The sequence below is a fragment of the Ruegeria sp. HKCCA5426 genome (assembly GCF_013034585.1).
Classification (GTDB): Bacteria; Pseudomonadota; Alphaproteobacteria; order Rhodobacterales; family Rhodobacteraceae; genus Ruegeria.
This window is the reverse complement of sequence record NZ_WQGH01000005.1, coordinates 57,672-169,279: the sequence shown is the minus strand read 5'-3', so window position 1 is coordinate 169,279 and position 111,608 is coordinate 57,672. Positions and strand designations below refer to the sequence as shown.

Below are 111,608 nucleotides of genomic sequence, written 5' to 3'. Positions count from 1 at the left end.
AAGCAAGGATCAAACCCGAAACCGTTGCGATCATTCCCGCCGCGCTGACAGCATCTACAGCGCCCAACCACAACGGCCCGTACCCCGCCAGCACATAACCCGCGACAGCCGAAACAATCGCGAAAACGATACTCCAAGCGATCTGAGTTTCCAATCGGTTGGTCATCATGCGCGCCGCCGCCGGCGGGCATATAAACATCGCGATCACGATGATCGAACCCACGGCATCAAACGCCGCAACGGCCGCAATCGCCGCAACGATCACCAGAGCCATGCCAAGCGCTCCGGTCCTGATTCCGATCGTTCGGGCAAACCCTTCGTCGAAGGTAGAGATCTTGAGCGGTCTCCAGAACAGCCAAGTGAACAAGCAAACACCGGCCAATGTCAGCGCAATACGGGGCAATTCAGGCGGCAGCCCCGCCAGCGCCTGAACATCCCACACAGACGCCCATCCCACCGCGTCCAACCAGATCAAACTTTCAAGGTTCCCGTACAATGCATGTTCGACATCCAGATGAACGGTCGACGTGTCAGTTTGCTCCAGCAACAGCACCCCGGCTGCGAACATTGTGGTAAAAACGACCCCCATTGCGGCACCGGATTCAATCTGACCCAGCCTGCGGATGGCCTCGATCATGATTACCGCCACCACCGCGGCACCTGCGGCACCCAGCATCATGGGCCAGGTCGAAATCGCTCCGGTCAGCAGAAAGGCCACAACGATACCGGGTAGAACAACGTGGCTGATTGCATCGCCGATCAGAGCCTGCTTACGCAGCACCAGAAAATTGCCTGGCAAAGCGCAGGCGATGGCCGCAAAAGTTCCGATCAGCAATGGCGTGAGGGACAGGGGGACGAATTCTTCTCCGCTCATGGGGTCACTCCCTGCGGGTCGCCGATCTTACGGTCAATTTCGGTGATCTGATCTGGGGTCAGGACAGTTTCAATGTCACGCAAACCGTCATACAGGGCAGCCGTGGCCTCGTGCGCCTGATCCGCCCGGACGATCTCCCACCGTTTTTCGTCGCGCAGCGCCTTTGCAGCGCGTGCCCTGCCCGCCTCGGTCGCAACCCCATCGGCCCGGACCAGCCCCGCGCTGCGTAACAGTCGGAGCGTTAACGGCTCGTAGATATTTTGCCCCTGCGCCAGCGCCAAAAGCCCTTGTCGAATATGGACCCTGCGTTGGAATCTGAGATGCCGCAAGACAGCCGCCAGTACCCCCCGCACCGGCGCAAGCAATAAGGACACTGCAAACAGGGCAAAGCTGACCAGAACAATGATCGGACCGGTTGGCAGATTGGGAGCCGAGGCCGACAGTGCCGCCCCCAGATATCCCGAAAGCCCTCCGGTCAGACCGGCCAGCAGCACTACACGTTCCGACCGCTCGGTCCAGAAACGCGCGGCAACAGGCGGAATGATCAGCAACGCAACGATCAGGATCAACCCGACGATTTTCAACCCCACAACCGTCACGGCCATGACCAACCCCATCATTGCCAGGTCAATGCGATGCACAACATGTCCGCGGGCCGCCGCATATTCGGCGTCAAACGCCACCAATGTCATGGGGCGGCGAATGATCATCACCAAAGCCAGTGTTGCCGCGCCGCCGATCGCGATAATAATGGCGTCAGCCCACAACATGCCCGCCGTAGAGCCCAGCAAGAACCCTTCCAGCCCGGCCTGGCGGCCCATACCCATCGTCTGAATCACCGTCAGCAGGACGATACCAAACCCAAAGAACACGGACAGAACTGCACCGATCGCGGCGTCCTCGGCCAGCCTTGTGTGCCGGGTCAACCAGTTCATGCACAGAAGGCCCACCCAAGCGGAAAGGGCTGACCCAACCAGCAGACCGATCAGATTGCGACCATCGCCCCCAAGCGCGACCAGAACCATGAACGCCAGACACACGCCCGGCAGAGTCGCATGGCTGATCGCGTCACTGACAAGCGCACGTTTTCTCAGGAATAGAAACGTTCCGGTGACCCCTGCCGAAATACCCAGCAAAGTCGCGCCGATGGCGACCAGCGTGGCGTTATAGCCAAGCTGCAGGGTCAGGGCATCCCAAAGCATGTCTACCCCAGCGCGCGCGAAATCTGGTCGATCTGAGCGGTAGCAAGGCGGCCTCCATACGCAGATTGGAGCGTTTCGGCGGTGAATGCCTCGGACACCGGTCCTTCGGCGACTTTGCGCGTGTTGATCAGGAAGACGTGGTCAAAATAATCCGTGATAGTCGCCAGATCATGATGCACGGCGACAACAGTCTTACCGGCTGTTTTCAGCTCCTTCAACACCGCTATGATCGCCTTTTCCGTGGCCGCATCAACGCCTGCGAACGGCTCGTCCAGCAGATAAAGCTCTGCGTCCTGAGCCAAGGCGCGTGCCAGAAAGACGCGCTGTTGCTGGCCGCCCGACAACTGACCGATCTGACGGTCGGCAAAGTCGCGCATTCCCACCCGGTGCAGACAGTCCATCGCCCGCGATATGTGACGAAACCGCACCCGACCAAGCAGCCCCAACTGACTGGACAGCCCCATCAGCACCACGTCGATCACACGGGCTGGAAAATCCCAATCGACACTCGCCCGCTGTGGGACATAGGCGATCCGTTCGCGCTGTTTGTCCAGCGGCTTGCCAAACACCGTCACCTGACCGGACAAGGGCGATACAATACCCAAAGCCGCCTTTAGCAGGGTGGACTTGCCCGCGCCGTTGGGCCCGATGATCGCAGTCATCGCGCCCGGCTGAACCGTCATATCCACAGAAAAAACCGCAGGTTTCTGGCCGTATGAGACTGTCAGACCCCGGATCGCCAACGGGCTGTCATCAAGACAGTCCTCCGGTATCGAAACACCCTGATCAGCGGCCAGTTCCAGCATCACTCAAAACCCCGCAGACAGCTTTCCGTTCATGCCACGGTCAGGCACATCCGCACCCAGCGCCCCGGCAATCACGGTGATATTGTGATCCAGCATCCCAACATAGGTGCCTTCATAAGTTCCCGGCTCGCCCATGGCATCCGAGTATAGTTCGCCGCCCACACCAACCTCATGACCCCGTGCAGCAGCACCTTCGATCAGGGCGCGCATCGACCGATCAGAGACCGAGCTTTCGACGAATACCGCCCCAAGCTGTTGACCCACCAGCGTATCGACCAGTTCACCAATCCGGTTCAGACCGGCCTCGGACTGGGTCGAGATCCCCTGAATGCCCATCACCTCGTAGCCATATTCAGCCCCGAAATAGCCAAACGCATCATGCGCTGTGACCAACACGCGGTTGTTTTCGGGGACAGAGGCAAGGGCCTCAGCAGCATATGCTTCCAACTGTTCAATCTCAGCCAGATGCACCTGTGCGTTACTTGCAAAGAGGTCAGCGGCCTCGGGGCGCGCCTCGGTCAAGGCTGCTTGCACCTCGACCACCACGTCGCGCCAAAGGGCCGGGCTCATCCAGACATGCGGGTCGAACTTGTCGGCGTAGTCGTCATGCGCCCGCAGTTTAGAGGTATCTACCCCTTCGGCCACCGCCACGACGGGGCGTTTGCGGCCCAGATCATGAAAAAAGTCCTGCATCTGCGCCTCAAGATACAGCCCGTGCCACAGAATGAGGTCAGCGCGGGTCATGGCAACGATATCGCTGCGGGTCTGACGATAGGCGTGCGGGTCCACGCCCGGACCCATCAGGCCTTTGACGTCGACCTCATCACCGCCAATCTGACGAACGGCGTCTGCAATCATACCCGTGGTTGCCACCACCTTCAGCGGTGCCTCGGCCCATGCCGTAACGGGCAGTGCAGCGGCAAATGCCAGCGCTGCAATAAAGGTACGACGAATCATAGTGTGACCCCGGCTTTCTATCCCCTTGAGTCTGAATATGCGAACCATTCGCAACTAAGTCAACGATATTGCGAATTATTCGCAAGAAAGGTGATCAATTTTGTCCATTTGGTCAAAAAAATAACACCCAGGCGGCCGCCACGCCTTCCATTTAGGCGCAACCCGTGCGATTTTGGCGCAAACTTCCCAAAGGATGTGAAGATGGATACGCAGAGCTCAGACAGCCCCGCGCGCACCGCGCATCTGCCGCAAGTGACCGAACCCCGGAACCCTGGAATGGATCTGGACCTTGAATGGGTTCGGGGGGTTCAGGCCAACACCTCGGCAATCGAACGCCGCGCCGCGACCCTACCGGGCCGACGGTCGGTGAAAAAAGACTATCAGGCCGCGTGGCTGTTGAAGGCAATCACGATGATCGACCTGACGACGCTGTCCGGTGACGACACTGTGGGGCGAGTGCGCCGCCTGTGCGCGAAAGCCCGTCAACCGGTCGCACCCGCGCTGCTGCGGGCGATGGATATGCCTGCGATCACCACCGGGGCCGTCTGCGTCTATCATGATATGGTCGAAACCGCTGTTTATGCGCTGAAAGGCACTGGCATCCCAGTCGCCGCTGTCTCAACCGGGTTTCCAGCAGGACTGTCACCGTTCCACCTGCGCGTGGCTGAGATCGAAGAAAGCGTCAAAGCAGGGGCGGAAGAGATCGACATTGTCATCTCTCGCCGCCACGTTCTGTCAGGCGACTGGCAAGCTTTGTATGATGAGATGAAGGCATTCCGAACCGCCTGTGGTGATGCCCACGTCAAAGCCATCCTCGCGACCGGCGAGCTAGGCAGCCTGCGCAATGTCGCGCGCGCTTCGGTCGTGTGCATGATGGCGGGGGCGGATTTCATCAAGACGTCGACCGGCAAGGAAAGCGTCAACGCCACGTTGCCCGTCACCCTAGTGATGATCCGCGCGATCCGCGACTACTATGACCGCACCGGGTATCGGGTTGGCTATAAGCCTGCAGGTGGGATTTCCAAGGCAAAAGACGCTCTGGTCTACCTGTCACTGATCAAGGATGAGTTGGGCGACCGCTGGCTGGAGCCGGACCTGTTCCGCTTTGGCGCGTCATCGCTGCTTGGCGATATTGAACGACAGTTGGAACACTATGTCACCGGGGCATACTCTGCCGGCTACCGTCACTCCATGGGCTGAGGAAAGAACAATGACAGTCAAAGAAATCTTCGAGACCATGGACTACGGACCCGCCCCCGAAAGCGCTGCCGAGGCTTTGGCATGGCTGGTCGATCAGGGCGGCAAGTTCGGCCACTATATTGACGGTGCCTTCACTAAGCCGGGCAAAGGCTTCGAAAGCCGCAACCCGGCGACCGGAGAGGTTCTGGCCAAGCTGACCCAAGCCAAGCAGGGCGACGTGGACGCCGCCGTTTCCGCCGCCCGCAAAGCCCAGCCCAAGTGGGAGAAACTGGGCGGTGCTGGCCGTGCGCGATACCTCTATGCCATTGCGCGGATGTTGCAGAAACATTCGCGCCTGTTCGCAGTTCTGGAAAGCCTTGATAACGGCAAACCGATCCGGGAATCGCGCGACATCGACATCCCTCTGGTCCAGCGGCATTTCTACTATCACGCAGGCATGGCGCAGTTGATGGAAAGCGAGTTGCCCGATGCGCAGGCGTTGGGTGTGTGCGGTCAAATCATTCCGTGGAACTTCCCCCTGTTGATGCTGGCATGGAAAGTGGCCCCCGCTTTGGCAATGGGAAACACGGTGGTTCTGAAACCTGCTGAATACACCTCGCTTACCGCGCTGCTATTTGCCGATATCTGTTCGCAAGCCGGGCTGCCTAAGGGCGTGGTCAATATCGTCACCGGCGATGGCGAGGTGGGCGAGATGATCGTGGCCTCGGATGTGGACAAGATCGCCTTCACCGGCTCAACGGTTGTGGGGCGGCGCATCCGCGAAGCGACGGCAGGCTCGGGCAAAGAACTGACGTTAGAGCTGGGCGGCAAGTCCGCCTATATCGTCTTCGACGACGCGGATATTGATTCAGCTATCGAAGGGCTGGTTGATGCGATCTGGTTCAATCAGGGTCAGGTCTGCTGTGCAGGTTCGCGCCTGTTGGTGCAGGAGGGAGTCGCTGATCGTTTTCATACCAAACTGCGCGCGCGGATGGACAACCTGCGCATTGGCGACCCGCTGGACAAATGTATAGACGTCGGCGCAGTTGTGGACCCGGTTCAGTTGCAGACCATCAAGGGTATGGTCGAAAGCAACACCGCAGGTGACCTCTACCAAGCCAATTGCGCGTTGCCCGATAATGGCTGCTACTATCCTCCGACCCTGATTTCGGGGTTGGAAACCTCGGACCCGCTGATGCAGGAAGAGATTTTTGGCCCTGTTCTGGTGTCGTCCACCTTCCGCACCCCGTCCGAGGCGGTCGAGCTGGCCAACAACACGCGCTACGGACTGGCAGCGACTGTCTGGACCGAGAATGTGAACCTCGCGCTGGATATTGCGCCGAAACTTGTTGCGGGCGTGGTCTGGGTGAATGCGACCAACCTGTTCGACGCCGCCGCCGGGTTTGGCGGCGTGCGCGAAAGCGGGTTCGGGCGCGAAGGCGGCTGGGAAGGACTGACCGCCTATACCAAGCCCAAGGGCAAGTCCAATGCGCTGACAAAGCTAGACGCCACCACCGGCGAGGGTGCGCCAGTTGATCCCATCGACCGCACAGCCAAGATGTATGTGGGCGGCAAGCAGGCGCGGCCCGATGGCGGCTATTCCAAACACGTTTGGGGTAAATCGGGCCTGTTGGGGCATGTGGGTCTGGCGAACCGCAAGGACGTACGTAACGCGGTCGAGGCTGCGGCAGGCGCAAAAGGTTGGTCCAAGACTACCGGCCATCTGCGGGCGCAGATTCTGTATTACATTGGCGAAAACCTCTCGGCCCGCGCAGGTGAATTCGCCGCGCGGATCGACGCCATGACCGGCGGCAAAACCGGCGCGACCGAGGTTGAGGCCTCGATCCAACGCCTGTTCACCGCCGCCGCATGGGCAGACAAGTATGACGGTCAGGTGCATGGCGTCCCGATCCGGGGTGTCGCGATTGCGATGAAAGAACCCGTGGGCGTGATCGGCGCGCTTTGTGCGGATGAGGCACCTCTGCTGGGTCTGGTGTCAGCCATGGCCCCGGCGATCGCTATGGGCAACCGAGTGGTGCTGGCCGCGTCCGAGCCCTTTCCGCTGGCCGCAACGGATTTCTACCAGATCCTTGAAACCTCGGACGTGCCCGCAGGCGTGGTCAACATCCTGACCGGAAGCCATGCGGAACTGGCAAAACCGCTGGCCTCGCATCTGAACGTGGATGCGGTCTGGTCGTTCTCGTCCACCGACCTGTCGAAAGAGATTGAGGTTGTATCTGCCGGGAACCTCAAGCGGACATGGGTCAACAACGCCAAGGCAACCGATTGGAACTTGGATTACACGCGCCAATTCCTGCAGGCGGCGACCGAGGTCAAGAACATCTGGGTCCCCTACGGCGAATAGGACGGCGCGGACCGGCCTGCCTGCTTTAAACGGGCGAAAGGTCGCTCATGCGTGAACATGTTGTGACGCGGGTCACATACAAGTTCACAGCCCCACCCCAGTTTAAGGCCCATTCAATCCCAGAATGGGCCTTTTTCATGCTGAATTTTCCAATAGATTTCCCAACGTCCCTTCAACTGGTCACAATGGTGGGCGTGTTCGGGGCGGGGCTTTATATCCTGAACTACTTTCTGCTGCAGATCGGCATCGTCCGGGGCAATGGGGCCCTTTACCCCTTACTGGTCATCATCGCAGCGGGCTGCGTTTTGATCAGCATGGCCGAAGAATTCAATCTGGCCGGGGCGATCATCCAGATGTCTTACATCGCAATCTCTGTGATCGGGTTGTTGCGCGGATACCTCTCGCGCCATTTGGTGCGCTTCTCCGAGGCCGAACGGCAATTCATCTCGCAACACCTGCACTCGCTCAAGCCCCATCAGGCACGCAGATTGCTGAACACGGCTGTGATACAGACTTTCAATACCGGGGATATCCTGATCGAAGAAGGTGAGACGACCGACTTTCTGGGTTTCGTCCTAAAAGGGCGCACAACGGTTCTGAAAGACGGGCAGGTGATCAATCAATGCGGTGCAGATGAGATTTTAGGGGAACTGACCTTCAGCCTTGGCCTGCCCGCGACGGCCACGGTGATCGCAACGGAACCCACAACCTGCTTGGTGTTCGACGACCGCCGCCTGTCCCGGCTGCTGCGGCGAAACCGGCATATCGACGACGCATTGAAAGCCGCGCATTTCAGACATGCGCGACAAAAGCTGTTGAACAGCAACAAACACACATTACAGGCCCAGAAACGGCCCACAGCGGCCTGAACTTTAGCCGTCCAGATCTTCGGGTTTGCCGACGACCGTGAAATGTAGACCCTCGGGATCCAGCAGTTCTGACGCGACGCGGTTCACGTCTTCCAGTGTCACCGCGTTCACCTTGTCGTTGCGGGTCGAGATATAGTCGATCGGCAGGTCATCCATCTGCATCCCGACCATGATGCTGGCAATCTGACCGTTCCCATCAAACCGCAGCGGATACGCGCCCGTCAGATAGGTTTTGGCATCATCCAATTCTTTCTGTGTGACGCCCTCTGATGCTGCGCGCGCCCATTCGTTTCGGATCACGTCAACCGCCTCGGCGATGCGGTCGTTTGAGGACGACACCGACCCCAGATAGACCGAGGCCAGATCCTTGGGGACAAGATAAGTTGCCACGCCATAGGTCAGTCCGCGCTTTTCACGCACTTCCTGCATCAGGCGACTTTCAAATCCGCCGCCGCCAAGAATGTGGTTCAGAACAAACGCCGCAAAGAAATCGGGGTCATCACGATCAATGCCCGCATGTCCGAACAGAGCGACCGACTGAGGGGTGTCGAATTCGACAATACTGATCCCGCCGGGAATGGTCACTTCGGCACGGTCTGGAATGGGTTTACCCGTTTCGGGTAGATCGGCAAGCAGTTTGTCCAGCAACGTACCCAACTCGTCGGCAGTAATGTCGCCAACCGCGCCTACGTATAGCCGATCTTTCGCGAACACGTTCTCAAAGGCCGAAACGACGTCGTCCCGGGTCAGGGCCGTCACGCTGTCTATGGTGCCTTTCCCCTCGGACCCATAAGGGTGGTCCCCGTAGGCCATGCGCGCAAAATTGCGCCCGGCGATATCATTTGGGTCTGTCTGGTCCGAGCGCAGGCCCGACAGGACCTGCCCCCTGACACGGTCAACGGCATCCTGATCGAACCGGGGTTCGTGGAGCGTGGTGTGCAACAGATCAATCACGTCATCCCGGTTTTCGGTCAGAAACTGCGCCGAGACCGAAACCGTATCATCGCTCGCATTATAGCTGAACGACGCTGCCAGCGATTCCAATTCGCGCGCATAGGTGCGGGCGTCCATATCCCCGGCCCCTTCTTCTATCAGGCCGCTCATCAGATATGTGGCCCCGCGCTTGTCGGGATCATCCAAAGACGTACCCCCGCGAAAGCGCAGTTCCAGCGCGGTGAAGGGGATCGAGTGATCTTCGACAAGCCATGCCGTGATCCCACCGGGCGAGGTGACCTCCTGAATGTCGATCTCGGCCCATGCGGGCAACGCGATGACAAATGCGATCAGGGTTGCGAAAATCCGTTTCATTGCGTCACCTCGTCGTCACGCATCAGCCACCCGGTCACAGAGGATTCCGGCTGCAAGACCTCACGGGCGGCTGCGATAATCTCGTCGCCGGTCACAGCCTGAAGGATATCGGGCCACGCCTGAACATCCTCGACAGTCAGCCCGCTGGTCAGGGCACGGCCATACCGGTTCCCGATGCCGTCCACATTGTCACGCGCATAAGTTTGCGAGGCGCGGAGTTGCATCTTGATCCGGTCCAGATCCTCTTGGTTCACACCTTCGGCAATAAAGTCGGCTACGGCCTGATCCATTGCATCTTCGGCCTCTTGCAGAGAAACGCCCTGCGCCGGTACGACCAAAAGATCAAAGGTTGTGTCGTCCAGGGACAACCCACGGTAGAATGCGACCGTATAAATGGCCTTTTGCTCCTCGAACTGCAGCTTTTCGTTCAGGTAAGACGTGTTTCCGCCACCCAGCAATTCAGCCAGCAAGAACAGCGCCGCCGCTTTTTCCTGCGCGCCGGGGTCACGCTCGGGCGCAAGATAACTGCGCTGAACATAGGGCTGAGACACGCGCGGATCCTTGTAGGTCAAGCGACGTTCAGCGGTTTGCGGCGGTTCCTGAGACCGCACCCGTTCGGGTAGGTCGGGGTTGGCCGGGATGACGCCGTAATACTGATCCGCCAGTTCCTTGACCGCGTCGGGCTGCACATCGCCGGTGACCACAAGAATCGCGTTATTTGGCGCGTAATGGGTCCGGTAGAAAGACAGCGCATCTTCCATGTCTAGCGTTTCCATCTCGTGCCGCCAGCCGATGATCGGAACGCCATAGCGATGGTTCAGGTATTGCGCGGCGTTCATCTGTTCGCCAAACAGTGCGCGCGGGTTGTTTTCGGTGCGCTGGTTGCGTTCCTCGAGGATTACATCACGCTCGGTGCGGATGTCCTCGTCGGACAGGCGGATGTTGCGCATACGGTCCGCTTCCATCTGCATCATCAATTCCAGCCTATCGGCTGCAACGCGCTGATAATAGGCGGTATAATCATAGGACGTGAACGCATTGTCATTGCCGCCATTGGCCGCAACGGTCGCCGAAAACTCACCCGGCGCAAGCGTATCGGTCCCTTTGAACAGCAGATGCTCCAGGAAATGAGCCACGCCGGACGAGCCAATCGGCTCATCCGCTGACCCAGCGCGGTACCAGACCATATGCTGCACCACCGGGGCGCGGTGATCCTCGATCACGACGACATCCATGCCGTTGTCCAGCGTAAAGGTAGTGACCGCTTCAAGGCCATCCTCGGCAAAAACCGGTGTGGCGGCGATCAGGGCGGCCGACAATGCCAGGGCCCGAACCATGGGGCATCCTCCGTTTCGTTCTGTGATCTTCAAACTACGGCGGTGCGGCGCGGGTTCAAGGCCGATGACGAAAAGTTAAGGATTATTCATCGACCGGCGGTGCCGAGGGCGTTTCTATCCCCGCACGGCGCGCGGCTTCGTTCTGAATGTCAGCATCAAGGGCTTGGCGGCGATAGATTTGCGAGTACCGGTCGACCTTGAACAGGCGCAATCTGGTAAAGCGGCCCTGCTTTTTGCGGAACGCGGCATCTTCGCTGTCGACGACCTGACGCGTATTCGCTGGCACACCATAGCGGCTGGACGCTGTCACAAGCGCCCCATCCGATGACGGAATCGGTGTGTTTGGATTCAGCGCCGCAGCATTGCCGCCCAGCGCCACGACTGCGTCCGCATTGGGCGTCGGGTCTGTCAGATTGCCTCCGCCGGGTGTCGGTGCAGGCAGAAACTGATAATCCTTCGGCTGTGTCAGCGGTTTGACTGGCAGGACCGAGAATTCATCCGGACCCGGGCCGGGCGCTTCAAGATGGCGCAAGCCAATGTCAGAGCATCCCGCCGTAGCAACGGCCAATGTCACTGCAATAATGGAACGCGGCAACCGCATCAAAGTCTCCAGCCTGTTTGAGGGGCTTTTATCGCATTTCCCCGGGCGCGTCACGAGGCCTTTTTTCCATCAAACAACACAAGTCCGATGGCACCGGCAAAGATGAACACGTCGGCAAGGTTGAAAACAAACGGGTTGTTGATGCCGCAGCAGGACATGTTCAGAAAATCCAGCACATAGCCATAAAGCACCCGGTCCAAAACATTCGCCAGCGCCCCGCCGATCAGTAGCCCGCCGCAAAACTGCATCAGTTTCGACGGTATGGACCGCAGCAACCAGATCAGCACACCCAGCGAAATTGCCAGCGAAATCCCAATCAGCACCCAGCGCGCCGCATCCGTATCGCCCTGAAACAGGCCGAAATTGATGCCTCGATTCTCACCGTATTTGAACACCAGCAGGGGCGGCAGTACGTCAATACTGCCCTCGGACACGCGCATGACGTGAACGACCAGATACTTACTGATCTGGTCGATGAGAAACGCGGCCAGCGCGGCCCAGAGCAGAAGACGATACCGCATCAGTGACGGAAGTGGCGCATGCCGGTAAAGACCATGGCAAGGCCCGCCTCATCCGCGGCCGCGATCACTTCATCATCGCGCATCGAGCCACCGGGCTGGATCACACAGGTCGCGCCAGCCTCTGCCGCCTCCATCAGACCGTCAGGGAAGGGAAAGAACGCGTCCGAGGCCACGGCCGAGCCGATGGTCAGCGGTTGCGGCAGCCCCAGCACGTCGGCCATGCGTTCGGCTTTCTTGGCGGCGATCAGCGCCGAATCTACGCGGCTCATTTGCCCTGCACCCACGCCCACGGTCGCGCCATCCTTGACGTAGACGATGGCATTGGATTTGACGTGTTTTGCCACTTTCCAAGCAAACAGAAGATCGCGCATCTGTTCATTAGACGGGGCCTTTTTGGTCACGACCTTCAAATCATCCATGCCGACAAAGCCGTTATCCTTGTCCTGCACCAGCAGACCACCAGCCACTTGCCGCACGGTCTTGCCGCCTGCGGTCACGTCAGGCAGCGCCTCGGTCGTCAGCAGGCGCAGGTTCTTCTTGGCCGCAAAGATCGCTTTGGCCTCATCCGAGGCACCAGGGGCAATTACGACCTCAGTAAAGATGCCCGTGATTTCCTGCGCGGTTTCCGCGTCCAGAGGCTGATTCAATGCCACAATTCCGCCAAAGGCGGACGTGCGGTCGCAGTCGAACGCAGCCTTATAGGCGTCGATCAGCGTGGCACCCGTCGCCACACCGCAGGGATTGGCGTGTTTGATAATGGCACATGCAGCACCCTGCGCCGGGTCAAACTCGGCCACCAGTTCAAACGCCGCATCAGTGTCGTTGATGTTGTTATAGCTCAGTTCTTTACCCTGATGCTGCAGGGCCGTCGCCACACCGGGACGGTTGGTGCCATCGGTATAGAACGCCGCTTGCTGATGGCTGTTCTCGCCATAGCGCAGGGTCTGTTTCAGCTCACCCGCAAAAGCACGACGGCGCGGAGCCTTGGCAGCCAGCGCATCGGCCATCCAGTTCGACACGGCAGTATCATAGGCCGCCGTGCGCGCATATGCCGTCTGCGCCAATGTCTTACGGAACGCATAGGATGTCTGGCCGTCATTGGCCGCCAGCTCTGCCAGCAGCGCGTCATAATCTTCGACATCAACCACAACGTTGACAAAAGCGTGGTTCTTCGAAGCGGCACGGATCATCGCGGGGCCACCAATGTCGATATTCTCGACACATTCGTCATAGCCCGCACCCTTGGCGACGGTCGCCTCGAACGGATAGAGGTTCACGACCAGCAGGTCGATCGCGCCAATGCCATGTTCGTCCATCGCCGCAACGTGGGTGTCATTGTCGCGCAGCGCCAGCAGACCGCCATGCACCATCGGATGCAGGGTTTTCACGCGGCCATCCATCATTTCGGGAAAACCCGTCACGTCGCTGACATCCTTGACCTCAAGCCCGGCCTCCCGCAGCGCCTTGGCCGTGCCGCCGGTCGACAACAGTTCGACCCCGCGCTCGGCCAGTGCCTTACCCAAGTCTATCAATCCGGTCTTGTCGGAAACGGAAAGCAACGCGCGGCGCACGGGGTGAAGATCGGTCATGGGTCCAAAGGTCCTTTTGGCGTCAGTCGAAATCGGGCTCGTCCCGGTGCATGTCGCGCACGGCATAGGCTGTATCCTGAGCCTTGCTCAACGTCCACCGGATGCGCGTCGCATACTCCATTGCGCGGCCAGATAGAACGATCTGTTTTGTCGCGCGTGGCTTCAAGCGTCCCTTCTCAAGGTAAACACTTGGTTCAACTGACAATTTTGCCACGCCATCGTGGCGGAACACCCAGATCTCACCACTTTTCAGCGCCATGGACACCGCCGCGCCACCCAGATCAATCGCTGCATCCACATCCGGGTGCAGGTGAAACCTTACGTCAAACTCGATACCTTTGAGGTTCGACGCATCCAACGCCTTGTCGAACTGCCGCTTGGCCTTGTCGGTCGCCGTCAGCAAAATATCTTCACCAGTCAGCTCGCGACCGTCAAAGCGCAGCTCGAAGGTTCTGGCATGGGTCAGACCGAACACCTTGGCGTATCCGTCGTGGCCGATCATGAAACGCGCACCCTCGATGACGTCCTCGAGCTCTGTCGGCACGTCCTTGGGAGTATCGACCAGCGCCTCTTTCTCGGTGCCGGGAACCGGCCCGGTCAGGCGCGCGCTGGAATAACCATCCAGACACAGGGTTGAATGCGATGGCGTCGCCCGCCCGGCCCGGCGCCACTCCAGCCCGAAACTCTCGCCCGAGCCGCAATTCACGATCAACGGCCGCCGACCAGACGTAAGCTCGAACGCCAATGTCGAGGCGTGCGCATTGTAAGACGCCGTCCCTTTGGGCGGGGCGCTTGCATCCACGATAACGCTGGTGCGCGCTGCGTATAGCCGGGCATATCCCATCGCCAACCCGCTTGCGTGCTGGGGCCGAACACCGCTTTGCGCCAAGGCTTGATCCAACCGCCCTTCAAGGCCGCGACCACCCCCATGAAACCGGGCCAGCGCACCGTCCGAATGGCGCAGGTTGCGCAGGGTCGGCGCAATACGCTTGATTGCATCCGCCTGCGCCCCGGGTGTGCCACGCCCCAGATCGCTGAGCGCCGCCGACGTCCAGGTCAGCAGGGTAAACACTTCAAGCAACTCTTCGGGATTGCGCGTTGGGATGCCGCCCTGCGTGTCAATCTGTTTTTCGCACTCTCTCGCCAAAGCCCGCAGCGCCGGGTCCGCCATCTGCTCGAGCCCTTGCAACGCCAATCCTGCCTGCACCAACCCGGCCAAAGCCTCGAACCTCGGCAAACCAGGTGTTGCGGCCTGCCATCGTTTGGACAGGAACCAGGATTGTTGCGCCAAAGCCCGAAAAAACACCTTGGACCGTTCGTCATCCATGCCGCGTAACAGAAACGCCGAATGGTTGATCCACCGTATCACCCGGCGTCCGGTCAGATCCGGTGCCCAGCCCGGACCCTGCCCACGACCATGTGCGTCGATCCAACCCCACACCCAGCGCTGCGCCTTTTCACGGGCGCGCATATCTCCGACGGCGGCTAGATCATCCAGCCACGCAAACCCGTGGCGTTCATTGTCAAAACCAGTGCTGGGCGCAGTCACGTCCCACAGGCCGGTATCCTGCGCTTCGACCAGAAACCCCGCGAACAACAGGTTGCCAGCAACCAACTGACGACCCCGCGCGAACGAGCCCACGGTGCGCGGCTCGGGATCAGCCGCGAACCCTGCAACCGCCTTGCGACGCTGACTGAGCCGCGCATAAAGACGGTTCTGAAACCGCGTCCACCGATTGGCCATGGTATCTGAGTTCGACATGCCGCTCGTTACTCTGCCTCTTGCGCTCTGCTGGCGCCTGAGACCCAACGATAGACCGCGACGCCCGTCAAGTCACCGAAAAGCGTCGCCTTATTCCGTTTTGTTCAGACAGGCGATGTAAAACCCGTCCATTCCACCGCGATCCGCCCAGTAATCGGGCCGCAGACGCAGGCCGCCCTCTTCCGTGATCCAGCCTTTTTCGACCCCGGCCACCATGACGGCCCCGCGATCGACCTGCATGTCGGGATATTGAGGCAACGCCTCTTCGATCTGGACCTCACCCTCGTCGGGCAGCAGCGAACAAGTGCAATAAACCAGCCGTCCGCCGGGTTTAAGCAGACCCCACGCATGAGCCAGCATCTGCGCCTGCAATTCAATCAACCCGCCAAATTCCGATCCGTCCTTTGCAAAGGGCAAATCTGGGTGCCGACGAATGGTTCCCGTGGCCGAACACGGGGCATCCAACAGAATGGCGTCATATTGGCCCTGATACTCCAACGCATCCCCGGCGATCACTGTGGCCTTCAACCCGGTCCGCACAAGGTTTTCGCGCACACGCTCAAGCCGCGACTCCGAGATGTCCAGCGCTGTGACTTCGGCCCCTTCTGCCGCCAACTGCAAGGTCTTCCCGCCCGGTGCAGCGCACAGGTCTAGTATTTTCTCACCCGACTTGGGTGCCAGTATTCGAACCGGCAGCGCCGCTGCCGCATCCTGCACCCACCAGTCTCCGCGATCATATCCTGGCAGCGCCGAGACCTGACCCGCATCACGCACCCGAAGCGACCCGGTCGGCAATGCCTCACCCGGACCCTGGGTGTTGGGTTTGGTAGAAACATCCAGCGGAGCGCCGTCGAAATGCGCGCTTTCCATACCCGTTACCGCCTCGGCGCCCCAAGCCATGACAAGCGGATCGCGCAACCATTCGGGCAGGCGCGGCACACGCATCTTTGGCCATGCGTCCGGCCCTTCGGCGGCCACTTTGCGCAGTACAGCATTCACCAACCCTTTGAGGCGGCCATGCTTGCGCGAGCGGCCCACAATTTCGACCATGGAATTGACGACACCATGCGCCGCCTCACCGTGGCACAGCTCAACCGCGCCAAGACGCAGGGCGTTATGGACCGTCAGCGCGGGCGTCCGGTTCAGGTGATTGCCCAGCAGACGGTCGGCCCGCTCCAATCCGCGGAGGGTTTCCAGCGTCAGCCGCTGCGCCCGCGCGCGGTCCTCGGGGCTCAATCTGTCCAATGCGCCGGCGGCCAGACATTCGGACAACAGTCGCCCTTCTCCCAGAATCTGATCCAGCAGATAGATCGCGCTGCGCCGCGCTGCCGTTGCGGTGTCGGACATGAAATCGCCTTTCGATACGCCGCGCCTGCATTGCCAAGCGGGGACGGGGGCGTATATCAAGCCCAAGCACGGAAAGGAACCCGATGTCATGAGCGATGATTCCAAAGACCTGCCACCAGCCGCCCAGCGCGCTTTGGCCGAGGCCGAAGAGCGCCGCCGCAAGGCCGAGGAGAAGGCAAAAGAGAGTCCAAAGGAACTGGGTGGACGCGACGGCCCCGACCCGGCGCGTTATGGCGATTGGGAAAAGAAAGGCATCGCAATCGACTTCTGATTGCCTAGCCGCGCAACGCCTGCAGGAAATCCATGATCAGAGCGCGCTGATTTTTCGACTTTGCCCGTTCTTCGGGCCATGTCAGCCAATACCCATCCTTCGTTTCCAGTTCAGGCAAGCCCATCCTGTGCAAACGACCCTCGCGCAGGTGCGCGTCGGCCAACGGCACCGACCCCAGCACAACGCCCAATCCCTGACACGCCGCCGTCAGCGCGTGTTCCATTGAGTCAAAGCTGACTTTCGAAGGGGGCACGTCCTCGTGTCCGGTCTTGTTTGCCCAATCGCTCCAACCCGGTCGCTCACCACGCAGGTTGATCAGCGGCGCCCCCCACGCGACGTCCGGTGCAGCCATCGGAACGAGCACCTCGGGCGCGATCAGTTCTGCGTCGCGGCCGTGCCATGCCCCGCGCCCGTACCGGATCTGCAACCATGTAGGTTCCTCAGCCAAGGACGACCGACGCGCGACAGAGTCGGTCATGACCCGCACTTTGGGTCGAAGCGCTTGAAACCGGATCAGGCTCGGCAACACCAGCGCGTGGATATTCGACGACAAACCGGCAACGCGCAATTCACGGGGGGCTTTGCCAAACAGGTCTTCAGTATTCCGCTCTAACGCCTGCAGGCTGTCCTGCACCAGCGGCAGATAGCTTTCGCCTTCAACCGTCAGCGACACGCCGCGTGCCTCACGCACGAACAATGTCCGCCCCAGCCACGCCTCAAGGTTTCCGATCCGCTGACTGACCGCCGCCTGCGTCAAACCGAATTCTCGTGCGGCTGCCGAAAACCCGCCCAAACGCCCTGCGGCCTCGAACACGCGCAGCCAATCCAGTGGCGGTAATCCGACTTTCTTTTTAGACATAAATTTTTCCAGCCCTCAGTCGTAATAAGGTTTAATTGTGTTTATGTCACTGGACGCATATCTCCTCAAGCGTAGCCCGCGTTGATCAGGAGGCCCCTATGCTGCGTACCGCCAATCATGATGCGTCCGTTGTGACAGTAGAGTTTGATACCGGCACTCAGGCCCGATTCCATGCGATATGGCTGCGCGACAACGCGCTGGACCCAGAGACACGCGCACCCGGCAATGGCCAGCGCCTGATAACAATCGGCGATATCCCCGCCGATGTTTCCGTCGAGTCCGCAAGCGTAAAAAACGGCGACCTGCACATCACTTTTCAGCCCGAAAACAAAAGCGTGACCTTTCCCGCCGATTGGCTAGCCGATCACATCTATGACTGCGATCGACCGCTTCTCGCTGGTCGGACAGCCCCGGGTATAACGACGTGGCAAAGTGGTTTGGACGCCCCCAGCGCAGATTGGGATGAGGTTCACGCCGACCCCGCAGCCAAGCGCGACTGGCTGGCCGCCATTGCTGAATTCGGCTTTGCCAAGCTGACGAACGGCCCGTGCGAGCCGGAATCCCTGCTGAAGGTCGCAGATCTGTTCGGCTATGTACGCAAGACCAACTATGGCCCCTATTTCGAGGTTCGGACCGAGGTGAATCCGACCAACCTCGCCTTTACCGGGCTGGGGTTGCAAGCCCATACTGACAACCCTTATCGCGACCCGGTGCCAACCCTGCAAATCCTCTATTGCCTTGAAAACAGTGCCGAAGGTGGGGACTCGATCGTGGTGGACGGTTTCCTCGCTGCCGAAAAACTGCGGGATCAGAACCCCGACGGCTTTGCCTTGTTGTCAGGTTACCCGGCCCGGTTCGAATTTAAGGGGTCTGACGGAGTTTGCCTGCGCGCGCGCCGCCCAATGATCGAACTGTCCCCGGACGGAGAGTTGATCGGCATCCGGTTCAACAACCGCTCCTCTGCTCCTTTCGTGGATATCCCGTTTGACCACATGGAAGCGTATTACACCGCCTATCGCCAACTGGCCGAGATCATTGATGACCCTGCCATGGGTGTGTCCTTCAAGCTGGAACCGGGCGAGAGTTTCATCGTCGACAACACCCGTGTCCTGCACGCGCGACTGGGATATTCCGGCGCGGGGTCACGCTGGTTGCAGGGGTGTTATGCTGACAAGGACGGCTTGCTATCGACGCTGGCCGCAATGGAAGAGGCCCAACCGGAGGCAGCGGAATGAAACCTGATTACTCGACCCTGAGCCGTGACAACATCGTGGCCTTTATTGGCGACATCTTCGACCGCCGTGGCAGCGAAGAGTATCTGGGTGAACCCGTCACCATGGCCCAGCACATGCTGCAAGGCGCGACCATCGCCGAACAAAACGGAATGCCGGATGAAATCATTGTGGGTGCCTTGCTTCATGACATCGGCCATTTCACGTCCGAGTTCGGCAGTTACCATCCCGACGACACTGAAGACCGCCACCACGAGGACGCAGGCGCGGCGGTTCTGGAACAGTTCTTCCCCTCGGTTATCACCGATTGCTGCCGCTACCATGTGGCCGCCAAACGCTATCTGTGCGCCACCAAACCCGAGTATTTCGACCGCCTTTCTGCGGCCTCAGTTCATACGTTGGAATTGCAGGGCGGCCCGATGAGCGCCGATGAAGTCGCCGAATTCGAGTCCAATCCAAACCTGAAAGAGATCGTTCAGGTCCGTTATCTGGACGAAGCAGGCAAACGCCCCGACATGGAAACCCCCGACTTCGCCCATTTCGCCCCCATGGTACAGAGGATGGTCGATCGTCATCTGGACGCGGGCTGATCACAGGAATTAGCCTGCCCCCAATATTATGAAATTCCACCTGTCTTGTGCGGCAGACCTACGCCCTGCACGCGGTCTGGACCGACGTCTATGTTGCTTACAACTATCTGAGATTGCTGATTTAGCCCCTACAACCCCAGCACATCCACCATGTCATATTGACCCGGCGCCTTACCCTGCCCCCAGAGCGCGGCCTTCAACGCGCCGCGGGCAAAGATCGCGCGGTCGGTGGCCAGATGGCGCAGGACGATGCGCTCGCCGGGGGCGGCGAACAAGACGTCGTGTTCACCCACGATGTCGCCGCCGCGAATGGCGTGGAATCCGATATCCCCGCGCTTGCGCGCTCCGGTGATACCGTCGCGGCCCCGATCAGACACATCGGCCAGATTGACACCGCGTCCTTCGGCTGCGGCCTCGCCCAGCATCAGCGCCGTGCCCGAGGGCGCGTCGACCTTGTGGTGGTGGTGGCCCTCGATCACTTCGATATCGAAATCCTCATCCAGCGCAGCGGCAACTTTTTTGGTCAGTTGCACCAGCAGGTTGACGCCGAGGCTCATATTACCAGCGCGCACGATCGCCGCGTGGCGGGAGGCAGGCTCAAGCGCAGCGATCTGTTCATCCGTCATGCCCGTCGTGCCGATCACATGGACACAACGTGCCTGCGCTGCCAGTGCAGCAAATTCCAGCGTCGCTTCGGGCGCGGTAAAATCGATGACAGCCTGCGCCTGTGCGAATGCCTCAAGCGGGTCATCCGTAACAGTAACACCCAGCGCCTGCCCGCCCATGGCTGTGCCCACATCCTGACCGATCCAGTCATGGCCCTTACGCTCGACCACGCCGACCAGACGCGCCTGATCACTGTCGGTCACGGTCTTGATCAGCATCTGCCCCATACGGCCCGAAGCCCCTGTGATGACGATCCCCGGAATATGGGTCATGGCGTTCTTTCCCTGTTTCTGTCGGCTCAAAGCCTCCTACCCGGTTCGGGGCCGCTTGGCAAAGGTGGGATTTGGGCTTAGATCGAGGACATGGCAAAGAACAAATTCCACGATGGCCCCGGCCCGTCCCAACGACAGCTACGTGTCGGCGAACTGATCCGTCGCACCCTGTCTGAGGTTCTGGCGCGCGGAGATGTCCACGACCCCGACCTGAACCGCATGTCGATCACCGTAGGTGAGGTGCGCACCTCGCCCGATCTGAAGATCGCCACCGCTTATGTGCTGCCATTGGGCGGCAAGGGCCAAGAAGACGTGATCGACTTGCTGGCCCGCAACAAGGGCGAGCTGCGGCGCATGATCGGCAAGAAGCTGAATCTGAAATTCTCGCCCGATCTGCGGTTCCGTCTGGATGATACTTTCGACCGTCTGGACGACACCCGCCGCATGTTCGAACAGGACGCGGTGCGCCGCGATCTGGACGAGTGATCCGCACGCTGGTCACATTGGGCGCGGTCCTTTGGGCCGCGCAGGCCGGTGCGGTAAGCTGCGAGAAAGTCACCCACGACGCCAAGCGTTATACTGTTTGCGAGGTGGACGCCGCCAACCAGGATCTGCGCCTCTTTCTGAACGACGACAATGGCGATCTGTTGGGTCATTTTTCCTCGGTGAACGACGCGCTGGCCAGTGACGGCAAGCGACTGGCTTTTGCGATGAACGCCGGGATGTATCACGACGACCGCTCGCCCGTGGGCCACTATGTCGAGAATGGTCAGGAACAGATGCGCGTCATCGCCAATCCCGGCCCCGGCAATTTCGGCCTGCTGCCCAACGGTGTGTTCTGCATCCGCGAGGGCCGCGCGGATGTGTTCGAGACTTTAGATTTCGTTGATCAATCTCCTGATTGTCAGTTTGCAACCCAGTCCGGCCCCATGCTTGTGATCAACGGAGAGTTACACCCGCGCTTTCTGCCCGACTCGACCTCGGTTTTCGTGCGCAACGGTGTCGGCACCAGCGCCGACGGCACACGGGCCGTGTTTGTGATCTCGGACGACTATGTCACCTTCCACGAATTCGGCAGCCTGTTTCGGGATGTGTTGGAAACCCCGAACGCGCTGTTCTTCGACGGTAATATTTCACGGATGTACGAACGGGCCAGCAATCGGTCGGACGTTGGTTTTTCGCTCGGGCCGATCGTGGGCGTGGTCGAGGACGCACCCTGAAATTGACAGGGCTTTTGTGATCCGCTAACTCGCGCGCCTTAGCAAGATTCAAGGTAAGACATGGGACGCAAACGCAAGGGCCGCGACATTTCCGGTTGGCTGGTGGTGGACAAGCCCGCGGGCATGACCTCGACCGCAGTGGTGAACAAGGTGCGTTGGGCGATGGATGCCAAGAAAGCGGGCCACGCGGGGACGCTGGACCCCGAAGCAACCGGCGTTCTGGCCGTTGCACTGGGTGAGGCGACCAAGACCGTTCCATATATCACCGATGCGTTGAAAGCCTACACCTTCACCGTGCGTTTGGGTCAGGCCACCAACACCGACGATGCCGAGGGCGAGGTGATTGCGCAAAGCGATGCACGCCCCACGGATGACGATATCAAGCAGGCGCTGACGCCGTTTCTGGGTGATATCATGCAAGTGCCGCCCAAGTTCTCGGCCGTTAAGATCGACGGCCAGCGCGCCTATAAGCTGGCCCGCGATGGCGAAGATGTGGAACTGTCCGCCCGGCCGCTTTGGGTTGAGGAATTGATCCTTGTCGACCGCCCTGATGAAGACCATGTGGTGCTGGAGATGACCTGCGGCAAAGGCGGCTACGTCCGCTCGATCGCCCGCGATCTGGGCGCGGCGCTGGGATGCCACGGACATGTGAAAGAGCTGCGCCGCATCTGGTCCGGCCCGTTCGAGGTTGAGGATGGACTAAGCATCGAACAGATCGACGAGATGGCCAAGACCACCGCCTTGGACGACTACCTGCACCCGCTAGAAACCGGCCTCGCCGACCTGCCCGAGTTGAAATGCACCCCCGAGGGTGCCACACGCCTGCGCAACGGCAATCCGGGCATGGTGCTGGCCTCGGGCGTGGAATACGGCGACGAGGCGTGGGCCTCTTTGGATGGTAAGGCCGTAGCGGTCGGCATCTACAAATCGGGCGAATTGCACCCCAGCCGGGTGTTCGTCACCTGAACACCGTGCTAGGCGGGGGCATGATTACCCGAACGCATATCAAGGGCGATGCCCCCTCGACCGCCGTCTATTCCGATTGCGAAAACTACCGTTATAGCCTGACCCGCGTGTGGGATGCGGACGGGCGTAAAGCGTTGTTCGTGATGCTGAACCCGTCCACTGCGACCGAGGTGCAGAACGACCCTACGGTTGAACGCTGCGAACGCCGCGCTCGGGCGCTGGGGTTTGGTGCGTTTCAGGTCACGAACATCTTTGCATGGCGCGACACCGACCCGCGCAAAATGCGCGCCGCCGCCGATCCAGTTGGGCCGGAAAATGACGCAGCCATTCTGGATGGTGTGCAATGGGCCGATCAGATCATCGCCGCTTGGGGCACCCACGGCGCCCATCTTGATCGCGGCCCGGCGGTCGAAACCCTGCTGCGCGGCACCGGGCAGCCGCTGTTCCATCTGGGGCTGACCAAGGACGGCCATCCCAAGCATCCGCTCTATATTGCCTATACCCAACAGCCCGAACCATGGTGATCATGGATTAACCACAAATCCAACTCGACTTTGACCAACCATCTGGCAACATGAGACAAATCCCCTTGATGCAGCACGTTTGCGGAGGGATGTCATGTTTCTATTCGGCTTGCTGGGCCTTGCCGCAGTTGGTGGCGCTGCCTATGCGATTGGTGATGTTTTTGAGGCCGACATAGACCTTGAAAACGAGGAAACCGTCGAGGATGAGCCGCAGGAGGTTTCAGAAGGCAACCTGTTGGATGTTGACGAAACCGGAGACATCCCTGCTGAACCCTCGACAGGGACAGTGATATCCGAATTCCAGGGTGATCTGATTATTGCAGGCTCAGAGGGGCCAGACATCCTGGCTGGGCAGGATGGCGACGACCAAATCAACGGGTACAGTAGCAACGATACTGTTGCAGGCGAGGAAGGTGACGACACTCTACACGGCGGCGAAGGTGAAGACCACCTTCTTGGCGAAGACGGACATGATGTCCTGCACGGCGAAGGCGGGGCAGATCAAATAGCGGGGGGTGAGGGGAACGATGCGCTGTTTGGGCATCTCGGCGACGACATTCTGGACGGCGGCACGGGTGAGGACGAGCTATATGGCGGACAGGACAACGACACCCTGATCGGTGGTAAAGGCGCCGATGCTCTGCATGGCGGCTATGGCGACGATCATCTGGACGGTGGCGCGGGACAGGACGTCCTGTTCGGTGGTGATGGTGACGACGTCCTGATAGGTTCGGACGATACTGCGGATTTTCTGAACGGCGGTGATGGAAATGACACCATATTGGCTGATGGCAAAGATATTGTAACTGGCGGCGACGGCAGCGACGATGTTGTTGTGACGGATCAGCAGGAACAAGCGATCACTGTCATGGATTTCCAGCCGGGGCAGGACAAGTTGCTGATCTCATGGGAGGGTGAAGAAGACCCCGACATAAGGATCGAGCCGGACCTCGAGGATGACACGCTGACCAATGTCTCGATCAACGGCCAGCACGTCGCGCAGTTGCTGCACGCCGACGAGCTGACCAACAATGATATCCAACTGATCGCCGAAGGAGATCTGGCGCAACTGGCGGCGACAGGTTAAGCCGCACAGAATCCCTTTGCCATTTATCCCAATTCCGCTTATACGCGCGCATCCGTGCCGGAATCGGTGCGGTTTTCTCCATGGGCCTGCGCTGGACGACATCCCGGCCTGCGCCATCAACCTTAACCTTTTACAAGGAGACCCCGATGTCGATTACTGCCGCTGAAAAAGCACGCGTCATGAAAGAATTCGCAACCAAGGACGGCGACACCGGTTCGCCTGAAGTGCAGGTTGCAATCCTGACCTCGCGCATCAACACCCTGACCGAGCACTTCAAGACCCACAAAAAAGACAACCACGGTCGTCGCGGTCTGCTGAAAATGGTCGCCCAGCGCCGTAAGCTGCTGGACTACCTGAAGGGCAAGGAAGAAGCGCGTTACCAGGACCTGATCCAGAAACTGGGCATCCGCCGCTAAACACCAACTGGTGTTTTCGGGTTCGAAACCCCGGATTTTTGACTTTAACGCCCACCAAACGGTGGGCGTTTTTGTTTGGCCCATAGACAAATTCAGGATGCGATTCGATAACCGCAACCGAACCGGGACATCTGCCAAAACCTCGGAATTGCTAAAGCGGCACCGCAGGACCGCTGATCGCGAGCCGATGTCTTGTTTTTTGGCACCAACACCCGCCTAAAATCTTAACGTTTTCTACATTTTCTTTTCCACTCCGGGCGGCTGCCCTATGATTCCCCTCAGCCCTGACACAAGTCATCTTGTAATTTGCGTAATTGTTTAAGGAGAGTTTGGATGAGGAAGTTTGCCCTCTTGTCCCTGATACCACTGGTGCAAGCCGTTCCTGACGCGGCCCATGCGGATAGCACGTCTGCCGCAAGCGCGTTTGAGGGTGTCTATGCGGGGCTTGAAATTGGCGCGGCCGCAGCAGACGGAACAACGGATTTTCCGGTTCTGTCCGGCGGTACGAGAAATGCCTCGTTCGATCCCGACAACGGCCGCAGCTTTGGTGCGTTGTTTGGCTATAACATGCAGCGCGGCGATATGATCTATGGCGCTGAAGTCCGGTATTCGAACCTGTCTCATGTCGTCGAAAAGGGCGACCCCGAAACGCGGGAAGTGATGGATTTCGCTGACCTTCGTGGCCGGGTTGGGTACGTGAACGGCGATTTCATGTTCTACGGCGCTTTGGGTTGGTCATGGTCCAGATTGCGGGTCCACCCAAGTGCGCAATTTGACAGGGAAAGCCAGACAACGCTGGACGGCTTCAACATCGGCTTGGGTATGGAGTACAACTTCAACGACCGCTGGTTTGCCGGTGCAGACTACACCTATCGTGATGTGAGCGGCGATTTTGACGACGCACCAAACGACTCGGATTTTGACCTGAGCACCATCACGGCACGCGTCGCCTATCGATTCTGACGCGCACAAAACGTCCGGCAGGTCCATAATCCTGACGGCCCGAAACAGGCCGATGCCGACAACTCGGCTCGGTCTGGCAAGCTCGTACAGCCGCGCTCCAAGGGAAAACCGATGCCCATTTTTCCGAACATCAAGGTGATCTTTGTCCACATCCCCAAATCCGGCGGATCAACTGTGACTACGGTTCTGAAACGGGACCGCTTTTTTGGGCGACAAGTCAATCCGCGCGACCCGCGCGACAAAAATATCGACTATATCTCTCAGTACTTTGACCTGTTGGGCGCCGACGCCAATGACTATTTCAAGTTCAGCTTTGTGCGCAATCCATGGGACCGCTTTGTTTCAGGGTATCACTACGTGTGTCAAAGGCGGCCCGAAATCACCGAGGTAACTGAACATGGGTCGTTCAAAGAATTCGCGCAGGCCCTTTCCCAAGACCCCGAAAAGTTTCTGCAAATCCGCTATTTTCAACCGCAATATCTGTACCTGACCGACGCATCAGGAAACATGCCCCTGGACTTTGTCGGGCGTTTCGAACGGTTTGATGACGACCTTCGCAAGGCACTGAAACAGATCGGAATGCGACGCCTCGTTATTCGGCACCGCAAACAGTCGAAGCGCACGGATTATCGGGATTACTATGACCAGGAAACCCGCGACATTGTTGGCCGCGTGTACGCCCGGGACATCGATGTGTTCAATTATGCGTTCGAAGATGGACGCCACCGTGAAAAACCGGGTTTATTTGGGCGGCTCGGGCAGTCCTAATTACAGTCCGTAGCGCCAACAAGGCCGCCACTGAGCCCGTCCGGCACAATCGCCTAAAGGCATACTTAAAACATAGAAACTTAAGAGATTTTTCAAAAAGTTCTGCAAGGTAATTGTAGGAACACTCTTTTCGAACGCTCCGGGATGGGCCATTAGTCGGTTCGTCAAACAAGGGAACAAAGTTTTTTGTTCTCGTTTAGATTCTCAGGACTGGTCGACCCTCAAATGGCAAATTTCAGCATCGCAAACGGTGACTCCGCCACGTTTACGGATACGTCCGCAGGCGACGGTTTCGTCATTGATTTTGACACACTGGACAACAGCTTCAGCATTCGGATCAACGATGTTGACCTGTTCATAGGCGGGCCAGCTGGCGCGGAGAACGAACTTCAGTTCCAAATTGTCCAAACGGAAGGGCAGACTGTCCAGTTTGCCGATGGCGACCGGTACGAAATTGACACGCCCGCCGTCTGGCAGCTTGGCAATACCAACGGCGAACCCGTCGTCCGCCTGGAGGTGAGCCCCGACGGCACCATCGAACTGTACGGTGTAAAGGAAGACAACGGTCCGCTGGTCCCGCTGCAATTGTTCAACGGGCTGACCGTCAACACGGACGCAATTGCAGCGGCCTGGAATGACAGCGGCGACAACACAATTGAGATTGACCAGTCAGAAACAGGCCCCACAAACGCGGCCGGCGAATTTATCGACGTCCTGTGTTTTGCAGCCGGAACACTCATTGAGACCCGCGAAGGCCCCGTCGCAGTTGAAGACCTGAAAATCTCGGATCAGATTCTGACCTTTGACAACGGCTTTAAGCCTATTCGCTGGATCGGGTCGCGCGCGTTGACCCGGGCCGAGCTTGACGCCCAGCCAAAGCTCAAACCCATTGTAATCAGGGCGAACGCGCTGGGGGTCGGTTACCCCAAGCGGGACTTGATTGTTTCACCGCAACACCGCGTTCTTGTTTCGTCGGTTGTCGCCTTGCGCATGTTCGAACGCAAGGACGTCCTGATCCCGGCGAAAAAGCTGATTTCTCTGGACGGTGTGGAAACTCTGAAGGCGACACCGGATGGGGTGGAGTATTTCCACATCCTGTTCGATGCGCATGAAATCATCTGGTCCAACGGGGCACCGACCGAAAGCCTGTTTACCGGGCCGGAGGCTTTGAAATCCGTCCCCGAGGATTCCAGAAAAGAGATTCTGGAGCTGTTCCCCGAATGCTGCGAGCCGCAATTCCAGACACATTCCGCTCGATATATCCCGCAGAAGGGCAAACAGGTGCGAAAGCTGGTGGAACGGCACCGGGCCAATCACAAACCCCTTATTGACGGCCTTGCGTCCTCGGCTCAGAACTAGGCGGCAACTGACCCAATCGCGGCCTTCAAGTGCGGGTTACTTCTCATTGCGCAGTCTTTAACCAAAAAAACGCCCGCCAAATGACGGGCGTTTCTGATTTCATTCGAACGTTGTTACATCTTGGCTTTCTCTGACTTCAGCGCCAGCCAGAGGCAATAGCACATGATCAGAACAACCATCGTAAACGGAATACCGGTCGAGACCGCCGCACCCTGAAGGGCAACCAATCCACCGCCCAGCAAGAGCGCGATTGCAACCAGCCCTTCCAGTGTGCACCAGAACACGCGCTGGATCACCGGAGCATCCATCTTGCCGCCCGCGGTGATCGTGTCGATCACCAGCGAACCGGAATCCGACGAGGTCACAAAGAACACCACGATCAGGATCAACGCGATCGGTGCGACGATACCATAAAGCGGAAGCTCTTTCAGGAAGCCAAACAGCGCGCCTTCGGGGGCATAGCTGTCGATCACGGTGGCGCGGACACCTTCCGCTCCGCCTGCGTTCAGCATGTCAATCGCGGCACCGCCGAAAGTAGACATCCAAAGGGCGCAAACCGCCGTGGGTGCCAGCAACGCGCAGATAACGAACTCTCGCACTGTGCGGCCCTTCGAGATACGGGCGATGAACATGCCCACAAACGGCGACCATGCAATCCACCAGGCCCAGTAGAAGGTCGTCCAGCCGTGGAAATAGCTGGTATCTTCTCGCCCGAACGGGTTGGACAAGGCCGGTAAGTGCAGCACGTAATCTGTCATGACGTTGAAATACCGCGCAATGGCTGTTCCAACACCGGTGACCGCGATCACGAACAGGAACAAACCAACGGCCATGATCATGTTGATCTCGCTCAGCCGTTTGACACCTGCATCCATGCCCAAAAGGACCGATCCCAGAGCAATCATCGTGATTCCGATGATCAGCAGCACCACAACTGTCGGGCTGGGTTCGATGCCGAACACCTCATAAAGGCCTGCGGCCACCTGCTGCGCACCCAATCCAAGCGAGGTTGTCAGACCGAACAGCGTGGCGAAAACAGCCAGGGTATCAATGATATGACCCCACCAGCCCCACACGCGCTCGCCAAGGATCGGGTAGAAGGCCGACCGTAGGGTCAATGGCAAGCCAAGGTTGTAGCTGAAGATGGCCAGTGCAAGGCCGACGGCGGCGTAGACGGCCCAGCCCTCAAGCCCCCAATGGTGGATCGTACCGACAACACCGGCATACTCATTACCGGGCACCGCGATATCAATTCCCAATGGAACTGCGTTTCCGTCCTCGGCAAAGTTGTAATAAACCGGTTCCATCACACCGAAAAACAACAAACCGATCCCGATCCCGGCTGCAAACATCATCGCAATCCAACCCGCATAGGAATAGTCGGGTTTGGCGTCTTTGCCGCCGATCCGTACCTTGCCAACGGGCAAGACGATTAGCGCCAAACAAAACAGGGTGATTGCATCCACGGAAAGAACAAGGAACCAATCGAACGTACTGGTCAGCCATGGCCGAAGCCATCCAAAGAACGTCGCCGCGGCCTCTTGATTGGCCAATGCGATCAGAACGAACGCAAATATGAGGATACTTGAGATCAGGAATACCGGGTTATGGATGTCCAAACCGAAGGGTCGGACGTTATCCTGCCCAAGTTCGTATTCGGTTTCAAAGTCATAAATCCGGGGATCCGGATCCAGCATTTTCTTCGTCTGAGCCATTCGACTGCCCCTCTGTTCGCTAGGTGCAAACGCCAAGGTATTCGGTCGACTGACGGATATGAGTATTGTACCCCCTTGGCGCGTTTCCGTCTTTTCGACCGCGGGTTCAGTGATAACAGCTTACATTGACATCATATTTTTGCAAAATGCATTCGAATTGCCGCATTTGTTCAAACAAATTCGAACGAAAGCCTGGTATGTTCGGCAACTCTGTTCCGATGGGTCGGATTGCCCTCAATTGCCCCACTATGCGGTTTCGCTTTCCTTTGGCTGCAATCTCATGTATGCGCGCGGGTATCTGAGACGTTGTGCCCTGACCCCGGCACTCGAACGGAAGATAAAATGGGGTCGGCGGCAATGGGGCCGCCATGCAAAACGGGAGACCCGGAGGGCCGGGAGTGCTCCCTTTTAGGATACGCAAATGTTTGATGTAACAAAGAAATCAATGCAGTGGGGCGAAGAGACGCTGACACTGGAAACTGGCAAGGTTGCCCGTCAGGCGGACGGCACCGTGATCGCCACGCTGGGCGAAACCAGCGTCATGGCGAACGTGACCTTTGCCAAGCAACAAAAGCCCGGTCAGGACTTTTTCCCGCTGACCGTGCACTACCAAGAAAAATACTATGCCGCCGGTAAAGTTCCGGGTGGCTTCTTCAAGCGCGAGGCGCGCCCGACCGAGAAAGAGACGCTGACCGCGCGTCTGATCGACCGTCCGATCCGCCCGCTGTTCGTTGACGGCTTCAAAAACGAAGTTCTGGTCATGTGCACCGTGCTGTCTCACGATCTGGTCAACGATCCCGACATCGTGGCGATGATCGCGGCCTCGGCTGCTTTGACCATTTCCGGTGCGCCTTTCATGGGCCCGATCGCCGGTGCCCGTGTTGGTTTCGTGGATGGCGAATACGTCCTAAACCCGACCGTAGACGACATGCAGGACCTGCGCCTGAACCCCGAACAGCGTCTGGATCTGGTTGTGGCCGGCACCAAAGACGCCGTGATGATGGTGGAATCGGAAGCTTACGAGCTGTCTGAGTCCGAAATGCTGGGCGCCGTGACCTTCGCGCACGAGCAGATCCAGCCGGTCATCGACCTGATCATCGCTCTGGCCGAAGACGCCGCCAAAGAGCCGTTTGAATTCGCAGCACCCGACTATGCGGACCTCTATGCTGCTGTTTCGGCCGCTGGCGAAGAGCAGATGCGCGCCGCCTTCGCAATCACCGACAAGCAAGAGCGCACCGCCGCTGTTGCCGCGGCACGTGAAGCGATCAAAGAAGCCCTGACCGAGGAACAGCTGGAAGACGCTAACCTCGGTTCCGCGATGAAAAAGCTGGAAGCTGGCATTCTGCGTGGCGACGTCGTCAAAGGCGGCAAGCGGATCGACGGTCGCTCGACCACCGATATCCGTTCCATCGTTGCAGAAACCTCGATGCTGCCCCGAACCCATGGTTCGGCCCTGTTCACCCGTGGTGAAACACAGGCGCTGGCCGTGACCACGCTGGGCACCGGTGACGATGAACAATTCATCGACGCGCTGCACGGCAACTTCAAATCGAACTTCCTGCTGCACTACAACTTCCCTCCGTATTCGGTTGGTGAAGTTGGCCGCGTTGGTGGCCCCGGCCGTCGCGAGATCGGCCACGGCAAGCTGGCATGGCGTGCGCTTCAGGCGGTTCTGCCTGCGGCGACCGACTTCCCCTACACGATCCGTATCGTGTCCGAAATCACTGAATCGAACGGCTCCAGCTCGATGGCTTCGGTCTGCGGCGGTTCGTTGTCGATGATGGATGCGGGCGTTCCGCTGAAAGCGCCGGTTGCTGGTGTGGCCATGGGCCTGATCCTGGAAGATGACGGCAACTATGCCATCCTGTCGGACATTCTGGGTGACGAAGACCACCTGGGCGACATGGACTTCAAAGTGGCGGGTACCGAAAACGGCATCACCTCGCTGCAGATGGACATCAAGGTTGCGGGCATCACACCCGAGATCATGGAGAAAGCCCTGGCACAGGCCAAGGACGGCCGGATGCACATTCTGGGCGAGATGGGCAAAGCCCTGTCCGAGACCAACGAATTCTCGGTCCACGCCCCGCGCATCGAGACCATGAACATCCCAACCGACAAGATCCGCGAAGTGATCGGCTCGGGCGGTAAGGTCATCCGCGAGATCGTCGAAGTTTCGGGTGCCAAGGTCGACATCAACGACGACGGCGTCATCAAGATCGCGTCACCGGATGGTGAATCGATCCAAAAGGCCTATGACATGATCTATTCGATCGTGGCCGAGCCGGAAGAAGGTCAGATCTACACTGGTAAAGTGGTCAAGATCGTCGACTTCGGTGCCTTCGTGAACTTCTTTGGCAAGCGCGACGGTCTGGTCCACGTATCTCAGATCGAAAACCGCCGTCTGAACCATCCGTCGGATGTTCTGAAAGAAGGTCAGGAAGTTAAGGTCAAGCTGCTGGGCTTTGACGATCGCGGCAAGGTCCGCCTGTCGATGAAAGTGGTCGATCAGGAAACCGGCGAAGAGATCGTGCCTGAGAAGAAAGAAAAGAAAGAAGACGCCGAGTAATCGGGAACTCTTTTCTTAAATAATGAAAGACCCCGGTTATGGCCGGGGTCTTTTGTTTAGTGGGCCACGCCGGACGGCCCATGCTTCATAATATGCCATTGTCCAAAGCTGTCGTTCAAATCCAGTTTGATCGCCGCATTCGCTTTGGTCGATGCATTGCCAATTTCCGCCAGAGTGAATTCGATCCCACCGGGTATGTCGATCCGCACCCGGTGCTCTCCTCCGCCGTGCGGGGCCTGAATCGGTCGTCCAGTCGAGCTGAGCACATCGCCGATGGTAACACTGGCCGTGCGCCTCTCCATGTCCATCTCGAAATCAATTGGCAGATACAGCGTCTCGTGAACGGTTTTGCACATCGCCCGAAAGACGAACCAATGGGTCGCCATTTCTTCGGTCTCTTCACCGTGGAAGACCTTTTCCAGCGCCGCGCGCTGCGCATCCGAGGCGCTTGGATCGATGATAACCTGCATCTCGCCGCCGCCTTCAAAAATAGGACCGGGCCACGCATAAATTAGTGCGGCTTTCGCCCCGACAAGGTTCGTATCGCCAAAATGCCCCTTTGAAATTTCCAGAACTTCAAATCCACGGCAGTTCCCGTGTGTAGGCAATTCTTCGAACTGACAAGGGCAGGCATAGCCGCAGTTGCAGTTCCCAAAAGCCTCACCTTCGACATACCAATCTGTAAATGCCATCGTCTTCTCCTGTAATGCACAGTGTGAACGCTCGATGTTTGTGGCCGTGTGCCTGTTCGTCAGCTCAATCGCCATACCCTATCACAAAAGGTCGGATTCACGAACCGAGGCGCACTTCCATTCTGAAAGCCGCACCTGCCAGTTCGGTGCCAAACAAGGTCTTTCAGACCATGTGACAGATCAATCGCACAAGTCTTGAGGGAATTTCTGTACCTGACCGGACCTATAGTTGTATTTTGCCCTTCTTACCCTCTGGTTTCTCTTTCCCAGATTGCGTGCGTGTTCTATGCACTTGTGCATGCGCTCTTTTGTTATTCACATGTCCTCAAGTACGGCCCGGCGGCCCAACGCAGAAAAGCTTTGCGCTAGTCTGCCAAACGCCGAACTATTCGAGGCAGTGAATGGTCGCAATTCTGACCAGATCGCAGATGTAGAGTTGTTTCCCGGCAATTTGCATCGTCCCGAATACCCGTTCAATTTGCGACCAGCAGAAATCGGAGTGTTCGAAAGCCACCGCCGAATCTGGCAGAAGCTGGTGGATGAAAAGATCGACCTGGCCATCATTACCGAGGACGACCTGCGCGTTGACCCCTGCCGGATGGACGAGGCGCTGAAGATGCTCACCCCGATCGCGACACCCGACCATTACATCCGCATTCCGGTAAAGCAGCGCGAAATTGCGGCGCAGGTGCTGGCCCGGCGCAACGACATGCGACTGATCCTGCCCAAGGTGATCGGATTGCAATGCGTGTGTCAGTTGGTCGGACGTCGTGCGGCCGAGCGGCTGCTTGAGGCCACCAACAAAATCGACCGCCCGATTGACACGTTCCTACAAATGCACTGGTTGACGGGCCAGCCGATTCTGGCGCTGCTAGGCAGCGGCAATCAGGAGGTCGCCAACGAGATCGGTGGGTCCACGATTCAAACCCGCCCTCCACTTGGTGACAAAATTTCCCGAGAGTTCAAGCGCGCCGCTTACCGCGCGAAGCTTTATCAACACCCGCAGCGACCCGCGGCGTGACCGGCGCATAAGATCGAACCTATGCGCACAGCGGATAAGCGGGGCATTTAGCCCCGCCCTCTGTCTTAGCTGGGCGCCTTGGTTTTGCGCAGGTAAGGGAAGATCGTCTCAAACTCACCAAACTTTTCCTTGGCTTCTTCGTTCGAAACCGCTGGTGGAATGATCACGTCTTCGCCCGGAATCCAGTTGGCCGGAGTTGCTACGCCCTTGGCGCTCATTTGCAAGCCGTCCAAGGCGCGCAGGATTTCTGCAAAGTTACGGCCTACGGTCATCGGATAGGTCATCGACAGCTTCAGTTGCTTGTCAGGGCCAATGATAAAGACCGAACGGACCGTGGCGCTGTCAGCCGGTGTGCGGCCATCCGGCAGGTACGCTTCGGCTGGCAGCATGTCGAAAGCTTTCGAAACGGCCAGCCCGTCATCCGCGATGATCGGGAAACCGGGGTTGGCATTGCCATAAGCTTCGATGTCTTTCTTCCACTTTTTGTGGTCCTCGACGCCGTCGACGGACACACCCAGAACTTTGGTATTCCGTGCAGCCCATTCATCATTCAGTTGGGCCACGGCCGAGAATTCGGTGGTGCAGACCGGGGTGAAATCCTTGGGGTGCGAAAACAGAATGGCCCAGCTGTCACCAATCCAGTCGTGAAACTGAATGGTTCCCTGATCCGTTTCTGCAGTGAAATTCGGGACGGTGTCGTTAATGCGCAAACCCATGGGGCGTCTCCTTTCCTGCTGATAAGCCGAAATCGGCTGACGCAAATTTAATCACTTTGCCGACAAGTTAAACCAATCATTTGAGGCTGAGTGACAAAACTGCGTTACTCATACGGTCGCGCAATTGGAATTGCCCCCTTGCCCCTTGCTGACCGGGGTGACAAAGTGCCCACAAAACCGACCGGACGGTCGGAGAATATTTGTGGAAAGGTGGAGCCATGATCGACAAGCGGAACTTCTATATTAACGGCCAGTGGGTCGCCCCGGCACAGGCCAACGATTTTGAGGTCATCAACCCCTCGACCGAAGACCCCTGCGCGGTGATTTCACTTGGAGGCGCCGACGATACCAACGCCGCAGTCGCTGCCGCCAAAGCCGCCCTGCCCGGCTGGATGGCAACCCCGGTACAAGAGCGTATTGCGCTGGTTGAAAAGCTGGTTGAGATCTACCTGTCGCGCTCGGAAGATCTGGCGCAAGCCATGTCTCTGGAAATGGGTGCTCCGATTGATATGGCGCGCACGCAGCAGTCTGGCGCCGGTGTCTTTCACCTGAAAAATTTCGTCCGTGCAGCCAAGGCGTTTCAGTTCGAACGCCCCTTGGGGGATCACGCCCCCAACGACCGGATTATCTATGAAGCTGTGGGCGTCGCCGCCCTGATCACACCTTGGAACTGGCCGATGAACCAGATCACACTCAAGGTGGGCGCGGCTGCGATTGCGGGCTGCACCATGGTTCTGAAACCGTCCGAGCAAAGCCCGCTGAACGCGATGATCTTTGCCGAGATGATGGACGAGGCCGGGTTCCCGGCAGGCGTGTTCAACCTAGTGAATGGCGATGGTGTGGGCGTGGGATCGCAACTGTCGGCGCATCCAGATGTGGATATGATCAGTTTCACCGGCTCGACCCGCGCGGGCACCGCGATCTCAAAGAACGCCGCAGATACCTTGAAGAAAGTGCATCTTGAACTGGGCGGCAAGGGCGCAAACGTCGTCTTTGCCGATGCCGATGAAAAGGCCGTTAAGCGCGGCGTGCTGCATATGATGAACAACACCGGCCAAAGCTGTAACGCCCCCAGCCGTATGCTGGTGCAACGCCCGATCTACGATCAGGCGGTCGAGACTGCCGCGCAAGTTGCCAACATGGTTTCGGTCGGGAACGCTCAAGAAGAAGGGCGGCACATTGGCCCCGTGGTGAACGAGCTTCAGTGGAACAAGATTCAGGATCTGATCCAGAAAGGCATCGACGAAGGCGCGCGTCTGGTCGCAGGTGGCACCGGTCGGCCTGAAGGTCTGAACAAAGGCTATTATGTCCGTCCCACGGTTTTTGCCGATGCCAATAACCAGATGACCATCGCGCGCGAGGAGATCTTTGGCCCGGTTCTGACCATGATCCCCTTCGATACCGAGGAAGAAGCCGTCGAGATCGCCAATGACACGCCGTATGGCCTGACAAACTATGTCCAGACGCAGGACGGAAGCCGTGCCAACCGCATGGCACGGGAACTGCGTTCGGGAATGGTCGAGATGAACGGCCAGTCGCGCAGCGCGGGGTCTCCGTTCGGGGGGATGAAACAGTCCGGCAACGGACGCGAAGGCGGCGTCTGGGGTCTTGAGGATTTCCTTGAGGTCAAGGCTGTTGGCGGTTGGGCCGCCGAGTAACCGCATTCGGACATAATCCAGTTGTGAGGCACCCTAGGGTGCCTCGCTTTGTTTTCAGGCTTCCGCCTGCGCGGCCTCATAGGCCAGCATGGCGCGTTTGACGGGCAGGCCCCAGTGATAGCCGCCCAACCCGCCAGATTTACGCAAAGCACGGTGGCAGGGAATCAGCCAACTGACCGGATTGCGCCCGACCGCAGTACCAACAGCACGCACCGCTTGCGGAGACCCAACCCGCTGCGCGATCTCGGAATAAGTCGTTACCTGCCCCGAAGGGATATGCATCAGCGCTTCCCACACTTTGATTTGCAGCGGTGAACCGATCAAGTGCAGCGGGGTTTCCCCACGGTTCGCCCCAAACGATGCCTCGACCCACGGGCGTAGCTTTTCGGTATCCTCGACGTAATCCGCCTTGGGCCAGCGGGACGTCATGTCCTCCATTGCGGCTGCCTCGCCAGTTTCCGCACCGAACGCCATGCCGCAGATGCCCTTGTCGGTGCCCATCACTAGTGCCGGACCAAAGGGGCAATCGAACCAGCCCCAATAAATCGTCAGACCCGCGCCTTTGCGCGCGTATTCGCCGGGGCTCATGGATTCCCATTTCAAGAACAGATCATGCAGGCGACCGCTGCCAGACAGACCCACGTTATGCGCGGTTTCCAGCGTGGTGAAACGCTCGCGCAGCAGGGCTTTTGCATGGCCCAGCGTCAGGTACTGCTGATACCGTTTCGGTGACACCCCGGTCCAGCGTGAAAACAGACGCTGGAAATGGGCCGGGCTCATGTCCATCTGATCGGCCAGTTCTTCCAGAGACAGGGATTCGCCGCCCTGATCAATCAGTTCAATCGCGCGCCGCATGACGTTGTAGTGATATCCGCTTTCGGGGGTTTGAACATTCATGACTCTCACCTCTTATGTTGCCCGAACCATATCGCGGTGACAGCGCCCCGGCGACCCGAAACCTGCGCATTGGCTTTAGGCTTGTGTCACCAGCCCTTGGGCGGCATTAAGGCGCGGATGGCAAAACAACTTGATTATCACACGATCCGCGAGATCTTTACGCGCTTTCAGGACGCCGACCCCGAACCCAAGGGCGAGCTTGAGCATGTGAACGTCTATACCCTTGTCGTGGCCGTGGCGCTGTCGGCGCAAGCGACCGATGCGGGTGTCAACAAGGCCACGCGCGAATTGTTCAAGATCGCCGACACCCCGCAAAAGATGCTGGATCTGGGTGAAGAGGGCCTGATCGAACACATCAAGACCATCGGCCTGTTCCGCCAAAAGGCCAAGAACGTCATCAAACTCAGCCGCATTCTGGTCGAAGACTATGGCGGCGAGGTGCCCAATTCCCGTGCCGCCCTGCAATCCCTGCCCGGTGTGGGGCGCAAGACGGCCAATGTGGTTCTGAACATGTGGTGGCGGCAACCGGCACAGGCGGTGGATACGCATATCTTCCGCGTCGGCAACCGCACCGGCATTTGCCCCGGCAAAACCGTGGACGCGGTCGAGCGCGCAATCGAAGATAACATCCCCGCCGATTTCCAATTGCACGCACATCACTGGCTGATCCTGCATGGCCGCTATAACTGCAAGGCGCGCAAACCCCTGTGCGGAACCTGTATCATCCGCGATCTCTGCGAATTTGAGGACAAGAACCTATGAAAACCTATCAGCTTACCGGTATCGGCAACGCCGTCGTGGACGTGATCTCTCAGGCCGATGACAGCTTTCTGGAGCTGATGGGCATCGAAAAAGGCATCATGCAACTGATCGAGCAGGAACGCGGCGAGGTGCTGTATGCCTCGATGGAAGGTCGGGTGCAGACGCCGGGCGGTTCGGTCGCCAACACCATCGCAGGGGCCGGGGCGCTGGGGCTGGATGCAGCCTTTATTGGGCGTGTGCATGACGACGCTTTGGGCCGGTTCTATGCGGATGCGATGAACGAAGAGGGCGTCGACTTCGTCAACCCTCCGGTGCCGGGAGGGGAACTGCCGACCTCGCGTTCGATGATCTTTGTCTCGCCCGATGGGGAACGGTCGATGAACACCTATCTAGGGATTTCGTCCGAGCTGTCTTCGACCGACGTGTCCGCGGATGTGTCGGGCAACAGCCAGATCATGTTCCTTGAAGGCTATTTGTTTGACAAGGAAAAGGGCAAGGCCGCATTTCTTGAGGCCGCGCGCACCTGTCACAAGGGCGGCGGCAAGGCCGGAATCGCAATTTCCGACCCGTTCTGCGTGGAACGTCACCGGGTCGATTTCTTGCTGTTGATCGAAAACGAATTGGATTTCGTCATCGGGAACGAAGCCGAGATCAAATCCCTGTTCGAAACCGACGATCTGGAAGACGCACTGGCAAAGACCGCGGACATTTGCCCTCTGGTCGTGTGTACCCGGTCAGGCGATGGTGTGACGGTGTTGTATGAAGGGCAACGGGTTGATGTGCCCGTCGAAAAAGTTGTGCCGGTCGATGCCACCGGCGCGGGCGATCAGTTCGCCGCCGGGTTCCTGTTTGGCATGGCCACGGGCCGCGATTACGAGACCTGCGCCAAAATAGGCAATGTCTGCGCCCGCGAAGTGATCAGCCATATCGGCCCCCGCCCCGAGGCGAACATGCAGGAATTGCTTCGGGCTGAAGGGTTGCTGTAAGGCAGACAATGGATCATTGGAGAATAAATTATTGAAGAAAATTCTATTTCCCCTCGTTTCCCTTATGATGCCCGGTTTCGCCGGTGCGGGCATGAAAGACGGCCCATGTCAACATTGGGACCAGACCGAACCTGACCCCTATTGCGCGTCTTTCCTGTGGTGGCTGCCTCAATATGATGAGGACTTTGACATTTCAAAGACCCAAGGACGGTACTCGGTAGACTGTTCGACGCCGGGCGACATTGAGCTTTCAGGTATGGAAGCACGCGATTCGTTCAAACTCGTTCTGAATGGTCAACCTGTGGCGGATGCAGAAATGGTGTTCAGCTACTACGGTAATCAAAATCATCCGGTGACTTATTTGTTTGGGGTGATGTCCGAAAACATGCCACACGGGATTACCGTAAATGGCGATCAAGGCGGATTCTATGTTCTCGAAGATACAAAAAACGGTCGCCGCCTGAGCCAATGCGTTGAATAGGCCTAGGACCCAGCCGCCGCGTCGTTCAGAGACCAATCGTATTTGTAGGAGCTGACGCGGCGCACGTCTTGTAGGCGCGTTTTCAGATCCGGATCGGCAACGGTTCGGACATAGGCTAAGACCGCCTGTTCGTTCGGTCCGAAATCTTCGCGGAACCAGATGAAGATTTTGGACAGGATCAGCCCGCCATTGTCGTTGAACCGAACCCCGCGCGGGTCGTTGATATATTCATGTTCGGCGGCGGCGAAATCACGCTCCAGCGTTTCGGCCTGCCAAGCGCGGTTCATCAGGTTGGGGCAGCCGACAGCCGCACAATTCAGCGCGTAGTGGATTCGCGGCTCGGCATAGTTGGGTCGGATGATGCGATGCTCGATGTCGTTCAGGGTCAGGTTTTGCCCGGCCACCGTTACCAACGGTCGGTTCCACGGACCGATCGACAACGGCCCGTCCTTGATGTCGCGGATCGAGGCGACGGGGTAGTTCTCAAGGATCACATCCACCGTCACCGCGTTATACATGTTGATCCAATAGGCCAATTGCTGATCGCGGGTCAGAGCGGCAGGGTCCACCGCTTGCAACGCCGTCAGATACTCGTCCAGCCGCACCTTGTCGGCCTGCGTTACCTGCCCATAAGCCACTCGGTTCACCCCTTGCGCATCCGGAGCGACATAGCGGTTCAGGAACAGGGTCCAGTCACTGTGATCCACTCGCGCACCGGGCGGTGGCGCAGATTGCGTCAGGGCACCGTCCGGCAATGGGGCCGCAGCGGGCAGGGCCAACCGCTCGACACTGGCGCAGGCGACCAGCAGGGGTAGCAGCAAGATCAGTATTAAACGCATTGAGGCCCCCCGGCATTGACGATGGACCTTGGGCAACGCGGCAAGGTCTGGCGGATACCCAACAGTTAGAGGCGAGCCCCGGACAGGGCTACGCCCCCTCACGTCAACGTGCAGGACGGTGATCGTATCAACCGCAACATCCGCGCGATTGACGTGTCTGGACCGACGTGGGTGCTTCGTTCTGGTTAGCGCCGCGCCCCAGCCAAGTGCGATCGGCCAGATAAAAATCTGTAAACCGAACGGCGAAATCTTCGGATACCGACTTTTGCGGAATCCCTGTCGCCAACACAGCCTGTTGCCATGCCTTCACCTTAGGATAACGCGCCAGCATGTCATGACCGCTATGCGCTTCGACGATCGAAGCGCGGTGCAATAGCGGCAGCCACGCCATATCGACATTGCCCAGCGCCTCGCCACCAAAGAACGGGTCGCTGCCCATTGTCTGTTCGACCCTGGCAAAGGCGGCGTTCAGTTTTGACATACGTTCGGTAAACGTCGCCAAATCGGCGCTTTGCATCGCGCTGCACTGGACAAGATAATGCTTGCTGGCCTGATAGCTCCAGGCGCGGTTCAGGGCGCGTTGCTCGGGCGTCAAATCGGGTTGCAGCGGCGCGGAAATGTCATCGATATATTCCGCGACCGCGTCAGACTCGAAAAGCGGTGTGCCGCCTTCAGTCACCAGAACAGGCACCTGACCTGTTGGCGAGAGGTCAAGGAACCAGTCGGGCTTGTCGCTGAGACTGATGTAATCAATCTGATAAGGTATCTGTTTGGCCTCAAGCAACGCGGTTACGCGCTGCACGAAGGGGCAGATTTTGAAGCTAATGATACGGATCATCTTCGTTTCCTTTTGGTGGTTTCATCTGTCAGACGAAGCCCGCGCCAAAAAGACGACGTTCAGATCAACATTTTTTGCAGTTTTCCGATTTTATCTGCACATCCGCGATGTTTCCGCGCGCATCCATTGTGATGTCACAGCAGTTTTCAAACGCTTTTCGCAACTCAGCCCGACCTTTCTGTACGCGAGACTTGAGGGTCGAATACGGTAGACCATGTGCCACAGCGTAATCATTCTGAGACATTCCGTTGATATCTATAGCCATCAGCATATCCGCTGTTTCCGCGGGCAGGCCGCGAATGAACGGCTCAACGCAGCCTTCCAAATCCTGCCGGGTTTCGGGGTCATCGCGGTGATACCACAGGTCATCCGGGTGCGCCTGCGCGCGGCCGGACTTGCGATAGAAATCAATGATGGTGCGATCTGCGGTCTGAAAAAGCCATGGCTGCAACTTGGACGGATCCATCAGCGCAGGCAAACCTGTAAACACTTTGACCGAAATCTCTTGCAACAGGTCGTCCACATCCGCTGCATTCGCAACGCGCGAGTGCAAAAACGCCTTCAGGCGCGCACGGTACTTGGGCCAGATGTCCTCGATGCGCATGACACTTTATGACAGGTGTTCGGCAAAGGCGGCAACAACCTGTTCATAAACGTCACGTTTAAACGGCACGATCTCTTGCACCAACCGCGAAGGCTCCTGCCATTTCCAGCGGGTGAACTCGGGGTGATCGGTGTCGATATTGATCTGATCGTCGCGGCCTGAGTAGCGCAGCAGAAACCATTTCTGCTCTTGCCCACGAAAGCGACCTTTCCAGATTTTCGGGACGATATCATGCGGCAGGTCATAAGGCAGCCAACCTGGCGTTTCGGCCACGACCTCGACCAGATCTGCGGTCACCCCTGTTTCTTCCCAAAGCTCGCGCAGGGCCGCATCGCGGGGGTCTTCGCCCTTGTCCACGCCCCCTTGCGGCATCTGCCAAGCGTTTTTGTGGCGATCATTGCGCTGGCCCACGAAAATCTGGCCATGCGCATTCATCAACATCAGGCCAACACAAGGACGATAGGGCAGTTTCGCGATCTGATCAGGGGTCATGCTTGGTCTCTTTTTCCTGTAACGATCCGTCTGTATCAACTGCCGGTACGACAGCATAGACCGTGACGCAAGGTTTCGCGTGACAAAGTAGACGCGAACATCAATCTAACGCTGAAAATCCGGGAGGGAGAGTTTGCCATGACTGCGTACCCAAATATGCTGGCCCCGCTTGATCTGGGCTTCACCACACTGAAAAACCGCGTTCTGATGGGCTCGATGCATACAGGGCTTGAGGAGACCGGCGACTGGAATCGCGTGGCTGAATTCTATGCCGACCGTGCGCGCGGCGGTGTTGCGCTTATGGTGACAGGCGGGATCGGTCCGAACCTTGAAGGCTCGGTTCTGCCGGGCGCGTCGATGATGACCAATGATGACGAGGTTGCAAAACATTCCATCGTCACCCAGCGCGTGCACGAAGCGGGCGGCAAAATTGCCATGCAAATCCTGCACGCAGGCCGCTATGCCTATGGTCCCAAATGTGTGGCGCCCAGCCCGGTTAAATCGCCGATCTCTCCGTTCCCGCCCAGCGAACTGGACGAGGAAGGTATCGAGAAGCAGATCAGCGACATCGTCAACGCGGCTGCTCTGGCCCAGAAAGCGGGCTATGACGGGGTCGAGATCATGGGGTCCGAAGGGTATTTCATCAACCAGTTTCTCGTGACCCACACCAACAAGCGTGAGGATCGCTGGGGTGGCTCTTACGAAAACCGAATGCGCCTGCCGATCGAAATCGTGCGCCGCACGCGCGAAGCCGTGGGAACCGATTTCATCATCATCTACCGCTTGTCGATGATTGACCTTGTGCCCAACGGTTCGACCTATGATGAGGTTGTGGAACTGGCGAAGCGGGTCGAAGAGGCTGGTGCGACGATCATCAACACCGGCATCGGCTGGCACGAGGCGCGAATCCCGACCATCGCCACCAGCGTCCCCCGCGCGGCCTTTGCCTGGGTGACCAAGAAACTGATGGGCGAAGTCAACATTCCGGTGATCACCTCAAACCGTATCAACACCCCCGAAGTCGCCGAAGAGGTTCTGTCCACAGGCTGCGCCGACATGGTGTCGCTGGCGCGTCCGATGCTTGCGGATGCGGAATTCGTGAACAAGGCCATCGCGGGCCAGTCCGCGAAGATCGCGCCTTGTATTGCCTGCAACCAAGCCTGCCTTGACCATACGTTCGGCGGCAAATTGACCTCGTGCCTGGTCAATCCACGCGCATGTCATGAGACTGAACTGATCATAGAAAACGCTGCAGCTCCCAAGTCGGTTGCCATCGTGGGCGCAGGTCCGGCCGGTCTGTCCACCGCGATGACCGCTGCCCAGCGCGGCCATCACGTAACCTTGTTCGACCGCGCCGCCGAAGTGGGCGGACAGCTAAACATGGCCAAGCAGGTTCCGGGCAAGGAAGAGTTCTGGGGACTGGTCGACTGGTATCGCACCATGATCGCAGATCTGGGTGTGAAGGTCGAACTGAACCGCGATGTCAGCGCCGATGACCTGACCGGATTTGATGAAGTCGTCATCGCAACCGGCGTCAACCCGCGCGACCCGGAAATCCCCGGGCAAGACCGCGAGAATGTCATCAGCTATATCGACGTTCTGCGCGACAAGGCCGAAGTCGGCAAATCCGTCGCCGTGATCGGTGCCGGCGGCATCGGGTTCGACGTGTCCGAGTTTTTGCTGGAAGACGGCCACAGCATCACCACGGACCTGCCTGCTTGGATGAAGGAATGGGGCGTAACCGACCCGGCCGAACACCGCTCGGGTTTAGCTCCTGAAGGACCGCAGCCTGCAGCCCCGGCGCGCGAGGTAACATTACTGCAGCGCAAGAAACAGGCGCATGGCAAGGGACTGGGTAAAACCACCGGCTGGATCCACCGTGCGACGCTGAAGATGAAGGACGTGAATTTCGTTGGCGGCGTCAATTATGAGCGCATCGACGACGACGGCCTGCATATCAGCTTTGGCGAAGAGCGCGCGGACCCAACCGTTATCGCGGCAGATACGGTTGTTCTATGTTCCGGTCAGGTTTCAGAACGCAGCCTTGCGGATGCGCTGATCGAACGCGGTATCACTGCGCATGTGATCGGCGGCGCGGATCTGGCCGCAGAACTGGATGCAAAACGCGCGATCAATCAAGGGACGCGTTTGGCGGCTACGTTCTGACGCGACGATCATATTTATACTCAGCAAAGCCGCCTCGAATGAGGCGGCTTCCAAATGTTCTCTTGCCGCTGGCAGAGATGCAGCGGTTATCCGAAGAAACGATGTAAGGGAACAAGTAAGGCGGTGTGCGCACAGCCTACTCGACCGTGATCGTAATCACTTCGGACACAATTGGCGTTGCGTGTGGCACATGACCCGCATCCCCCAAGACCAGTTGCAGCGTATGTTCGCCCGGTGCCAAATCCAGTGTCACTTCGGTTTGCCCACCACCGAAATGGATGTGGTTGTCATCGGCAGGCAGACCATAGGCCAACTCATCGGCGCCGTCCTCGCCCTCACCCAGCGGTGGGCGGTCGATCAGAAGGTGGTGATGGCCGGTGTTCTCTTTCTCTGTTCCGGCTGGGGCGACGCCCATTCCACTTAGGCCGAAAACGATCGTCACGGGTGATTTTACGGTATCTCCATCCGACAAATTCACGAAATAGACCTCGGCATCCGGGTTCGAAGGTGTCTCACCTCCGGCCAAAGCAAGCGTCGCGGAAAGGGTCAGGGCAGCGATGGTAAAAAGAGCTCTCATTGTCTTCTCCATGGTCACAAATTTGCCATGCTCATCTTAACATATTTAGCCAAATTCCCATAAAAGCCTGCGTGTATTGAGTTTGTGGCGAATTAAGAAACCATCGTTTCCGCGTTTCCTATACGCAAACGATCCGAATAAAATCCCTGATATTATCCCATGTCTGCCCAGTTTCCGCCCAGATTGGCCGCAAAAATCGGTCAACGAACCAATACCTGGGGAACGAGAATGGACAGACTGACCGAAATGGAAGCCTTTGCCAACGTGGTGGACCAGGGTGGCTTCACCGACGCGGCCAAGAAAATGGGCATCTCCAAGTCGGCCGTGTCAAAGCACGTATCGAGCCTGGAGGCCCGCCTGGGCGCCCGCCTGTTAAACCGCACGACTCGTCGTGTTTCGCCGACAGAAATCGGCCTAGCCTACTATGACCGGGCGCGTCGCGTCCTGAATGACGCGGGTGAAGCCGACGCCTTGGTGACTTCGATGCAATCCGCGCCATCCGGGTTGCTTAGAATCAGCGTCGCGACAGATTTCGGCGTGAATCACCTGTCACCGGTTTTGTCAGGTTTTCTGGCAGCTTACCCGGATATCACAGTGAATATGGTTCTGAATAACCGGTATGTGGAACTAATTTCAGAAGGCTTTGATGTGGCCGTTCGAATCGGAGAGTTGGAAGACAGCACTCTGCGCGCCCGCAAGCTGACGGAGACCGTGAAACGTATGGTCGCGGCCCCAAGCTATATCGAGAAATACGGACGCCCGCAAAAGATCGACGATCTAAACGAGCACAAGCTGCTGCACTATTCCAGCCAGTCTTCGGGCAACGTATGGAAACTGACCGCGCCTTCGGGCGAAAAACGTCAGGTCCGTACTGCAGGCTGGCTAAGCGTCAACGACGGCCAGTCCCTGCTGAACGCGGCGATCTCTGGCCTTGGGATCGCCCATCTGCCCAGCTATCTTTATGCGGACGCGCTGAAATCTGGCCGCGTTCAGGATGCGATGCCGTCACTGCCCGACGAGGTTCAAGGCGTCTACGCGGTTTACCCGCCCGGCCGTTTCACACAGCCCAAAGTAAGGGCATTCATTGATTTTCTGGTCGAGTCCTTCAACGACAAGGGCCCGATGGATTGGTAATTTCTCCCCGGTGAAGACTGTACGACCCGCGCATTTTGTGCGGGTCTTTTTTTATTCGGGCGAAACCGTCAACCCCATGTCGCGTGCAACCGCGCGCAGAGATTTCGTCAGAATATTCCGGCCGGGCAGGTCGTCTTCCCCACGGCGCGCCAACAACGCGATATCGCGATTGGCATTTGGAATAGCCAAGGGGCGCAGCCGAACCTCATCGCGGTAGATACCCTGCCGACGGGCGTACAAATCGGGCAAGACGGCGACTCCGACCCCCGAAGCCGCCATCAATACAATCGAATCCAGCGTTGTTCCTTCATATTCGTCCGACACGACACCGCCACACTCGGCGGCCAGCGCATATACGATCCGGGACAGACGATGGCTTTGGTCCAGCGTCAGAATCAGGCGGTCGCGCAGGTCTTCGGCGGTGACGCCATGCAAATCCCGCGCCAGCAAGTCGTCAACGGCCACGCCGATCCACAAGGTTTCATTGAACAGACGCTGCTGCATCGTGTTGGGATGATCTTCGGGGGTTGAGATTATCAGGTCAAAGCGCCCGGCCTTTAGCCCCTGTTCCAGATCGCGTGTATTCTCTTCACGCACAACAATCCGCAGACCCGGCCGATCCCGGTGAATCTTTTTGATGGCCTGCGGCAAAAGATATGGGCCAATTGACGGCAATACGCCCAGCCTCAACCGTCCACCGACGGGCGCGTCGCTGGTCATGGCGTGGCGCAGGTCCTGAACCTCGGCCAATATCTTCTGGGCGCGTGAAATGAACGCCTCGCCTTTGGCCGTCGCGTGAACACCGCCCCTGTTGCGTTCGAAAATGCGCAGGCCAAGCTCTTGTTCTACTGCTGATATCTGCGCTGACAGGCTGGGTTGGCTGACATTCAGCACGTCTGCTGCAAGCCCGAACCTGCCAAGGCGACTGACGGTGACGATATATTCAAGCTGACGCAGGGTTGGGCGCATTTCATAGCCTCAAACTATGTTAAAGTTAGAAAGATAATATTTGGATAATGCATTTCGGCAAGGCACCTAGCCCAAAAACCGGGACAGGAGCCGCAAATGCCAACCGTAATCGACACGCTGTCCAGCAATTTGCTGGTGCCCACGATCCTTTTCTTCGCGCTTGGGCTGCTGGCCGCCTTTGTACGCAGCGATCTTTCGATCCCCGCAGGTGCGGCCAAGTTCATGTCGCTGTATCTGCTGCTGGCCATCGGGTTCAAAGGCGGCAGCAATCTGTCCGAGCATGGCATCCATCTGGACCTGTTTCTAACCTTACTGGGTGGCGTGGCGCTGTCCTTTGCCATTCCGTTCGTGGCCTTTGGTTTGCTGCGGGTCATGACCCGGCTGGACCCGCTGAACGCGGCTGCGGTCGCCGGGCATTATGGGTCGATTTCGATCGTCACTTTCGTGACTGCCACAAGCCTGCTGGACCTTGTCGGCCTCAGCCATGACGGGTTCATGGTCGCCGTCGCCGCCGCGATGGAGGTGCCCGCCATCCTGTCCGCTCTGTGGCTTGCCCACAGATCAAATGGCAATGGCGTAAAGGAAGCGGGGCTTTGGCGCGATTTGCTGGCAAACGGGTCGATTGTCCTGTTGACCGGGGCGTTCTTCATCGGGGCCATAACCGGTGGTGAGGGGATGCAGATGATCGCACCGTTCATCGTGACTCCTTTTACCGGTATCCTCTGCCTGTTTCTTCTGGACATGGGCCTTTCAGCCGGGCGGAGCTTGCTGAGTAACCGCGATAAACTGTCGGTTGGGCTGTTTGGCTTTGGTGTGCTGATGCCCCTGATCGGAGCGATGATGGCGTGGGCCGTCGGCGCAGTGATCGGCCTGTCCGAAGGCAGCCTGTTCCTGCTGATGGTACTGTCCGCGTCGGCCTCCTACATCGCGGTGCCCGCAGCAATGAAAATCGCGCTGCCCAAGGCCGAGTCCGGGATTTACCTGACCCTGTCACTGGGGGTTTCGTTCCCGTTCAACATCACGGTTGGATTGCCGCTTTACCTGTGGTGGGTGATGTGACGGATCAGTTGACCAACAAAATCGCCTCGACCCGGCGGTTCAGGTCCCTACCCTCGTGCGTGGCGTTCGAGGTCAACGGGGCAAGATAACCGATACCGCGCGCCTCAAGCCGGTCTGCCGAGACACCATGTTTTTCGATCAGGCGGACGCGAACCGCCTGAGCCCGCCCCGTGCTGACTGAGATATTTGCCTCGAGCGTGCCGGTGTCATCTGTGTTGCCCACAAGGGCCATCCGCACCGCCGGGTTGTCTTTCAGATATGCAGCGATCAGCGCAAGCGACGCAAAGGGGCCGTCGCCCAACGTGATCTCACCGGTGCGAAAATGCAGATCGTCCAGAATGACATGGCCGTTCTGTTCAAGATCAGCCAGCAGCCCCTGCGACTGTTCCACTGTCTCTTCGATGACAAGCGGCGGAGGGGCCTCGGCATCTGCAGGCGAAACGCGGATCATCTGAACATAACCATCGGGTGGGTTGCGGCTGACCAGCAAACTCAGCGCTTCGTCCCCGCGCGTGGCGGACAAAAAGCGATAGTCCTGAATGGCGACATACATGTCAGGCGTTGGCACAACCTCGGTTCCAAAGCGGAAGTCAAAGCCACCGCAGGTGCGCGCCTCACACTCAAACAACACATCGAACCCTTGTGCCTGAATCTGATCCCGCAGAGGTTCCAGCAACTGCAGCGTTGTGCTGGACCCCGCCTGCAAGCGCCACGTCAAACGCTCAACCCTACCTTCGACCGTTCGGGCGGGCACAGAGCCGTCGGCAAAAACCCCGGTTGGCATGTCATAGCTGTCCAGGGCACTGGTCCTGTCGCTCACCAGACGCGAACCAGAAGACATCGTCAGGTCTTGCGCGGCCGCCGGCCAGACCCACAGGGCCAGTATGAGGGTGAGGTTTCGGATCATCGGGCCTGCGCGTGATATTCTTCATTGGGGGCCATCGCCGTGGCGCTGGCAACCCGGTTGGACATGTTGAAAAAGCCGGTCACATTGGCAATGTCCCAGATATCGCGGTCCGAAAATCCCGCGTCGCGCAGGCGCTGACGGTCAGGTTCTTCGATCTCGGTGCTGGCGGTCGTCATCTTTGCCGCAAAATCCAGCATGGCGCGCTGACGCGTATCCAAAGGGGCAACACGGTAGTTCATCACCAACATCTCACCCAGTTGCGGATCGCCCGATAATTGCCGGACCGCCGCACCATGGGCCACAAGACAGTAAAAGCACTTATTGATGGCCGAGACCACGACGGCGATCATCTCACGTTCCAGTTTGGACAAGCCGCTGTCGCCCAGCATCAAATCGTTATACATCCCCGTAAAGCCATTCAGCTTGTCGATGTCGAACGCATACGCCTTTAACACATTTGGCACAAAACCCAGCTTTTCGACGCAGATATCAAAGTACTTTTGGGTTTCGGGCGGCAGCGTATCGGCCATCGGCAGGTTCAGGGCTGTTGGCAGGGTGTGATCAGTCACGTCGGGCTCTCTCCTTGGGTAAGCTGACGGTAATGGTATTCTCCGACGATCTCCATCCCAAGCGAATGATAGAGACCGTTGGCCCCATCATTCGCCTTGGTGCAGATCACGCTAAGCGTTTCAGCGCCTTGCTCCTGCGCCCAGAACGCGGCAGCGCGCATCGCCCACCGGCCCAAGCCGTGACGCCGGTGCGACGGCAAAACCTCTAACGCGTGCACCATGGCGACCGTGTCATGCGCCGCGACAAAAGCAGTTCCCGCTGGCTGGTCCGCTCGCCGCAGTAACAGCCCGGTTTTCGGCCCCGGCGCGCGATCCATCACAGCCAGACGGTCGGGGCCAATACCCCCCTTGGCCCAGATTTCGTTCATGATTGCCAACGGGTCCCAGATGGCAAAAGCCGTGACACGTGGGATCGGAATATCCGTCAGATGCTCAACAGGGCAGGAATAGATGTTAACCGGGTCCAAAACGTCATACCCACGGTCCGCAAGCTGTCTGTCCAGCACCTCATCCCCCGGCCAAAGACAGAATATGCGCTTTTGCCCCATGGCCTGCATCGCAGCTTCGGCCTCTTCAATGTCAGCTATTGCCGCCGGGGCAAGCGCACTTGCAGCCGACACGCGAGAGCCCCCGCCCAACCCCCGCCGCAACCGGAACGGGCCGTGCACCTTGTACTCGGCGGCAGGCCAAGTGCCGTCGACCACGTCGCCCCAGTGCAGCGTCAAAGGTCCAGCTCTTTCGCCAATCGAGTAGTGGCTGCGTCAACACGAGCACCGTCGGTCCCGCGGATGACAACATTGGACCCGAATACGCCGTTGACCTGAAATGGATAGCTGCCAATGGAAAGGTCCGGAAAATCCTCGGCCAACACGGACAACGTCGCGGCGATGTCCCCTTCCCCACGATCCACCCGCAGGGTTTGCGACAATAGCGGGCTGCCACGGGTCAGCCCATGCAGAACGCTGGCGACCATTGCCTGAAATACCGAAGGAACCCCGGCCATCACATGAACGTTCTCGATAGTAAAGCCCGGTGCAGTTGAAACCGGATTGTCAATCAGCGCTGCACCATCAGGGATGCGCGCCATGCGCAGGCGCGCTGCATTCAGTTCCAGCCCGGATTTCTCGTAATGCGCCTCAAGCAGGGCACGTGCGTCATCACGAATATCAATCGGCGCGTCGAAAGCGCGGGCAATACAGTCGGCGGTGATGTCGTCATGGGTCGGTCCGATCCCACCGCTGGTAAAGACGTGGTCATGGGTTGCAGACAGCGCCTTGACTGCCGCTTCGATTGCGGCGGCCTCGTCGCTGACGACACGCACCTCTTTCAGGTCGATGCCCAGCTTGGTCAGTTCACCGGCAAGGTAATGCATATTGGCGTCGCGCGTGCGGCCCGACAGGATCTCATCCCCGATCACCAGCATTGCGGCGGTTGGATTGGCCATGGCACGTGCCCCCCTCTTGATCGACCCTTTGGGCAGGTATAGGCCCTTGGCCATGCGATTTGAAACCCCTCTTGTCCCCGCCCGCCTGATCCGCCGATACAAACGCTTTCTGGCTGATTGCAGGCTGGAGGACGGGCGCGAGGTGACCGCCCATTGCGCCAATCCGGGGTCGATGATGGGGCTGGCGGAACCAGAGCAGAAAATCTGGCTTGAACCCAATGACGACCCAAAGAAAAAGCTGAAATACGGCTGGCGGCTGGTCGATCATGAAAACGGCCATTTCACCGGGGTCGACACATCGGTTCCGAACAAAGCCCTGCGCGCAGCCTTGGAGGCGCGGGATATCCGCGAACTGGCCGCCTATGAAACCGTCCGCCCCGAGGTAAAATACGGCGAAAACAGCCGCATCGACTTTCTATTGACCCAACCCGGCCTGCCGGATGCCTATGTCGAAGTCAAAAGCGTGACCCTGTCGCGCCTGCCGGGGCTGGCTGAATTCCCCGACAGCGTCACTGCACGCGGCACCAAACATCTGGGCGAACTTTCGGCGATGGTGGCACAGGGTCACCGGGCGATCATGCTGTACCTTGTGCAGCGCACTGATTGCGACCGGTTTGCTTTGGCCGCCGATATAGACCCAACTTATGCCGACACGTTCGAAACCGTTCAGGCACAAGGGGTGGAGCGTCTGATCTACACGACACGCATCTCACCCGAAGGTGTTTGGGTACTGCCTAAGCCTTTGGACTAATTCGCAACCTAACGACTTTTACGGGTTGGGCCCTGTTCGAATGCGACCCGAACAATTGGCCGTCACTCGCCTTAAAAGTGCCACACTGCAGCAACACACACAACTTGAAGGGTGGGTCTGACACGACAGAATCCGGCCTTCCAGTTCCGAGGCAATATCAGAGACATCAATGAAAAAGACATTTTCCGTACTTATCGCCGCGCTCACCCTGACCGCCTGTTCCGTGGACCCCCAAGCGGCGGCGACCCGCCGTGCCACACTGGTTCAAAGTGTTTTCCCAAACCCTGCTGACCAACAAGGTCTGGATCTGGCATTTCCACTGGAATCAGGTGGCGTTTACAAGACCATTGAAATCGGCTTCTTCCCTGACGAAGTGACCGAGCCCGAAGTCAGACGCCGCGTCGCAGCATTCTGCGCAGGTCAGGCCAGCCCAAGGCTAACCGGACAAGCCGCAATCAAAAAAGACCTTGGTGTCAGCAACAGAACGCAGGCCGACGGGTCAGTCCGCCCCGTGCATTTCATTTTCTACACTTGCGTCTGAGACAAACAAAAAACTGCAAGCGTCCTCGATCATAGGGTCGGGGGGCTTGCAAAATCCGGCTCAGTTCAAGAAGCGGAAATTTCCCAGAAATGAACCGCTTATCGGACTTTTTCCCCGAAACTGACCATCTTCGCTCTGCCCAACCACGGCGCATAGCTCTTGCCCTTGTCGGAAGTTCGCCCACCGGCTGCAGATTTTGTCACCGTCCAGCCACCAGGTTCCGGTGCCGCGCCCAAGATGGGGGACTGTGGCCTCGAAGCTTCCGTCGCGCCGCAGAGTGGCGGTACCAGAGATATGGAACCGCTCAAACGCAATCTTTCGGCTGATGTTCAGTTCCGAGGCCAACTCCTGCGCTGTCAGGGTTCTATGATCCTCGCGGCAGCCGCCCAGAAAGACCGCCACGGCGAAAACAAGCCATCTCTTCACATCAAGAATCTTCATTCTGCCACGCTGTACGGAAAACAGTGCTGGCGCAGCATAACAGAGGCAGACAGAGGCCCTTGCTTGAAATTCCCGTGCTCAACGCCATTTGAACAGTTGAAAAAACCCGCGACCCATCGCCCTCTGGTACTTTCTGCACAAGCAGCGTAAAAGAAATGCTGCGCGAAACATTTGGAGCCTCGCACCGATGAAGGAACATCGTGGCCGTCTGACCAAGGACGGTATCCGCATCTATGAACAGGGCGACTTTGCCGGTATGCACGCGGCAGGGGCCTTGGCTGCGCGGATTCTGGATGACATTGCCGAGCATGTTTTTCCCGGTCAGACCACCGGGGCGATTGACGGCCTGATCACCCAGATGGTCGAGGACGCAGGCGCGACATCGGCCACCATCGGCTATAAGGGCTATCAGCACGCAAGCTGTATCAGCGTCAATCACGTGGTTTGTCACGGCATTCCCGGCGACAAGCGGCTAAAGGATGGCGATATCCTGAATATCGACGTCACCGTCATCGTCGACGGCTGGTTTGGTGACACCTCGCGGATGTATGTCGCGGGCAAACTGCCCCGCAAGGCGGAACGCCTGATTCAGGTGACGCATGACGCCCTGTTCAAGGGGATCGAGATGGTCAAGCCGGGCAACACGTTCGGCGATATCGGCCACGCGATTCAGGCCTATGTTGAAGCGCATCGCATGAGCGTTGTGCGAGATTTCTGCGGTCACGGCCTTGGGCGCGTTTTCCACGCACCGCCCAACGTCCTGCACTATGGCCGGCCGGGTACGGGCGCAGTTTTGGAAGAAGGCATGTTCTTCACGATCGAACCGATGGTGAATCTTGGGCGGCCCGAAACCAAAACCCTGTCCGACGACTGGACGGCCGTGACGCGGGACAAGTCCCTGTCCGCGCAGTTCGAACATTCGGTGGGTGTGACGGCAGATGGATTCGACATCTTCACCCTGTCACCGGGCAACAAGTTCCACCCGACCTATTCGTCCTGATCGGCGTTCTGATCGCGCCAGAGTTTCAAGAGCAGTGTTTCAGACCCCCAAGGCGTCGCAGCGTCATGGATGAAAACCGGCGCGCGCAACGGTTTGCGCGCAGGGCCGGTATCGGCTGCGGCCTCATGTGACGATGCCCAGATCGGAGGAGTCAATACACGGTCCATGAACACAGCCTAACACAATCAGCCAAGTTCCCCAAAGGCACGCCTTATGCGTCCGAGACACCCTTCCACATCAACGTGATATGCGTATCGCCATATTTGCGGCTGTTTTGCAGGGTGAAACCTTCGGGCGGCTGCATGGGCGCGTTTTCCTCCCACACGATCAAGGCATCATCGGCGATCCAGCCGCGCAGCGCGCCGATTGCCTTTTCCCCCATGGATTTGCCGTAAGGCGGATCAAGGAAAATCAGATCGTAAGGCGCGTCGGGATTGTCACCCAACCGGGTCGCGTCGCGGCGGATCAACTGGGTTCGGTCGGTGCTGCGGGTCAGGTCGATATTCTTGCGGATCAGCCCCTGCGCCACGCGCCCGTCATCCACGAAGGTCACATGGGCGGCCCCACGCGACAGCGCCTCAAGCCCCAACGCGCCGGTGCCCGCGAACAAGTCCAGCACTCGCAGCCCGTCAAAGTCGATCTGATGGGTCAGCACGTTGAACAGGCTTTCGCGCACCCGATCCGTTGTGGGCCGCAAATGCGCGCCCGCATCGCCCTTACCGACCGAGGTTAGGGCCCGACCGCGGAATTCTCCGGCAATGATCCTCACGCTTTGAGCAGCGGTTTTAGGTCCGCTGCGGGGTCGGTCACCACGGCGGGATCAGCCGTTTTGCCCGCGTCGATCAGACGTTTGCCGACCATATAAGCGCGCGGGTCGTTCATAGCGTCCACCGCGATTAACTGATCGCCCTTGTAATACCAGAAGGACACGGTTGCGCCTTCTCCACGCCGGGTCACAACGCGATCATAGCCGGTGTTAAGACCGGCGATCTGCAGTTTGACGTCATACTGATCCGACCAAAACCACGGCGTCGCGGTATATTCCTTGGCCGCGCCCAGCATGTTCTGGGCCACGATCTCGGCCTGATCAATGGCGTTGGGTACGCTTTCCAGACGGATACGCCCCCCGGCATGAGGGAAAGACGCGCAATCCCCCGCCGCCCAGATAAACGGATCAGATGTGCGCCCATGCGCGTCGGTCTTGATGCCGTTGTCCAGCTCCAGCCCCGCCATTTCAGCCAGTTGAGTCGCGGGCGCGACACCCACGCCCACAACGACAAAATCAACGTCAATCTTTGACCCATCGGTCAGAACCGCGCCCGTCACCTTGCCATCCTCACCCAGCAGACGGTCCAGCCCGACGCTCTCGCGGATATCGGCCCCATACCCCGTATGCAGCGCGCGGAAATAATCGCTGGTCTCGGGCGCGGCGACACGTTGCAGGATACGGTCGGCCATCTCGACCAGGGTCACTTTGACCCCGCGCTTCGCGCAAACCGCCGCAGCCTCAAGCCCGATATAGCCGCCGCCCACGATCAGCGCGCGAGCGCCGTCGGTCACGCGCGGTTCCATCTCGTCGATATGGGCCAGATCACGCACCACATGCACGCCCGCCAGATCGCCGCCAATCGCGGCAGGCAGGCGGCGCGGGTCCGACCCGGTTGTCAAGGCTAGTTCATCATAGGATATGACCTCATCGCCCAGCGAAACGGTCTTGGCCTTCGGATCAATCGAGGTCACGCGCTGGCCCAGACGCAGGGTGATGTTGTTCTCGGCGTAAAAACTCTCGGGGCGCAAGAACAGACGCTCCAACTCCATCTCGCCCAGCAGATAAGCCTTGGACAAGGGGGGGCGCTGATAGGGCAGATGTGGCTCGGCCCCGATCAGGGTGATGTCGCCGTCAAACCCACCCTTGCGCAGCCGCGCCACCAGTGATGCACCCGCCTGCCCGGCACCAATTACGACAATATGGCTCATCTTTCCCTCACCCTGTCGAATTCCCGTGGCCTGATCCACGCGACCACCTATATTGCGGCTAAGCCCGACTCTGCAAATCCAAACGACAGGAGCATAAAAATGATTTCAACAGGTGACACGCTGCCCGACGCCACCCTGACCCAGATGGGTGCAGAAGGCCCCGAAGAGGTTCGGATTTCAGATAAGACCAAAGGGCGCAAAGTGGTGATTTTCGCTGTGCCTGGCGCGTTCACACCCACCTGCCATTCGGCCCATGTGCCCAGCTTCATGCGCACCAAGGACCAATTCAGCGCCAAAGGCGTGGATGAGATCATCTGCGTTTCGGTCAACGACCCCTTCGTGATGAAAGCCTGGGGCGAGGCCACCGGCGCGTCCGATGCGGGCCTGACCATGCTGGCCGATGCTGCGTCCGAATTCACCAAAGCCATCGGCATGGATTTCGACGCCCCGCCTGCCGGGCTGATCGCGCGGTCGAAGCGTTATGCGATGCTGGTCGAGGATGGCAAGGTCACCGCACTGAATCTGGAAGAAAACCCCGGCGCATGTGAAATTTCGGCCGGTGAGGGCCTGTTGGACGTTATCTGATACGGTCTGGCCCCGGCACATCCGGGGCCAAAACCTCTATTTAACTTGATAGACTGCCCCGTTGCGCGAATACTCGACCTGTATTCATCAGGGAGTTGTTTATGAGGCTCAAGGTTTTCGCCCTTTGTCTGGGCACAGCAGGCGCGCTGGCCGCCTGCGGTCCGGCCCCCACCCCGCAACAACAGGCCGCCCGCCAGCATGAGATCGCGTGCCTCAGCGGCACGGTCGGCGGGGCGCTTTTGGGCGGAGTAATCGGCAACCAGTTTGGCGGCGGGTCCGGCAAAACGATCCTGACAGCTGCAGGTGCTGCGGTTGGCGGGATCGAAGGTCAGAAATTCGCATGCTGAGAGGACGCGTCATGAAATTTGGGTTGGTAACACTTTGCCTGACCGTTCTGGCAGGGACCGCTATTGCCGAGACCGCAGCAGAACTGCATGAAAATGAGCTGAAAGCGATAGACGCGAACAACGATGGATTCCTGTCCAAGGACGAATTCAACGCTTTTTCCGATTATGCGTTTCAGGCAATGGACGAGGATAAGAACGGCACCCTTGGTCTGGAAGAGGCCAAGCCGTTTCTGGACATAAAACAATTCCAAAGCGTTGACCGCAACCGGGACAACCTTATCTCTCGTACAGAATACGACGCGCAGATGAATGAGGATTTTTCATCTGCCGATCAGAACGGAAACGGACAGTTGGACTAGCGTCGGTCGAACCGGACAGGAGCGTGCAATGAACAAATGGTTTACTCTGGGTGTTCTTGGCGTGCTTGCGGCCTGCGATGTGCCACAAGCACCCGTGGTCACAGGTCCCGACGGCCAACAACAAATCCAGATCAGCACCAGCGGCCTGACCTGTTATGAGTCGCGTTGCCTCGAGATCAACCCTGCCGCCAGATCCGTGCGCATGGTCGGGAACCGTCGAACCGGAATACCCGGCAATATTGATGTCAGCGACGGCACGGTTACCCCTGCCGAATTCAGGCGTCTGGGTGAAGTCGCCAGCCTTGCCGGAGGCATGGGCTCACGCGGGGATCGCGGTTAGGCCAGGCTATCCATCTTGCGGGCAAGTTTTGCGTCAAGCGACGACAGCCCGCCGACGTCATGCGTTGAAAGCGTCACTTCGACCGTGCGGTAGACATTGAACCATTCAGGGTGATGGTTCCACTTTTCAGCAAAAATCGCCACCTGCGTCATCCAACCAAACGCATGGACGAAATCTTCGAAAATGAAGGTTTTTGTAATCGCATCCCGGTCCTTGACCATGGTCCAGCCGTTCTTGAACAGCGGGTCCAGAAGGGGGCCGCGGGTCTCGGTCGACAATAGTTCGGTCATTGCTGTTCCTCCGGGTTCGATTTTCTGAACGGGCCATAATCCGTTAGAATCTCGATCTCTTCTCCCACTGCGTGGGCCTCGGCGTCCAGATATTTCTTGATCGCATCGGCAAAGCCGGGGTCGTTCACCCAGTGCAGACTATGCGTGCGCGTAGGCAGATAGCCGCGCGCCAGCTTGTGTTCCCCTTGCGCACCGGCTTCGACCCGCGCCAAGCCCTGTGAAATGGCGAAGTCGATCGCCTTATAATAGCACAGTTCGAAATGCAGGCAGTCATGGTGTTCAACGCACCCCCAGTAGCGGCCAAATAGCGTCTCACGCCCGATGAAATTCAACGCGCCCGCAATCGGATACCCGTCGCGTTCGGCCAGCACCAAGGCCATGTCGTCAGCCATGGTTTCGTGTGCAATATCAAAGAATTGCCGCGTCAGATATGGCATTCCCCACTTACGTGAGCCCGTGTCCTGATAGAACCGCCAGAACGCGTCCCAATGTTCAGGCCGCAGGTCATCGCCGCTTAGGGTATGGATCTGGCCTCCAAAACTGCAAGCCTGCGCACGTTCCTTTCGGATATTCTTGCGCTTGCGCGACGATAACGCGGCCAGGAACCCGTCGAAATCGTCATACTCGTCATTCAACCAGTGAAACTGCTGTGAATGGCGAACCATTAGACCCATTTCTTCGCCCGCGGCGGCCTCCGCCTCGGTGCAGAAGGTTGCGTGAATGGAAGACACGTGATTGTCAGCCGCCAGTTGTACCGCCCCTTGAACCAGAGCGGACATACCTACCCCTTCATAGCCCGGCCGAACCAGAAACCGCCGCCCCGTTGCAGGTGTAAAGGGTACCGCGATCTGCAGCTTGGGGTAATAGCGCCCGCCCGCGTTTTCATAGGCATGTGCCCAGTTGTGATCGAAGATGTACTCGCCCTGAGAATGCGACTTGGCATACATCGGCGCCGCTCCGATCAGCATCCCGTCAAGATAGGCGGTCAGATACTGCGGCTGCCAGCCGGTGCCGCGCCCGACCGAACCGCTTTCTTCCAATGCCAGCAGAAACCGATGCGTGGTGAAAGGATCAACCGGACGACCCCCGTCCAAGGCTTCGGGGCAGGCACAACTGTCCCACTCAGCCGCAGGAATCTGCGCGAGTGAATTCAGTACCCGAACCTCAATCTGTGCCTGATCCATGTGCCCTCCGCATCTGGTCTTTATCTGTGACGGACGGGGTTAGGTTCAACCCGGATGAGCGGCCAAATACCCCTCGAAGGTCACATTATCCGCAACCTTGCGGGCCTCTGCCTCTTGTTCGGGCGTGCGGATGGTCCAGCACAGGATCGGAACGCCCTGCGCCTTCAGTTCGGATACGCGGGGGCGCGCCAGGTCGGCGGCTTCGTGGCTGATAAAGCTGGCTCCGACCCGGTCGAAATCCGGAATGCCACGCAGATGGTCGCAAACATTCTGCGGCAACAGCTCTACCTTCGGTTCATAGGCGCAGGTTGTGATCCCACGCGGCAGGTGCGGAGCGATACGCGCCAGTTCCGCCACCGAATTGGGGTTGAACGACATCAGCGCCACAGGGCCGTCATAGCCCTGCAAAGCGCGGACGGTGTCGTGCTCCAACGGGCCGACATTAGGGCCCATGGCACCATCCTGATCCTTGAGCTCGATCAAAAGAGGAACCTGGCCCGCGACGATGTCCAACACCTCGTCCAGTGCTGGAATGCCGTCATCGCCAAACAACAATGGCAGCTTCGAGGCCTCAGCCGACGAAACCTGACGGATCGGACCCGATTGGCCGGTCAAACGCGCCAAGTCATAGTCGTGGAACACCACGGCCCGGTCGTCTGCTGTCAGTTGCAGGTCGATCTCGATTCCATATCCGGCCTGAATCGCTGCGCGAATGGCCGCCCGGCTGTTTTCCGGGCGGTTGTCCGAGATGTCATGCAAGGCCCGATGCGTGATCGGGGCCTGCAGGAACGCGGCTGGTAAAGCAGACGTCATGCGATCTCGAAGATACCTTCGATCTCGACGGCCACGCCCAGCGGCAACGACGCAGCACTGACGGCCGAGCGTGAATGGCGGCCCGCTTCGCCCAGCGCCTCGACCAGAAAGTCGGATGCGCCGTTGATCACCTGCGGCTGCGCAGTGAAATCTGCGGTCGAATTCACGAACCCGGTCAGCTTGATCACGCGCACCAGCTTGTCGATATCCCCACCGCAGGCCGCCTTGACCTGTGCCAACAGGTTGATCGCGCAGACCTTCGCCGCGGCGGCTCCGGCCTCGACATCCATGTCATCGCCAAGCTTACCGGTAATCAGGTCGTCATCCTTGGAAATCTGGCCCGAGACATAGACAATGTTCCCGATACGCACGAAAGGGACGTAGTTGGCGGCCGGAGCAGGCGCGTCCGGCAAAGTGACGCCCAGGCTTTCCAGTTTTGCTGCGATGCTCATGTGATGATCCTCACCTAAATTCGACTCGGGTGGACGCTAACCGGGTTCAGGGATTTGGAAAAGCACGAAACCGGCGGTTTTGGGGTTGCAGGCGCACTAAGCATAACTTCTCTTATTCCAGAGTGTTCCTCTCTGGTCACTTTACCTTGACCCTTCGTGCGGGTTAAACGCTGGCTGTTTCAATGTATTTGTGAAACACCTATGTGTCATCAAATTGAGCCGTCAATGCGCGGCCAGAACCAGTATTGATTAAGCGTTCGGCTGTATCGCATCCGAGCATGTTGGAGTGGCAAAAACCGTGTTGAGCAGAATTCGCTTAAAGCCCGTTATCGTCCTGTCCCTTATGGCAGTTCTTGGTGCATGTGCCACACGCCCACCCGAAGGAACGCCTCCGGGGGAAACTTTCGACCCCTATGAAAATGCCAATCGGGGCATCCACAAGTTCAATCTGGGCGTTGACCGGTTCCTGTTCCGCCCGGCCTCGAAGGGATACGTCAAGATCGTTCCGGATCCGATGGTCACCAGTTTCAACCATTTCGCCGAAAACCTGACGATGCCGGGGCAGGCGCTGGATTACCTGCTGCAAGGCAATCTCAAGCAATCCGGGAATGCCCTTCTGCGGTTCGTGATCAACACAACCGTCGGCGGCGCGGGCCTATCCGATCCTGCCAGCGAATTGAATCTGCCGCCGGTGGATACGGACTTCGGCGAAACCCTGCACGTCTGGGGTGTCGGCGAAGGCGCCTATGTGGAACTGCCGTTCTATGGCCCGTCAACCCAGCGGGATTCGATCGGCGTGATCGTCAATCTGTTCTCGAACCCCATCAACTTTACCCCCGTTCGCCCCGTCGACAATATCGGTGTCTACGCCGAGGTTGTACGCCGCATGGGGGATCGGGGCCGGTTCTCGGATACGGTTGATTCAATCCTGTACGAAAGCGCTGACAGTTATAGGCAGGCACAGACCATCTACCTGCAAAACCGGCGCTTTGAACTGGCAAGGGACGATGAAGAGGCCTATTTGGGTCTGTATGACGATCCCTATGCCGAAACCGGGACCGACCCTGTCAGGGACCCCTACCTAGACCCCTACGAGGACCCCTATGCCGAGTAACCATCTGAACCGACGCCACTTTATCGCCACCGGCTTGGCTGGTGCGCTGATGACCGCCCTTCCTGCTTTTGCCCAGACCGAAGCCAGCGCCAAGGCGTTGGTTGTCAGTGTCGTGGATGAAATCAACCGCGTGATCGCCTCGGGTAAATCCGAAAAAGCGATGATCCGCGATTTTGAGAAAATCTTCGTGAAATATGCGGACGTGCCAATCATGGCGCGCTATGTGCTTGGGGCCGATGGCCGGTCCGCCAGCCCTGCGCAACTGAAGCAATTTACCAGCGCATTTCAGGGCTATATCTCGAACAAATACGGTCGCCGTTTCCGCGAATTCATCGGCGGTCAGGTCACCGTGCGCAATGCCCGCAAAATCAAGGCCGGGTACGAGGTTCGCACCTCGGTCAAGCTACAGGGATCGTCGCCGTTTGAAGTGACCTTCCTTGTTTCCGACAAGTCGGGGCGTGACAAGTTCTTCAACATGTTCATCGAAGGCGTGAATATGCTGCTGACCGAACGGACCGAGGTCGGGGCCATGCTGGATGCCCGTGGTGGTGACCTGAACCGCCTGATCAAGGACATGAACCGGAACAAGGTGAGCTGATCCGCCTCACACTCGGAATGACGCCGCCCGATCCCTGATCGCGCGGCGCTTTTATTTTAATTCAGCCGTTCGCCGGTTTCCTTGGCAAAGTAGGACACCTTGCTCATGTCAAAGGCAAGGTTCAACTTTTTGCCAGCCTGCGCACGGGTTTCCGCGTGCAGACGTGCCGTGACCTGTTTGCCGCCCAGTTCCGAAACCACATAGGTATCGGCCCCCGCCGGTTCGACCATATCGACCAGACACTCGGCCTCTTGCACGCCATCACCTGCGCGGAACCCCGCTTCGGCGATGTCTTCGGGGCGCAGGCCCAGAATCACATCCTGCGGCAGCGACAAATCACGTGCATCATTCAGCACCAGTTCACCGCCGTCGCGCGCGATAGCGATCTGAGTGCCCGAGCCATTCTTACGCGCCTGTGCCGGGATCAGGTTCATCGCGGGCGAGCCCATGAAATCCGCCACAAACAGGTTGGCGGGGTTGTTATAGATCTCGGCCGGGGTGCCGATCTGCTGCACCACGCCGCCTTTCAACACGACGATCTTGGTTGCCAACGTCATCGCCTCAATCTGGTCATGGGTCACGTAAACGATCGACGCATCCAGCGTCTGATGCAGTTTCTTGATCTCGGTCCGCATCTCAACCCGCAGTTTGGCATCAAGGTTGGACAGCGGCTCATCAAACAGGAACAGCTTGGGATCGCGCACCAGCGCCCGACCCATGGCCACACGCTGACGCTGACCACCCGACAACTGGCTGGGGCGGCGATTGAGCAGAGGTTCGATCTGCAAAAGCTGAGCGACCTCTTTCAACTTGGCATCCTGCGTCGCCTGATCGACCCCGCGCACTTTCATGCCGAACGTGATGTTCTTGGCGACAGTCATGGTCGGGTAAAGCGCATACGACTGGAACACCATCGCGATGTCGCGGTCCTTGGGACTGACATGGGTCATGTCATTGCCGCCAATAGACAGGGTGCCGCCGGTGATTTCCTCCAGCCCTGCGATACAGTTCAGCAGAGTGGATTTACCACAGCCCGAAGGGCCGACCAGCACCAGGAAGTCGCCCGGTTCTATCGAGATGTTGATGTCTTTTAGAATCTCGGTCGCGCCGTAATTCTTATACAGGTTTTGGATATCGAGGATCGGGGCCATGATTTATCCCTTCACAGAACCGGCGGTCAGACCGCGGATGAAATACTTACCGGCAACGACATAGACGAGCAGCGTCGGCAGCCCCGCGATGATCGCGGCGGCCATATCGACGTTGTATTCTTTGACGCCGGTGGTGGAGTTTACGATGTTATTCAGCGCCACGGTCACGGGCTGCGTACCCGCCTGACTGAAGGACACGCCGAACAGGAAGTCGTTCCAGATCTGCGTGAACTGCCAGATCACGGTCACAACGATGATCGGCAGCGACAGCGGCAGGAAGATTGACCAGAAAATCCGCAGAAACCCGGCCCCATCCACGCGCGCGGCCTTAGTCAGCTCGGCCGGGATGGTGACATAGTAGTTGCGGAAAAACAGCGTGGTGAAGCCCAAACCGTAGATGACGTGGACAAAGATCAGGCCCGGAATGGTCCCGGCGATCCCCATCATGCCCAGCAAACGCGCCATGGGCAGCAAAACCACCTGAAACGGGATGAAGCAGCCAAACAGCATGAGCGAGAAGATGATGTTCGCGCCTTTGAACCGCCACTGAGCGACGACATAACCATTCAGCGCGCCCAGCAGGGTCGAGATCGCCACAGCAGGCACCGCGATCAGGACCGAGTTCCAGAAATAAGGCCGCAAGCCCTCGCACTGAATACCGGTACAGGCACCGGACCATGCGGTTTTCCAGGCATCAAAGCTGACCTCGCGCGGTAAGGATATCAGGGACCCGGTGCGGATTTCCTCAAGGCTTTTCAGCGATGTGGTCAACATCACGAACAGCGGCATCAGGTAATACAGCGCAAACAGGCCCAGCAGGACATAGAGCAACCATCGCAGGGCAATCTTGCCAGCGGCACTTTGGCTACGGGGTTCGGTTTGGGATTGGGGCATCGACAGATCAGTCATTTTTCGCCCTCAGCTCTGAGTAAAGATAGGGAACGACGATGGCAAAGACGACCAGCATCATGATCATCGCGGAAGAGGCCGCCTGGCCGATGTCACCGCGCGAAAACGCCATGGCGTACATGTAGGTTGCCGGCAGATCGGTCGCGTAACCCGGACCACCACCTGTCAGGGCGATGACAAGGTCAAAGCTTTTGATCGCAAGATGCGCCAGCACGATGAAGGCCGACAGGAAAATCGGGGCCATCGAGGGAATGATAATCGCCGTATAAATGCGCCATGTGGGGATACCATCGACTTGGGCTGCCTTGATGATCTCTCCATCCACGGATCGCAGACCGGCCAGAAACAGCGCCATGACGAAGCCCGAGCTTTGCCAGATCGCGGCCATCACGATAGTGTAGATCGCGTAATCGGGGTTCACCAGCCAGTCGAACTCGAAATTCGTGAAGCCCCAGCCCTGCACCATGGATTCGATACCTAACCCTGGGTTCAAAATCCACTTCCACGCCGTGCCGGTCACGATCATCGACAGCGCCATCGGATACAGGTAGATCGTGCGGATCGCCCCTTCGACGCGGATCTTCTGATCCAGTAGGATCGCCAGCAACAGGCCCAGCACCATCGCGATCACGATGAACAGCGCGCCAAAGATATACAGGTTGTTAATTGCCGTATCCCAGCGGGGCGAGTCGAACAGGCGTTCATACTGGATGAAGCCCTTGATCTCGTATTTCGGCAGCAGTTTCGATCGGGTTAGCGACACCCAAGCCGTCCATCCGATAAAGCCGTAGACAAAGATCAACACGGCAATGAACGACGGTGCCAGCACCACCTTGGGCAGGTGGTTTTCCAGCCATTCGGACATTTTTTCCTCCGGGGAAAGATGCTCTGCCCCGTCAGTATAGGGGGCAGAGCGTATTGGATCAGTAGCTGTTTGCCACTGCGTCCGCCAGTTGCTGAACCGCGTCAGCCGAGGACATATCCGAGTTGAAATGTGCGGTTACAACATCGGTAATCGCACCAGACTGCGACCCACGCAATGCCATGCCATGAGCATAGGACGGCAGCAGCGAACCGCTGGCCGAGGTCGAACCCATGTCTTCGGCCGACAGGTTTGCGCAGATGTCAAAGTCATCCAGCGCCACGTCGGTCCGTGCCGGGATCGAACCTTTGTTCAGGTTGAACACTTTCTGGAAGTTCGGCGCGACGATCAGCTTGGCCAGCAGATCCTGCCCGGCCTTCTTGTCATCTCCATCCACGTCGAACATGGCAAAGCTGTCGACATTGTACAGATAGCCATCACCGGGCGTCGACGCGCACAGGAAGTCCTCACCCGGTTTTTTGCCCGCCGCCAAAAACTCACCCTTGGCCCAGTCACCCATGATCTGAAAGGCCGCTTCGCCGTTCATCACCATGGCTGTCGCCAGGTTCCAGTCACGTCCCGAGAAGTTTTCGTCCACGTAACCGCGCAAGGTCCGCATCTGGTCAAACACCTGCACCATTGTGTCCGAGGTCAGCGCCTCGGGGTCCAGATCAACCAGCGCCTTTTGGTAGAATTCCGGTCCGCCGATGCCCAGCAGTACAGCTTCGAACACGGTCGCGTCCTGCCAGGACTGACCACCATGAGCCAGCGGAATTACTCCGGCATCCATCAGCTTGACGGCAGCCGCGTTGAACTCGTCCCACGTGGTCGGCATCTCGATGCCATTGGCGGCCAGGACATCCGCATTGGCCCAGATCCAGTCCACGCGGTGGACGTTCACAGGCGCGGCACACCATGTGCCTTCGCACATCATATGACCCGCGATCGAGGCCGGCAGAACATCGGCCCAGCCTTCGGCTTCGGCAACGGATGAGATATCGGCCAGAACGCCTTCTTCATACCATTCCTGAATCGCCGGGCCTTTCAACTGAACAGCGGTCGGCGCGTTCCCGGCCAGAACACGGGCACGCAGGGCTGTCATTGCAGCATCACCGCCGCCACCAGCAACCGGCATGTCGGTCCAGGTGCCGCCATTCGAGGCGAACTCTTCCTGCAGAACGGCTACCGACTTGGCCTCACCGCCCGACGTCCACCAATGCAGAACTTCGGCTTCGGGGCCCGCCAGCACCGACGATCCGGCCAAAACCGCCATCGTCGATACAGTGGCAAATGCAAAACGCTTCATTTTCTGTCTCCTCCCTGAGAACTTACAGGCTGCCGCAGCAGCGATAACGGCCATACTGGTGTTCGGGTGCCGTCTGGCAACGTGAAATCCGCGTCAAGCCGCTGCGATGGTCCAAATATTCACCGCTTCTGTTACAGCGTGTTACGTTGACATTGAATCTGTTTCCGTTCGTTACAATTGATGACGCCAGGAGGCAGAGCACGGGAGGACGAATACTGTGAGCATTCCGCGGCTGTTGGTGGTCGATGACGACCCGGACATGCGGTCAATGATGACCCAGTTCCTGCAGCAAAACGGCTTTATCGCCCTGCCCGCCAGTTCCGAGGCTGAAATTCGCGCACACCTGAACGCGGGCCGCATCGACCTTATTCTGCTGGACGTCATGCTGGGCGATGAGAACGGCGTTGAAATCTGTTCCCGGCTGCGTGCCGAACAGGACGTGCCGATCATTCTGGTATCCGCTTTGTCGGCAGATCACCAACGCATGGCGGGGTACGAGGTTGGGGCCGATGACTACATCGCCAAACCGTTCAATCCTCAACTGCTGCTGGCCCGCGTGCGCGCAGTAATGCAACGGGCGCGCCGGACGCCTTCTCTGGCCTACCGCCGCCGGACCCGTAGTTTCCGGTTCGACGGGTGGCTCTATGACGGTAAACGGGATGAGGTGCACTCACCCGAGGGTTATCTGGTCGCGCTGTCGCAACGTGAAACGGCACTGCTGAAGGTTTTGCTGGCCAATCCGCATATTCCACTGAAGCGCGACGAAATCGTTACCGCGCTGGACGTAATCGGCGACTCAGACAAGCCAGAAGCGCAAGGACGAGCCATCGACATGCTGGTTGGTCGCTTGCGGTCAAAGATCGAAGCCAATCCGAAGGACCCGCAGATGCTGCGCACTGAGCGCGGCGTTGGATACGTGTTCGCCGCAGATGTTTCGGTGCAAGAGGAATGACGTTGCGCCTGCGCAACCTCGGCTGGATCTGGGCGGTATCGGCATTTGCCGTCGGAGTGCTCTGCGCTAGCCTGTGGTTCGCGTCATCGCGCGCCTGGACCCAGTTCCAGATGCGTTCGTTTGTTGCCGGGTTTACGATCTATGAGGACCTGCGCACCGGAATGGTCTCCTCCCCTGAGTTTTCCATCACACCTTTGTCGCCTGACAATGCAACGCTTGCAGAGAGAGGTGAGTTCAACCGCGTTCCGGGTTTTTCCGACCGCCGGTTCGTGACCAACCTGTCCATCCTGACCGACAGTTCGTCCCCACTGAGTGGACGGGAACTGACGCTGGCCGTCCTGTCTGACCGGTTGGTCTATCCGGTGTCCGATATCGTTTCCGGCAGCGATCAGACCGGCCCCGAAAAGATGGGCAACCTGACCAAACTGCTGGCGACTTATTGCAGTGAGCCCATCGTGTTCGCGCAATTCGGACGGGGGCCATGGTACCAGGTGGATGGAACGAATATCTGGGGATGCCGGGCCGCGCCTGCCGACCTGAGATTGCCGGCAATCCTGTTGGGCGTTGTCGCGCTGGCGGTGATCATGACGTCGGTCGGGAACGCGTCGGATACGTTCACACGTTTTTCCCACGCTTTGCGAGAGCGCCAGCGGCGCGGCGGTCCGGACAGTTATGACACGAGCGGCCCCGCTGAACTGCAGGACATCGTATCGGCCGTAAACGCACATCTCGAAGCGGAACGCGCGCAACTGGAAAAACGTGCAACAGTTCTGTCCGGGGTCAGTCATGACCTTGGAACGCCGGCAACCCGTGTCCGGCTTAGGGCCGCCCTGATCCCCGATGACGAGCTGCGCGAAAAGCTCGAGGCCGATGTGGATCAGATGACGGGGATGATCGAAAGCGTCCTGACCTACACGCGGTCTGAACTCAGCGTTGAAGAGCCGCGCCAGATTTCACTGACCGCTTTGGTCGAAGCGGTCGTCGCTGATTATCAGGACATGGATCTGCCGGTTACCTTGCAAAAGGTCGATCCGGTGGCGGTGCAGGGCGCGCCTTCGGTCTTCATGTCCCGCCGGGGACAAGGCAGCCTGCCCGAGACACGGCGTATGCTGGTCATGGGGCGACCGATTTCCCTGAAACGCGCCTTGACCAACCTGATTGACAACGCCCTGAAATATGGTCGCCATGCCGAGGTGCAACTGGAAACGGATGCGCGCACCGCAACCATCACAATTCAGGATAAGGGCACCGATCTGTCCGTTTCGGATATCGAAGATTTGATGACCCCGTTTCGGCGTGGATCGAATACGGGATCGTCCGATGGTTTCGGGCTGGGTCTGACGATTGCCGCGACAGTTGCAGAACAACACGGAGGCGCGCTGAGTTTCGAGGCCGGCGACAGGGGCCTGCGCGCGTGCCTGCAGATCACCCGGCAATAACAGGTCAGGTCATATAGCTGCGCACCAACGCACCTGCGATCAGGGACCAGCCATCCGCGATAACAAAGAATGCCAACTTAAACGGCAGCGATACTGTCGCTGGTGGCACCATCATCATTCCCATAGACATCAGTACCGCAGCTACAACCAGGTCGATGATCAGGAAGGGCAGGAAGATCAGAAACCCAATCTGAAATGCCCGAGCAATTTCAGACAACATGAAAGACGGCATCAGAATCGAAAGCGGCGCTTGGGGCGACAAGGCAATCGCCTCCCCCTCAGGACGCAGGGCGGCCATCGCATGAAATGTATCCGGATCTAGCCGAGCCGCCATAAAGCTTCGAAATGGCTGCAGGGCGCGCTCAAGCGCCGGTTCCACATCCATTGTTTCGTCGATCATTGGGCGAATGCCGGTTGTCCAGGCTTCGGTAAAGACCGGCTCCATAATGAAATAGGTGAGAAACAGCGCCAGGCTAACGATCAGCATATTGGGCGGAGATTGCTGCAATCCGATACCTTGCCGCAGGATAGCCAGAACCGTGATCAAAAAAGGAAAGCACGTGATCATGATCGCCAGTCCGGGCGCAAGGCTCAGCACTGTGATCAGAAGGATCAACTGAATGGTCCGCGCCGAGATCGACCCGCCCTCTCCCAGCGAGAGCGACAGCTCTTGCGCCGCCGCCAGCGAGGACATCAAAGATAGAGCGGCGACGGCCACCCAAAGCAGCAAGCGCATCAACCGATCCCGTTCTGCAAGTCCGCAATCTCGGTCAACCTCACGGCTAGCTGACCCGCCTGATCGCCCTCCATCTCTTCCAACAGTCCGCGCGCCACCAAGTGATCGCCAACATACAGATCGACCGGGTCTTCGATCCGCTTGTCCAAGGTTAGCACCGCATTCTCACCCATGTTCAGCAAATCCCGGATCAGGGGACGCGCGCGCCCGACCGAGACCGTGACCTCGATCGGGACAGAGTCGAAGGGACTGGACTTTTCAGGTTTTGGGATTTGGTCGTCACTCATGGCTCAATGCCTCTTTTGCCTCAAAAACATACGCGTCGAATGCGCCTGAGATCGTTGCAAGCAGGGCGCTGCAATCTACTTCACGTTGGAAAACACCGACCTGCAAGCGCGCTTGACCGGGCTCCAATGCCGGGTCTTCAATCACTTGGGTCTCGGAGGACAGACTCTCTGGCACCATGCTCTCCAACTCGGGCGCGCACCCTTCGGGCACAAAGGCCTGCATAGGCTGCCCGATGTGATCACGCGCCATTTCGGTCAACTGTTCGACCAGCCGGGCCGCAAAGCCACGGTCCAGTGTTTCGGGCAAAACGGTTCGCATTAGACTCTGGAACATCGGCTCCAACGACGTGGACATCCGTGCAATCGCTTCGTGATATGTGAAGGACATATCCTCAAGTGATTTGGCCAGAGTTGCAGACGCCTCGCCACGGTCCTGTTCCCGCGCCTGAAGCGCGTCTTCCCATCCTGCACTGTAGCCTTCTTCAAACGCAGCCAGCCGCATTTCTTCCAGCGCGTCGTCATCCAGGAGATGCACCTTTCCTGTTCCAGCCTGCAGGGTGAAATCTTCCAGAAGGTGAGCAATTGACATCAGACCCGCTCCTCCTCTTCCTCAAGCCAACTGCGCAGGATTTCGACAGTCTCTTCCTGCTTGTCGCCGATCATCGCCCGCAGCCGCTCCACCGGATCAGCGCCGGTTGACGGAGCACGTGCTGGTACGTTGCCTGCGGATGCCTGCGCCTCAAGCGGAGCGAAATTGCCGTTGTCCCCGGTTGCAATCTCGCCGGTCAGGGCAGCATCTGGCTCGGTCGGCTGGGACGCAGGCAACAAGGCGGTCGCTTCGCTCGGCTTCGTTAGGATTGGGCGGATCACGAACAGGCCCAAAACCAGAGCGACAAACGCCAGAACCACCATCTGAATTAACGACATCGCGTCCAAATGCACTTTTTGCCAGATCGAAGCAGACGCCAAGGTCCCCTGTGGTTCAACCACCGGAAGGTTCAGGGACTTTAAGGTAATCACGTCCCCGCGTTCGGCGTCGAAACCAACCGCTGAGGCCACCAATTCCTCAAGCGCGGCAAGTTCAGCCTGCGGCATCGGTTCGAAGCGTTCCACCCCAGCGGCATCCACCGCTCGAGTTCCGTTCACCAGAACGGCGACAGTCAGTCTTTTGACCGCCCCCGGTGCATTGTGAACCTCAAGCTCTGTCTCTGAAACCTCATAGTTCACACGTTCGCGCGTTTGCGTCGCGTTCGAGTTCGACTCATCACCGCCCGCGCCATCGCCATCCGGCAGGTTCGACGCCACCGTTACATCCGCCGATTGGTTCCGCGCACTGTCCGAGCGTTCCTCGACATCCGTGCTGATCGCGACCCGACCGTTGGGATCAAACCGACGTTCGCGTATGGATTCCGTTTTGGTCACGGTATCAACGCTGACCTCAACAACCGCGTTTCCGGCCCCGACTCGAGCTTCGACAAGGCGCAAGACCCGCTCGCGCAACTGGCGCGACTTATCATCAGCCGTGTCCGAGGCAACAGCATTATCCTGCGCGCCAATCACAGCCCCTCTGGAATCGATTACCGCCACATTCTCGGGCGCAAGCCCGCTGACGGCCGAGGCAACAAGAAACCGGATCGCCTTGGCCTGATCCGCTGTAATTTCCGCCCCTGAAGACACCACATAGACCGACGCCGTCGGCGCGATGCTGCGTTGAAACGGATTGGTTGATCCATTCGCGATATGCACACGCGCCTGACTGATATGCCGGCTGCCAACGATGGTCCGGGCCAGCTCGCCTTCTTTTGCACGCCAATAAGCAACATCGAACATCTGCGACGTCGTGCCAAAACCGCTAAGCGAATCCAGAAGCTCGTACCCCTGCGTTCCGTTGGCGGGCAAACCTTCGCTCGCCAGTGTCATGCGCAGTTCGTCCCGCTGCGACCCCGGCACATAGATCGAGCCGCCCCGAATCTCGTAGGGAACGCCACGCTGTTCCAGCGATCGGACGATATCCCCCGCCGCGCCACTTTCCAGCCCGGCATAGAGCAAGGTCATCGACGGTGCCGTCACCAATCGCGACATCGCAAGGACGCCCAAAAACACCAGCACAACCGCACCGGCAAGGATGATTTGTTTACGCCTGTCCAAACTAGCCCAGACAGTTCCGATCTGCTGCACGCTCACCTCCGACTCGCCGACATTCTGCCCGGCGCATCCCTTGTTTGGACGATTGCCCTTAACAATCGGTTAGTCCCTGCCGGGTTATGACGATCGCAGAACGGATGAATGAGGACCTCATGACCGACGCGACCGCAGAACAGGCAGAAATCCCGAAAAAATCGGGGAAAATGGGGCTGATCATCGGGCTGATTCTGGCGATGATTGGCGCAGCAGGCGGGTATTTTCTGACCACCTCGGGGGCGTTGCCAATCGGGACCAAGACCAGCACGCATGAGGCCAAGGAAAAAAAGAAAAATACGCCCGGAATGGCGTTGCCCGATGTTGGCTTTGTCGACCTTCCGCCAGTGATCGTTTCGGTAAATACAGGCGCGTCCCGCCACTTGAAATTTCACGCTCAACTTGAGGTGAGTTCTGAATTCCTGGGTGACGTCGAAAAAATGAAACCGCGAATCATGGACGTTCTGAACGGATACCTGCGCGCGGTCGAAATCTCAGACCTCGAAGATTCTCTGGCGCTTATGCGTATCCGCGGACACCTGCTTCGGCGCATCGGAATAGTCGTCGGAGAAGATCGCGTGCGCGATGTCCTCGTCATGGAATTCGTACTGAACTAGGAGGCGAAGTTGGAACTGATCGCAGATATGTTGCTTGTTGCGGGGGCCCTTGGTGCGGGTTTGTACTGCTTCGTTCTGTCCCGGCGCCTGAGGCGTTTCACAGATCTGGAAAAAGGGGTCGGCGGCGCGGTGGCTGTCTTGTCGACGCAGGCGGATGAATTGAAGAAATCACTGGATGCAGCGCGGGCGGCGACTGACAAATCTGGGGATGACTTGAAGGACCTGACCCAGCGAGCAGAAACAGTTGCGCAGCAGTTGGAACTGATGATGGCGTCGATGCACGACGTCATCACGGAAGAACCCAAGCCCGAAGCCCCCACCAAAGCCGAAACTGATACTGCGCCAGAGGCCCCAGAGGCTGAGATTTCACCAGACGTCGCTCACAGAGCTGACACATCAGAAGATGATGCGGATCACGTCCAGAAACCAGAGCAAGACAGCCCCGCCAAACGACCGGTTGGCCTGATGTTCATGCGGCATGGTCGTAATCGGGGCGAGGTCACAGGATGAAGCGCGAACCTGCCAACCGACCCAAAGGTGGTGTTCTTGCAGTGATATCCGCTTTGATGGTCGGCTCAGCCGCGATTCGAGTGGGACTTGAAGCCGGACCTGCCCTCGCCAAGACCACCGAACCAACGGCATCCGAGCCCGCCAATACTCAGGTAGACCGGCCCGGGGCGCAGGAACTTCTGACCGCGCTGTTGCGCCGCGAAGAAGCGTTGAAAGACCGCGAGGCGGCGTTGCAGGTCAAGGAAAAGGCCCTGAGTATCGCGGATCGGGCCATTGCGAGCAGGTTGGTCGCCTTGCAGGAGGCCGAAGAAAACCTGCGCGAAACGCTGGCCTATGCCGAAAAAGCCGCCGAAACCGACCTGACACGCCTGACTGACGTTTATCAAAGCATGAAGCCGAAAGACGCCGCAGCCTTGTTTGAAACGATGGACCCGGGGTTTGCGGCAGGTTTCCTGTCGCGCATGCCACCCGATGCGGCAGCGGGCGTTCTGGCCGGGCTCAGCCCCGAGGCGGCTTATACGATCAGTGTCATCATGGCCGGTCGAAACGCCTCAGCCCCCCAAGAATGACCTGAATCTTAACACCCGCCTTTGACTCTGCTGGAGATCACACATGATCGGAATTGTCGTCATTTTCGTCATGGTATTTGGTGGCTATCTGGCTGCTGGTGGCAAGATGGCAATTATTTTGAAATCGCTACCGTTTGAAATGATGATGATCGGGGGGGCGGCTGTCGGTGCTTTTCTGATCAGCAACGACCTGAGCGCTGTGAAACACACCGCCAAGGACATCGGCAAAGTGTTCAGGGGCCCGAAATGGAAGCCCGAAGATTATCGCGATCTCTTGTGCCTGTTGTTTTCCCTGATCCGAATTGCAAAAGCCAATCCGGTCGAGGTGGAGCAGCATATAGAGGACCCCGAAAACTCATCTTTGTTTTTGGCCTACCCAAAAATTCAGTCAGACAAGGAGGCCGTTGATCTGATTTGCGACACGATGCGCTCTGCGTCGATGAACTATCACGATCCGCATCAAGTGGAAGAAGTGCTGGAAAAGCGGATGGAGGCGAATTTTCATCATGCCATGCATTCCAGCCACGCCCTTCAAACGGTTGCTGATGGCCTGCCCGCCCTGGGGATTGTCGCCGCTGTTTTGGGTGTGATCAAGACAATGGGCTCCATCGACCAGCCACCCGAAGTTCTGGGGAAACTGATTGGCGGCGCCCTGGTCGGGACGTTTTTGGGAGTTTTCCTGGCTTACGGTCTGGTCGGACCCTTCGCCGGCAAGCTTAAAGCCGTGGTTGAGGAGGACAACCATTTCTACCAACTGATCCGGGAAGTGCTGGTCGCCAATTTACACAACCACAATCCTGCAATGTGTATCGAAGTCGGACGTCAGAACACGCCCACCCATAACCGACCGGGCTTCTCCGAGCTGGAAGATGCGTTGAAAGAGCTCAAGCAGGCCGCGGCATGATCAGGGCAGGAATACTCGCAGCGGTTCTAATGGGATTGGCTCGGGCGGCAGTCGCGCAGGATGTTCCGGTTCGGTCAGGTGAACACGAAGGTTACACACGGCTGGTTGTGCAGGTGCCCGCGAACACGGGCTGGACCCTTGCACAGACCAAAAACGGCGCGCGCCTGAGCGTCGCGTTGGATGGCGTGAAATTCGATACCCGCTCGGTCTTTCGCCGGTTGACGCAAGATCGTCTGGCGGCGATTTCACAGAGCACTCCGGGAGGAGCACTGGAAATGCAATTCGGTTGCGACTGTGTCGCGTCCTCGTTTTTGCACAACAAGACGATGATCGTGGTGGATATTACTCCGGCGGCACTGCTCCCGGAAATCAGCGGCGACATTCCACCCCCGCTGCTGCCCAAAACGACCCCGGCGCAAAACCCGTTGAAGCAAACACAACTGCCGGAGGCATTGTCGCTGCCACTATTGAATTTGAATGCGCAACAGCTTGAAATCCAGTTATCGGCCCGGCTTCTACAGGGTGCCGACTGCGAACTCGTCGACCTCAGGATTGCTCCGGTTGGGCCCAGAGCGTCCATCGCGCAAGAACCTGTGCTTGCGCCGATGGATCCGGGCGCAAATATCACCGTGACTTCGGTTTTGGATGAATTGGGTGAATTTCTGGATGCAGGCATTATCCCGAATGAACGCCAGCCTCAGTGCCTGTCCAGCGCAGACCTAAGCTTTGGGACATGGGGCGGAACGAAGCCGTTTCCAGAACTTGTGTCAGCGCTCCGGTCAGCAATGTATCAGGAATTCGATACCCTCGATGAAACGAAGGTATTGGAATTGGCAAAGCTATACGCGTCCCATGGGTTTGGCGCAGAAGCGATTCAGGTATTGGGCTTGTTGGGCCGGAATTCGCGTGAATCAGAACGCATCAACGCGATCGCGCAGTATATGGGCAACGGTCAAGTTTCCGGGGCAAATCCGTTCAAAGGCCAGCAAGGGTGTGACAGCGACGCGGCATTGTGGGGGGTGCTGACCGAAGGGAACCTATCGGGTTATGTTCGCTTGAAGACAGTGGAACAGACCTTCCAGCGCCTGCCGAAACATCTACGGCGTCAGGTAGGTCCGGCATTGGCCGAGATTTTGACTGAAGGTAAGGAACTGGAGGCCGCCCGGCGCGTATTGCGGGCAATTGACCGGGTTTCGGATTATTCCACGGCAAGCGCGTCGCAGGCCAAGGCGACCGTCGCAACGGCGGAAGGCGATGGACAACGCGCCGAAACACATCTGGCGGACGTCATCTCATCTTCGGACACAACGGTAGGGGCTCCGCTGGCCCTTGCACGACTTGTCGAGAAACGGTGGTTCGACAGAGGCTCTGTTTCTGCGAAAGAAGTCGAATTGGCTGCCTCTTACGCTGTTGAATTCCGAGGTTCAGAGTTTCAGCCCATGACCCAGCGCACCCATGCAGTTGCCCTAAGCCTGAATCATGAATTTGATCAGGCGCTGAACCTTCTGGGGGAAATCCCTAAGGACGCGGAGGATGAGGTCGCATTAAACCGGGTCACGCAAATGCTGGTGGAACGTGCAGATGACACGACTTTTTTGCGCCGCACGCTGATCATGTCGAAAAGAAACACCTACGCTCTATCGACAGAAACCGCCGTCGCGGTAGCAACCCGGTTGGCATCGCTTGGTTTTGCGGGTCCGGCCCATTCCATGGCAAGTCGGATTCAAGACAAGACGCAAAAATCGGATCGCGCGCGTATTCGGGCCCAATCTGCCTTGCAGAGTAACCGACCGCATCAGGCGCTGCTTGAACTGGCTACAACCCCGTCTACGGATGCTGTTGATCTTAGGGTACAGGCGTTGCAGGCAACGGGCGACTTCGCCGCCGCGGCCAACGTGTTAAGGGCCTCGGGTCAGCATGAAGCGGCTAACAGATTGTTCTGGTTGGCCAATCTTAATGATCAAGTGAAAACTGAACATGACGATCGGTTTAGCCAAGCCAGCCAATCCACTCAGTTCCTTTCGCAACCTTTGACCCGCAGCCCGGACAGGCCTTTGGCCGATGCCAGAGAGCTATTGCAGCACAGTGCCAATACCCGACGGGAGATTGCTGCGCTCCTGTCGAAAGTGTCTGAATAAAAACTGGAGGAATGGAAAAATTTGTTTTGTTAGAGCCTTTTTCGATCGATTATCGAGTAACGGGGTGAAAGATTAATTGTGCCAAATCAGAATAGCGGCTTGTCGGTTCGCACCATCCCAAAATGGCAGTTCGGATGGCATTCGCCCTTCGCTCACCCACCACAGGCGCGGCAAATTCTGTGTATTTGGCGATTACGTCTTCGCGTTCAAAGGGTACTTCGGGACCGCCGCGGGCATGAACATCGCCCGAATCCAACACTCGTCCATCTGTGGTCTGGATGCTTACATCCGCCCATCTGCCTTTCGGAAATCGCTCAGCGTGGCGCTTGGACCGAGAGGTATGAATGCGCGTCATGAACTCGGCAACAGACGGGTCGGCCAGGCCAGCCCCAGAAATATGCTCGACCCCAATCCGTCCGTAAATCGCCTGAACCGCCACGGCAAAGGGCAGGGAATACTGCGCCTGTGACGTCGTTTCGGGCATTCCCCCAAACAGGCACACAGCCTCATCAAAACTGTTGATCTGGATGGACAGAATTTGGTCGTGCGTCAGATCATTCGACTCCATGACCGCGCGAACCGCATCAATCGCCGCGTGCGCCCAGCGGCAGATCGGATAAGGTTTTACATATTGGTGTTCAACCTGCCAGAACTGACCCAGATCAGCCCAATGAGATGCCGCAGATTGGGCTTCAATCGTGATGGCCGGGGCGCCGGTAAATCCCTTTTCGGCTAGAACAGCGGCGGACAGCCCAACCAGAGCCCCCCAGCCAGAGCCGTCGTGCAGCATCGTTGGATTCGCAATTTCCCGCATCATTTGACTGCGCGGGCCGTGATACTCGGCGATCCCCATCGCCTGTCGCAATTGTTCCGATGTATGCTCCCGCAAGCGCGCGGCCATTGCCGCCACACCCAGCGCGTTCCACGCACCCGATGTATGATAATCGTCGACCGAGGCGTGCAGCGATAACCCGGCGCGCCCCGCAACCTCATACCCGGTGCTCACGGCAGCCAGCGCGTCGGGTCCGGTCAGGTCGGGGCAATGCTCGGCGAGGGCGACTAGCGTGGGCAAGACGACAACGCCGATATGCCCCTTGGTCGGGTTGTACCCGTCATGCCCGTCCAGATTGTCGGTTTGGGTTGCCATGGCATAGGCAGCCCCTGCCATGCTGACCCGACGCCCATCGAACATCATACGCGCGCTAAAATCTTCCTGCGTGCTGGCATACAGCACTGACGCTGTTTCACGGGCGATCACCCCCGCCTCCATCGGACCAGAGGCGATCAGGATACCCATAGTGTCCAGCATCATCAGGGCGGCAGCGTCCATCGCGCTTTGCGGCATTTGGTCCGCTGTCCGGCGCAGTGCGAAATCCGCGACTTGGTCGAACGTCCCCGTCATTTTACCGGGTCCGCCACAGGTTGCCTTATGTCCCGAAGGCGCAGACCTGACGGATCAAATGGCGGCTCAGCCAAAAGCGTGGCCTTGTGCGGTCTGCCCAGGATGAAAATACTCACCGTATCTCCGGGCTGGGCAACCTTGGGGTTGGCATAGCCGATCGCCAGAGACTTCCCTACGCTGTAACCGAATGCGCCAGAGGTCACCCGCCCAATCGGCGTTCCCTCCGGGGTGAAAATCGGCTCGCCACCGGATGCATCGGCATTGGTTGCCTCCACTTCAAACATCGACAGAACCTCGCGTGGGGTATTGTCTTTGACGGCCAGATACGCGTCCTTGTGCAAGAAATCCTTGTCCAGCTTGATCAGCCCGGCTAGCCCAACTTCTTGCGGCCAATATTCCTGAGAATACTCCCGCCCCCAGGAACCGTATCCCTTTTCAATCCGCAATGACCCCAACGCGCGGCCGCCAACCGGGCCGCCGCCCAAGTCATTCGCGGCCTCCAAAAGTACAGTATAGAGCCTGATTTGATCTTCTTCGGCGCAATGAAGCTCCCACCCCAGGTCACCGGTAAAGCTGACGCGGATGGCAAGACAGGACACACCCGCAACCTCGATCCGGCGGGACCGCATAAAGCTGAACCCTTCGTTTGACAGGTCCGCATTCGTGAGGCGCTGCAACAGGTCACGCGACTTTGGCCCTGCCACGTTAAAGCCCGCAATACGGTTCGTGGCGACTTCGAGCGTTGTACCTTCGGGCAGATCGACCATGTTGAAGAACCGCTGGTGATAGCGTTCTGCCATGCCCGAGCCGATCATCATGTACTCGTCCTCGGCAGTCTTGGTGATGGTGAAATCACCCGCAACTCCGCCGCGCACCGAGATCATGGGGGTCAGACAGGACCGCCCAATCTGAGTCGGCACACGGTTGGCGACCAGACGATCCAACCAATCATACGCGCCGGGGCCTTTGACGATGTAGTTGGCGAAGTTCGAGATGTCGATCACACCCACATGGTCACGCAACATCTGCGCCTCGCGGCCCACAGGTTCCCACCAGTTCTGGCGTGTAAAGCCGTTTGTGTCAGTCACTCCGGGTTGCTTGGCAAACCAGAGCGGGTGTTCCCAACCGCAGTTCAGACCAAAGACACAGCCCAAGTCTTTTTGTATCTGATAGGCCGGGCGCAGACGAGCGGGACGTCCCGCGCTGCGTTCTTCATTCGGGAAGTGGATGGCGAAACGGTGCGTATAAGCGTCTTGGACACGCGCCTTGGTGAATTTCTTGTCGGCCCAGTCGCCAAAGCGCGCCAAATCCCACGCGAACATGTCATATTGCGGCTCGCCCTCGATCATCCACTGTGCTGACAGCAGGCCAAGACCGCCCGATTGCGAAAATCCGGGAATGATCCCGGTGCAGCAGAAATAGTTCTGCAACTCGGGCACCGGCCCCCAGATCGCGTTGGAATCGGGTGACCAGATCATAGGGCCGTTGATCACCCGTTTCACACCCGCGGTCGCGGCGACTGGCACACGTTCGGTAGCACGAATGACGTTTTCCATGATCCGGTCCAGATCGTCGGGGAACAGATCGTGGGCAAAGTCCAGCGGCGTGCCGTTTTCGGCCCAAAACTTCATGTCTTTTTCGTAGGCACCGATCAGCAGCCCGTTGCCCTCCTGCCGGAAATAGTACTCACCGTCCCTGTCCGCGATGGATGGCAGGCGGCGGCCCAAGGCGGCGACCTCATCAATCGCTTCGGTGACGAAATACTGATGCTCGGTGGGTTGCAAAGGCAATTCGATCCCGGCCAGCGCCGCAACTTCCCGCCCCCATAGACCGCCTGCATTGACCACCCACTGCGTGTGGATGTCCCCCTTTTTCGTGCGCACAATCCACGACCCGTCGGATTGCTGTTCAGTGCCTAATACAGGGCAAAACCGCTCAATCGAGGCGCCCATCGCGCGGGCGCCAGCAGCATAGGCGTGCGTCACGCCCGAAGGATCGACATTGCCGCCATCCGGTTCGAACATGATGCAACGGATGTCATCGAACTGCGCCAGCGGGTGCAATTCCATCGCTTGTTCGCGGCTAATCTCGTGAAAATTAAGGCCATAGAATTTTGCCTTAGCCTCTTGCAGACGCAACTGGTGTTCGCGGTCCTCGGTCTGCGCCAGATAAAGCGAACCGGACTGGAAAACTCCACAGCCCTGCCCGGTTTCCTTCTCCAGCTCTTTATACAGGTTCATAGTATAATGCTGGATGCGGGTGATGTTGTTGTTATCGTGCAGCCCGTGGATATTGGCCGCCGCGTGCCATGTGGACCCGCTGGTCAGTTCATCGCGTTCCAGCAGGACAACATCGGTCCAGCTGAGCTTGGCCAGATGATACAGGATCGAGCAGCCGACCAGCCCCCCTCCGATCACAACGGCTTGTGCGTGGGTTTTCATCGGCGTGACCTCCTGCTGGCGCGCGAATAAACTCTTACCAGAAAGTCAGCCACAGGTTCCGGGGGCCTTATGTTCTGTTCCCGACGCAGAATGTCGGGAACAGGTAAGTTCTACCTCGAATAATTCTCAACCAGAGTTGAGTTAATACGGCGCCTCGACGTCGTTCACCGAAACATAGACGGTCTTCATCTCACTGAAGTGGTTGATCGCCAGTTTCGAGTTCTCGCGCCCCACACCCGACATCTTTGAGCCGCCAAACGGGGCCTCGACCGGGGCCAAGTTGTAGGTGTTGATATAGCAGGTACCCGCCTCGAACCCGGCCACGATGCGGTGGGCGCGGGTCAGATCGTTGGTAAAGACACCGGCGGCCAGACCAAATTCGGTATCATTGGCGCGGACCAACACTTCGTCTTCAGTTTCGAAATCCAGAACGGACATCACCGGGCCAAAGATTTCCTCGCGGGCGATGGTCATGTCATCGGTGACATCGGCAAAAACGGTGGGCTGCATATAGAACCCGCCGCCCTCGATCCGGTCGCCGCCATAGACCAGACGAGCACCTTCGGCTTTGCCTTTTTCGACATAGCCCAGCGCGATGTTCATCTGGTTTTCGCTGACCATGGGGCCGAAATTGACGCTTTCATCCAGCGGGTCGCCTATTTTCGCTGCAGCCAGACGTTCGGACAGGCGGGCAAGGAATTGATCCTTGATGCCTTTCTGCACAAAGACGCGGGTGCCGTTGGAACAGACCTGACCCGAGGAGTAGAAATTGCCCAGAATCGCGCCCGAAACAGCGTTTTCGATATCCGCATCGTCAAACACGATCATCGGGGATTTGCCGCCCAGCTCCATCGTCACGTGTTTCATGTCGGCGGCGGCGGCGGCATAGACCTTGCGGCCCGTGGGCACCGATCCGGTCAGCGACACTTTGGCCACGCGCGGGTCTGTTACCAGCGACGCACCCACATCACCGTAACCCTGCACGACGTTGTAGATGCCTTTGGGGGCCCCGGCTTCGATTAGAATCTCGGCCACTTTCAGCGCGGACAGGGGCGTGGTTTCCGACGGTTTGAACACCATGGCGTTGCCACAAGCCAGCGCGGGCGCGCCCTTCCAGCACGCGATCTGTGTCGGATAGTTCCACGCGCCGATGCCGACGCAGACGCCCAGCGCCTCGCGGATGGTATAGACAAAATCTCCGCCGCCCAGCGGGATATGTTCACCGGTCAGCGAGGCCGCCAACCCACCGAAATATTCCAACGCGTCAGCCCCGCTGGTGGCGTCGGCGACCAGCGTTTCCTGCAGTGGTTTGCCGGTATCGTGGGTTTCCAGAATAGACAGCTCGCGATTGCGTTCACGCATGATGTCAGCGGCAAGACGCAGAACCCGGCCACGCTCGGTTCCCGACAGCGCAGCCCATTCATTTTGAGCCGTTTTCGCACTGTTTAGAGCCTGTTCAACAACTTCTGCCGTGGCGGAATGCAGCCGGGCGATAATCTCTCCGGTTGCGGGAAAGATAACGTCGATGGGGGCGCCATTGGTGTCTTCGACGTATTCGCCGTTGATAAAATGGCTCGCCTTGGGCTGGAATTTCATGACCGGGTCCTTTTCAGAAGTCTTTCTTCGGCTCTAGCTTTTATTGACTGACCAGTCAATAAACGTAAACACGGCAAACTCTCGCTGATGTGAATCACCGCCCTCTTGAATAGAAAAGTTAATGTTCCATTTATGTTCCACATAGTCAGAGGAACATTCCGATGTCTTACGCCACGCAAAATTCTGCTCTGAACGGCCCATCAAACGACTATCACTTGCTGCCCGTCACTGATCGGCAAATGCGCTATGCGCGCGCGATTGCCCAACAGTCAGCTTTGGAAATCCCTGTCGAAGCACAACGGGATCGTCGGGCCATGTCGCAGTGGATTTCAGCGCACAAACCGCATGATCCATCACCCTTTGCCAATTATCCGACCGGCAAGCAGGTGGCCTATGCCGAGCGGATTGCCCGCAGCAAACGCAGACAAATCCCGCAGGAGTGTTTTCGGGACAAACATGCGATGTCGCTGTGGATCGACCACAACAAATAGCGGATCAGTTTTCGCTGTGTGAGCGGGCGTAAATCCCTACCGCTGCGGCCACAAACAGGCCCAACAAGATATAGCCGGTGATAGCTTCGGCCACGGCCAAACCGCGACACATTCCGGCGGGGTGTAAATCCCCGAACCCAACTGTGGTGAAAGTCACGTAAGAGAAATACAAAACATCAGTTGGGCCGCGCGCGCCTACGACACACAGGTCAAAATAACCGAACGACCCATAGACAGCCGCAAAAAGAAAGGGGACAACCTGAATGAAGGAAATCCCCATCAGCAGCAGTTGCCGCCGGGGAGATTTGACCTGGGTCATGTAATACCAGGTCTGCGAAACAAGCCAAATCGTCAGCAGAACGGTTGTTGCTGTGCCGATCTTGTCGCCCGCCGTGGTTTCACTTAGCCGCGACAGCCCGTACCATGCGATGAAGCTGGCGACCACCAACCCAAGGGCAGCAACCAAGGTCGATTTCCACTCTTCCAGAGTAATCGGGTCGCGGTGCATGAAACCTCCGTCAGTATGGGACACGGTTAATCATCGGGTCAGAGGCGCATACCCGCAACCTGAAAAATCAGAGGTTTAGGTCGTGCCCAGATGCTCGTGCCCGCGTTGACGCGCCAGTCCGATCTGTTTCTGCCGCTCGCGAAAACGCATTTTGTCCGCCTCGGACGTTTCGTTGATGCACCGGTGGCAGGACACGCCATGCTCGTATTCAGGGCGTTTCATATCTTCGGGCAGGATCGGACGTCGGCAGCCGTGACACAGATTGTGGGGGCCTTCGACCAGCCCGTGCCCAACAGACACACGATTGTCGAACACGAAACACTCGCCCTGCCATGTGCTGTCTTCGGCGGGCATTTCCTCAAGGTAACGCAGAATGCCGCCTTTCAGGTGATAGACATCCTCAACCCCCTGCCCCAACAGGAAGTTGGTCGATTTCTCACAGCGGATCCCGCCGGTGCAGAACATGGCAACGCGCTTGTTGTGGAAACGATCCTTGTTCTCCTCCCACCACGCCGGGAATTCGCGGAAACTGGCTGTTTCAGGGTCTATTGCGCCTTCAAACGTGCCAATTGCAACCTCGTAATCATTACGCGTGTCGATCACCACAACATCGTCCGAGCGGATCAGGTCATTCCAATCTTCGGGCTCAACATAGTTGCCAACTCGGGCGCGCGGATCGACATCCGGCTGGCCCATGGTCACGATCTCTTTCTTCAGGCGCACCTTCATCTTGCCAAAAGGTGGATGATCGGCGGTGGCCTCTTTCCATTCAAGGTCCACGCATCCCGGCAATGCCTTGATATGGGCCAGCACCGCGTCGATCCCGGCACGGGGGCCTGCAATGGTTCCGTTGATCCCTTCCTGCGCCAACAGCAACGTGCCTTTGACCGCTTGCGCGCGGCATAGCTCTAGCAGAGGAGCACGCAGGGCAGCGTGATCCGGGAATCGGGTGAAGTGATAGAGGGCAGCGATGGTATACATGCGCGCGGTCTAAACCTGCATTCAAAGAGTCGCAAGGGACCGGATTGACGCCCCCCTGCTTGCCGCCTACCGATAAGACAACGCAAGGAGGCCCCGATGACCCACGCCCTGATCGTAATCGACGTCCAGAACGACTTTTGCCCCGGCGGCGCGCTGGCCGTGCCCGAAGGGGATAAGATCGTTGCCCCCATCAACGCCATGATGAACGATTTCGACGCGGTCATCCTGACGCAGGACTGGCATCCGGCAGGGCATTCATCTTTCGCCAGCTCTCATTCAGGCAAAAATCCTTTTGATATGACTGAGATGCCCTATGGCCCGCAGGTATTGTGGCCGGATCACTGTGTGCAGGGGACCAAGGGCGCAGCGTTTCATCCCGACCTGCGCAGCGACGGCGACCTGATCATCCGTAAGGGATTTCGCAGCGACATCGACAGTTACTCCGCCTTTTTTGAGAATGACCGAACCACACCCACGGGCCTTGAAGGATATCTGAATACACGCGGCCTCAGGAAACTGACCATGGTTGGGCTGGCCACGGATTTTTGCGTTCACTTCTCGGCAGTGGATGCAGCGCGGCTTGGGTTTGACGTGACAGTGCGCATGGATATGTGCCGCGCCATTGATCTGGACGGCTCGTTGGCGGCGGCCCAATCGGCAATGCGCAATGCAGGTGTGACGTTGACCTAGGGCGTCGACCCTGAATCCGCCAGGTATTTGAGTATGACAAATATGACCACGGCCAGGCCCAATGCGACACCGACCCGTGCCGGTACGGTCCGACGTTGGGGTGTTGCAGGCGATTTGTAACGCGGATTGGGTGTCCAATCGGCCACCTTTCTGCGCTGACCGTTCCGTGGGCGAGCCGTTTTGACGTCGCGCAGGAACTTCCAAAAGTCAAATTCACCGCAATATTCGCCCTGAACCCCAAGATCACGAATATTGGCAAACAAGGCGCGTAAAATCCGCTCACGCTCGGCCTCGTCACGCGGACGGTAAAGACCGTGCAGCAACTCGCTGCCGGTGGCGTCCAGACCAAACCCCGCATCCTGGAAGATTTTGCGAATCTTCGGCGAGGTCGCACGCAAGGCGTCCGCCGTCTTCACGTCGCGGAACATCGCGCGCAATACCGGCTTTTGCGAATACCCATCCGCGCCCGTTTCCAGACCACCATCCCCCGGGTCGACTACAACGATGTCAAAATCGTACTCGAGAACCATTCACTATTTAAACCTCGTCTTCCCTTCCATACTTTTCACTAACAAGCGAAAAGAACTCACAATATGCTCGCTTTGTGACCTGACATTGTCATTGTCCCCGAACGAGCGACTCTTGCCATTCAACGCACCGATTGATCTAACAACGGAAATCGCAGGAGTTCCTCATGGTCGATATTGCGGCGCGCGTGTACAATCATAAATGGCAGATTGACCCAATTGTCCGGTCTTTAATCGACACAGATTTCTACAAACTGCTGATGTGCCAGTCAGTGTTTCGAAATAAGCCCCAAACGGATGTGGTGTTTTCGCTGATCAATCGGTCGAATCACATCCCCCTGGCCCAGCTTATCGACGAAGGCGAGCTGCGGGAACAGTTGGATCACATCCGCTCACTAAGCCTCAGCCGGGGAGAAAGCACATGGTTGCGGGGCAATATGTTCTACGGCAAACGGCAGATGTTCCGCTCGGATTTCATGGAGTGGTTCGAGAATCTGCGCCTGCCGCCCTACCATCTTGAACGCAAGGGCGATCAGTACGAACTAACCTTCGAAGGCAAGTGGCACGAGGTCATGCTGTGGGAAATCCCCGCCTTGGCCGTTCTGATGGAGCTGCGGTCCCGCGCCGTGCTGAATGACATGCGCCGGTTCGAGCTTCAGGTGCTCTATGCCCGTGCGATGACCCGCGTTTGGGAGAAAATCGAACAGCTACGCGGGATTGAGGGGTTGGGCATTGCCGATTTCGGAACACGTCGCAGGCATTCCTTCCTGTGGCAGGATTGGTGCGTCCAAGCCATGATCGAAGGGCTGGGGCCTGCGTTCACGGGTACGTCGAACTGCCTGATCGCCATGCGGCGCGAGGTTGAAGCCATCGGCACCAACGCGCACGAACTGCCTATGGTCTATTCGGCGTTGGCTGACACCGATGAGGCACTGGCGCAGGCGCCTTATGATGTTCTCAGCGACTGGCATGACGAACATGACGGAAATCTTCGCATCATCCTGCCTGACACCTATGGCACGCAGGGGTTTCTGGATCGCGCACCTGATTGGCTGGCCGGATGGACCGGTATCCGCGTAGACAGCGGCGATCCGGCCACTGGTGCGGAAATAGCAATCCAATGGTGGAAATCGCGCGGCGAGGATCCAATGGAAAAGCGGGTGATCTTTTCTGACGGGTTGGACGTAGACAAAATCCGCGAGCTGCACAGCCAGTTTGCAGGGCGCACCAAAGTGTCGTTTGGCTGGGGCACGCTTTTGACCAATGATTTTCGCGGGCTGGTGCCGGATGACGCGCTGGCCCCGTTTTCCTTGGTGTGCAAAGCAGTCTCGGCCAATGGCCGCCCAACGGTCAAACTGTCGGACAACCCGGAAAAGGCAATGGGCCCGGCGGACGAAATCGAGCGCTACAAGCGCGTGTTCGGTGTGGGTGCACAAGAGTCGATCGAGGTGATTGTTTAGGCTCTAACCATGGAAACTTGCCACCGTTTTGAGTTGTGAGAACCCAAACAGCGCCTCAAATCCCTTTTCGCGACCATGCCCGGATTTTCCCACCCCGCCAAAGGGCAGTTCCACGCCGCCACCGGCGCCATAATTGTTGACGAAAACCTGACCCGAGCGCAGACGTTTCGCCAATCGCATCTGGCGAGCACCATCGCGGGTCCAAATGCTGGCCACCAGACCATAGTCGGTTCCGTTGGCAATCTGCACGGCGTCTTCCTCGGAATCAAAGGGGATCAAGACTTGCACAGGGCCGAATATTTCGTCACGGGCCAACGCGTGATCGGGCGGCACGTCAGAAAACAGCGTTGGACGGACATAGGCCCCATCGGTTGGCGCGTGCTCAACGATGCGACCCTGCGCAGCGACTTTCAGGTCCACCCCCTTGGACAAAAACCCTTCGACGATGTCCTTTTGACGGGCAGAAATCAGGGGACCGAGCCGCAAATCCTCATTCGCTGGTCCAACGGTCAGATCGGCATAGGCGTCGGCCATACGGGATTTGACCTGCTCATACACTCCATGCTGCACCAATATGCGGGATGAGGCTGAACATGTCTGACCCGCGTTCTGAATTCCTGCGTTCACCAGAAACGGCAGGGCGGCGTCCAGATCGGCATCGTCAAACACCAGTTGCGGGGACTTCCCTCCCAATTCCAGTGTCACCGGCACCACATTGCGGCCTGCCGCCTGTTGCACCAGCGAACCTGTAGCGACCGACCCGGTGAACGAGATATGGTGCACGCCTGGATGACCGGACAATGCAGCACCAGCCTCGGCACCCAAACCGGGCACCACATTCAATGCACCTGCTGGCAACCCAGCCTCTTGCGCCAGATGTGCGAAGGCAAGTGCCGTCAGACAGGCTTCTTCGGCAGGTTTCAGGACGCAGGCATTGCCCATCGCCAGCGCCGCCCCGACCGAACGGCCAATGATCTGCATGGGGTAATTCCATGGCACGATATGGCCGGTCACCCCATGCGGCTCTCGCAAGGTGTAGACGGTGTAGCCTTCCAGATAAGGGATCGTGTCGCCCATGACCTTGTCGGCGGCACCGCCATAGAACTCGCAATACCGCGCCAGCGCCACAGCGTCAGCGCGGGCCTGTGTCAGGGGCTTGCCGACATCCATCGCCTCTAAAGCTGCCAGATCATCGACCCGTTCCAATACCAACTGACCCAATCGCGTCAGGATGCGGCCCCGCTCCAGCGCGGTTTTACGGCCCCAGTCACCGTCCAGGGCCGATTGCGCGGCTTGGACCGCTGCGTCGATATCTGCAGCTTCGCCGCGGGCAATACGGCAAATCTCAGCCCCGTCAGAAGGGTTGACCAAAGGTAAGGTCGACCCCGAGGTGGGATCGACCCATGCGCCTCCGATCAGACAATGGGTTGGGTTGAACCAGAGAGGATTGGGCATTTCGATCTCCTATTTCGGCTCTAACATTGGGAATCAAGCCACCTGACTGCCGATATCTGGCAGAACAGGCGCGGCGTCGATCAGGGTTCGGGTATAGGGATGCTGGGGGTCGGAAAAGACCTGCTCGGTCTCGCCCTGCTCAACAATTCTACCGGCCTGCATCACCATCACGCGGTCAGTGATTGTTCTGACGACACTAAGATCGTGACTTATGAACAGATACGTCAGGTCATATGCCGCGCAGAGCTCAGCCAGAAGGTCGAGGATTTGCGCGCGTACGGATACGTCAAGCGCTGAAACAGCCTCGTCGAACAGGATCAGCTCGGGCCGGATAATCAAGGCGCGAGCAATAGCAATGCGCTGCCGCTGACCGCCGGAAAATTCGTGGATGTACTTATCCGCGTCTTCTGGGCTGAGGCCCACAGCACTCAGCATTTCGGCGATCAAATCCTGACGCGCGGCCCCTTTGGGCGGATTTTCCAATACGTGAAACGGTTCTGTGATCAACCGCGCGACCCGGTGGCGGGGGTTGAAACTGCCATATGGGTCTTGGAACACCACCTGCATCTTTTGCCGCACGGCTGGGTTTGGCTTGTGGCCCGCAAAAACGGGCTCCCCTTCCAGCCGGATGTCCCCGAACTGAATCTCCTCTAAACCCAAAATCGCTCGTGTTAGGGTCGATTTGCCACATCCAGATTCGCCGACCAGTCCCAAACGCTCCCCACGATTGAGAGTGAAGCTTACCTGATCGACGGCACGGTGATGACCGGGTGTATCAAACAAGCCTTTCCGGGGAAGGCGATAATCGCGGACAACCTGCGTAACCTCAAGCAGCGGGCGCGGGCTTATCGTGTCGGGTAGGGAAACCTTGTGACCAGACGCCTCGAACAGCATACGTGTGTAGGGGTGCTGCATGTCGCGCAACAGGTTTTCCGTGGCCCCTTCCTCAACAACTTCGCCGTGACGCATAACGACGATCTTGTCGGCCAGATCGGCCACGACCGCCAAATCATGCGTGATCATCAGCAAACCCATGCCATATTCGCTGACCAACCCCCTGAGCAGATCGAGGATCTGCGCCTGCGTTGTTACATCCAGCGCCGTCGTGGGTTCGTCCGCGATCAACAGCTTCGGGCGCAGCGCGATGGCCATGGCAATCACGACACGCTGCCGCTGACCGCCCGACAACTCGTGCGGATAGCGGGTCAGCGGGAAACGGTCAGGTGGCAGGCCCACTCGGGTCAGAACCTCCTCGGCGCGTTCACGGGCCTTTGGGCGGGGCATCGCCTTGTGGATTAGGATTGTCTCCATCACCTGATCCCCGATGGTCTTGACCGGATTCAGCGCGGTCATCGGCTCTTGAAACACCATTCCGATCGCAGCGCCGCGCAGGGCACACATTTCAGCCTCGGGGCGGGTCAAAAGGTCATGGCCTTCCAGCCGGATTGCACCTGTTGCCTGTCCTCCGTTCGGCAGCAACTGCATCACGGCCAAGGCAGTCATCGACTTGCCCGACCCGCTCTCGCCGGTTACGGCCACAATCTCGCCCGGGGCGATGGACAGGCTGACCTGTTTCAGGATCGGCACGCCGTGGATAGTCAGAGACAGGTTTTCAATATCCAGCAAGCTCATGCGCGCGCCACCCTTATTCGGGGATCCAGCCAATCACGCAGTCCGTCCCCTAAAAGGTTCAGACCCAGCACGGTTACGATAATCGCAAGCCCCGGAATCAGAGCCAAATGCGGGGCAAAACTGACCATTGTCTGTGCGTCGGCCAACATCCGACCCCAACTGGGCGTTGGCGGTTGCGCCCCCAGACCGACATAGGACAGGCCCGCCTCGGCCAGTATGCCCAGCGAGAACTGAATGGTCCCCTGCACGATCAGCAAATTGGCGACGTTGGGCAGAATATGTTCGGCTGATATCCGGGCGGCACCTTTGCCAGACACACGGGCGGCAAGGATGAACTCGCGCTCCCACAGGGACAGCGCCGCGCCGCGGGTGATACGGGCGAAGACGGGAATGTTGAATATGCCGATCGCGATGATTGCGTTGACCGCCCCCGCCCCGAACACGGCAGTGATCAGGATCGCGATGACCAGTGAAGGAAACGCAAATACTAGATCATTGCCGCGCATGATTAGCTCATCCAGCCACGATCCATTGCGCGCTGCTGCCGCCAATCCCAGCGGCACACCTAGCGCCATGCCGATACCCACTGCGACCAAGGCCACCGCAATGGACGTTCGCGCACCGACCATGATCATGGAAAACATGTCGCGGCCAAAATGATCCGTTCCGAACCAGTGCTGCGCATTTGGTGGTTGCAGCTTGTCCGGGATACTCAGCGCGGCATAGTCGTAAGGCGTCCAGACAAAAGAGACCAAGGCCGCCAGAACAACCAGCGACGACAAAGCCGCCCCAAGGATCAGGTTGCGGCTCATGTCCGGCTCCTCAGGCGGGGATCGACGGCGGCATAGGCCAGGTCGACCAGAAAATTAACGGTGATGACGGCAAACACCAGCAGCATGACCACCGATTCCACAACGATCAAATCCCGGGCCGAGATCGCCTGAAACACCAACCGCCCGAGGCCCGGAAGGTAGAACACCTGCTCGATAATGATCGAACCGGCCAGCAGGAACGAGAATTGCAGCCCGATAATGGTCAGCACCGGGATCAATGCATTGCGCACGCCGTGCCTCCACAAGGCTTGCCTGCGCGTTAACCCCTTTGCACGGGCAGTGCGCATGAAGTCTTCGCCCAGAATATCCAGCAGGGATGACCGCATCACCCGCGCCAGAATCGCCGCTTGCGGCAAGGCCAGCGCGATGGCGGGCAGGGTCAGGGAATGCAGGCCGGTCCAAAACCCGGTGTCCCACCCTGCGAACCCTCCGGCATTGAACCAGCGCAGGTTGATGGCGAAGATCAGCACCAGCATCATCGCAAACCAGAAATTGGGAACCGCGATGCCCAGTTGCGTGGCACCCATCACGGTCAAATCCCCCGGTTTACCCCGTCGCGCGGCGGCATAGATACCAGCTGGAAAGGCGATCAGGGTCGACAGGGTCAGCGCGTATAACGCCAATGGCAGCGACACCCACAACCGGTCGGCGATCATCTGCGAAACTGGCGTTCGATATGTGTAGGAGGTTCCGAAATCCCCCATCAGCATCCCGCTAACCCAGTTAAAGTAACGCTGAATCTTCGAGCCATCCAATCCAAGCTCTGCACGCAGCGCGGCCAACGTGTCCTCTTGCGCGTTGACGCCCAGCATAAAGGATGCAGGGTCGCCGGGCGCAACCTCGATCACGGCAAAAATAACCGCCGAGGCCACGGCCAGGCTGATCATCAGAGATATCAGACGTTTAAGTGCATAACGGAGCATTGGTGCCACGTTAGGATCACATATCGTCCGGGTCCAGCACCTAAGGGATCAGAAGATAGGCAAAAACCGCGTAACCCACGATAGCGGCATAGCCCAAAGGATAGATCCACTTGATCGCATAGTTGTCCAGCTTGCGCGCAGCCTCTTCTCGGCCCGACACTTTGAGCTTGCGCAGGGCCACGTTGAACACAATCAAAGCCCCGGTCATCAGAAACATGCACTGCAGAACAAAATCCAGAAACGTCAGGTAACCCAGCTTGGGCAGATCAGCCGAGATTGCCCAGTTGAAGGCCACAAACACCAAAAGGTTACCTCCGGCGATTTCAATCCGCCTGCGGTATTCGTCCAGAAAGAACAGCGCCCAGCCGACGGTGATCAGCACCAGCATCGGCAGGAAAACACGGATCACATAGTAGGTCAGGTGACGACTGCCTTCAAAGACCAGCGCGATCTGATCACTGTCCTGCCCCGACAGGCCCGGAACCGTCGATGCTTCGACACGGGCGTTTCCAAGAACCCACTCTTCCTCACCCAGCATGTCGCCCAGGCCCGAGTGGTCCTCGAGCGGATAGTAGGACACGTATTCCGATGGAAAGATTGAGACGACTTCAAAGAAGAAATCCTGCGTGTCGAACGGGTATTTGCGAAAATCGAAATGCGGGGCCTGCAACGTCAGATTGGATTTCTCGACATAGACCACACGACCATCATACCGCAGCGAGGCGGCGGACTCGTGTATCCACTTGTTTGACTGCTGGTTGTGAATGACGAAAGCGGGCAGCACGGCCCCGATACTTGCCGCGTGGTCGGCCAGTGCAGGTGGATTGAAAACCCGAATATCCCGACCCAATGCCTGTTGGTCGAAGGCCAACGCTGGATCGGTCCATTCCACCCGCAGCACGACGACCGCGCCGTAATTCTCGGCCTTTTGGTCGACGCTGGTAATCTGGTCAATCCTGATGCCGATACCAACCTGCAAAGGGTTTTCAGGCGTGCCTGCCAGCGCATCCAGCCGCCCGCCAAGCGCGTTTTGTGCCTGCGCCTGCCCGCCCATGACCAACACGAGGCAGGTTAGGGAAACAAGCAAACAAAGGGCGCGATACACAATCATAGTCATCAGGATTCTTCTGAAAAACAGGGGCCACTCATGGAGGCCCCTGAAAAGTTATTCAGACCAACTGATTTCCGTCAGGTCGATGGCGGCCGTCGGCGCGTTCTTCCACAGGCCCTGCACACCCGCCCGTGCAACACCCAACTTGGCAAGCTGGAACAGGTATCCATTGACATAGTCGTTCGAGATCAGCCTTTGGGCTTCTCCCAGCAGCTTTTTACGCTCGTCCGGGTCTGTGGTTTCGTTCAGCGTATCCATCAAAGTTTGAAAATCGACGCTGTCATACTGGAAATAGTAATCCGGACGGGCATAGATCCCGATATCCATGGGTTCCGTATGGCTAACAATCGTCAGGCCAAAATCCTTGCCCTTGAACACGGATTCCAACCACTGCGCCCATTCTACGTTGATGATTTCGGCCTGAATTCCTACCTCGGCCAATTGTGCTGCGACGATCTCGCCGCCGCGCCGGGCATATGATGGGGGCGGCAGGTGCAGCGTGGTTTCGAACCCTTTTTCATACCCCGCATCGGCCAGCAACTGGGCGGCTTTCTTGGGGTCATAGGCCGATTTCCCGGTCAGATCGACATAGGCCGGGTTGTGCGGGGCAAAGTGGGTTCCAATCGGTGTGCCATAGCCGAACATGGCCCCGTCGATTATGGCCTGACGGTCAATGGCATGCGCCACGGCCTGCCGCACCCGAATATCATCAAACGGTGGCTGCTTGTTGTTGGTGGACAGGATGGTTTCACCTTCGGTTGATCCGACAAGCACCTGAAACCGCGGATCAGCCTCGAACTGAGGCAGGTTTTCAGGCGCCGGGAAGTTGTCGAATACGTCCACATCCTCGGCCATCATCGCGGCAAAGGCGGCAGTGGGGTCCGAGATGAACTTGAACGTGGCGGTCTCTAGCGCAGGTTGTTCACCCCAATAATCCGGGTTGCGGTTCAACGTGATGCTGTCACCCTGAACCCATTCACCAAAGGTGAAAGCTCCGGTTCCGACAGGGTTGGTCTTTATGTTCTCGATACTCTCGGGGGCTACGATCACCGCGTCACCCCAAGCTAGATTGAACAGAAAGTTCCCGTTTGGGGCCGAGAGTGTGACCTTGACGGTCAGGGGGTCCATGACCTCGACGCTTTCGATCCCGGCGAACAGGGCTTTTTGCGCATTGGCACTGTCTTCGGCGGTGGCGCGATCAAGGCTGAACTTGACGTCTTCGGCATCCATCGTTGTGCCATCATGGAACGTAACCCCGTCGTGCAGCTTGAAGGTATAGACCGTGCCGTCCTCGGAAATCTCCCAGCTTTCCGCCAGGCCGGGCACGACCGACCCGTCACCCATGAACCGCGTCAGACCTTCGAAGATATTCGTGTACACAACCGAATCGATGGCCTGCGCCGCGGCGCTGGTCGGGTCCAGATGCGGTGGTTCCAGTTGCATTGCGATGGTTATGTCGGACTTGGCCACAGCCTGCGTTGCAAACAGGCTGGCACCCACCGCAAGGGCCGAGGCAAAGGACCGAAACATCTGCTTTGTCATAGAAATAACTCCCCACTGAATATCCGCGACCCCTTGGTTTTCGGGCCTTTCAAAGACCAATGTCACTTTAAACCTTAGGTCAATCAAGGGATTGTTGGCGCAACCGGGGTTTCTTAGCCCGTGTCCGATCTGCTATGCCGCGCTGCAACATGAATCCCGGAGGAGCGATCATGAGCGCCACCGCCCGCAAAAAGGCCCCGAATGCCGAGGATATCCGCGCCCGTAAAGGGGGCGAACCTCTGGTCAGCCTGACCGCCTATACCACGCCCATGGCACGGCTGATGGATGACCATTGCGACTTTGTTCTGGTGGGCGACAGCGTCGGCATGGTGCTGCATGGTCTGGAATCGACCCTTGGGGTGACGATGGAGATGATGATCCTGCATGGTCAGGCCGTCGCGCGCGGTTTGAACAATGCGATGATGGTCATTGATATGCCTTTCGCCAGTTACGAGCATTCACCAAACGAGGCTTTCTGCAACGCCGCCCGCCTAATGGCTGAAACGGGCGCAGGCGCGGTCAAGCTGGAGGGCGGAGTCGAGATGGCCGACACCATCCGCTTTCTGGTCAAACGCGGCATCCCCGTAATGGCGCATATCGGCCTGACGCCGCAATCCATCAACACGCTGGGCGGCTACAAGGTGCAAGGCCGGGACGACCAGGCCGAGGCTGTTCTGGCCGATGCCCAGGCCGTTGCCGAAGCGGGCGCGTTTTCCGTTGTGCTTGAGAAGGTCCCGCAACGGCTGGCCGATCGGATTACGGCTGACATCGCAATCCCCACGATTGGCATCGGTGCCTCTGCCGGGTGCGACGGTCAGATTCTGGTGGTGGATGACATGGTCGGCTTTTTCACCGCCTTCAAACCGAAATTCGTCAAACGCTATGCCGAGCTTGGCCCGCTGGCGGAATCGGCGATCGCCGAATACGCAGCCGAAGTCCGCGCACGGACTTTTCCTGCCGAGGAACACGTGTTCTCTGATCAGGCTCCGGCCAAAGGATCCGCTAAATGACTGCACCAATCCTGCGCCGCCTGACGGATCTGCGCGCGTTGACGACTCAATGGCATAACAATGGTGAAAAGATCGGCGTCGTACCCACGATGGGCGCGCTTCATCAGGGGCATCTATCGCTGGTCGAAGCGGCCAAGGCGGGCTCGGACCGGGTGATCGTGACCATTTTCGTAAACCCCAAGCAATTCAACAACCCCGAGGATCTGGCCAAATATCCGCGCACCGAAAACGAGGACGCGCAGAAACTGGTCCCTTACGGCGTCGACGCGATCTATGTGCCCGACCCCGAAGAAATCTATCCGCAGGGGTTCGCCACCACCGTTTCCGTCGCGGGCCTGACCAATGTGATGGAAGGCGAATTCCGCCCCGGCCATTTTGATGGCGTGGCGACTGTGGTTGCCAAGCTGTTTCTGCAAACTCAGGCGGATCGCGCCTATTTCGGGAAAAAGGACTATCAACAACTGATGGTCGTGCGCCGCATGGCACGTGATCTGGACATTCCGGTCGAGGTGATCGGCTGCCCCACGGTTCGCGAACCCTCGGGGCTGGCGATGTCGTCGCGCAATTTGCGCCTATCGCCGGAAGGGTTGGACATTGCCGCCAACAAACACCGGATCATGCGCGACCTTGCCAAGGAATTGGCCGATGGGGCGCAGTTCGACACTTTGGCTGCGCGGGCTGAAACGGAATTGCTGGCCGCAGGGTTTACGCAGGTCGAGTATATTCAGCTACGCTGCGCCGATACGCTTGAACCGTTGACCCATGCATCACGCCCTGCGCGCCTGTTTGCGGCGGCCTGGGCGGATGGCGTCCGGTTGATCGACAATATTCCGGTCTGAACGCACTGGCACCCGCGTCCTTGTTTGCGCTAAAGTCCCGCAAAACGAAACGGGAGGGGCGCAGGCGTGACCTTTATTCTTGCCATTGATCAGGGCACTACATCTTCGCGGGCCATTTTGTTTGACGCGGATATGCAACGCGTGGATACCGCACAGCATGAGTTCACCCAGCACTTTCCACAGGAAGGCTGGGTCGAACATGACCCTGAGGAAATCTGGGACAGCGTTCTTCGGGTCTGCCGTGAAGTGATGGACAGTGCCGGCGCTACGCCGGATCAGATTGCCGGGATCGGGATCACCAATCAGCGCGAAACAACCGTTGTCTGGGATCGCGCCACAGGCAAGCCGATCTACAATGCCATCGTCTGGCAGGACCGCCGCACCGCCGAAATCTGCGCCCGTTACAAACAAGCGGGCTGCGAAGACGACGTCACCGCCCAGACCGGGCTGCTGCTGGACCCGTATTTCTCGGGTACCAAGGTGAAATGGCTGCTGGATACCGTACCGGGCGCGCGGGACAAGGCCGAGGCCGGAGAATTGATGTTCGGCACCATCGACTGTTTCCTGATCTGGCGCTTGACCGAGGGACGCAGCCATGCCACCGACGCCACCAACGCCGCCCGCACCCTGCTGTTCGACATCCATAACGGAGAATGGAGCGCCGAGATCTGTGATCTTCTGGATGTTCCGATGAATATGCTGCCCAAGGTGCACGACTGTGCCTCGGACTTTGGAACGACAACCCTGTTGGGCGGCGAGATTCCGATTTTGGGCGTCGCAGGCGATCAACAGGCCGCGACGATCGGGCAGGCGTGTTTCAAACCGGGCATGATGAAATCCACCTATGGCACCGGGTGCTTTGCGCTTTTGAATACCGGCTCAAAGCCCGTGGAATCCAAGAATCGCCTGCTGACAACTATCGCCTACCAACTCAATGGTCAGCGCACCTACGCTTTGGAAGGGTCAATATTTGTCGCCGGGGCCGCTGTGCAGTGGTTGCGCGATGCGCTGCAGATCATCGAGTCTGCGGCCGAAAGCGGCGAGCTTGCGCAACAGGCCGACCCAAACCAGAACGTCGTTCTGGTTCCTGCCTTCACCGGTCTGGGCGCGCCTTATTGGAAACCGGATTGCCGGGGTGCTGTCTTTGGCCTGACCCGCAACTCAGGACGCGCCGAATTTGCCCGTGCGACGCTGGAAAGCATCGCCTACCAGACGCGCGACCTGTGGCATGCCATGCAGGGGGATTGGGGCCAAGACACCAAGGTGACCTTGCGTGTGGATGGCGGGGCCAGCGCATCGGACTGGGCCATGCAGGGTCTGGCGGATTACTTGGGGGCTGCCGTAGACCGCCCCGTCATGCAGGAAACGACGGCACTAGGCGCAGCTTGGCTGGCTGGAATGCGCGCGGGGCTTTACCCCAAGCAACATGAATTCTCGGAAACATGGGCGCTGGACCGCAGATTCGAACCCGAGTTGTCAGAAGAAGACCGAGATGCCGCCTACGCACGCTGGCAAAGGGCGGTGTCCGCCGCGATGGCGTTCTGAAAAGGCTGAAGGATCAGCTATGATCCTTCATCAACCGCTGTTTCTGACGTGACCAATCCCGTTTGGCCTGGGTTTCGCGCTTGTCATGGGTCTTTTTACCCTTGGCGATCCCGATCTTCATCTTGGCCCGACCCTTGTGATTGAAATACAAAACCAGCGGCACCAGCGTCATGCCCTTGCGCTGGGTCGCATTCCACAGGTTCGACAATTCCTTGCGAGATACCAGCAGCTTGCGGCGGCGACGTTCTTCATGCTTGAAGACCTTCGCCTGCTCGTAGGGGGCGATATAGCTGTTGACCAGCCACAACTCTCCATCATCGACCGAGGCATAACTGTCCGCAATGTTCGATCCCCCGGCCCGCAGGGACTTGACCTCGGACCCTTCCAACACGATGCCGCACTCGATATCGTCCTCGATCGCGTAATCGAAACGTGCCCGCCGGTTTTCGGCGATGACTTTGTAATTCGGGTCTGTCTTCTGCTTGGCCATGACGCGTTGATTTAGGCGGCTTAAGGCGGCCTTGCAAGCCCTCAGGTCTTAGCCGAGATGATCAGGTCGGGGCCAAAAATTGTGTCGGCATGGTTATGCAGGTAGATCTTGAGCCATGGCGTGAACCGCGCCGGGTGGCGCTGCACCTCGGCCAGAAGGTCGTGATAGTCGATCCAACGAATATCCATCACTTCGTCAGGGTTCGGCTCGATGGTCAGGGGGCCGCGCACATGGGCAAGAAAAACGTCAACCACCTCATGTTCGATCATCGAGTTGCCGACATCGGCGTGATACTCCAGCCGGTGGCGGTATTCGGGGTATAGGCCAGTGATCCCCAGTTCTTCGCGCAGGCGACGCACGGCGCATTCCGAGGGTGTCTCGCCCCAATCGGGATGGGTGCAGCACGTATTCGCCCATAGGCCGGGCGTGTGGTACTTACCCATCGCTCGACGCTGCAGCAGAATTTCGGTGCCACGCACGACAAAGACCGACACCGCCTTGTGCCGGAGACCCTTTTCATGCGCCTCCAGTTTGTCCACGGGGGTCAACTCGCCATCAACCCAGGCCGGGATCATAATTCCCATTTGATGTCTCCTGCTACCGATCCTACTGAACGGCCGGATAAAATCTTCTGGCTGTCGCCGGACCGGCTTGGCTGTGCAGTTGCATCCCACCGGTGCATTTGAATCCACATAATTCCAAGGTGGCGCTGATCGACTTAGTTATCAACCGCACGAAAGGCCGCAGGTAGCTGCGGCCTTCGCTCAACTTCCCAAGCTTGTGGATGCAGACGTTATTCGCCAGAAACACTAACAATATAAGCGTACACATCCTCGGCACCCGACTTCAGCCGGAATGTCATTTTGGACTTGGCCGCGGTGTCATCCAGATAGGTTTTCAAGAAAGCCTTGGGGTCCTGAGCGTATTCAACAAATGTTGTCTCGTCCCAGACCAGACCGTTTTCACCTGCGGCGGCAAGGCTGTCACCATATTTGAACCCCTCAACCGTTCCGGCCGTGCGTCCGGCAATACCATAAAGGTTCGGGCCGGTCTTACCGCCCTTGACGATTACTTCTCCGGCGGGGTCGGCGATCAGGTGGCAGGACTTGCACTTGTTAAAAGCTTTCTTGCCAGCGTCTGCGTCGCCTTCAGCAAATGCAGGAACGGCCAAAAGGCCCATGAGTGCGGTTGCGAGGATGCGATTCATAGCTTTGCTCCGATACAAATTGGCTGACATGAATGGAAACCTGCAAGAGAGCAGAGTCAACGCGCAGATTGCCGCGTACGAAAGTCGGAAATCACACCGATCCCAAGTCGGCAGCAGCCGCACCATCCTGTTGGGACCAGCAAGGCAAAAGGTCGCCCTCTGCTGGCGTAGCAAGATAGACAGCGCGCGCAATTGCACGGGCGAGGCAGATCGAAGCCGCATGGCCAATCATGCCCAATTCGGGTCCGGTGCTACGGATCTCGCGCGCACCGGTGCTGACCCCGAACACCAAATCCCCGTCACCCGGCGTATGGGCCGGAACAATGGCCCGTGAGATCCCGTCGTGGGCGGCAACAGCCACGCGCTGACACTGTGACTTGGTCAATGCCGCGTCTGTTGCAACGATTGCAATCGTTGTGTTTGTCTTGTCTGGTTCGGCAGGATGCATGACCTGCGCTTTACGGCTGATCACCTGCCGCCCCAGACCGGTTGCAGGGTCGGTGCCCCGCCCGCCGAATTCCCGGTCGATTTCGAAAGGCGCGGCCCAAAAATGCCTGTCCCCCGGGGTGGTGACGCTGCCCAGTGGATTCGCGGCGACAAGAGCGCCGACCGTTACCCCGTTATCCAGAACCAATGAGGCCGACCCCAGCCCGCCTTTGTGCATCGCCGTAAGCGCGCCGGTCCCCGCCCCGCTGCTTCCGAGGTCGAACTGATCCGACGCGGATTCAAAGGCGCTTCGTCCGAGGGCGCGATAGGGGTTATCGTCCCAATCTTTAGCTCCTCCGTTCAACAGATCGAACAGGATCGCGCCCGGTACGATGGGAACAATCGCGCGGCCCATCTGAAACCCTCGTCTGCGTGCGTATAAAGAGTCAGAAACACCGGCGCATGCATCCAATCCAAAGGCTGATCCACCCGAAAGGACAAGTGCATCCACCCTGTCTACGGACTTGTCCGCAGCCAGCAGATCAGTCTCGCGCGTGCCCGGTGCGCCCCCCATGACATGCACTGAGGCCATGAAGGGGCTGTCAGAGGTCAGCACGGTTGTGCCCGATTTCAACGCATCGTCCTGCGCGTTGCCGACCAAAAGGCCGGGAACATCGGTGATCAGGTTCTTTGGTCCGGGGGTCATTTGTTTCTTTGAATTTCGGGCCGAAAAGCGCGCAGGCGCGCTGCCTCCGGCGGGGATATTTTTCGCCAGATGAAGAGCGGATCAGATGCAGCGGCCACCGTCGACCTCCAAAGCTGTGCCGGTGATCATGCTGGCCTCGTCCGAACACAGGAAACACGCCGCGTTGGCCATGTCTTGAGGTGTCGAAAAACGGCCCAAAGGGATAGTGGACAGGAATTTGGCCCGTACCTCGGGCGTGTCCTCTCCCATGAACGATTTCAGCAGGGGGGTTTCGCCCGCGACCGGGCAGATCGCGTTGACACGCACGCCCGAGGGGGCCAGTTCCACGGCCATTGTTTTCGTTGCTGTGATCATCCAGCCCTTAGACGCGTTATACCAGTTCAGGTTCGGACGCGGTGACAGCCCGGCGGTCGAGGCCACGTTCAGAATTGCCCCTGCTCCACGCGTCTTCATCTGCGGAACAAAGGCGCGCGCCGTGAGGTAGACGGACTTCATGTTCACCGCGAAGACCCTGTCGAAATCTTCTTCGGTTACCGCTTCCAACGGGGTCGGCAAGTGGGTGACACCGGCATTGTTCACCAAAATGTCCAGTGGCCCGAGCCTGTCCGCAGCGACCGCTGCCATGTCCTGAATCGAAGGGCCGTCGGCAACATTCACCTGTTGTGCAAAAGCTTGTGCCCCGAGTGAGTCCGCCATGTCATGAGCCGCGTCGCCGTTGATATCGGCGATCATCACACGCGCGCCTTCGGACAGGAACTTTCGGACGATACCCGCCCCAAACCCTGAGGCGCCACCTGTCACGATTGCGGTTTTTCCTTCCAACCTCATACCCTTGCCTCCCGGTCGTCTTTGCAGGGCAGAGTAGCAAGGCACCGCGAACTTACCAGATTAATCTTCCGATACCTGACCCCGGAGCGCCTTGACGTCCGAACGGGCCTTTTTCGCCGCCAAGCGCCGTTTTACCGAACCGTAGGTGGGTTTTGTCGCGATACGCCGTTTGGGTTTAACCAATGCACGAGCGATCAGGTCTGCCAACCGGTCGCGCGCAATCTCGCGATTGCGGGCCTGACTGCGGGTTTCCTCACACTGGATGATGATTGCGCCGTCCTTGGTCCATCGACGCCCGGCCAGCCGTTTCAGCCGGTTTTTGACTGGATCGGGCAACGAGGGCGAGCGTGCGGCTTCGAACCGCAGTTCAACGGCGGTTGAAACCTTGTTCACGTTCTGCCCGCCCGGACCGGACGATCGCACGAAACTTTCGGTCAATTCCCAATCCTGCAGGACGATATCTTCGGTGATGCGCAACATGAGTTGGACCTTACTCGGCCAGCGCGAAAACAGAAAGGGCCGCCCCGATGGGACGGCCCTTCGAAAGTACAGGAGGTCGGGTCGGTTAGATCAATCGACCAGCCGGAGCGAGCGCTCCGCCAAGGGCTGCCTTAACAGGCGATCCCCCCGGTTGTTCCGACACCTCTCTCCAATCTCTTTCTCGACACTGGATCACCTCCTTTTCTATCTGTTGCGGTTGATAGGGATGGTGACACAAGATGCGCCATTCTCAAAGCACTTTTTTACGCAGGTTGGGCGGACAGCCGCGCAACGATCACCTTGAAGGGGATCAGCGCGATCAACGCCAACGAGAGTTTTACCAACCAGTCAGCAAAGGCGAGCGTGACCCACAGCGGCGCCATCGGGCCTGACAGCATGAAAGGCACAGGCTCCCACGCCCAGTTGATCGCGGCATCGGCATTGGCACCGAAGAATGTGACCGAAGCTGAGAAGGCGAGAGTGAAGAAAATCGCGGTATCCAGAGCCGATCCAACCAGCGTCGAGACCAGCGGCGCGCGCCACCAGCGGCCACCGCGCAGCGAGTTGAACACGGTGACGTCGGTCAGCTGTGCGATCAGGAAGGCCGTGCCTGAGGCCACGGCGATCCGTAACGGCACGGCGGCGTAGGTGAAGCCGTCACCTTGCAGCATGATCTGACTGCCGATCAGCGAACAGATGATGCCGGTGACAAACCCTGCGAATACGACCTTGCGGGCCGGGCCCACCCCGTAGACGCGGTTCATGATGTCAGTGACCAGAAAGGCCAGAGGATAGGTAAAAGCACCCCAAGTCAGCAATCCGTCAAGGATCAGGAACTGGACCAGGATGTTCGAGGCCACAACGATAGTGGCCATGGCAAGAATGCCGGGTATATAGCTGCGTTGCATTTTCAGATGCCCGTTTTGACAAGGTAGCGGCGACTTGGCCAAGGGACCGTCCCAAGGCAAGCCGCGCTTCTAGACGCTTGATCAGAGACTGTCAATCGGGCAGCAGATATTCCACCAGTTCGGTGCGCTGCAGCGCAAGGAAATTGTCATCGGACACCATTGTGGCGCGCATGCGACCGCGGTCATCACGCCAGATCGACACGCCTTCGAGGTTGTCGTGCCCCCCCATTCCGGTGGTGAACAGAACTTCTTCGCCGGTGGGCGTGTCATCCTGAAGCCGCCACCGTCGAAGGCGCGACCGGAAACCTGTCAGCGACACCGAGCGTTCCAGAACGTAAAGCCTGCCGTCAGGTCCGAAATCGGCTGCTACGGGTAAAAACCGCCCGCGCTGAGGCAAAACGAATGGTGTCGACCAGACCTGCCCGTTCCAGCGGTAAACAGGAATGTCGCCATTCTCGGTTCGGCCTTTCTCGGTAAGGGTATAGAGCCGCTGTTTGCCGTCGATCGCCAGCGCCTCGAACGAGCCGTTATTTGGTAACTGGTCAAACGCTTTGGGGCGCGGCAGGACGCGCGCCTTGGATCCCGGCACTGAATAGTGGGCGACGCGATGAACACGTTCGAACGAAACAAAAAAGCTGCCATCCGGCGCCACGGCCAGCCCTTCGGAGTCACCGGAAGACCCGATTAATGGCTGGCCTGTGCTGGACAGAACCGGCCATTTCCCTGTGATCTCGACACCGGTAATTGCATCGCCTTCGCGTAGAATTCTGGCGCGTACCAGAGTGGCCCGGTCACTCAGAACCATCAAATTTTGGCCGTCCGCAGAAACATGCAGCGCGGAAAACCCTCCGAACCAGCCAGCCGGGTCGCTCCAGGCAAAGCTGCCTAACTCAACGGCGGTCTTTGTTTCGACGGCCCAGGCCGGTCCTGCCAGACAAAACGCGGATATCAGTTGGATTGCAGAACGGCGGCGCATTGCTGGGGCAGATCGGCCAAACGATATTCTCGGCGTTTTTTCGGTGGCGGCGCATTTGGGTCTGGCGGTGGCGGGTTCAGTATATTGTTCACCCATTGCTGCGCTTCGGCGCAGCCGTCACCCTTGGGCGGCGGGTCCTGATTAACGCAGCCTCTGGACCCGCGCGGGCAGGCAAGCCGCACGTGGAAATGATAGTGATGCCCCCACCAGGGCCGAATTTTGCGCAGGTAGGCGCGGTTACCTTTTTCCTCTTTGCACATCTGCACTTTCGCGCCGGGAAAGACGAATATTCGGGCGACGCGTTTGTCCTTGGCTGCCTCACGCAGTACGGCGTGATGCTGCTTGGTCCAGTTGCCGTTGACGAACGCCCCATTGGCACGACGCAGGGAAACAGACGAGATATTCTCGCGCGCCTTGCGGCTAAGCCGCATGTCGTTACCCGGAAGCATCCAGATATCAATATCCAGACCCAACTGGTGCGACCGGTGCCCTGATGTCATCGGCCCGCCCCGAGGCTGGCTGATATCCCCGATATAAAGACCATTCCAACCCGGTTGCCTGGCCGCGAATTGGCTGAGGTCCTGCACATAATCTATCGCCACCGGGTGTCCCCAGTTGCGGTTGCGCGACAGGCGCATGGCCTGCCATGTCGGGCCTGTTTCGGGCAGTTGCACCGACCCGGCCGCACATCCGCGCGAATAACTGCCGAAAGCGGCGGGTTTTTGTTGTGAACTTTGCTTTTGGGCTCCGAATAATTGCTTGGCCAGGGGTTGCGCCCCTGCGGAGCCTGCCAGTGTGATTAAGGCCAATATTGCCAAAAAACGCTGTATTATCATCTGCTCTGATCCCCTTCCGGTTTAACCCAGCGCATCAGGAATAGACCCAGAATAAACAACAGAATGATCGGTGACACCCCCAGACGCGCGCTGCCGGTTGCGGTTGTGGCAATCCCGATCAACAGAGGCGCGGCAAAGGCCGTGGCGCGACCCGACAAACCATACAGGCCAAAGCTTTCCACCGGGGCCTTGGGATCGGTGTGACGCACCATCATGGATCGGCTAGCCGATTGCAAAATGCCGCCCATACCACCAATCAGGATGCCGCAGGCAAAGAACACAAGATCCGGCAGGCCCGATCCATCGGGCAAAGTGATGCCGAAAACCTGCGTCCGGTCCATGGATACGATCGTGACGCAAACAAGGATCAGAACCCAGATGCTGACCAAAATGACCGGTTTAGGGCCGTTTTTCTTGTCCAGCTTGCCACCGACCCACGAAAAAGCAGCGGCGGCCAGAACGCTGACGATCCCGAAGACACCGATCTTGATGAGGTCCCATTCCAGCACCAGCCGGGCGTATACGCCGCCAAAGCTGTAAAGCCCGTTCAGCGCATCACGGTAAAACATCGAAGATCCCAGATAGCTGGCTAGGCTAAGCCGGTGCCGCAGGTTGGAAATCGAATGCGCCAGCAAGCCCAGCGCGTCGCGCACCGAGCCGTGTTTCTTGGACGATGAATCGTCCCGCACCCAAAGGAAATACGGCACCATGAACAGGATGAACCACCCTGCCGTGAACGGGCCGACGAACCGGGTGCCCTGCTGCTGCGCCGCATCCAGCCCAAAGGCCGGGTCCAGTCCGACCAGCGTCTTGCCGTTGTCCTGCTCGACAAACAAAAGCAGCATGATCGCCAATGAAATCAGCCCGCCGAAATAGCCGAAGGCAAAGCCCGAGCCGGAAATCTCACCCACTTCCTTGTCGTCGCCCAGATCGGGCAACTGCGAGTTGATGAAGATCAGCGCATATTCCGCGCCGACAAACCCAAGGCCAAAGGCCGACAGCATCAGCCACATGTTTGACCCATCCGGCAGCGTGTACCACAGCGCCGCGGACCCCACGACATACATGACGGAAAACCCAAAGATCCAAGGGATGCGCCGCCCTGACACATCTGCCATCGCACCCAAAAGCGGCGCACCAAAGGCGATGATCAGCCCGGTAATGGTCAGGCAATTCGCCCAAACCGTCTGTGCCCGTGCAGCCGCCGCCTGAGAGTCCAGTCCGGTTCCTGCGAAATATCCCGCCGCAACCCCGGCGAAATAGGGTCCAAAGACGAACGTCACCAGAAGGCTGTGATATGGCTGCGTCGCCCAATCGAAAAACCACCAGCCCCAGATGCGCTTACGCTTGGAAATCTCTGCCATGACTGCCCCTGTTCTTGTTGCTTTTAGTAAGACGGGGCTTTGGACGGTTTCGCAAGCGTTCTGTTGACCCAGACTTGCTCTTTCGGGCGCGGGCGCTTACGTCTCGTCTGACGCAAATACCGGAGGCCCCATGCTGTCACTGATCCAAATCCTGTTGCTGATCCTGGACATTGTCTGGTTCATCATTCTGGCCCATGTGATCATGAGCTGGCTGATCAACTTTCAGGTTCTCAACCTGCATCAGCAGTTGGTCGCGCAAATCTGGTACGGTCTGAACCGGATACTTGAACCCATCTACGGCCCGATCCGCCGGGTTCTGCCGAATATGGGCGGTCTGGACCTGACGCCTCTGGTCGTTCTCGTCGGCGTCTATGCGCTGCGGATCATCCTGATCAACAATATGGTCTATTTCGTCTGACCTCTTGTTCACCGAATCTTAGTATGTGATTGTCCTGTCATACGAGCAGATAAACCTAAAAACAGGGCAATCCCCACATGTTCGACGCCGCGCCCCTGCTGCGAGATGTCTTTGGATTCGACGACTTCCGACCGGGTCAGGAAGAGATCGTCGATGCCGTGACAGCGGGCGAAAACGTGCTGGCCATCATGCCGACGGGTGGCGGGAAATCCCTGTGTTTCCAACTGCCTGCCCTACTTCGCGGCGGGGTAACGGTGGTCATCTCGCCTCTGATCGCCCTGATGCGCGACCAAGTACGGGGCTTGCAAGAGGCCGGGGTTGAGGCCGGCGCGCTGACCTCGGGAAACACCCCCGAGGAAACCGATGCCGTGTGGGAGGCGCTGGAGGCTGGGCGGCTTAAACTACTTTACATGGCGCCCGAACGTCTGGCCGCCGGGTCGGCACTGGGGATGTTGCGGCGTATCAATGTCAGCCTGATCGCCGTGGATGAGGCGCATTGCGTCAGCCAATGGGGCTATGATTTCCGCCCGGATTATCTAAGGATCGGAGAGTTGCGGCGCGCGTTGAAGGTGCCCTTGGCGGCCTTTACCGCCACGGCGGATGCCGAAACACAGGACGAGATTGTCGAGAAGCTGTTCGACGGCACCGCGCCCCGCAAATTCCTGCGCGGATTTGACCGACCCAACATCCATCTTGCCTTTGCCGCCAAGGACGGGCCACGCAAACAGGTGCTGGATTTTGCTGCCGCGCGAAAAGGGCAATCCGGCATCGTCTATTGCGGCACCCGAAACAAGACCGAAGTGCTGGCCCAAGCCCTGCGCGCCGAGGGGCACTCCGCCTGCCACTATCACGGTGGCATGGACCCCGAGGATCGCCGCAATGTCGAAACCCGTTTCGCGCGCGAAGACGGTCTGATCGTCGTCGCCACCGTGGCCTTTGGCATGGGCATCGACAAACCCGATATCCGCTGGGTCGCCCATGCGGACCTGCCCAAATCCATCGAGGCCTATTATCAGGAAATCGGACGCGCAGGCCGCGATGGTGGCCAGGCTGAAACGCTGACCCTGTTCGGCCCCGATGACATCCGCCTACGCCGCTCGCAAATCGACGAAGGGTTGGCCCCGGCTGAGCGCCGCATGGCCGACCATGCCCGGCTGAACGCTCTGCTTGGACTGGCCGAGGCGCTGGTTTGCCGCCGTCAGACCCTGCTGGGGTATTTCGGCGAACAGGCTGCGCCCTGCGGCAAATGCGATCTGTGCGACACCCCGCCCGAGGTGTTCGACGGTACCACTCCTGTGCGCATGGCCCTATCCGCCATCCTGCGCACCGAGGAATGGTTCGGTTCGGGTCATTTGATCGACATCCTTCTGGCCAATGAAACTGAAAAAGTCCGGGCGCGGCGACACGACGACCTGTCCACATGGGGCATCGGCAAGGACTGGTCCCGCCCGCAATGGCAGGCAATTTTCCGGCAGATGATGGGGCATGATCTGGTCCGTCCCGATCCTGACCGCCACGGCGCGTTACGCATGACCGAGGCCGCCAAACCGATCCTGAAGGGCGAGGCGCAGATTAACTTGCGCAAGGACACAATCCGCAAAGCCACCCGCCGCCCGGCCGTCAAAGCGATGGTTGCCGAAGAAGACGCACCGCTGCTGTCGGCGCTGAAAGCGAAACGCCGCGCACTGGCGGAATCACAGCGGGTGCCCGCCTATGTGATCTTCCCTGACCGCACCCTGATCGAGATGGCCGAGACCCGACCCATGACGTTGGACGACTTGGCCCGGATCGGCGGCGTGGGCGCGAAGAAACTTGAACGCTACGGCGATACCTTCCTGGAGGTGATCGCGGGCGAAGCCGCCGCGCTGCACCCCGCCCGCCGCAAACTGGCCGGGCGCGATCAGGGTGAGATTTTCGATCAGCTTCTGGCGGTTCAGAACGATCTGGCGCGCGGTCCAGAAGGGATCGACAAACCGCTGACCTGCTCGGCCTCACAACTGGCCAAGGTGGCGCAACTGCGGCCCGGCGATCAGCGCGGGCTGGAACAAGTGCTGGGCGACCGTCGTCACGAAAGGTTTGGCGCGGCCTTTCTGGACGTGTTGGAACAGGCGGGCTAGATACGCCGTATCAGGCAAGAAAAGAGGGCGGATATGCTGGTAGTGATTTCCCCGGCCAAGCGGCTGGACTGGGCCGAGCGCGATGTGACAGTCACCCAACCCGATTTCCAGGACGACGCGATCCGGCTGTCGAAAACCGCCCGCAACCTGACGCTGGGCGATCTCAAAAAGCTGATGGACCTCAGCGATGATCTGGCGCGTTTGAACCGCGACCGGTATCGCGCCTTTTCCGATGCCCCCGAGGCCGACCTAACCCGCCCTGCCGCGCTGGCCTTTGCCGGGGACACCTATCAGGGGCTTGAGGCTGCATCGCTGGATGCCGATGAAATGGCCTGGGCGCAGGATCACCTGCGAATTCTGTCGGGGCTTTACGGCGTGCTGCGCCCTCTGGACGCCATTCAGGCCTACCGGCTTGAGATGGGCAGCAAGCTGAAGACCCGACGCGGCAAGAACCTGTATGAGTACTGGCGCGACCAGCTCAGTAAGGCGCTGAACGCACAAGGCGCGCAGATCGGGTCAGACATTCTGGTGAATTGCGCCAGTCAGGAATACTTTGGCGCTGTCGATCCCAAGGCGCTGAAGCTGCGTGTGATCACACCTGTGTTCATGGAGGACAAGGCGGGCACCCCCAAAATCGTCAGCTTCTTTGCCAAGAAAGCGCGCGGCGCGATGGCGCGATACATCGTGCAGCACCGCCTGACCGATCCTGCGGGGCTGTTGGACTTTGACACCGGCGGCTATGCACACCGGCCCGAGTTGTCGACCGAGGACAAACCCGTCTTCGTGCGTCCGTATCAGGCCTGAGCCAGCATTGACCGGTCGTAAGCGACCAGTTCAACCGTATTGCCCTCGGGGTCTTCGGTGAAAATCCCGCGCCAGCCAATCCAGTCGAATTGCTCAACCCGGTAGGGCTGACCAATTTGTTCATACCAACGCGTGACAGGGTCTTGTTCTTCGAAAGGCAGCGACAGGGCGATGTGATGCAAAGCCGACGCGCCGCCGGTCACCGGGGATTGATCACCTGTGGGATGCAAGCCCGGACGCGGGGCGGCTGTATGGTGGAACAGGGCCAAAACCTGAGTATGCCCGCCGAAACCCTGCGCGATCTCGAAAAAAACGATCGCACTGTCATGGTCGCCGCTCAGACACTGCAATCCGATCACTGTTTCATAAAATTCGACCATCGCCGACATATCGGCGCATCGAATGGCTATCTCGCCCAGCGCGCGAGGCTGAAAACCACGTTCATTTAACATGAGTTCAGCCTAATTTGGTTATGGCTGTCCGGCAACGACTGCCTGCGTGCCCTCCGGTTGATGCGTCAGGATCGCTTGTTGGATTTTCTGTTTTTGCAGAGGTTTGGTTAGGTAGTGGTCCAAACCTGCCGACAAGATCCCCTGATCATCTCCTGACATCGCATGCGCGGTCAACGCGACAATCGGAACATGGCGGCCTGTCTCAATCTCGCGCCTCCGGATTTCACCGGTGGCCTGCTTTCCGTCCATTTTCGGCATGGAAATATCCATAAATATCAGGTCCGGATCGAAATCACGATGGACATCCACGGCTTCAAGTCCATTTCCGGCGAACCGCAGTTCGATGTTCAGATCCTTGACCATTTTCTTCAGGATCAGTTGATTGGTCCGGTTATCTTCGGCCGCCAGAACACGCATCAAACGCCCGGCCGAAGGCACGTTCGCGCAATCGGATTCGACGGTTTCTGGTACAGCTATTTCTGCGGGTTCGGCCCGTGTGTCCTGACCAAGAGCGGTCAGGTACGTATACAGTTCAGCCCGGGGAATGGGTTTTTGCAGAACGCCTTCGATCAGATGTCGGGCCGGGTTTGCGTGGATGACGGCGGGATTGGCTGACATCACCACAACCGGCAGTTCGCCCCACCCGCGATCTTTCAGGATGGTCGCCAATTCCAGCCCATCCATATCCGGCAGATCGTGATCACACAAAAGCAGGTCAACAGTATCGTCAACTGCGGCCAAAGCCTCCCCACCAGACGCACACACAGTGACGCGCGATCCCAACCGGCCGAGCTGCTTCGACAGAATGGCCCGGTTGACCGCCAAATCTTCAACAACCATCACGTGGTGCAGACCCCCGCCCAGATCCGGAGGGGCAGGCTGAACGCCTTCGACGGTCGGCATCGACACGCGGAACCCGAAACACGACCCACGCCCCGGTTCACTTTCTACCCAGATCGTACCGCCCATCAGCGTGATCAGACGTTTTGTAATGGCCAGCCCCAGCCCGGTTCCTTCGAACTGGCGGTTGCGTTCATCTTCGACTTGATCGAACTCTCCAAATATGTGGTCGACCTTTTCCGGTTCGATCCCGATCCCAGTGTCTTCGATCGCCACGTGTATATCGCAGGTCTTGGTATCGGTATTGGGCACCCCGGTAACGCGGATCAGAACATGGCCGTTGGCGGTGAATTTCACCGCATTGCCCACCAGATTCGTCAGAACCTGACGAACACGACCCGGATCACCAACAAATAGCGTTGGAAGGAACAGGTCATAGTCGACTAGAAGCGTCAGACCCTTGTCACGAACACTTGGCTGCAAAAGCATCGCAACCTCAAGAATACAGCGCTCAAAGTCAAACTGTTCGGGGTGCAGGATCAGCTTGTCCGCCTCGATCTTGGAATAGTCGAGAACGTCATTGATGATGACCAGCAACGCCTCACCCGAGTTGCGGATCGTGTTAAGATAGAGCCTTTGTTCCTCGTCCAAAGGGGTTTCAGTCAGCAGGTCAGTCATCCCGACAATGCCGTTCATCGGGGTGCGTATCTCATGGCTCATATTGGCCAGAAATGCGGACTTGGCGCGGTTTGCTGCTTCGGCCCGTTCGCGCGCGGCCGTCAATTCGGCCTCATGCCGGACCGAAGCCGAGATGTTCAGCGCCAGACTTACAACATCGCCACCATTGCCCCGCTGGTCGATCAGCTTGACATAATGACCATTCCACAGGCGGATAATTTCCGCGTTGGGATGTGGTTGTGACCAACGGGCCAGCATCCTCCGGATCCAGTCCGGTGCAGCCTCGGAACCCAGATCAATCAGCCCCTCAGCGACCAAAATCTCAAGTATCTGTGGATATGCGACGCCCGGCGCAACTTCGTCGATCCCGTCAAACAAGCTAAGATAGGCCGTATTCGCCCCGATCAGGCGGTTATCGCCGTCAAAAAACGCAAACCCGTCCTGAAACGTCTGAATTGAATGCCATAAGCGCCGTTCGGCCACCTCGATTTTGGCATTGGCCAGCGTCAGGTCGGATTTGACCTTTTCATTCTCACCCCGAACCGTTTCCACCTCGGCCTGCGTTTCGCCGATGCGTTTGGTCAGAGCCATCGCATGCAGGCCCAGCTTGCGGTTGGCGGCGGACAATTCGGCCTGCTTCATTTCCAAAAGACGCTCTGCCGCCAGACGTGCGCGTCGTTCCTGTGCCAGTTTTGTTGCAAGACTCATCTTTGGTCATCCCAGACTAACCCGAGATC

The 111,608-nt window shown here is 58.4% G+C and carries 116 protein-coding genes (1 of these 116 only partly in view); 49 read left to right on the top strand and 67 right to left on the bottom strand.

The features are described 5' to 3' along the window. The 4 genes in view from GOV87_RS10255 to GOV87_RS10240 are tightly spaced (at most 3 nt apart) and all read right to left on the bottom strand, a layout consistent with a single transcriptional unit that may run on beyond the window. Positions 1-874: the 5' portion of a metal ABC transporter permease gene (locus GOV87_RS10255; RefSeq protein WP_171124240.1), read on the bottom strand. It extends 56 nt beyond the left edge of the window; 874 of the gene's 930 nt are visible here — the first part of the coding sequence; the start codon lies at positions 872-874; the stop codon falls past the left edge of the window. After that, positions 871-2,076, bottom strand: a complete 1,206-nt coding sequence (locus GOV87_RS10250) for a metal ABC transporter permease (protein WP_171211688.1) — start codon at positions 2,074-2,076, stop codon at positions 871-873. Before GOV87_RS10250 ends, GOV87_RS10255 begins: the two co-directional genes overlap by 4 nt. Before the next feature lie 2 nt (positions 2,077-2,078). Then, a complete protein-coding gene (locus GOV87_RS10245; protein ID WP_171211851.1) occupies positions 2,079-2,882 on the bottom strand; it encodes a metal ABC transporter ATP-binding protein in 804 nt (267 codons plus the stop codon). Between the two features lie 3 nt (positions 2,883-2,885). Beyond that, the gene (locus GOV87_RS10240) at positions 2,886-3,839 is read right to left on the bottom strand and encodes a metal ABC transporter solute-binding protein, Zn/Mn family (RefSeq protein ID WP_171211687.1); all 954 of its coding nucleotides are present in this window, start codon (positions 3,837-3,839) and stop codon (positions 2,886-2,888) included. A gap of 201 nt (positions 3,840-4,040) precedes the next feature. Here GOV87_RS10240 and deoC point away from each other — a divergent pair, with 201 nt between their 5' ends. The 3 genes from deoC to GOV87_RS10225 are packed head-to-tail and all read left to right on the top strand — an operon-like array spanning position 4,041 to position 8,252. Beyond that, positions 4,041-5,039, top strand: a complete 999-nt coding sequence (deoC, locus tag GOV87_RS10235) for a deoxyribose-phosphate aldolase (protein ID WP_171211686.1) — start codon at positions 4,041-4,043, stop codon at positions 5,037-5,039. A gap of 10 nt (positions 5,040-5,049) precedes the next feature. Next, positions 5,050-7,383: an aldehyde dehydrogenase family protein gene (locus tag GOV87_RS10230; protein WP_171211685.1), complete on the top strand. Its 2,334-nt coding sequence runs from the start codon at positions 5,050-5,052 to the stop codon at positions 7,381-7,383. 47 nt (positions 7,384-7,430) lie between these two features. Next, positions 7,431-8,252 carry a cyclic nucleotide-binding domain-containing protein gene (locus GOV87_RS10225; RefSeq protein ID WP_217360827.1) on the top strand — a complete coding sequence of 274 codons (822 nt, stop codon included), beginning with the start codon at positions 7,431-7,433 and terminating at the stop codon, positions 8,250-8,252. Positions 8,253-8,255: 3 nt separating this feature from the next. On the opposite strand, the gene GOV87_RS10220 is transcribed toward GOV87_RS10225, so the two are convergent. From GOV87_RS10220 to GOV87_RS10190, 7 genes are all read right to left on the bottom strand, one after another. Further along, complete coding sequence (locus GOV87_RS10220) at positions 8,256-9,560, bottom strand: pitrilysin family protein (RefSeq protein WP_171124230.1); 1,305 nt, start codon at positions 9,558-9,560, stop codon at positions 8,256-8,258. Then, the gene (locus tag GOV87_RS10215; protein WP_171211683.1) at positions 9,557-10,897 is read right to left on the bottom strand and encodes a pitrilysin family protein; all 1,341 of its coding nucleotides are present in this window, start codon (positions 10,895-10,897) and stop codon (positions 9,557-9,559) included. Before GOV87_RS10215 ends, GOV87_RS10220 begins: the two co-directional genes overlap by 4 nt. Positions 10,898-10,979: 82 nt before the next feature. Beyond that, on the bottom strand, positions 10,980-11,498 hold the full coding sequence (locus GOV87_RS10210) for a DUF3035 domain-containing protein (protein WP_171122891.1): 519 nt from the start codon (positions 11,496-11,498) through the stop codon (positions 10,980-10,982). A gap of 50 nt (positions 11,499-11,548) precedes the next feature. Continuing rightward, positions 11,549-12,019, bottom strand: a complete 471-nt coding sequence (lspA, locus tag GOV87_RS10205; RefSeq protein WP_171211682.1) for a signal peptidase II — start codon at positions 12,017-12,019, stop codon at positions 11,549-11,551. Continuing rightward, the gene (gene purH / locus GOV87_RS10200; protein WP_171211681.1) at positions 12,019-13,608 is read right to left on the bottom strand and encodes a bifunctional phosphoribosylaminoimidazolecarboxamide formyltransferase/IMP cyclohydrolase; all 1,590 of its coding nucleotides are present in this window, start codon (positions 13,606-13,608) and stop codon (positions 12,019-12,021) included. Before purH ends, lspA begins: the two co-directional genes overlap by 1 nt. A 22-nt stretch (positions 13,609-13,630) precedes the next feature. Beyond that, entirely contained in the window at positions 13,631-15,370 is a 1,740-nt protein-coding gene (locus tag GOV87_RS10195) for a heparinase II/III family protein (protein ID WP_171211680.1), read from the bottom strand. Between the two features lie 90 nt (positions 15,371-15,460). Continuing rightward, positions 15,461-16,717 carry an RsmB/NOP family class I SAM-dependent RNA methyltransferase gene (locus GOV87_RS10190; RefSeq protein WP_171211679.1) on the bottom strand — a complete coding sequence of 419 codons (1,257 nt, stop codon included), beginning with the start codon at positions 16,715-16,717 and terminating at the stop codon, positions 15,461-15,463. Positions 16,718-16,805: 88 nt separating this feature from the next. Between GOV87_RS10190 and GOV87_RS10185 the strand changes: the two genes are divergently transcribed. Next, positions 16,806-16,988, top strand: coding sequence for a DUF1674 domain-containing protein (locus GOV87_RS10185; RefSeq protein ID WP_171123228.1), 183 nt, complete (start codon positions 16,806-16,808; stop codon positions 16,986-16,988). 4 nt (positions 16,989-16,992) lie between these two features. Here the strand turns inward: GOV87_RS10185 and GOV87_RS10180 are convergent, their stop codons facing one another. Next, positions 16,993-17,847, bottom strand: a complete 855-nt coding sequence (locus GOV87_RS10180) for a LysR family transcriptional regulator (RefSeq protein WP_171211678.1) — start codon at positions 17,845-17,847, stop codon at positions 16,993-16,995. A gap of 98 nt (positions 17,848-17,945) precedes the next feature. On the opposite strand from GOV87_RS10180, the gene GOV87_RS10175 reads away from it, so the two are divergent. Both GOV87_RS10175 and GOV87_RS10170 read left to right on the top strand, forming a co-directional pair. Next, positions 17,946-19,082, top strand: coding sequence for a TauD/TfdA family dioxygenase (locus GOV87_RS10175; protein WP_171211677.1), 1,137 nt, complete (start codon positions 17,946-17,948; stop codon positions 19,080-19,082). Then, the gene (locus GOV87_RS10170; RefSeq protein ID WP_171211676.1) at positions 19,079-19,669 is read left to right on the top strand and encodes an HD domain-containing protein; all 591 of its coding nucleotides are present in this window, start codon (positions 19,079-19,081) and stop codon (positions 19,667-19,669) included. Before GOV87_RS10175 ends, GOV87_RS10170 begins: the two co-directional genes overlap by 4 nt. 128 nt (positions 19,670-19,797) lie before the next feature. On the opposite strand, the gene dapB is transcribed toward GOV87_RS10170, so the two are convergent. Beyond that, positions 19,798-20,607: a 4-hydroxy-tetrahydrodipicolinate reductase gene (gene dapB / locus GOV87_RS10165; RefSeq protein ID WP_171124214.1), complete on the bottom strand. Its 810-nt coding sequence runs from the start codon at positions 20,605-20,607 to the stop codon at positions 19,798-19,800. Positions 20,608-20,697: 90 nt separating this feature from the next. On the opposite strand from dapB, the gene rbfA reads away from it, so the two are divergent. The 9 genes from rbfA to GOV87_RS10120 all read left to right on the top strand — a co-directional run bounded on the left by rbfA (position 20,698) and on the right by GOV87_RS10120 (position 27,910). Beyond that, positions 20,698-21,093, top strand: coding sequence for a 30S ribosome-binding factor RbfA (rbfA, locus tag GOV87_RS10160; RefSeq protein ID WP_170379347.1), 396 nt, complete (start codon positions 20,698-20,700; stop codon positions 21,091-21,093). Continuing rightward, positions 21,090-21,827, top strand: coding sequence for a phosphodiester glycosidase family protein (locus GOV87_RS10155; RefSeq protein ID WP_171122913.1), 738 nt, complete (start codon positions 21,090-21,092; stop codon positions 21,825-21,827). The genes rbfA and GOV87_RS10155 overlap by 4 nt, the downstream gene beginning before the upstream one ends. 60 nt (positions 21,828-21,887) lie before the next feature. After that, positions 21,888-22,793 carry a tRNA pseudouridine(55) synthase TruB gene (gene truB, locus GOV87_RS10150; protein ID WP_171211675.1) on the top strand — a complete coding sequence of 302 codons (906 nt, stop codon included), beginning with the start codon at positions 21,888-21,890 and terminating at the stop codon, positions 22,791-22,793. 20 nt (positions 22,794-22,813) lie between these two features. Continuing rightward, on the top strand, positions 22,814-23,317 hold the full coding sequence (locus GOV87_RS10145) for a DUF1643 domain-containing protein (RefSeq protein ID WP_171211674.1): 504 nt from the start codon (positions 22,814-22,816) through the stop codon (positions 23,315-23,317). 94 nt (positions 23,318-23,411) lie between these two features. Continuing rightward, positions 23,412-24,404 (top strand): calcium-binding protein, encoded by a 993-nt coding sequence (locus tag GOV87_RS10140; RefSeq protein WP_171211673.1) that lies wholly within the window; start codon positions 23,412-23,414, stop codon positions 24,402-24,404. A 146-nt stretch (positions 24,405-24,550) separates the two neighbouring features. Further along, positions 24,551-24,820 (top strand): 30S ribosomal protein S15, encoded by a 270-nt coding sequence (gene rpsO / locus GOV87_RS10135; protein ID WP_171122921.1) that lies wholly within the window; start codon positions 24,551-24,553, stop codon positions 24,818-24,820. A gap of 333 nt (positions 24,821-25,153) precedes the next feature. Next, on the top strand, positions 25,154-25,783 hold the full coding sequence (locus GOV87_RS10130) for an outer membrane protein (RefSeq protein ID WP_171122923.1): 630 nt from the start codon (positions 25,154-25,156) through the stop codon (positions 25,781-25,783). A gap of 111 nt (positions 25,784-25,894) precedes the next feature. After that, positions 25,895-26,551 (top strand): sulfotransferase family protein, encoded by a 657-nt coding sequence (locus GOV87_RS10125; RefSeq protein ID WP_171211672.1) that lies wholly within the window; start codon positions 25,895-25,897, stop codon positions 26,549-26,551. Between the two features lie 225 nt (positions 26,552-26,776). Next, a complete protein-coding gene (locus tag GOV87_RS10120; protein ID WP_171211671.1) occupies positions 26,777-27,910 on the top strand; it encodes a Hint domain-containing protein in 1,134 nt (377 codons plus the stop codon). A gap of 113 nt (positions 27,911-28,023) precedes the next feature. Here GOV87_RS10120 and GOV87_RS10115 read toward each other — a convergent pair whose 3' ends face one another. Next, a complete protein-coding gene (locus GOV87_RS10115; RefSeq protein WP_171211670.1) occupies positions 28,024-29,625 on the bottom strand; it encodes a BCCT family transporter in 1,602 nt (533 codons plus the stop codon). 421 nt (positions 29,626-30,046) lie between these two features. On the opposite strand from GOV87_RS10115, the gene pnp reads away from it, so the two are divergent. Then, positions 30,047-32,194, top strand: coding sequence for a polyribonucleotide nucleotidyltransferase (gene pnp, locus GOV87_RS10110; RefSeq protein WP_171124201.1), 2,148 nt, complete (start codon positions 30,047-30,049; stop codon positions 32,192-32,194). A gap of 56 nt (positions 32,195-32,250) precedes the next feature. On the opposite strand, the gene GOV87_RS10105 is transcribed toward pnp, so the two are convergent. After that, positions 32,251-32,886, bottom strand: a complete 636-nt coding sequence (locus GOV87_RS10105; RefSeq protein ID WP_171122936.1) for a DUF1326 domain-containing protein — start codon at positions 32,884-32,886, stop codon at positions 32,251-32,253. 286 nt (positions 32,887-33,172) lie between these two features. Between GOV87_RS10105 and GOV87_RS10100 the strand changes: the two genes are divergently transcribed. After that, entirely contained in the window at positions 33,173-33,907 is a 735-nt protein-coding gene (locus GOV87_RS10100) for a glycosyltransferase family 25 protein (protein ID WP_371808229.1), read from the top strand. 65 nt (positions 33,908-33,972) lie between these two features. On the opposite strand, the gene GOV87_RS10095 is transcribed toward GOV87_RS10100, so the two are convergent. Beyond that, the gene (locus GOV87_RS10095; protein ID WP_171122940.1) at positions 33,973-34,623 is read right to left on the bottom strand and encodes a peroxiredoxin; all 651 of its coding nucleotides are present in this window, start codon (positions 34,621-34,623) and stop codon (positions 33,973-33,975) included. Between the two features lie 218 nt (positions 34,624-34,841). Between GOV87_RS10095 and GOV87_RS10090 the strand changes: the two genes are divergently transcribed. Next, positions 34,842-36,281, top strand: coding sequence for an aldehyde dehydrogenase family protein (locus GOV87_RS10090; protein ID WP_171211669.1), 1,440 nt, complete (start codon positions 34,842-34,844; stop codon positions 36,279-36,281). A 54-nt stretch (positions 36,282-36,335) separates the two neighbouring features. Here GOV87_RS10090 and GOV87_RS10085 read toward each other — a convergent pair whose 3' ends face one another. Further along, positions 36,336-37,178 (bottom strand): bifunctional helix-turn-helix domain-containing protein/methylated-DNA--[protein]-cysteine S-methyltransferase, encoded by an 843-nt coding sequence (locus tag GOV87_RS10085; protein WP_171211668.1) that lies wholly within the window; start codon positions 37,176-37,178, stop codon positions 36,336-36,338. Between the two features lie 117 nt (positions 37,179-37,295). Between GOV87_RS10085 and nth the strand changes: the two genes are divergently transcribed. The 3 genes from nth to GOV87_RS10070 are packed head-to-tail and all read left to right on the top strand — an operon-like array spanning position 37,296 to position 39,407. Next, a complete protein-coding gene (gene nth / locus GOV87_RS10080) occupies positions 37,296-37,940 on the top strand; it encodes an endonuclease III (protein WP_171211667.1) in 645 nt (214 codons plus the stop codon). Then, positions 37,937-38,926 carry an adenosine kinase gene (locus tag GOV87_RS10075; RefSeq protein ID WP_171122949.1) on the top strand — a complete coding sequence of 330 codons (990 nt, stop codon included), beginning with the start codon at positions 37,937-37,939 and terminating at the stop codon, positions 38,924-38,926. Before nth ends, GOV87_RS10075 begins: the two co-directional genes overlap by 4 nt. A 16-nt stretch (positions 38,927-38,942) precedes the next feature. Further along, positions 38,943-39,407, top strand: a complete 465-nt coding sequence (locus tag GOV87_RS10070) for a hypothetical protein (protein WP_171211666.1) — start codon at positions 38,943-38,945, stop codon at positions 39,405-39,407. A gap of 2 nt (positions 39,408-39,409) precedes the next feature. Here GOV87_RS10070 and GOV87_RS10065 read toward each other — a convergent pair whose 3' ends face one another. The 4 genes from GOV87_RS10065 to GOV87_RS10050 all read right to left on the bottom strand — a co-directional run bounded on the left by GOV87_RS10065 (position 39,410) and on the right by GOV87_RS10050 (position 42,180). Continuing rightward, positions 39,410-40,246: a DUF547 domain-containing protein gene (locus GOV87_RS10065; RefSeq protein WP_171211665.1), complete on the bottom strand. Its 837-nt coding sequence runs from the start codon at positions 40,244-40,246 to the stop codon at positions 39,410-39,412. 127 nt (positions 40,247-40,373) lie between these two features. Next, positions 40,374-41,084, bottom strand: a complete 711-nt coding sequence (locus GOV87_RS10060; protein ID WP_171211664.1) for a glutathione S-transferase family protein — start codon at positions 41,082-41,084, stop codon at positions 40,374-40,376. A 64-nt stretch (positions 41,085-41,148) separates the two neighbouring features. Continuing rightward, on the bottom strand, positions 41,149-41,688 hold the full coding sequence (sigZ, locus tag GOV87_RS10055) for an RNA polymerase sigma factor SigZ (RefSeq protein ID WP_171124187.1): 540 nt from the start codon (positions 41,686-41,688) through the stop codon (positions 41,149-41,151). Between the two features lie 6 nt (positions 41,689-41,694). Continuing rightward, positions 41,695-42,180 (bottom strand): RNA pyrophosphohydrolase, encoded by a 486-nt coding sequence (locus tag GOV87_RS10050; protein WP_171122956.1) that lies wholly within the window; start codon positions 42,178-42,180, stop codon positions 41,695-41,697. A gap of 138 nt (positions 42,181-42,318) precedes the next feature. Here GOV87_RS10050 and GOV87_RS10045 point away from each other — a divergent pair, with 138 nt between their 5' ends. Further along, positions 42,319-44,346: an NADPH-dependent 2,4-dienoyl-CoA reductase gene (locus tag GOV87_RS10045; RefSeq protein WP_171211663.1), complete on the top strand. Its 2,028-nt coding sequence runs from the start codon at positions 42,319-42,321 to the stop codon at positions 44,344-44,346. Positions 44,347-44,482: 136 nt separating this feature from the next. On the opposite strand, the gene GOV87_RS10040 is transcribed toward GOV87_RS10045, so the two are convergent. Beyond that, entirely contained in the window at positions 44,483-44,923 is a 441-nt protein-coding gene (locus GOV87_RS10040) for a DUF4399 domain-containing protein (protein ID WP_254428737.1), read from the bottom strand. Positions 44,924-45,151: 228 nt separating this feature from the next. On the opposite strand from GOV87_RS10040, the gene GOV87_RS10035 reads away from it, so the two are divergent. Continuing rightward, positions 45,152-46,057: a LysR family transcriptional regulator gene (locus tag GOV87_RS10035; protein WP_171122965.1), complete on the top strand. Its 906-nt coding sequence runs from the start codon at positions 45,152-45,154 to the stop codon at positions 46,055-46,057. 51 nt (positions 46,058-46,108) lie between these two features. Here GOV87_RS10035 and GOV87_RS10030 read toward each other — a convergent pair whose 3' ends face one another. Then, positions 46,109-47,026, bottom strand: coding sequence for a hydrogen peroxide-inducible genes activator (locus GOV87_RS10030; protein WP_171122967.1), 918 nt, complete (start codon positions 47,024-47,026; stop codon positions 46,109-46,111). Between the two features lie 96 nt (positions 47,027-47,122). On the opposite strand from GOV87_RS10030, the gene GOV87_RS10025 reads away from it, so the two are divergent. Then, on the top strand, positions 47,123-48,085 hold the full coding sequence (locus tag GOV87_RS10025) for a sodium-dependent bicarbonate transport family permease (RefSeq protein ID WP_171211662.1): 963 nt from the start codon (positions 47,123-47,125) through the stop codon (positions 48,083-48,085). Positions 48,086-48,089: 4 nt separating this feature from the next. Here GOV87_RS10025 and GOV87_RS10020 read toward each other — a convergent pair whose 3' ends face one another. The 4 genes from GOV87_RS10020 to GOV87_RS10005 are packed head-to-tail and all read right to left on the bottom strand — an operon-like array spanning position 48,090 to position 51,005. Further along, the gene (locus GOV87_RS10020; RefSeq protein ID WP_171211661.1) at positions 48,090-48,992 is read right to left on the bottom strand and encodes an OmpA family protein; all 903 of its coding nucleotides are present in this window, start codon (positions 48,990-48,992) and stop codon (positions 48,090-48,092) included. Further along, positions 48,989-49,561: a peroxidase-related enzyme gene (locus GOV87_RS10015; protein ID WP_171122973.1), complete on the bottom strand. Its 573-nt coding sequence runs from the start codon at positions 49,559-49,561 to the stop codon at positions 48,989-48,991. The genes GOV87_RS10020 and GOV87_RS10015 overlap by 4 nt, the downstream gene beginning before the upstream one ends. After that, positions 49,558-50,286, bottom strand: coding sequence for a GNAT family N-acetyltransferase (locus GOV87_RS10010; protein WP_171122975.1), 729 nt, complete (start codon positions 50,284-50,286; stop codon positions 49,558-49,560). Before GOV87_RS10010 ends, GOV87_RS10015 begins: the two co-directional genes overlap by 4 nt. Continuing rightward, positions 50,283-51,005, bottom strand: a complete 723-nt coding sequence (locus GOV87_RS10005; protein ID WP_171124170.1) for a molybdopterin-binding protein — start codon at positions 51,003-51,005, stop codon at positions 50,283-50,285. The genes GOV87_RS10010 and GOV87_RS10005 overlap by 4 nt, the downstream gene beginning before the upstream one ends. A gap of 52 nt (positions 51,006-51,057) precedes the next feature. On the opposite strand from GOV87_RS10005, the gene sfsA reads away from it, so the two are divergent. Both sfsA and GOV87_RS09995 read left to right on the top strand, forming a co-directional pair. Beyond that, positions 51,058-51,756, top strand: a complete 699-nt coding sequence (gene sfsA / locus GOV87_RS10000) for a DNA/RNA nuclease SfsA (RefSeq protein ID WP_171211660.1) — start codon at positions 51,058-51,060, stop codon at positions 51,754-51,756. A 169-nt stretch (positions 51,757-51,925) separates the two neighbouring features. After that, complete coding sequence (locus GOV87_RS09995; protein ID WP_171122981.1) at positions 51,926-52,297, top strand: lipoprotein; 372 nt, start codon at positions 51,926-51,928, stop codon at positions 52,295-52,297. Between the two features lie 60 nt (positions 52,298-52,357). Here the strand turns inward: GOV87_RS09995 and GOV87_RS09990 are convergent, their stop codons facing one another. Continuing rightward, positions 52,358-52,723, bottom strand: a complete 366-nt coding sequence (locus GOV87_RS09990; RefSeq protein ID WP_171211659.1) for a hypothetical protein — start codon at positions 52,721-52,723, stop codon at positions 52,358-52,360. Between the two features lie 202 nt (positions 52,724-52,925). Here GOV87_RS09990 and map point away from each other — a divergent pair, with 202 nt between their 5' ends. Further along, positions 52,926-53,738 carry a type I methionyl aminopeptidase gene (gene map / locus GOV87_RS09985; RefSeq protein ID WP_171124164.1) on the top strand — a complete coding sequence of 271 codons (813 nt, stop codon included), beginning with the start codon at positions 52,926-52,928 and terminating at the stop codon, positions 53,736-53,738. Here the strand turns inward: map and GOV87_RS09980 are convergent. Genes GOV87_RS09980 through GOV87_RS09970 form a run of 3 tightly spaced genes read right to left on the bottom strand, consistent with a single transcriptional unit; the run spans position 53,726 to position 55,715 of the window. After that, a complete protein-coding gene (locus GOV87_RS09980; RefSeq protein ID WP_171122987.1) occupies positions 53,726-53,905 on the bottom strand; it encodes a hypothetical protein in 180 nt (59 codons plus the stop codon). The two genes, map and GOV87_RS09980, sit on opposite strands and share 13 nt — an antisense overlap. Before the next feature lie 44 nt (positions 53,906-53,949). Continuing rightward, positions 53,950-54,507 carry a 16S rRNA (guanine(966)-N(2))-methyltransferase RsmD gene (gene rsmD, locus GOV87_RS09975; RefSeq protein ID WP_171122989.1) on the bottom strand — a complete coding sequence of 186 codons (558 nt, stop codon included), beginning with the start codon at positions 54,505-54,507 and terminating at the stop codon, positions 53,950-53,952. Beyond that, complete coding sequence (locus GOV87_RS09970; protein ID WP_171211658.1) at positions 54,504-55,715, bottom strand: NAD(P)/FAD-dependent oxidoreductase; 1,212 nt, start codon at positions 55,713-55,715, stop codon at positions 54,504-54,506. Before GOV87_RS09970 ends, rsmD begins: the two co-directional genes overlap by 4 nt. A 99-nt stretch (positions 55,716-55,814) precedes the next feature. Between GOV87_RS09970 and GOV87_RS09965 the strand changes: the two genes are divergently transcribed. From GOV87_RS09965 to GOV87_RS09950, 4 genes are all read left to right on the top strand, one after another. After that, positions 55,815-56,300 carry a peroxiredoxin gene (locus tag GOV87_RS09965; RefSeq protein ID WP_171211657.1) on the top strand — a complete coding sequence of 162 codons (486 nt, stop codon included), beginning with the start codon at positions 55,815-55,817 and terminating at the stop codon, positions 56,298-56,300. Between the two features lie 101 nt (positions 56,301-56,401). Next, positions 56,402-56,647 carry a glycine zipper 2TM domain-containing protein gene (locus GOV87_RS09960; RefSeq protein WP_171122995.1) on the top strand — a complete coding sequence of 82 codons (246 nt, stop codon included), beginning with the start codon at positions 56,402-56,404 and terminating at the stop codon, positions 56,645-56,647. 11 nt (positions 56,648-56,658) lie between these two features. After that, a complete protein-coding gene (locus GOV87_RS09955) occupies positions 56,659-57,006 on the top strand; it encodes an EF-hand domain-containing protein (RefSeq protein ID WP_254447349.1) in 348 nt (115 codons plus the stop codon). Positions 57,007-57,034: 28 nt separating this feature from the next. After that, positions 57,035-57,346 carry a hypothetical protein gene (locus tag GOV87_RS09950; RefSeq protein ID WP_171122999.1) on the top strand — a complete coding sequence of 104 codons (312 nt, stop codon included), beginning with the start codon at positions 57,035-57,037 and terminating at the stop codon, positions 57,344-57,346. Here the strand turns inward: GOV87_RS09950 and GOV87_RS09945 are convergent. From GOV87_RS09945 to GOV87_RS09930, 4 genes are read right to left on the bottom strand one after another with little or no spacing between them, the layout of a single operon-like run. Beyond that, complete coding sequence (locus GOV87_RS09945) at positions 57,343-57,636, bottom strand: 4a-hydroxytetrahydrobiopterin dehydratase (RefSeq protein WP_170387748.1); 294 nt, start codon at positions 57,634-57,636, stop codon at positions 57,343-57,345. The genes GOV87_RS09950 and GOV87_RS09945 overlap by 4 nt on opposite strands. Further along, positions 57,633-58,820: a GNAT family N-acetyltransferase gene (locus tag GOV87_RS09940; RefSeq protein ID WP_171124154.1), complete on the bottom strand. Its 1,188-nt coding sequence runs from the start codon at positions 58,818-58,820 to the stop codon at positions 57,633-57,635. The genes GOV87_RS09945 and GOV87_RS09940 overlap by 4 nt, the downstream gene beginning before the upstream one ends. Positions 58,821-58,865: 45 nt before the next feature. Continuing rightward, on the bottom strand, positions 58,866-59,633 hold the full coding sequence (locus tag GOV87_RS09935; RefSeq protein ID WP_171211655.1) for a glycerophosphodiester phosphodiesterase family protein: 768 nt from the start codon (positions 59,631-59,633) through the stop codon (positions 58,866-58,868). After that, positions 59,630-60,085: a RidA family protein gene (locus GOV87_RS09930; RefSeq protein WP_171123005.1), complete on the bottom strand. Its 456-nt coding sequence runs from the start codon at positions 60,083-60,085 to the stop codon at positions 59,630-59,632. Before GOV87_RS09930 ends, GOV87_RS09935 begins: the two co-directional genes overlap by 4 nt. A gap of 343 nt (positions 60,086-60,428) precedes the next feature. On the opposite strand from GOV87_RS09930, the gene GOV87_RS09925 reads away from it, so the two are divergent. Together GOV87_RS09925 and GOV87_RS09920 are read left to right on the top strand one after the other, a co-directional pair. Beyond that, complete coding sequence (locus GOV87_RS09925) at positions 60,429-61,199, top strand: VacJ family lipoprotein (protein ID WP_171123229.1); 771 nt, start codon at positions 60,429-60,431, stop codon at positions 61,197-61,199. Then, a complete protein-coding gene (locus GOV87_RS09920) occupies positions 61,189-61,797 on the top strand; it encodes a phospholipid-binding protein MlaC (protein ID WP_171124150.1) in 609 nt (202 codons plus the stop codon). Before GOV87_RS09925 ends, GOV87_RS09920 begins: the two co-directional genes overlap by 11 nt. A 56-nt stretch (positions 61,798-61,853) precedes the next feature. Here the strand turns inward: GOV87_RS09920 and GOV87_RS09915 are convergent, their stop codons facing one another. The 4 genes from GOV87_RS09915 to GOV87_RS09900 are packed head-to-tail and all read right to left on the bottom strand — an operon-like array spanning position 61,854 to position 66,025. After that, entirely contained in the window at positions 61,854-62,948 is a 1,095-nt protein-coding gene (locus GOV87_RS09915; RefSeq protein WP_171123009.1) for an ABC transporter ATP-binding protein, read from the bottom strand. Between the two features lie 3 nt (positions 62,949-62,951). Continuing rightward, complete coding sequence (locus tag GOV87_RS09910; RefSeq protein WP_171124147.1) at positions 62,952-63,857, bottom strand: carbohydrate ABC transporter permease; 906 nt, start codon at positions 63,855-63,857, stop codon at positions 62,952-62,954. Then, positions 63,850-64,722 carry a carbohydrate ABC transporter permease gene (locus tag GOV87_RS09905; RefSeq protein WP_170387762.1) on the bottom strand — a complete coding sequence of 291 codons (873 nt, stop codon included), beginning with the start codon at positions 64,720-64,722 and terminating at the stop codon, positions 63,850-63,852. Before GOV87_RS09905 ends, GOV87_RS09910 begins: the two co-directional genes overlap by 8 nt. 58 nt (positions 64,723-64,780) lie before the next feature. Beyond that, positions 64,781-66,025: an ABC transporter substrate-binding protein gene (locus GOV87_RS09900; protein WP_171211654.1), complete on the bottom strand. Its 1,245-nt coding sequence runs from the start codon at positions 66,023-66,025 to the stop codon at positions 64,781-64,783. Positions 66,026-66,242: 217 nt separating this feature from the next. Between GOV87_RS09900 and GOV87_RS09895 the strand changes: the two genes are divergently transcribed. After that, positions 66,243-66,977, top strand: coding sequence for a response regulator transcription factor (locus GOV87_RS09895; RefSeq protein ID WP_171211653.1), 735 nt, complete (start codon positions 66,243-66,245; stop codon positions 66,975-66,977). Further along, on the top strand, positions 66,974-68,416 hold the full coding sequence (locus GOV87_RS09890) for a HAMP domain-containing sensor histidine kinase (protein WP_171211652.1): 1,443 nt from the start codon (positions 66,974-66,976) through the stop codon (positions 68,414-68,416). The genes GOV87_RS09895 and GOV87_RS09890 overlap by 4 nt, the downstream gene beginning before the upstream one ends. A 4-nt stretch (positions 68,417-68,420) precedes the next feature. Here GOV87_RS09890 and fliP read toward each other — a convergent pair whose 3' ends face one another. Genes fliP through fliF form a run of 4 tightly spaced genes read right to left on the bottom strand, consistent with a single transcriptional unit; the run spans position 68,421 to position 71,617 of the window. Next, complete coding sequence (fliP, locus tag GOV87_RS09885) at positions 68,421-69,152, bottom strand: flagellar type III secretion system pore protein FliP (RefSeq protein ID WP_171211651.1); 732 nt, start codon at positions 69,150-69,152, stop codon at positions 68,421-68,423. Beyond that, positions 69,152-69,439 (bottom strand): FliM/FliN family flagellar motor C-terminal domain-containing protein, encoded by a 288-nt coding sequence (locus GOV87_RS09880; RefSeq protein WP_171123022.1) that lies wholly within the window; start codon positions 69,437-69,439, stop codon positions 69,152-69,154. Before GOV87_RS09880 ends, fliP begins: the two co-directional genes overlap by 1 nt. Further along, positions 69,432-70,028 carry an ABC transporter ATP-binding protein gene (locus GOV87_RS09875; protein ID WP_171211650.1) on the bottom strand — a complete coding sequence of 199 codons (597 nt, stop codon included), beginning with the start codon at positions 70,026-70,028 and terminating at the stop codon, positions 69,432-69,434. The genes GOV87_RS09880 and GOV87_RS09875 overlap by 8 nt, the downstream gene beginning before the upstream one ends. Continuing rightward, positions 70,028-71,617 (bottom strand): flagellar basal-body MS-ring/collar protein FliF, encoded by a 1,590-nt coding sequence (gene fliF, locus GOV87_RS09870; RefSeq protein ID WP_171211649.1) that lies wholly within the window; start codon positions 71,615-71,617, stop codon positions 70,028-70,030. Before fliF ends, GOV87_RS09875 begins: the two co-directional genes overlap by 1 nt. Positions 71,618-71,736: 119 nt before the next feature. On the opposite strand from fliF, the gene fliL reads away from it, so the two are divergent. Genes fliL through GOV87_RS09845 form a run of 5 tightly spaced genes read left to right on the top strand, consistent with a single transcriptional unit; the run spans position 71,737 to position 76,355 of the window. Further along, positions 71,737-72,234 (top strand): flagellar basal body-associated protein FliL, encoded by a 498-nt coding sequence (gene fliL / locus GOV87_RS09865; protein WP_254428739.1) that lies wholly within the window; start codon positions 71,737-71,739, stop codon positions 72,232-72,234. Between the two features lie 9 nt (positions 72,235-72,243). Beyond that, entirely contained in the window at positions 72,244-72,744 is a 501-nt protein-coding gene (locus GOV87_RS09860; protein ID WP_171211648.1) for a DUF6468 domain-containing protein, read from the top strand. Next, positions 72,741-73,313: a MotE family protein gene (locus GOV87_RS09855; protein WP_171123032.1), complete on the top strand. Its 573-nt coding sequence runs from the start codon at positions 72,741-72,743 to the stop codon at positions 73,311-73,313. Before GOV87_RS09860 ends, GOV87_RS09855 begins: the two co-directional genes overlap by 4 nt. Before the next feature lie 43 nt (positions 73,314-73,356). After that, complete coding sequence (gene motA, locus GOV87_RS09850; RefSeq protein ID WP_171211647.1) at positions 73,357-74,217, top strand: flagellar motor stator protein MotA; 861 nt, start codon at positions 73,357-73,359, stop codon at positions 74,215-74,217. Beyond that, positions 74,214-76,355 (top strand): hypothetical protein, encoded by a 2,142-nt coding sequence (locus tag GOV87_RS09845; RefSeq protein WP_171211646.1) that lies wholly within the window; start codon positions 74,214-74,216, stop codon positions 76,353-76,355. The genes motA and GOV87_RS09845 overlap by 4 nt, the downstream gene beginning before the upstream one ends. 49 nt (positions 76,356-76,404) lie before the next feature. Here the strand turns inward: GOV87_RS09845 and GOV87_RS09840 are convergent, their stop codons facing one another. From GOV87_RS09840 to betB, 3 genes are all read right to left on the bottom strand, one after another. Beyond that, a complete protein-coding gene (locus GOV87_RS09840; protein WP_171211645.1) occupies positions 76,405-77,757 on the bottom strand; it encodes an MmgE/PrpD family protein in 1,353 nt (450 codons plus the stop codon). Then, a complete protein-coding gene (locus tag GOV87_RS09835; protein ID WP_171211644.1) occupies positions 77,754-80,198 on the bottom strand; it encodes an FAD-dependent oxidoreductase in 2,445 nt (814 codons plus the stop codon). The genes GOV87_RS09840 and GOV87_RS09835 overlap by 4 nt, the downstream gene beginning before the upstream one ends. Before the next feature lie 141 nt (positions 80,199-80,339). Continuing rightward, positions 80,340-81,794 carry a betaine-aldehyde dehydrogenase gene (betB, locus tag GOV87_RS09830; RefSeq protein WP_171211643.1) on the bottom strand — a complete coding sequence of 485 codons (1,455 nt, stop codon included), beginning with the start codon at positions 81,792-81,794 and terminating at the stop codon, positions 80,340-80,342. Positions 81,795-81,955: 161 nt separating this feature from the next. On the opposite strand from betB, the gene GOV87_RS09825 reads away from it, so the two are divergent. After that, entirely contained in the window at positions 81,956-82,285 is a 330-nt protein-coding gene (locus GOV87_RS09825) for a hypothetical protein (RefSeq protein ID WP_171123043.1), read from the top strand. A 4-nt stretch (positions 82,286-82,289) separates the two neighbouring features. Here the strand turns inward: GOV87_RS09825 and GOV87_RS09820 are convergent, their stop codons facing one another. Both GOV87_RS09820 and GOV87_RS09815 read right to left on the bottom strand, forming a co-directional pair. Beyond that, positions 82,290-82,793, bottom strand: coding sequence for a potassium channel family protein (locus tag GOV87_RS09820; RefSeq protein WP_171211642.1), 504 nt, complete (start codon positions 82,791-82,793; stop codon positions 82,290-82,292). A 75-nt stretch (positions 82,794-82,868) separates the two neighbouring features. Beyond that, positions 82,869-83,774: a rhodanese-related sulfurtransferase gene (locus GOV87_RS09815; RefSeq protein ID WP_171123047.1), complete on the bottom strand. Its 906-nt coding sequence runs from the start codon at positions 83,772-83,774 to the stop codon at positions 82,869-82,871. A gap of 96 nt (positions 83,775-83,870) precedes the next feature. On the opposite strand from GOV87_RS09815, the gene pncA reads away from it, so the two are divergent. After that, positions 83,871-84,464 carry a bifunctional nicotinamidase/pyrazinamidase gene (gene pncA / locus GOV87_RS09810; RefSeq protein WP_171211641.1) on the top strand — a complete coding sequence of 198 codons (594 nt, stop codon included), beginning with the start codon at positions 83,871-83,873 and terminating at the stop codon, positions 84,462-84,464. On the opposite strand, the gene GOV87_RS09805 is transcribed toward pncA, so the two are convergent. Beyond that, positions 84,461-84,994: a hypothetical protein gene (locus tag GOV87_RS09805; protein WP_171124118.1), complete on the bottom strand. Its 534-nt coding sequence runs from the start codon at positions 84,992-84,994 to the stop codon at positions 84,461-84,463. The two genes, pncA and GOV87_RS09805, sit on opposite strands and share 4 nt — an antisense overlap. A 164-nt stretch (positions 84,995-85,158) precedes the next feature. Between GOV87_RS09805 and pncB the strand changes: the two genes are divergently transcribed. Next, on the top strand, positions 85,159-86,451 hold the full coding sequence (gene pncB, locus GOV87_RS09800; protein ID WP_171211640.1) for a nicotinate phosphoribosyltransferase: 1,293 nt from the start codon (positions 85,159-85,161) through the stop codon (positions 86,449-86,451). Positions 86,452-86,454: 3 nt separating this feature from the next. Here the strand turns inward: pncB and GOV87_RS09795 are convergent, their stop codons facing one another. From GOV87_RS09795 to GOV87_RS09770, 6 genes are read right to left on the bottom strand one after another with little or no spacing between them, the layout of a single operon-like run. Further along, on the bottom strand, positions 86,455-87,906 hold the full coding sequence (locus GOV87_RS09795) for an aldehyde dehydrogenase family protein (RefSeq protein ID WP_171211639.1): 1,452 nt from the start codon (positions 87,904-87,906) through the stop codon (positions 86,455-86,457). Between the two features lie 33 nt (positions 87,907-87,939). After that, on the bottom strand, positions 87,940-89,538 hold the full coding sequence (locus GOV87_RS09790) for an ABC transporter ATP-binding protein (protein WP_171211638.1): 1,599 nt from the start codon (positions 89,536-89,538) through the stop codon (positions 87,940-87,942). Next, positions 89,535-90,350 (bottom strand): ABC transporter permease, encoded by an 816-nt coding sequence (locus GOV87_RS09785; RefSeq protein WP_171123054.1) that lies wholly within the window; start codon positions 90,348-90,350, stop codon positions 89,535-89,537. The genes GOV87_RS09790 and GOV87_RS09785 overlap by 4 nt, the downstream gene beginning before the upstream one ends. Beyond that, a complete protein-coding gene (locus GOV87_RS09780; protein WP_171211637.1) occupies positions 90,347-91,294 on the bottom strand; it encodes an ABC transporter permease in 948 nt (315 codons plus the stop codon). Before GOV87_RS09780 ends, GOV87_RS09785 begins: the two co-directional genes overlap by 4 nt. 40 nt (positions 91,295-91,334) lie before the next feature. After that, positions 91,335-92,411 (bottom strand): hypothetical protein, encoded by a 1,077-nt coding sequence (locus tag GOV87_RS09775; RefSeq protein WP_254447348.1) that lies wholly within the window; start codon positions 92,409-92,411, stop codon positions 91,335-91,337. 48 nt (positions 92,412-92,459) lie between these two features. After that, positions 92,460-93,947: an ABC transporter substrate-binding protein gene (locus tag GOV87_RS09770; RefSeq protein ID WP_171211636.1), complete on the bottom strand. Its 1,488-nt coding sequence runs from the start codon at positions 93,945-93,947 to the stop codon at positions 92,460-92,462. A 170-nt stretch (positions 93,948-94,117) separates the two neighbouring features. On the opposite strand from GOV87_RS09770, the gene panB reads away from it, so the two are divergent. The 3 genes from panB (at position 94,118) to glpK (ending at position 97,341) form a co-directional block, all read left to right on the top strand. Beyond that, a complete protein-coding gene (gene panB / locus GOV87_RS09765) occupies positions 94,118-94,957 on the top strand; it encodes a 3-methyl-2-oxobutanoate hydroxymethyltransferase (RefSeq protein WP_171211635.1) in 840 nt (279 codons plus the stop codon). After that, a complete protein-coding gene (gene panC / locus GOV87_RS09760; protein WP_171124102.1) occupies positions 94,954-95,796 on the top strand; it encodes a pantoate--beta-alanine ligase in 843 nt (280 codons plus the stop codon). Before panB ends, panC begins: the two co-directional genes overlap by 4 nt. 66 nt (positions 95,797-95,862) lie before the next feature. Further along, the gene (gene glpK / locus GOV87_RS09755; protein ID WP_171123062.1) at positions 95,863-97,341 is read left to right on the top strand and encodes a glycerol kinase GlpK; all 1,479 of its coding nucleotides are present in this window, start codon (positions 95,863-95,865) and stop codon (positions 97,339-97,341) included. A 13-nt stretch (positions 97,342-97,354) separates the two neighbouring features. On the opposite strand, the gene smpB is transcribed toward glpK, so the two are convergent. The 10 genes from smpB to GOV87_RS09705 all read right to left on the bottom strand — a co-directional run bounded on the left by smpB (position 97,355) and on the right by GOV87_RS09705 (position 105,562). Beyond that, on the bottom strand, positions 97,355-97,831 hold the full coding sequence (gene smpB / locus GOV87_RS09750; protein ID WP_171211634.1) for an SsrA-binding protein SmpB: 477 nt from the start codon (positions 97,829-97,831) through the stop codon (positions 97,355-97,357). A 41-nt stretch (positions 97,832-97,872) separates the two neighbouring features. Next, positions 97,873-98,415, bottom strand: a complete 543-nt coding sequence (gene idi, locus GOV87_RS09745; RefSeq protein WP_171123067.1) for an isopentenyl-diphosphate Delta-isomerase — start codon at positions 98,413-98,415, stop codon at positions 97,873-97,875. A 209-nt stretch (positions 98,416-98,624) separates the two neighbouring features. Then, complete coding sequence (locus GOV87_RS09740; RefSeq protein ID WP_171123069.1) at positions 98,625-99,038, bottom strand: cytochrome c family protein; 414 nt, start codon at positions 99,036-99,038, stop codon at positions 98,625-98,627. Between the two features lie 91 nt (positions 99,039-99,129). Continuing rightward, entirely contained in the window at positions 99,130-100,170 is a 1,041-nt protein-coding gene (locus tag GOV87_RS09735; protein WP_171211633.1) for a P1 family peptidase, read from the bottom strand. An 81-nt stretch (positions 100,171-100,251) separates the two neighbouring features. Continuing rightward, positions 100,252-100,998, bottom strand: coding sequence for an SDR family oxidoreductase (locus GOV87_RS09730; protein WP_171211632.1), 747 nt, complete (start codon positions 100,996-100,998; stop codon positions 100,252-100,254). 60 nt (positions 100,999-101,058) lie between these two features. Then, on the bottom strand, positions 101,059-101,478 hold the full coding sequence (gene arfB, locus GOV87_RS09725; protein ID WP_171211631.1) for an alternative ribosome rescue aminoacyl-tRNA hydrolase ArfB: 420 nt from the start codon (positions 101,476-101,478) through the stop codon (positions 101,059-101,061). 263 nt (positions 101,479-101,741) lie between these two features. After that, on the bottom strand, positions 101,742-102,386 hold the full coding sequence (locus tag GOV87_RS09720; protein ID WP_171123077.1) for a queuosine precursor transporter: 645 nt from the start codon (positions 102,384-102,386) through the stop codon (positions 101,742-101,744). Between the two features lie 91 nt (positions 102,387-102,477). After that, positions 102,478-103,362, bottom strand: a complete 885-nt coding sequence (locus GOV87_RS09715) for an esterase-like activity of phytase family protein (RefSeq protein ID WP_171211630.1) — start codon at positions 103,360-103,362, stop codon at positions 102,478-102,480. After that, entirely contained in the window at positions 103,335-104,198 is an 864-nt protein-coding gene (mepA, locus tag GOV87_RS09710) for a penicillin-insensitive murein endopeptidase (RefSeq protein WP_171123081.1), read from the bottom strand. Before mepA ends, GOV87_RS09715 begins: the two co-directional genes overlap by 28 nt. Continuing rightward, complete coding sequence (locus tag GOV87_RS09705) at positions 104,195-105,562, bottom strand: MFS transporter (RefSeq protein ID WP_171211629.1); 1,368 nt, start codon at positions 105,560-105,562, stop codon at positions 104,195-104,197. Before GOV87_RS09705 ends, mepA begins: the two co-directional genes overlap by 4 nt. A 130-nt stretch (positions 105,563-105,692) precedes the next feature. On the opposite strand from GOV87_RS09705, the gene GOV87_RS09700 reads away from it, so the two are divergent. From GOV87_RS09700 to yaaA, 3 genes are all read left to right on the top strand, one after another. Beyond that, complete coding sequence (locus GOV87_RS09700; protein WP_171123085.1) at positions 105,693-105,980, top strand: YggT family protein; 288 nt, start codon at positions 105,693-105,695, stop codon at positions 105,978-105,980. Positions 105,981-106,057: 77 nt separating this feature from the next. After that, on the top strand, positions 106,058-108,097 hold the full coding sequence (gene recQ, locus GOV87_RS09695; protein WP_171211628.1) for a DNA helicase RecQ: 2,040 nt from the start codon (positions 106,058-106,060) through the stop codon (positions 108,095-108,097). A 33-nt stretch (positions 108,098-108,130) separates the two neighbouring features. Then, positions 108,131-108,901 carry a peroxide stress protein YaaA gene (yaaA, locus tag GOV87_RS09690; protein ID WP_171123089.1) on the top strand — a complete coding sequence of 257 codons (771 nt, stop codon included), beginning with the start codon at positions 108,131-108,133 and terminating at the stop codon, positions 108,899-108,901. Here the strand turns inward: yaaA and GOV87_RS09685 are convergent. Then, positions 108,892-109,353: a VOC family protein gene (locus GOV87_RS09685; protein ID WP_171211627.1), complete on the bottom strand. Its 462-nt coding sequence runs from the start codon at positions 109,351-109,353 to the stop codon at positions 108,892-108,894. The genes yaaA and GOV87_RS09685 overlap by 10 nt on opposite strands. Before the next feature lie 18 nt (positions 109,354-109,371). Further along, the gene (locus GOV87_RS09680; RefSeq protein ID WP_171211626.1) at positions 109,372-111,579 is read right to left on the bottom strand and encodes a response regulator; all 2,208 of its coding nucleotides are present in this window, start codon (positions 111,577-111,579) and stop codon (positions 109,372-109,374) included. Positions 111,580-111,608 lie beyond the last annotated feature (29 nt).

What these genes read in the sequence shown, in the direction of transcription:
- GOV87_RS10250 (WP_171211688.1), bottom strand. Translation starts at nt 2,076, where the DNA reads ATGCTTTGGGATGCCCTGACCCTGCAGCTTGGCTATAACGCCACGCTG.
- GOV87_RS10245 (WP_171211851.1), bottom strand. Translation starts at nt 2,882, where the DNA reads ATGCTGGAACTGGCCGCTGATCAGGGTGTTTCGATACCGGAGGACTGT.
- GOV87_RS10240 (WP_171211687.1), bottom strand. Translation starts at nt 3,839, where the DNA reads ATGATTCGTCGTACCTTTATTGCAGCGCTGGCATTTGCCGCTGCACTG.
- deoC (WP_171211686.1), top strand. Translation starts at nt 4,041, where the DNA reads ATGGATACGCAGAGCTCAGACAGCCCCGCGCGCACCGCGCATCTGCCG.
- GOV87_RS10230 (WP_171211685.1), top strand. Translation starts at nt 5,050, where the DNA reads ATGACAGTCAAAGAAATCTTCGAGACCATGGACTACGGACCCGCCCCC.
- GOV87_RS10225 (WP_217360827.1), top strand. Translation starts at nt 7,431, where the DNA reads ATGCGTGAACATGTTGTGACGCGGGTCACATACAAGTTCACAGCCCCA.
- GOV87_RS10220 (WP_171124230.1), bottom strand. Translation starts at nt 9,560, where the DNA reads ATGAAACGGATTTTCGCAACCCTGATCGCATTTGTCATCGCGTTGCCC.
- GOV87_RS10215 (WP_171211683.1), bottom strand. Translation starts at nt 10,897, where the DNA reads ATGGTTCGGGCCCTGGCATTGTCGGCCGCCCTGATCGCCGCCACACCG.
- GOV87_RS10210 (WP_171122891.1), bottom strand. Translation starts at nt 11,498, where the DNA reads ATGCGGTTGCCGCGTTCCATTATTGCAGTGACATTGGCCGTTGCTACG.
- lspA (WP_171211682.1), bottom strand. Translation starts at nt 12,019, where the DNA reads ATGCGGTATCGTCTTCTGCTCTGGGCCGCGCTGGCCGCGTTTCTCATC.
- purH (WP_171211681.1), bottom strand. Translation starts at nt 13,608, where the DNA reads ATGACCGATCTTCACCCCGTGCGCCGCGCGTTGCTTTCCGTTTCCGAC.
- GOV87_RS10195 (WP_171211680.1), bottom strand. Translation starts at nt 15,370, where the DNA reads ATGTCGAACTCAGATACCATGGCCAATCGGTGGACGCGGTTTCAGAAC.
- GOV87_RS10190 (WP_171211679.1), bottom strand. Translation starts at nt 16,717, where the DNA reads ATGTCCGACACCGCAACGGCAGCGCGGCGCAGCGCGATCTATCTGCTG.
- GOV87_RS10185 (WP_171123228.1), top strand. Translation starts at nt 16,806, where the DNA reads ATGAGCGATGATTCCAAAGACCTGCCACCAGCCGCCCAGCGCGCTTTG.
- GOV87_RS10180 (WP_171211678.1), bottom strand. Translation starts at nt 17,847, where the DNA reads ATGTCTAAAAAGAAAGTCGGATTACCGCCACTGGATTGGCTGCGCGTG.
- GOV87_RS10175 (WP_171211677.1), top strand. Translation starts at nt 17,946, where the DNA reads ATGCTGCGTACCGCCAATCATGATGCGTCCGTTGTGACAGTAGAGTTT.
- GOV87_RS10170 (WP_171211676.1), top strand. Translation starts at nt 19,079, where the DNA reads ATGAAACCTGATTACTCGACCCTGAGCCGTGACAACATCGTGGCCTTT.
- dapB (WP_171124214.1), bottom strand. Translation starts at nt 20,607, where the DNA reads ATGACCCATATTCCGGGGATCGTCATCACAGGGGCTTCGGGCCGTATG.
- rbfA (WP_170379347.1), top strand. Translation starts at nt 20,698, where the DNA reads ATGGCAAAGAACAAATTCCACGATGGCCCCGGCCCGTCCCAACGACAG.
- truB (WP_171211675.1), top strand. Translation starts at nt 21,888, where the DNA reads ATGGGACGCAAACGCAAGGGCCGCGACATTTCCGGTTGGCTGGTGGTG.
- GOV87_RS10145 (WP_171211674.1), top strand. Translation starts at nt 22,814, where the DNA reads ATGATTACCCGAACGCATATCAAGGGCGATGCCCCCTCGACCGCCGTC.
- GOV87_RS10140 (WP_171211673.1), top strand. Translation starts at nt 23,412, where the DNA reads ATGTTTCTATTCGGCTTGCTGGGCCTTGCCGCAGTTGGTGGCGCTGCC.
- rpsO (WP_171122921.1), top strand. Translation starts at nt 24,551, where the DNA reads ATGTCGATTACTGCCGCTGAAAAAGCACGCGTCATGAAAGAATTCGCA.
- GOV87_RS10130 (WP_171122923.1), top strand. Translation starts at nt 25,154, where the DNA reads ATGAGGAAGTTTGCCCTCTTGTCCCTGATACCACTGGTGCAAGCCGTT.
- GOV87_RS10125 (WP_171211672.1), top strand. Translation starts at nt 25,895, where the DNA reads ATGCCCATTTTTCCGAACATCAAGGTGATCTTTGTCCACATCCCCAAA.
- GOV87_RS10120 (WP_171211671.1), top strand. Translation starts at nt 26,777, where the DNA reads ATGGCAAATTTCAGCATCGCAAACGGTGACTCCGCCACGTTTACGGAT.
- GOV87_RS10115 (WP_171211670.1), bottom strand. Translation starts at nt 29,625, where the DNA reads ATGGCTCAGACGAAGAAAATGCTGGATCCGGATCCCCGGATTTATGAC.
- pnp (WP_171124201.1), top strand. Translation starts at nt 30,047, where the DNA reads ATGTTTGATGTAACAAAGAAATCAATGCAGTGGGGCGAAGAGACGCTG.
- GOV87_RS10105 (WP_171122936.1), bottom strand. Translation starts at nt 32,886, where the DNA reads ATGGCATTTACAGATTGGTATGTCGAAGGTGAGGCTTTTGGGAACTGC.
- GOV87_RS10100 (WP_371808229.1), top strand. Translation starts at nt 33,173, where the DNA reads ATGCACTTGTGCATGCGCTCTTTTGTTATTCACATGTCCTCAAGTACG.
- GOV87_RS10095 (WP_171122940.1), bottom strand. Translation starts at nt 34,623, where the DNA reads ATGGGTTTGCGCATTAACGACACCGTCCCGAATTTCACTGCAGAAACG.
- GOV87_RS10090 (WP_171211669.1), top strand. Translation starts at nt 34,842, where the DNA reads ATGATCGACAAGCGGAACTTCTATATTAACGGCCAGTGGGTCGCCCCG.
- GOV87_RS10085 (WP_171211668.1), bottom strand. Translation starts at nt 37,178, where the DNA reads ATGAATGTTCAAACCCCCGAAAGCGGATATCACTACAACGTCATGCGG.
- nth (WP_171211667.1), top strand. Translation starts at nt 37,296, where the DNA reads ATGGCAAAACAACTTGATTATCACACGATCCGCGAGATCTTTACGCGC.
- GOV87_RS10075 (WP_171122949.1), top strand. Translation starts at nt 37,937, where the DNA reads ATGAAAACCTATCAGCTTACCGGTATCGGCAACGCCGTCGTGGACGTG.
- GOV87_RS10065 (WP_171211665.1), bottom strand. Translation starts at nt 40,246, where the DNA reads ATGCGTTTAATACTGATCTTGCTGCTACCCCTGCTGGTCGCCTGCGCC.
- GOV87_RS10060 (WP_171211664.1), bottom strand. Translation starts at nt 41,084, where the DNA reads ATGATCCGTATCATTAGCTTCAAAATCTGCCCCTTCGTGCAGCGCGTA.
- sigZ (WP_171124187.1), bottom strand. Translation starts at nt 41,688, where the DNA reads ATGCGCATCGAGGACATCTGGCCCAAGTACCGTGCGCGCCTGAAGGCG.
- GOV87_RS10050 (WP_171122956.1), bottom strand. Translation starts at nt 42,180, where the DNA reads ATGACCCCTGATCAGATCGCGAAACTGCCCTATCGTCCTTGTGTTGGC.
- GOV87_RS10045 (WP_171211663.1), top strand. Translation starts at nt 42,319, where the DNA reads ATGACTGCGTACCCAAATATGCTGGCCCCGCTTGATCTGGGCTTCACC.
- GOV87_RS10040 (WP_254428737.1), bottom strand. Translation starts at nt 44,923, where the DNA reads ATGAGAGCTCTTTTTACCATCGCTGCCCTGACCCTTTCCGCGACGCTT.
- GOV87_RS10035 (WP_171122965.1), top strand. Translation starts at nt 45,152, where the DNA reads ATGGACAGACTGACCGAAATGGAAGCCTTTGCCAACGTGGTGGACCAG.
- GOV87_RS10030 (WP_171122967.1), bottom strand. Translation starts at nt 47,026, where the DNA reads ATGCGCCCAACCCTGCGTCAGCTTGAATATATCGTCACCGTCAGTCGC.
- GOV87_RS10025 (WP_171211662.1), top strand. Translation starts at nt 47,123, where the DNA reads ATGCCAACCGTAATCGACACGCTGTCCAGCAATTTGCTGGTGCCCACG.
- GOV87_RS10020 (WP_171211661.1), bottom strand. Translation starts at nt 48,992, where the DNA reads ATGATCCGAAACCTCACCCTCATACTGGCCCTGTGGGTCTGGCCGGCG.
- GOV87_RS10005 (WP_171124170.1), bottom strand. Translation starts at nt 51,005, where the DNA reads ATGGCCAATCCAACCGCCGCAATGCTGGTGATCGGGGATGAGATCCTG.
- sfsA (WP_171211660.1), top strand. Translation starts at nt 51,058, where the DNA reads ATGCGATTTGAAACCCCTCTTGTCCCCGCCCGCCTGATCCGCCGATAC.
- GOV87_RS09995 (WP_171122981.1), top strand. Translation starts at nt 51,926, where the DNA reads ATGAAAAAGACATTTTCCGTACTTATCGCCGCGCTCACCCTGACCGCC.
- map (WP_171124164.1), top strand. Translation starts at nt 52,926, where the DNA reads ATGAAGGAACATCGTGGCCGTCTGACCAAGGACGGTATCCGCATCTAT.
- GOV87_RS09980 (WP_171122987.1), bottom strand. Translation starts at nt 53,905, where the DNA reads ATGGACCGTGTATTGACTCCTCCGATCTGGGCATCGTCACATGAGGCC.
- GOV87_RS09970 (WP_171211658.1), bottom strand. Translation starts at nt 55,715, where the DNA reads ATGAGCCATATTGTCGTAATTGGTGCCGGGCAGGCGGGTGCATCACTG.
- GOV87_RS09965 (WP_171211657.1), top strand. Translation starts at nt 55,815, where the DNA reads ATGATTTCAACAGGTGACACGCTGCCCGACGCCACCCTGACCCAGATG.
- GOV87_RS09960 (WP_171122995.1), top strand. Translation starts at nt 56,402, where the DNA reads ATGAGGCTCAAGGTTTTCGCCCTTTGTCTGGGCACAGCAGGCGCGCTG.
- GOV87_RS09955 (WP_254447349.1), top strand. Translation starts at nt 56,659, where the DNA reads ATGAAATTTGGGTTGGTAACACTTTGCCTGACCGTTCTGGCAGGGACC.
- GOV87_RS09950 (WP_171122999.1), top strand. Translation starts at nt 57,035, where the DNA reads ATGAACAAATGGTTTACTCTGGGTGTTCTTGGCGTGCTTGCGGCCTGC.
- GOV87_RS09945 (WP_170387748.1), bottom strand. Translation starts at nt 57,636, where the DNA reads ATGACCGAACTATTGTCGACCGAGACCCGCGGCCCCCTTCTGGACCCG.
- GOV87_RS09940 (WP_171124154.1), bottom strand. Translation starts at nt 58,820, where the DNA reads ATGGATCAGGCACAGATTGAGGTTCGGGTACTGAATTCACTCGCGCAG.
- GOV87_RS09935 (WP_171211655.1), bottom strand. Translation starts at nt 59,633, where the DNA reads ATGACGTCTGCTTTACCAGCCGCGTTCCTGCAGGCCCCGATCACGCAT.
- GOV87_RS09930 (WP_171123005.1), bottom strand. Translation starts at nt 60,085, where the DNA reads ATGAGCATCGCAGCAAAACTGGAAAGCCTGGGCGTCACTTTGCCGGAC.
- GOV87_RS09925 (WP_171123229.1), top strand. Translation starts at nt 60,429, where the DNA reads ATGGCAGTTCTTGGTGCATGTGCCACACGCCCACCCGAAGGAACGCCT.
- GOV87_RS09920 (WP_171124150.1), top strand. Translation starts at nt 61,189, where the DNA reads ATGCCGAGTAACCATCTGAACCGACGCCACTTTATCGCCACCGGCTTG.
- GOV87_RS09915 (WP_171123009.1), bottom strand. Translation starts at nt 62,948, where the DNA reads ATGGCCCCGATCCTCGATATCCAAAACCTGTATAAGAATTACGGCGCG.
- GOV87_RS09910 (WP_171124147.1), bottom strand. Translation starts at nt 63,857, where the DNA reads ATGACTGATCTGTCGATGCCCCAATCCCAAACCGAACCCCGTAGCCAA.
- GOV87_RS09905 (WP_170387762.1), bottom strand. Translation starts at nt 64,722, where the DNA reads ATGTCCGAATGGCTGGAAAACCACCTGCCCAAGGTGGTGCTGGCACCG.
- GOV87_RS09900 (WP_171211654.1), bottom strand. Translation starts at nt 66,025, where the DNA reads ATGAAGCGTTTTGCATTTGCCACTGTATCGACGATGGCGGTTTTGGCC.
- GOV87_RS09890 (WP_171211652.1), top strand. Translation starts at nt 66,974, where the DNA reads ATGACGTTGCGCCTGCGCAACCTCGGCTGGATCTGGGCGGTATCGGCA.
- fliP (WP_171211651.1), bottom strand. Translation starts at nt 69,152, where the DNA reads ATGCGCTTGCTGCTTTGGGTGGCCGTCGCCGCTCTATCTTTGATGTCC.
- GOV87_RS09880 (WP_171123022.1), bottom strand. Translation starts at nt 69,439, where the DNA reads ATGAGTGACGACCAAATCCCAAAACCTGAAAAGTCCAGTCCCTTCGAC.
- GOV87_RS09875 (WP_171211650.1), bottom strand. Translation starts at nt 70,028, where the DNA reads ATGTCAATTGCTCACCTTCTGGAAGATTTCACCCTGCAGGCTGGAACA.
- fliL (WP_254428739.1), top strand. Translation starts at nt 71,737, where the DNA reads ATGACCGACGCGACCGCAGAACAGGCAGAAATCCCGAAAAAATCGGGG.
- GOV87_RS09855 (WP_171123032.1), top strand. Translation starts at nt 72,741, where the DNA reads ATGAAGCGCGAACCTGCCAACCGACCCAAAGGTGGTGTTCTTGCAGTG.
- motA (WP_171211647.1), top strand. Translation starts at nt 73,357, where the DNA reads ATGATCGGAATTGTCGTCATTTTCGTCATGGTATTTGGTGGCTATCTG.
- GOV87_RS09845 (WP_171211646.1), top strand. Translation starts at nt 74,214, where the DNA reads ATGATCAGGGCAGGAATACTCGCAGCGGTTCTAATGGGATTGGCTCGG.
- GOV87_RS09840 (WP_171211645.1), bottom strand. Translation starts at nt 77,757, where the DNA reads ATGACGGGGACGTTCGACCAAGTCGCGGATTTCGCACTGCGCCGGACA.
- GOV87_RS09835 (WP_171211644.1), bottom strand. Translation starts at nt 80,198, where the DNA reads ATGAAAACCCACGCACAAGCCGTTGTGATCGGAGGGGGGCTGGTCGGC.
- betB (WP_171211643.1), bottom strand. Translation starts at nt 81,794, where the DNA reads ATGAAATTCCAGCCCAAGGCGAGCCATTTTATCAACGGCGAATACGTC.
- GOV87_RS09825 (WP_171123043.1), top strand. Translation starts at nt 81,956, where the DNA reads ATGTCTTACGCCACGCAAAATTCTGCTCTGAACGGCCCATCAAACGAC.
- GOV87_RS09820 (WP_171211642.1), bottom strand. Translation starts at nt 82,793, where the DNA reads ATGCACCGCGACCCGATTACTCTGGAAGAGTGGAAATCGACCTTGGTT.
- GOV87_RS09815 (WP_171123047.1), bottom strand. Translation starts at nt 83,774, where the DNA reads ATGTATACCATCGCTGCCCTCTATCACTTCACCCGATTCCCGGATCAC.
- pncA (WP_171211641.1), top strand. Translation starts at nt 83,871, where the DNA reads ATGACCCACGCCCTGATCGTAATCGACGTCCAGAACGACTTTTGCCCC.
- GOV87_RS09805 (WP_171124118.1), bottom strand. Translation starts at nt 84,994, where the DNA reads ATGGTTCTCGAGTACGATTTTGACATCGTTGTAGTCGACCCGGGGGAT.
- pncB (WP_171211640.1), top strand. Translation starts at nt 85,159, where the DNA reads ATGGTCGATATTGCGGCGCGCGTGTACAATCATAAATGGCAGATTGAC.
- GOV87_RS09795 (WP_171211639.1), bottom strand. Translation starts at nt 87,906, where the DNA reads ATGCCCAATCCTCTCTGGTTCAACCCAACCCATTGTCTGATCGGAGGC.
- GOV87_RS09790 (WP_171211638.1), bottom strand. Translation starts at nt 89,538, where the DNA reads ATGAGCTTGCTGGATATTGAAAACCTGTCTCTGACTATCCACGGCGTG.
- GOV87_RS09785 (WP_171123054.1), bottom strand. Translation starts at nt 90,350, where the DNA reads ATGAGCCGCAACCTGATCCTTGGGGCGGCTTTGTCGTCGCTGGTTGTT.
- GOV87_RS09780 (WP_171211637.1), bottom strand. Translation starts at nt 91,294, where the DNA reads ATGCTCCGTTATGCACTTAAACGTCTGATATCTCTGATGATCAGCCTG.
- GOV87_RS09775 (WP_254447348.1), bottom strand. Translation starts at nt 92,411, where the DNA reads ATGACTATGATTGTGTATCGCGCCCTTTGTTTGCTTGTTTCCCTAACC.
- GOV87_RS09770 (WP_171211636.1), bottom strand. Translation starts at nt 93,947, where the DNA reads ATGACAAAGCAGATGTTTCGGTCCTTTGCCTCGGCCCTTGCGGTGGGT.
- panB (WP_171211635.1), top strand. Translation starts at nt 94,118, where the DNA reads ATGAGCGCCACCGCCCGCAAAAAGGCCCCGAATGCCGAGGATATCCGC.
- panC (WP_171124102.1), top strand. Translation starts at nt 94,954, where the DNA reads ATGACTGCACCAATCCTGCGCCGCCTGACGGATCTGCGCGCGTTGACG.
- smpB (WP_171211634.1), bottom strand. Translation starts at nt 97,831, where the DNA reads ATGGCCAAGCAGAAGACAGACCCGAATTACAAAGTCATCGCCGAAAAC.
- idi (WP_171123067.1), bottom strand. Translation starts at nt 98,415, where the DNA reads ATGGGAATTATGATCCCGGCCTGGGTTGATGGCGAGTTGACCCCCGTG.
- GOV87_RS09740 (WP_171123069.1), bottom strand. Translation starts at nt 99,038, where the DNA reads ATGAATCGCATCCTCGCAACCGCACTCATGGGCCTTTTGGCCGTTCCT.
- GOV87_RS09735 (WP_171211633.1), bottom strand. Translation starts at nt 100,170, where the DNA reads ATGACCCCCGGACCAAAGAACCTGATCACCGATGTTCCCGGCCTTTTG.
- GOV87_RS09730 (WP_171211632.1), bottom strand. Translation starts at nt 100,998, where the DNA reads ATGAGGTTGGAAGGAAAAACCGCAATCGTGACAGGTGGCGCCTCAGGG.
- arfB (WP_171211631.1), bottom strand. Translation starts at nt 101,478, where the DNA reads ATGTTGCGCATCACCGAAGATATCGTCCTGCAGGATTGGGAATTGACC.
- GOV87_RS09720 (WP_171123077.1), bottom strand. Translation starts at nt 102,386, where the DNA reads ATGCAACGCAGCTATATACCCGGCATTCTTGCCATGGCCACTATCGTT.
- GOV87_RS09715 (WP_171211630.1), bottom strand. Translation starts at nt 103,362, where the DNA reads ATGCGCCGCCGTTCTGCAATCCAACTGATATCCGCGTTTTGTCTGGCA.
- mepA (WP_171123081.1), bottom strand. Translation starts at nt 104,198, where the DNA reads ATGATAATACAGCGTTTTTTGGCAATATTGGCCTTAATCACACTGGCA.
- GOV87_RS09705 (WP_171211629.1), bottom strand. Translation starts at nt 105,562, where the DNA reads ATGGCAGAGATTTCCAAGCGTAAGCGCATCTGGGGCTGGTGGTTTTTC.
- GOV87_RS09700 (WP_171123085.1), top strand. Translation starts at nt 105,693, where the DNA reads ATGCTGTCACTGATCCAAATCCTGTTGCTGATCCTGGACATTGTCTGG.
- recQ (WP_171211628.1), top strand. Translation starts at nt 106,058, where the DNA reads ATGTTCGACGCCGCGCCCCTGCTGCGAGATGTCTTTGGATTCGACGAC.
- yaaA (WP_171123089.1), top strand. Translation starts at nt 108,131, where the DNA reads ATGCTGGTAGTGATTTCCCCGGCCAAGCGGCTGGACTGGGCCGAGCGC.
- GOV87_RS09685 (WP_171211627.1), bottom strand. Translation starts at nt 109,353, where the DNA reads ATGTTAAATGAACGTGGTTTTCAGCCTCGCGCGCTGGGCGAGATAGCC.
- GOV87_RS09680 (WP_171211626.1), bottom strand. Translation starts at nt 111,579, where the DNA reads ATGAGTCTTGCAACAAAACTGGCACAGGAACGACGCGCACGTCTGGCG.